The 91705-nt window shown below is 68.7% G+C and carries 79 protein-coding genes and 6 pseudogenes; 37 read left to right on the plus strand and 48 right to left on the minus strand.

Annotated elements, in window-relative coordinates; all coding sequences use genetic code 11:
• The first annotated feature begins 513 nt into the window (after window positions 1-513).
• The 3 genes from ACH4EW_RS26755 (at window position 514) to ACH4EW_RS26765 (ending at window position 5558) form a co-directional block, all read left to right on the plus strand.
• Window positions 514-1047, plus strand: a complete 534-nt coding sequence (locus tag ACH4EW_RS26755; RefSeq protein ID WP_398261096.1) for a hypothetical protein — start codon at window positions 514-516, stop codon at window positions 1045-1047.
• 43 nt (window positions 1048-1090) lie between these two features.
• A complete protein-coding gene (locus ACH4EW_RS26760; protein WP_398261098.1) occupies window positions 1091-3763 on the plus strand; it encodes a Helicase associated domain protein in 2673 nt (890 codons plus the stop codon).
• Between the two features lie 772 nt (window positions 3764-4535).
• Window positions 4536-5558, plus strand: a complete 1023-nt coding sequence (locus ACH4EW_RS26765) for a hypothetical protein (protein WP_398261100.1) — start codon at window positions 4536-4538, stop codon at window positions 5556-5558.
• A gap of 82 nt (window positions 5559-5640) precedes the next feature.
• Here ACH4EW_RS26765 and ACH4EW_RS26770 read toward each other — a convergent pair whose 3' ends face one another.
• From ACH4EW_RS26770 to ACH4EW_RS26780, 3 genes are all read right to left on the minus strand, one after another.
• Window positions 5641-5886, minus strand: a complete 246-nt coding sequence (locus tag ACH4EW_RS26770) for a hypothetical protein (RefSeq protein WP_398261102.1) — start codon at window positions 5884-5886, stop codon at window positions 5641-5643.
• A 374-nt stretch (window positions 5887-6260) separates the two neighbouring features.
• The gene (locus ACH4EW_RS26775) at window positions 6261-6500 is read right to left on the minus strand and encodes a hypothetical protein (RefSeq protein WP_398261104.1); all 240 of its coding nucleotides are present in this window, start codon (window positions 6498-6500) and stop codon (window positions 6261-6263) included.
• Window positions 6501-7304: 804 nt separating this feature from the next.
• Complete coding sequence (locus ACH4EW_RS26780) at window positions 7305-7451, minus strand: hypothetical protein (RefSeq protein WP_398261106.1); 147 nt, start codon at window positions 7449-7451, stop codon at window positions 7305-7307.
• A 667-nt stretch (window positions 7452-8118) separates the two neighbouring features.
• On the opposite strand from ACH4EW_RS26780, the pseudogene ACH4EW_RS26785 reads away from it, so the two are divergent.
• From ACH4EW_RS26785 to ACH4EW_RS26815, 7 genes and pseudogenes are all read left to right on the plus strand, one after another.
• Window positions 8119-9634 (plus strand): annotated as a pseudogene (locus tag ACH4EW_RS26785) (Mu transposase C-terminal domain-containing protein).
• Window positions 9634-10410 (plus strand): AAA family ATPase, encoded by a 777-nt coding sequence (locus ACH4EW_RS26790; RefSeq protein ID WP_398261108.1) that lies wholly within the window; start codon window positions 9634-9636, stop codon window positions 10408-10410. The pseudogene ACH4EW_RS26785 and the gene ACH4EW_RS26790 overlap by 1 nt, the downstream one beginning before the upstream one ends.
• 717 nt (window positions 10411-11127) lie before the next feature.
• The gene (locus ACH4EW_RS26795; protein ID WP_398261110.1) at window positions 11128-11451 is read left to right on the plus strand and encodes a hypothetical protein; all 324 of its coding nucleotides are present in this window, start codon (window positions 11128-11130) and stop codon (window positions 11449-11451) included.
• A gap of 326 nt (window positions 11452-11777) precedes the next feature.
• Window positions 11778-12239 carry a helicase-related protein gene (locus ACH4EW_RS26800; RefSeq protein WP_398261112.1) on the plus strand — a complete coding sequence of 154 codons (462 nt, stop codon included), beginning with the start codon at window positions 11778-11780 and terminating at the stop codon, window positions 12237-12239.
• Complete coding sequence (locus ACH4EW_RS26805) at window positions 12226-13320, plus strand: helicase associated domain-containing protein (RefSeq protein WP_398261114.1); 1095 nt, start codon at window positions 12226-12228, stop codon at window positions 13318-13320. Before ACH4EW_RS26800 ends, ACH4EW_RS26805 begins: the two co-directional genes overlap by 14 nt.
• 510 nt (window positions 13321-13830) lie before the next feature.
• A complete protein-coding gene (locus tag ACH4EW_RS26810) occupies window positions 13831-14169 on the plus strand; it encodes a hypothetical protein (protein WP_398261116.1) in 339 nt (112 codons plus the stop codon).
• A gap of 240 nt (window positions 14170-14409) precedes the next feature.
• Window positions 14410-15036, plus strand: coding sequence for a hypothetical protein (locus ACH4EW_RS26815; RefSeq protein WP_398261118.1), 627 nt, complete (start codon window positions 14410-14412; stop codon window positions 15034-15036).
• A 123-nt stretch (window positions 15037-15159) separates the two neighbouring features.
• On the opposite strand, the gene ACH4EW_RS26820 is transcribed toward ACH4EW_RS26815, so the two are convergent.
• Both ACH4EW_RS26820 and tpg read right to left on the minus strand, forming a co-directional pair.
• Window positions 15160-15297, minus strand: coding sequence for a hypothetical protein (locus ACH4EW_RS26820; RefSeq protein WP_398261120.1), 138 nt, complete (start codon window positions 15295-15297; stop codon window positions 15160-15162).
• A pseudogene (gene tpg / locus ACH4EW_RS26825) lies at window positions 15274-15454 on the minus strand (telomere-protecting terminal protein Tpg); the annotation flags it as partial. The gene ACH4EW_RS26820 and the pseudogene tpg, both read right to left, overlap by 24 nt.
• Window positions 15455-15705: 251 nt before the next feature.
• Here tpg and ACH4EW_RS26830 point away from each other — a divergent pair.
• The 7 genes and pseudogenes from ACH4EW_RS26830 to ACH4EW_RS26860 all read left to right on the plus strand — a co-directional run.
• Window positions 15706-16197, plus strand: a complete 492-nt coding sequence (locus ACH4EW_RS26830) for a hypothetical protein (RefSeq protein WP_398261122.1) — start codon at window positions 15706-15708, stop codon at window positions 16195-16197.
• A 543-nt stretch (window positions 16198-16740) separates the two neighbouring features.
• Window positions 16741-16992 carry a hypothetical protein gene (locus ACH4EW_RS26835; RefSeq protein WP_398261124.1) on the plus strand — a complete coding sequence of 84 codons (252 nt, stop codon included), beginning with the start codon at window positions 16741-16743 and terminating at the stop codon, window positions 16990-16992.
• A 426-nt stretch (window positions 16993-17418) separates the two neighbouring features.
• Window positions 17419-17616: a hypothetical protein gene (locus ACH4EW_RS26840; protein WP_398261125.1), complete on the plus strand. Its 198-nt coding sequence runs from the start codon at window positions 17419-17421 to the stop codon at window positions 17614-17616.
• 414 nt (window positions 17617-18030) lie between these two features.
• Window positions 18031-18279 carry a hypothetical protein gene (locus tag ACH4EW_RS26845; protein ID WP_398261127.1) on the plus strand — a complete coding sequence of 83 codons (249 nt, stop codon included), beginning with the start codon at window positions 18031-18033 and terminating at the stop codon, window positions 18277-18279.
• A 131-nt stretch (window positions 18280-18410) separates the two neighbouring features.
• The gene (locus tag ACH4EW_RS26850; RefSeq protein ID WP_398261129.1) at window positions 18411-20546 is read left to right on the plus strand and encodes a Helicase associated domain protein; all 2136 of its coding nucleotides are present in this window, start codon (window positions 18411-18413) and stop codon (window positions 20544-20546) included.
• The gene (locus ACH4EW_RS26855; protein WP_398261131.1) at window positions 20512-21078 is read left to right on the plus strand and encodes a helicase associated domain-containing protein; all 567 of its coding nucleotides are present in this window, start codon (window positions 20512-20514) and stop codon (window positions 21076-21078) included. Before ACH4EW_RS26850 ends, ACH4EW_RS26855 begins: the two co-directional genes overlap by 35 nt.
• Before the next feature lie 47 nt (window positions 21079-21125).
• Window positions 21126-21269: pseudogene (locus tag ACH4EW_RS26860) on the plus strand (IS701 family transposase); the annotation flags it as partial.
• A 179-nt stretch (window positions 21270-21448) separates the two neighbouring features.
• On the opposite strand, the gene ACH4EW_RS26865 reads toward ACH4EW_RS26860, so the two are convergent.
• The 13 genes from ACH4EW_RS26865 to ACH4EW_RS26925 form a co-directional block, all read right to left on the minus strand.
• Window positions 21449-22099 carry a DUF402 domain-containing protein gene (locus tag ACH4EW_RS26865; RefSeq protein ID WP_398261133.1) on the minus strand — a complete coding sequence of 217 codons (651 nt, stop codon included), beginning with the start codon at window positions 22097-22099 and terminating at the stop codon, window positions 21449-21451.
• A 109-nt stretch (window positions 22100-22208) separates the two neighbouring features.
• The gene (locus ACH4EW_RS26870; protein ID WP_398261135.1) at window positions 22209-22868 is read right to left on the minus strand and encodes a dTDP-4-dehydrorhamnose 3,5-epimerase family protein; all 660 of its coding nucleotides are present in this window, start codon (window positions 22866-22868) and stop codon (window positions 22209-22211) included.
• A gap of 149 nt (window positions 22869-23017) precedes the next feature.
• On the minus strand, window positions 23018-23791 hold the full coding sequence (locus ACH4EW_RS26875; protein WP_398261137.1) for a class I SAM-dependent methyltransferase: 774 nt from the start codon (window positions 23789-23791) through the stop codon (window positions 23018-23020).
• A 60-nt stretch (window positions 23792-23851) separates the two neighbouring features.
• Window positions 23852-24889, minus strand: a complete 1038-nt coding sequence (locus tag ACH4EW_RS26880; protein WP_398261139.1) for an aldo/keto reductase — start codon at window positions 24887-24889, stop codon at window positions 23852-23854.
• A gap of 170 nt (window positions 24890-25059) precedes the next feature.
• Window positions 25060-26655: a GMC oxidoreductase gene (locus ACH4EW_RS26885; protein WP_398261140.1), complete on the minus strand. Its 1596-nt coding sequence runs from the start codon at window positions 26653-26655 to the stop codon at window positions 25060-25062.
• Window positions 26656-26760: 105 nt separating this feature from the next.
• A complete protein-coding gene (locus ACH4EW_RS26890) occupies window positions 26761-27123 on the minus strand; it encodes an SAV_915 family protein (protein WP_398261142.1) in 363 nt (120 codons plus the stop codon).
• Window positions 27120-28295, minus strand: a complete 1176-nt coding sequence (locus tag ACH4EW_RS26895) for an acyl-CoA dehydrogenase family protein (protein ID WP_398261144.1) — start codon at window positions 28293-28295, stop codon at window positions 27120-27122. Before ACH4EW_RS26895 ends, ACH4EW_RS26890 begins: the two co-directional genes overlap by 4 nt.
• Window positions 28296-28492: 197 nt before the next feature.
• Window positions 28493-29185, minus strand: a complete 693-nt coding sequence (locus tag ACH4EW_RS26900) for a 4'-phosphopantetheinyl transferase family protein (RefSeq protein ID WP_398261146.1) — start codon at window positions 29183-29185, stop codon at window positions 28493-28495.
• Window positions 29179-29928, minus strand: coding sequence for a class II aldolase/adducin family protein (locus ACH4EW_RS26905; protein WP_398261148.1), 750 nt, complete (start codon window positions 29926-29928; stop codon window positions 29179-29181). The genes ACH4EW_RS26900 and ACH4EW_RS26905 overlap by 7 nt, the downstream gene beginning before the upstream one ends.
• Window positions 29925-30737, minus strand: a complete 813-nt coding sequence (locus ACH4EW_RS26910) for a dihydrodipicolinate reductase C-terminal domain-containing protein (protein WP_398261150.1) — start codon at window positions 30735-30737, stop codon at window positions 29925-29927. The genes ACH4EW_RS26905 and ACH4EW_RS26910 overlap by 4 nt, the downstream gene beginning before the upstream one ends.
• On the minus strand, window positions 30730-31002 hold the full coding sequence (locus tag ACH4EW_RS26915) for a hypothetical protein (RefSeq protein ID WP_398261152.1): 273 nt from the start codon (window positions 31000-31002) through the stop codon (window positions 30730-30732). Before ACH4EW_RS26915 ends, ACH4EW_RS26910 begins: the two co-directional genes overlap by 8 nt.
• A 55-nt stretch (window positions 31003-31057) precedes the next feature.
• Window positions 31058-32491: a class I adenylate-forming enzyme family protein gene (locus ACH4EW_RS26920; protein ID WP_398261154.1), complete on the minus strand. Its 1434-nt coding sequence runs from the start codon at window positions 32489-32491 to the stop codon at window positions 31058-31060.
• A gap of 4 nt (window positions 32492-32495) precedes the next feature.
• A complete protein-coding gene (locus ACH4EW_RS26925; RefSeq protein ID WP_398261156.1) occupies window positions 32496-33983 on the minus strand; it encodes a hypothetical protein in 1488 nt (495 codons plus the stop codon).
• Between the two features lie 255 nt (window positions 33984-34238).
• Between ACH4EW_RS26925 and ACH4EW_RS26930 the strand changes: the two genes are divergently transcribed.
• Both ACH4EW_RS26930 and ACH4EW_RS26935 read left to right on the plus strand, forming a co-directional pair.
• Window positions 34239-35126, plus strand: a complete 888-nt coding sequence (locus ACH4EW_RS26930) for a LuxR C-terminal-related transcriptional regulator (RefSeq protein ID WP_398261158.1) — start codon at window positions 34239-34241, stop codon at window positions 35124-35126.
• Window positions 35127-35359: 233 nt separating this feature from the next.
• Window positions 35360-36727 (plus strand): aminotransferase class V-fold PLP-dependent enzyme, encoded by a 1368-nt coding sequence (locus ACH4EW_RS26935; RefSeq protein WP_398261160.1) that lies wholly within the window; start codon window positions 35360-35362, stop codon window positions 36725-36727.
• Window positions 36728-37031: 304 nt separating this feature from the next.
• Here the strand turns inward: ACH4EW_RS26935 and ACH4EW_RS26940 are convergent, their stop codons facing one another.
• From ACH4EW_RS26940 to ACH4EW_RS26950, 3 genes are all read right to left on the minus strand, one after another.
• Entirely contained in the window at window positions 37032-38171 is a 1140-nt protein-coding gene (locus ACH4EW_RS26940) for a ThiF family adenylyltransferase (RefSeq protein ID WP_398261162.1), read from the minus strand.
• A gap of 53 nt (window positions 38172-38224) precedes the next feature.
• Window positions 38225-39274 carry a ketoacyl-ACP synthase III family protein gene (locus ACH4EW_RS26945; RefSeq protein WP_398261164.1) on the minus strand — a complete coding sequence of 350 codons (1050 nt, stop codon included), beginning with the start codon at window positions 39272-39274 and terminating at the stop codon, window positions 38225-38227.
• Between the two features lie 120 nt (window positions 39275-39394).
• A complete protein-coding gene (locus ACH4EW_RS26950; RefSeq protein ID WP_398261166.1) occupies window positions 39395-40162 on the minus strand; it encodes an SDR family NAD(P)-dependent oxidoreductase in 768 nt (255 codons plus the stop codon).
• Window positions 40163-40488: 326 nt separating this feature from the next.
• Between ACH4EW_RS26950 and ACH4EW_RS26955 the strand changes: the two genes are divergently transcribed.
• Window positions 40489-42159, plus strand: coding sequence for an FAD-dependent monooxygenase (locus ACH4EW_RS26955; RefSeq protein ID WP_398261168.1), 1671 nt, complete (start codon window positions 40489-40491; stop codon window positions 42157-42159).
• An 80-nt stretch (window positions 42160-42239) separates the two neighbouring features.
• On the opposite strand, the gene ACH4EW_RS26960 is transcribed toward ACH4EW_RS26955, so the two are convergent.
• The 5 genes and pseudogenes from ACH4EW_RS26960 to ACH4EW_RS26980 all read right to left on the minus strand — a co-directional run.
• Window positions 42240-42737, minus strand: coding sequence for a VOC family protein (locus ACH4EW_RS26960; protein WP_398261170.1), 498 nt, complete (start codon window positions 42735-42737; stop codon window positions 42240-42242).
• Complete coding sequence (locus tag ACH4EW_RS26965; protein ID WP_398261172.1) at window positions 42734-43858, minus strand: glycosyltransferase; 1125 nt, start codon at window positions 43856-43858, stop codon at window positions 42734-42736. Before ACH4EW_RS26965 ends, ACH4EW_RS26960 begins: the two co-directional genes overlap by 4 nt.
• Window positions 43859-43909: 51 nt before the next feature.
• Window positions 43910-45055 carry an acyltransferase family protein gene (locus ACH4EW_RS26970; RefSeq protein WP_398261174.1) on the minus strand — a complete coding sequence of 382 codons (1146 nt, stop codon included), beginning with the start codon at window positions 45053-45055 and terminating at the stop codon, window positions 43910-43912.
• A 371-nt stretch (window positions 45056-45426) separates the two neighbouring features.
• Window positions 45427-46296, minus strand: coding sequence for a glucose-1-phosphate thymidylyltransferase RfbA (gene rfbA / locus ACH4EW_RS26975; RefSeq protein WP_398261176.1), 870 nt, complete (start codon window positions 46294-46296; stop codon window positions 45427-45429).
• A 44-nt stretch (window positions 46297-46340) separates the two neighbouring features.
• Window positions 46341-46646 (minus strand): annotated as a pseudogene (locus ACH4EW_RS26980) (dTDP-glucose 4,6-dehydratase); the annotation flags it as partial.
• A gap of 685 nt (window positions 46647-47331) precedes the next feature.
• Between ACH4EW_RS26980 and ACH4EW_RS26985 the strand changes: the two are divergent.
• The 5 genes from ACH4EW_RS26985 to ACH4EW_RS27005 all read left to right on the plus strand — a co-directional run bounded on the left by ACH4EW_RS26985 (window position 47332) and on the right by ACH4EW_RS27005 (window position 53587).
• Window positions 47332-48546, plus strand: a complete 1215-nt coding sequence (locus tag ACH4EW_RS26985; protein ID WP_398261178.1) for a 3-deoxy-7-phosphoheptulonate synthase — start codon at window positions 47332-47334, stop codon at window positions 48544-48546.
• Window positions 48547-48585: 39 nt separating this feature from the next.
• A complete protein-coding gene (locus ACH4EW_RS26990; protein ID WP_398261180.1) occupies window positions 48586-49371 on the plus strand; it encodes a 2,3-dihydro-2,3-dihydroxybenzoate dehydrogenase in 786 nt (261 codons plus the stop codon).
• Between the two features lie 244 nt (window positions 49372-49615).
• Window positions 49616-50275: an isochorismatase family protein gene (locus tag ACH4EW_RS26995; RefSeq protein WP_398261182.1), complete on the plus strand. Its 660-nt coding sequence runs from the start codon at window positions 49616-49618 to the stop codon at window positions 50273-50275.
• A 166-nt stretch (window positions 50276-50441) separates the two neighbouring features.
• The gene (locus ACH4EW_RS27000; RefSeq protein ID WP_398261184.1) at window positions 50442-52388 is read left to right on the plus strand and encodes an anthranilate synthase family protein; all 1947 of its coding nucleotides are present in this window, start codon (window positions 50442-50444) and stop codon (window positions 52386-52388) included.
• A gap of 29 nt (window positions 52389-52417) precedes the next feature.
• Window positions 52418-53587 (plus strand): FAD-dependent monooxygenase, encoded by a 1170-nt coding sequence (locus ACH4EW_RS27005; protein ID WP_398261186.1) that lies wholly within the window; start codon window positions 52418-52420, stop codon window positions 53585-53587.
• A gap of 85 nt (window positions 53588-53672) precedes the next feature.
• Here ACH4EW_RS27005 and ACH4EW_RS27010 read toward each other — a convergent pair whose 3' ends face one another.
• From ACH4EW_RS27010 to ACH4EW_RS27020, 3 genes are read right to left on the minus strand one after another with little or no spacing between them, the layout of a single operon-like run.
• Window positions 53673-55049, minus strand: coding sequence for an NDP-hexose 2,3-dehydratase family protein (locus tag ACH4EW_RS27010; RefSeq protein WP_398261188.1), 1377 nt, complete (start codon window positions 55047-55049; stop codon window positions 53673-53675).
• A gap of 2 nt (window positions 55050-55051) precedes the next feature.
• On the minus strand, window positions 55052-56335 hold the full coding sequence (locus tag ACH4EW_RS27015; protein ID WP_398261190.1) for an activator-dependent family glycosyltransferase: 1284 nt from the start codon (window positions 56333-56335) through the stop codon (window positions 55052-55054).
• A 16-nt stretch (window positions 56336-56351) separates the two neighbouring features.
• Window positions 56352-57449, minus strand: a complete 1098-nt coding sequence (locus tag ACH4EW_RS27020) for a cytochrome P450 (protein ID WP_398261192.1) — start codon at window positions 57447-57449, stop codon at window positions 56352-56354.
• A gap of 575 nt (window positions 57450-58024) precedes the next feature.
• Between ACH4EW_RS27020 and ACH4EW_RS27025 the strand changes: the two genes are divergently transcribed.
• Entirely contained in the window at window positions 58025-58882 is an 858-nt protein-coding gene (locus ACH4EW_RS27025) for a BTAD domain-containing putative transcriptional regulator (RefSeq protein WP_398261194.1), read from the plus strand.
• 151 nt (window positions 58883-59033) lie between these two features.
• Here the strand turns inward: ACH4EW_RS27025 and ACH4EW_RS27030 are convergent, their stop codons facing one another.
• The 4 genes from ACH4EW_RS27030 to ACH4EW_RS27045 form a co-directional block, all read right to left on the minus strand.
• Window positions 59034-60071, minus strand: coding sequence for an alpha-ketoacid dehydrogenase subunit beta (locus tag ACH4EW_RS27030; protein WP_398261196.1), 1038 nt, complete (start codon window positions 60069-60071; stop codon window positions 59034-59036).
• 32 nt (window positions 60072-60103) lie between these two features.
• Window positions 60104-61081 (minus strand): thiamine pyrophosphate-dependent dehydrogenase E1 component subunit alpha, encoded by a 978-nt coding sequence (locus tag ACH4EW_RS27035; protein WP_398261198.1) that lies wholly within the window; start codon window positions 61079-61081, stop codon window positions 60104-60106.
• A gap of 1010 nt (window positions 61082-62091) precedes the next feature.
• Window positions 62092-64221, minus strand: coding sequence for an elongation factor G (gene fusA, locus ACH4EW_RS27040; protein WP_398261200.1), 2130 nt, complete (start codon window positions 64219-64221; stop codon window positions 62092-62094).
• Window positions 64222-64270: 49 nt separating this feature from the next.
• Window positions 64271-65710: a DHA2 family efflux MFS transporter permease subunit gene (locus tag ACH4EW_RS27045; RefSeq protein WP_398261202.1), complete on the minus strand. Its 1440-nt coding sequence runs from the start codon at window positions 65708-65710 to the stop codon at window positions 64271-64273.
• 356 nt (window positions 65711-66066) lie between these two features.
• On the opposite strand from ACH4EW_RS27045, the gene ACH4EW_RS27050 reads away from it, so the two are divergent.
• Window positions 66067-66558, plus strand: a complete 492-nt coding sequence (locus ACH4EW_RS27050) for an FBP domain-containing protein (protein WP_398261204.1) — start codon at window positions 66067-66069, stop codon at window positions 66556-66558.
• A gap of 85 nt (window positions 66559-66643) precedes the next feature.
• Here ACH4EW_RS27050 and ACH4EW_RS27055 read toward each other — a convergent pair whose 3' ends face one another.
• Window positions 66644-67459 carry an aldo/keto reductase gene (locus tag ACH4EW_RS27055; protein ID WP_398261206.1) on the minus strand — a complete coding sequence of 272 codons (816 nt, stop codon included), beginning with the start codon at window positions 67457-67459 and terminating at the stop codon, window positions 66644-66646.
• A 91-nt stretch (window positions 67460-67550) separates the two neighbouring features.
• The gene (locus ACH4EW_RS27060; protein WP_398261208.1) at window positions 67551-68717 is read right to left on the minus strand and encodes an acyltransferase family protein; all 1167 of its coding nucleotides are present in this window, start codon (window positions 68715-68717) and stop codon (window positions 67551-67553) included.
• A 324-nt stretch (window positions 68718-69041) separates the two neighbouring features.
• Here ACH4EW_RS27060 and ACH4EW_RS27065 point away from each other — a divergent pair, with 324 nt between their 5' ends.
• A complete protein-coding gene (locus ACH4EW_RS27065) occupies window positions 69042-69884 on the plus strand; it encodes a LuxR C-terminal-related transcriptional regulator (RefSeq protein ID WP_398261210.1) in 843 nt (280 codons plus the stop codon).
• 182 nt (window positions 69885-70066) lie between these two features.
• Here the strand turns inward: ACH4EW_RS27065 and ACH4EW_RS27070 are convergent, their stop codons facing one another.
• The 5 genes from ACH4EW_RS27070 to ACH4EW_RS27090 form a co-directional block, all read right to left on the minus strand.
• Window positions 70067-70660: a TetR/AcrR family transcriptional regulator gene (locus tag ACH4EW_RS27070; RefSeq protein WP_398261212.1), complete on the minus strand. Its 594-nt coding sequence runs from the start codon at window positions 70658-70660 to the stop codon at window positions 70067-70069.
• A gap of 54 nt (window positions 70661-70714) precedes the next feature.
• Window positions 70715-70954 carry an IS3 family transposase gene (locus ACH4EW_RS27075; RefSeq protein ID WP_398261214.1) on the minus strand — a complete coding sequence of 80 codons (240 nt, stop codon included), beginning with the start codon at window positions 70952-70954 and terminating at the stop codon, window positions 70715-70717.
• 187 nt (window positions 70955-71141) lie between these two features.
• Entirely contained in the window at window positions 71142-71774 is a 633-nt protein-coding gene (locus tag ACH4EW_RS27080; RefSeq protein ID WP_398261216.1) for a TetR/AcrR family transcriptional regulator, read from the minus strand.
• 208 nt (window positions 71775-71982) lie between these two features.
• Window positions 71983-72186, minus strand: coding sequence for an integrase core domain-containing protein (locus ACH4EW_RS27085; RefSeq protein ID WP_398261218.1), 204 nt, complete (start codon window positions 72184-72186; stop codon window positions 71983-71985).
• Window positions 72187-72380: 194 nt separating this feature from the next.
• Entirely contained in the window at window positions 72381-73613 is a 1233-nt protein-coding gene (locus ACH4EW_RS27090) for an IS4 family transposase (RefSeq protein WP_398261220.1), read from the minus strand.
• Between the two features lie 782 nt (window positions 73614-74395).
• Here ACH4EW_RS27090 and ACH4EW_RS27095 point away from each other — a divergent pair.
• Window positions 74396-75742: a hypothetical protein gene (locus ACH4EW_RS27095; RefSeq protein ID WP_398261222.1), complete on the plus strand. Its 1347-nt coding sequence runs from the start codon at window positions 74396-74398 to the stop codon at window positions 75740-75742.
• Between the two features lie 887 nt (window positions 75743-76629).
• On the opposite strand, the gene ACH4EW_RS27100 is transcribed toward ACH4EW_RS27095, so the two are convergent.
• Together ACH4EW_RS27100 and ACH4EW_RS27105 are read right to left on the minus strand one after the other, a co-directional pair.
• Complete coding sequence (locus ACH4EW_RS27100) at window positions 76630-78108, minus strand: hypothetical protein (RefSeq protein ID WP_398261224.1); 1479 nt, start codon at window positions 78106-78108, stop codon at window positions 76630-76632.
• Window positions 78109-78393: a hypothetical protein gene (locus ACH4EW_RS27105; RefSeq protein ID WP_398261226.1), complete on the minus strand. Its 285-nt coding sequence runs from the start codon at window positions 78391-78393 to the stop codon at window positions 78109-78111.
• Between the two features lie 358 nt (window positions 78394-78751).
• Between ACH4EW_RS27105 and ACH4EW_RS27110 the strand changes: the two genes are divergently transcribed.
• The 3 genes from ACH4EW_RS27110 to ACH4EW_RS27120 are packed head-to-tail and all read left to right on the plus strand — an operon-like array spanning window position 78752 to window position 80318.
• Complete coding sequence (locus ACH4EW_RS27110; protein ID WP_398261228.1) at window positions 78752-78955, plus strand: hypothetical protein; 204 nt, start codon at window positions 78752-78754, stop codon at window positions 78953-78955.
• Complete coding sequence (locus ACH4EW_RS27115; RefSeq protein ID WP_398261230.1) at window positions 78952-79302, plus strand: hypothetical protein; 351 nt, start codon at window positions 78952-78954, stop codon at window positions 79300-79302. Before ACH4EW_RS27110 ends, ACH4EW_RS27115 begins: the two co-directional genes overlap by 4 nt.
• Complete coding sequence (locus tag ACH4EW_RS27120) at window positions 79299-80318, plus strand: CopG family transcriptional regulator (protein ID WP_398261232.1); 1020 nt, start codon at window positions 79299-79301, stop codon at window positions 80316-80318. Before ACH4EW_RS27115 ends, ACH4EW_RS27120 begins: the two co-directional genes overlap by 4 nt.
• A gap of 167 nt (window positions 80319-80485) precedes the next feature.
• Here the strand turns inward: ACH4EW_RS27120 and ACH4EW_RS27125 are convergent, their stop codons facing one another.
• From ACH4EW_RS27125 to ACH4EW_RS27145, 5 genes and pseudogenes are all read right to left on the minus strand, one after another.
• Window positions 80486-80764: a hypothetical protein gene (locus ACH4EW_RS27125; RefSeq protein ID WP_398261234.1), complete on the minus strand. Its 279-nt coding sequence runs from the start codon at window positions 80762-80764 to the stop codon at window positions 80486-80488.
• Between the two features lie 437 nt (window positions 80765-81201).
• A complete protein-coding gene (locus ACH4EW_RS27130; RefSeq protein ID WP_398261236.1) occupies window positions 81202-83271 on the minus strand; it encodes a DUF5054 domain-containing protein in 2070 nt (689 codons plus the stop codon).
• 249 nt (window positions 83272-83520) lie between these two features.
• A pseudogene (locus ACH4EW_RS27135) lies at window positions 83521-84122 on the minus strand (DUF4158 domain-containing protein).
• Between the two features lie 801 nt (window positions 84123-84923).
• Window positions 84924-85301: a hypothetical protein gene (locus tag ACH4EW_RS27140; protein ID WP_398261238.1), complete on the minus strand. Its 378-nt coding sequence runs from the start codon at window positions 85299-85301 to the stop codon at window positions 84924-84926.
• The gene (locus ACH4EW_RS27145) at window positions 85298-85549 is read right to left on the minus strand and encodes a hypothetical protein (protein ID WP_398261240.1); all 252 of its coding nucleotides are present in this window, start codon (window positions 85547-85549) and stop codon (window positions 85298-85300) included. The genes ACH4EW_RS27140 and ACH4EW_RS27145 overlap by 4 nt, the downstream gene beginning before the upstream one ends.
• Before the next feature lie 511 nt (window positions 85550-86060).
• Here ACH4EW_RS27145 and ACH4EW_RS27150 point away from each other — a divergent pair.
• From ACH4EW_RS27150 to ACH4EW_RS27160, 3 genes are read left to right on the plus strand one after another with little or no spacing between them, the layout of a single operon-like run.
• On the plus strand, window positions 86061-86708 hold the full coding sequence (locus tag ACH4EW_RS27150; RefSeq protein WP_398261242.1) for a hypothetical protein: 648 nt from the start codon (window positions 86061-86063) through the stop codon (window positions 86706-86708).
• Between the two features lie 17 nt (window positions 86709-86725).
• Complete coding sequence (locus ACH4EW_RS27155; protein ID WP_398261244.1) at window positions 86726-89578, plus strand: TIR domain-containing protein; 2853 nt, start codon at window positions 86726-86728, stop codon at window positions 89576-89578.
• Between the two features lie 20 nt (window positions 89579-89598).
• Window positions 89599-90267 (plus strand): hypothetical protein, encoded by a 669-nt coding sequence (locus ACH4EW_RS27160; RefSeq protein ID WP_398261246.1) that lies wholly within the window; start codon window positions 89599-89601, stop codon window positions 90265-90267.
• Between the two features lie 240 nt (window positions 90268-90507).
• Here ACH4EW_RS27160 and ACH4EW_RS27165 read toward each other — a convergent pair whose 3' ends face one another.
• Window positions 90508-90741, minus strand: a complete 234-nt coding sequence (locus ACH4EW_RS27165; RefSeq protein WP_398261250.1) for a hypothetical protein — start codon at window positions 90739-90741, stop codon at window positions 90508-90510.
• Here ACH4EW_RS27165 and ACH4EW_RS27170 point away from each other — a divergent pair.
• Window positions 90685-91218: a transposase gene (locus ACH4EW_RS27170; RefSeq protein WP_398261248.1), complete on the plus strand. Its 534-nt coding sequence runs from the start codon at window positions 90685-90687 to the stop codon at window positions 91216-91218. The genes ACH4EW_RS27165 and ACH4EW_RS27170 overlap by 57 nt on opposite strands.
• A 259-nt stretch (window positions 91219-91477) precedes the next feature.
• A pseudogene (locus ACH4EW_RS27175) lies at window positions 91478-91591 on the plus strand (IS5/IS1182 family transposase); the annotation flags it as partial.
• Window positions 91592-91705: the final 114 nt, after the last annotated feature.

Genomic DNA, 91705 nt, shown 5'->3' on the forward strand with positions numbered 1-91705 from the left:
CCCGCGGAGCGGGTACCACATCGCTGCGCGATGTGCAAGCGAACCCCCCTGCTTCGCAGGGGGGTTGCCCAACTCCGGTGCTTCGCACTGGAGTTGGGATGCGGTGCGCTTCGCTCACCGCGCCGGCGGTGCCGGGCCAACTCCTTCCGCTCTGCTCCAGGAGTTGAGGGGGTCGGCCCGCGTTGCGGGCCGGGTGGGCCCCGCTACCGCGGGGTCTGAGTGGCGAGGTGTCAGGTGTCACTGACTAGGCTTAATTGACGGGTGCTTCGCACCCGTCTGAGGGTGAGTCCGCTGCGCTCCCCCACCCTGGGCCCTTCCGGCTGCGCCTCCAGGGTCTGAGGCCCGCTGTGCGGGCCGGGCTGGCTACGAGGGGTGAGGGTCGCTCGTTCGTGTGGGTTCCAGTGTAGCGGGTGCATCAAGTTGATGCACCATGTACTGTTGGCGGAAAGACGGGACACCTCCAGTCACCTGATGCGGGCCCAGGTGCTCACGCTTCCGGAAAAGGGAAAACGCATGTGGAGTTCTCAGGACGTGGCGCGGGATCAGGTCCGGCGTGAGGCGGATGGCCTGGACGTGCCCGCCGTTGCGGAAAAGGTCGCGGAGGCTGCTGTCCGTGAGCGGGAAACCGCGGATCAGTTGAGGGGAAACGGTTCCTTCTACGAGTTCGCGATGGACCGGGAGCGGTTGGCTGCCATCTGGCTGTCCAAACATGCTGAGTGGCGGCGCGTCAGGGACTTGATGGCTGTGGCCGGTTGGAGCGTGTACGAGCCGGAACAGGACGCGCAAGGCTCAGTGTGGGCTCGCGGGCGTGAGGAACGGTTTGCTGGTGCTCTTGCAGCACAGGCCGCCTTCGGGGAACGGCAGGAGGAGGAAGCGGATGAACTGCGAGCGGAGGTCTGGCTGTCCGTCGCGCCCAGTCGGCTGATCCGGGTGGTGGCCGGCCGGACGGGGCTGCTCCCCTCTCAGGTCCTGGCCCAGCTTGCCGAGCGGATCGTCGTGGCTGAGGACGGTACGGTCTCCGTCCCGCCCTTCACCCCGTCCCAGTGATTTCCGAAGCGAGTGGAAAAGAAGGCAGAGGAGGAGCGTGGAAATGCTGGGTATTCAGCTTCGGGAACACCAGGTAGCCCAGAAAGCAAGTTTCCGTAAGTGGGTGGGATTCCCTGCAAGATCATCTGTGCCCCCGCAGGGTGCCCGGGGCACGATCGTGTCAGCGACCGGCTCGGGCAAGACGATCACGGCCGCCGCGTGCGCGCTGGAGTGCTTCCCAGGCGGCCGGACCCTCGTCACCGTGCCCACCCTGGACCTGCTCGCGCAGACCGCCCAGGCGTGGCGCCTGGTGGGCCACCGGGCCCCGATGGTCGCGGTGTGCTCGCTGGAGAACGACCCGGTGCTCGACTCGCTGGGGGTACGCACCACCACCAACCCGATCCAGTTGGCCTTGTGGGCCGGGTCCGGGCCGGTCGTCGTGTTCGCTACGTACGCCTCCCTGGTAGACCGCGAGGACATCGACGCATCCGAGGTCCAGCGGAACGTTCGCGGGCCGCTGGAAGCCGCCCTGGCGGGCGGAGAGCGGCTGTACGGGCAGCAGATGAGCGGATTCGACCTCGCCATCGTGGACGAAGCCCACTCAACCGCAGGTGATCTTGGCAGGCCCTGGGCCGCGATCCACGACAACGCCCGCATCCCCGCCGACTTCCGGCTCTACCTGACCGCGACCCCGCGCATCCTCGCCTCGCCCCGGCCGCAGAAGGGCAAGGGCAGCCAGGAGCTAGAGCTCGCGTCGATGGGCCAGGACTCCGAGACGTACGGGCCGTGGCTGGCCGAACTGGGGCTCTCGGAGGCGATCGAGCGGGGCATCCTCGCCGGATTCGAGATCGACGTACTCGAGATCCGCGACCCCTCCCCCATGCTCGGGCTGTCGGAGGAGGCGCAGCGAGGCCGGCGCCTGGCCCTGTTGCAGACCGCACTTTTGGAGCACGCGGCGGCGTACAACCTGCGGACGGTCATGACGTTCCACCAGAAGGTGGAGGAGGCCGCCGCGTTCGCGGAGAAGCTGCCGCAGACCGCTGCCGAGATGTACGTCAACGACGCCTCAGACGAGGACCTGGCCGCCGCGGACAAGCTGCCGAAGTCCTCCATCGACGCGGAGTTCTACGAGCTGGAGGCCGGCCGCCACGTCCCGCCGGACCGGGTGTGGTCGGCGTGGCTGTGCGGCGACCACCTCGTGGCCGAACGCCGGGAGGTGCTCAGGCAGTTCGCCAACGGCATCGACGCGGACGGGCGCCGGGTGCACCGCGCCTTCCTCGCCTCGGTTCGCGTGCTCGGTGAGGGCGTGGACATCACCGGCGAGCGGGGAGTCGAAGCCGTCTGCTTCGCCGACACCCGCGGCTCCCAGGTGGAGATCGTCCAGAACATCGGCCGCGCACTCCGGCTCAACAAGGACGGCTCCACCAAGATCGCCAGGATCATCGTGCCGGTGTTCCTGGAGCCCGGCGAGGACCCGACGGACATGGTCGCCAGCGCCTCGTTCCGCCCCCTTGTAGCGGTCCTCCAGGGCCTCCGCAGTCATGATGAACGTCTGGTCGAGCAGCTCGCCTCCCGCGCGCTCACCAGCGGCAAGCGCAAGGTGCACGTCCGTCGTGACGAGAACGGGCAGATCGTCGGGGCCGGCGGCGAGGGCGACGGCGAGGACCAGGAGCAGGACGACACCCAGGCCGCCGCCGAAGCGGCGCTGCTGCACTTCTCCTCTCCGCGCGACGCGGCGACGATCGCGGCGTTCTTGCGCACCCGGGTCTACCGGCCGGAGTCGCTGGTGTGGCTGGAGGGCTACCAAGCCCTGCTGCTCTGGCGGGCGGAGAACGAGATCACCGGCGTCTACGCCGTGCCCTATGACGTTGAGGTCGAGGTCGGCGTCACGAAGGACTTCCCCCTCGGGCGGTGGGTGCACCAGCAGCGCAAGGCGCTGCGGGCGGGTGAGCTGGAGGAGCGGCGCAAGGTCCTCCTGGACGCGCCGGAGGCCGGGATGGTCTGGGAGCCGGGCGAAGAAGCCTGGGAGAACAAGCTCGCCGCGCTCCGCTCCTACCACCGGGCCACCGGACACCTCGCACCCCGACAGGACGCCGTCTGGGGCGAAGACGAAGCGATGGTGCCCATCGGGCAACACATGGCCAACCTCCGCAGGAAAGGGCAGAAGAACGGCCTGGGCAAGGACCCCGAGCGGGCCGCCGTACGCGCGGCGCAGCTCACCGCGATCGACCCCGACTGGAACTGCCCCTGGCCACTCGACTGGCAACGCCACTACCGCGTCCTCGCCGACCTCGCCGACGACGAACCAGGCGGCCACCTCCCCGACATCCAACCCGGCGTACTCATGGACCGCGACGACATCGGCAAGTGGCTGGAGCGGCAGGCCAGCAACTGGGCGCAGCTGAGCACCGAGCAGCAGGGGCGACTGTCCGGCTTGGGCGTGAAGCCCGCTGAGCGGCCCGCTGTGGCCCCGGCCAAGAAGAGCGCGGCTGGCGGTCCGGCCAAGGCGTCGGCGGCCTTCACACGGGGCGTGGCGGCCCTGGCGCAGTACATCGCGCGGGAGGGCGCGGGCAAGCCGGTACCCCGAGCGCACAGCGAAGAAATCGCGGTCGACGGCGAGGCCGAACCGGTGTCCGTACGGCTTGGCGTATTTCTGAGCAACACCAAGGCGAGGCGGGACAAGCTGACCGACCCGCAGCGCGCCGCGCTCGCGGAGCTGGGCATGGAATGGGCATAGAGGGCGAAATCGAAGGGGTGGAGACGGAGACGAGCTTCGCCCACACTGCTACTTCTTCCATTTGAGCGCCCCGGTGACCGTGCTTCAGAACTCCGCCGGCGGGGTCCTGGTGCTCACCGTCACTGGCCACACCGATGTCATCCCTGTTGCCGCCGGGCTCGGGGCCGCTGGCGTTGCCAGAGCCGCGCCAATCACGATCAACATCATCAGGAACACCAAGTAGCGCCGACGACTCCAGCCCCTCGGAGAATCCTTCTCCGAGGGGCTGCTCGGGCACACGGGGCGGGCGCTCTCCGTTCCGCTCTACGCCATGAGCTGGTTCAGTCCCATGGTGGTCGCGCCAGCGGCTCCAAGGGCGGCCAACGGGCCGCCGAGGGGGAGGACGGCGGCACCGGCTACAAAACCGGCAATGAGGATGATGGCCCATCGCTGGGGCAATGGCTCGGGGCCGTTCTGGTTGGTGTTGGGTTCCACTAGTCTCCTTGGTGAGGTCAGAACTGAGACGGCCCCGGGTTGCACCCCGGGGCCGTTCGCGTCAGCTGCGAACGGCGAGCCACCGAGACCTCTCTGACGAGGCCTCACCTCTATGATCCTGGGCGTGGAGGCCCAACTTCAGGGCATCGCTCAACGTTTTGATCCGCACTAAGTTATCTATATAACTATTGACTATCTAAATAGTGCGGATCAAAACGTTGGGAGTGAAACGTGGTGCGGGGGATGCGTGGCTGACGCAAGAGAATCGAACCAGCGGCGGCTGCGCCGACTGGAGCAGATGGACAAGATCCGTTCTGTCGAGGGGGCGAACAGGGCTCTGAAGGGCCTCTGGGCGGACGGGAGGAAGCCGGATTCCATCGTTCTGCGCAGCGCTTTGCTGGCGCCCCGTGGCGGTGGTGATGCCCCCTCCTTGCTGTCCCGGCTGGTTCTTCCCAAGGGGATTGCGCTGCGCTTCTATCTACTCGCGGTCTTCGAGGCTCAGTGCCGACTTGAGGCGGGGAAACAGTGGACGAATGTGCTGCCGTTGTCCGGTCGGGGGTCCTGGTCGGATCTCTTTGCTGCAGACGGCGCGTACGACGCCAAGTCGGCGACGTACATGCACTACACCGCCAACGGCAGGACGGCCGAGGACTTGCGCCTGCGGCAGGTTCAAGGGGCTCTGCGGACCCTGGAAGGGCTTGGCAGCAAGCAGTACGACCAGGCCCTGGTCGATGTCCCCCGGGGGAAGCGGGAACAGAGGCTGTACCAGTCGTTCCGGCTCATGAAGGAGTCCGGCCGCGGCGGCAACCAGAGCCCGGACACCTACGTGGTGCCCAAGGATCACTGGCGCGCTGGCGCAACGATCAAGATCCCGGCGCACTTCTTCCTGAATGGCTGGGCCCAGGTGCTCAATCCTTCAGAGGTCGCCACCTGGCTCGCGTTCAGGGTGCTCAGTAAGTGGGCCCCGGACAAGCATCTGACATCCGGTGTCTACGTCCACGGCGAGATGCGGACGGACACTTTCGGACTCCGCCGCGACGCCTGGGAGGACGGCTGTCAGCGGCTGCGCGACTTTGGGTTGATCCGCTTCGCCCGTGCCGTGGGCGAAGCGGAGGTCAGCCAGCCTCTGAGTGCCGATAACGGGGACGTGTGGGACTTCCTTGTGTCCTCCTCCCGGAAGCGGTACGAGCCGTATCGCTATCAGGTGACAGACCGAGGGCTTGAACAGGACGCCGTGAAGGTGTGCAGGAAGGAACTCATCCTTCGGCAGAAGCGGCTCGATCAGGCGGCGGCCAAGCGCCGTGGTGCTTCCACTGGATGAGGCGCGATGTCGGCTGACGACTGCACTCCGGCCTCGGTCACGCCTGCTGGGGGTCCGTGTGGTGAGTGCGGGTGCTGCCCGGCTACCTCAGCTTGCCGTCGAGGCCCCGTAGGACCGACCGGTTGAAGAACGGCTTCACGAACGGGTCGGTCCGCCGGTCGATGACCATGTCCGCGAAACGGGTCTCCCACTCGTTGGCAAAATGACCGTCCAGCGCGCCCCGGACCGCATCATGCAACGTCCGGGCGCCCTCCGCGGACAGGCTGGGGCACATCCGCATCACGGCGTTCACGTAGTCGTCCGGGCTTAGCTGCGGCACCGGAGTCATGCCCGCCCCGCCCAACGACCCGGCCGCGGCCCCGGCAACGGTCTGCGTCTCCAGAGCGCGAAGCCCTTCAGGCGGTGGCGAAGCAGGCCTGCATGGTGCGTGTGCGTCGGGCTCCTTACGTGAATCCGGTCGGCCGGTTCGAGAACACCCAGCCGAGGAGCGGCTGGTGCTCCGAACAGCACCCAGCGCGGCCGAGGCGCTACGCGCCCCTGCGGGCGCAGCACGGTGGGGGCCCAGCCGACCCCCGGCCCTCCCAGCGGCGGCCCACGGGCCGACGTGGCCTGTCCACGGCCGGCGCAGCGCCCGCCGGGATCCCCGAGGCCGCTGGGCGCCCAGCGTGCGCCCAGCCCTCCACCCGGCGGCCTGTCAGTCGCTCATGTTCTTGGCGGCACGGAAACGGCGTCTCCGGGTGTCGCCGGCGTCTGCGGATCTGTGCCCCCTCCGAGAAGGAGGACCAGTGCGGTGAGCACCGCGACCCCGCAGGTGATGGCGCCGACCAGATCGCCTTTGCTGGCCGGGCCGGGCGTGGCCTGGCTGTGCTTGTACACGAGGTACCCCACGACGCTGGCGACCACAAGGATCGCAGCTCCCACATCGGTGATGTGTACGGTCATAACGGGCCTCCCGGCTCAGGGGGCCTGTCCGTTTGACCGCCAGATCCGGCGGACAGGCCCCTTCCTGGGCCCAGCGCGGATGCGCGGGACCCTGCACCCCTTCAGTGGAGCCACAGGGCCTTGAACAGCAAAAAGGCCAGAACTCCCCTTAAGAGGGGCCTTCCGGCAGGGACCAACGGAAAGACATTGGCTGCCCGGCATAGGGTTAATCAAGTTGGGATCTACGGGAAGAAAGCCCACTAAAGCGGGCCCTCGGTAGGGGCATTTCTGCTGGTCAGACCCCTTAGCGGCGGGTTTCCGTTACCAAGAACAAAGCGTGAGTGAGATCACATTTCACCCAGCGGTCACCGCTGTCTGGCCGCAGTATCCGACCGTCAAGAACCGCAGGTCAGCGGCCTTTTGACGGTCAGTTCAGATCCTGGGCCTCATCCCCGCAGATAGGGAGGGGGCGCCTGGCGAGTCTCGGTGAACTCGCCAGGCGCGAGCAGGGGTTCGCCGCCGAGGAAGATGAGCGATACCTCGTGCGCACCGGTCTACGGCGTCTCGTACGGTCCCGTCCCTGGCGCAGTCTCTACTCAGCCTTCCGGAAGAGATGTCGGCGTCGATCTCGCACTGGTACGCATAGCCGATCTCGTCATCGGCGTGCGTCTGCTTCATCTGGTTGGTGGAGTCGTCGAACTTCACGTCGATGGACAAGGAGAAGGGCCCGTCACCATGACGGGCCCTTCTCCTTGTCCACGTCGCGGTCGGAGACGTACTTGATGTCCTCGGTGAACTCCACGATCCGCCCCCTCGCCGTGGGGGTTACTCCTTCAGGTACATGTACATCCCCACCCACACCGCGACCGCAAGGGTGAGTGCCGGCACCGCGCTCGGATGGATGTAGCCGATGTAGCAGGCGACCGCTGCCACCAGCACGGACAGAACGCCGCCCTGCTTCTCACTGGGCACTGACTGCTCCTTTTCGGGCGCACGGAACCACAGCCGGGCGCGTTGATGGGTCCAGACTCCGCAGATGAGCGGGCCAACGTCAGTCCAGTGAGTTACCTTCGTAGTGCGTCATGAGGCTCCGTTCTCTCGACAGGGATGGGCATCAGCTGTACGCGAACCGTGAGAGAGATCCGCCGCCAGGCCTGCCCGCCAAAGCAACGGCCTTGCAGTGGGTCTCTCTTCGTATTTCTCGACGGCAATGAGCTTACGTCTCCGAGGTGACAACCGACGGGCACTCCGCGACACGGTCGCGCGCCAGAAGGGCGAGGACGCCCGTCCGTCTTCCCCTGTACGACGCTGGTCCGTCCGGGTGAGCGAGCAGCCCATTGAATTCGGCAACCGCCCGGACGTTCGCCTTCACGTACTCGGGATTCCGGGCAGCGGTCATGCCGCCGATCCTCACATGCGCCGGGGAGCTTCCCGGCCGTACCGGATAGCGATAGTTGCTGTCAGCCGTACGCCGATACCGGTCAGCTGAATGCCGAACACCTGGCATACCTGGGGCCAGGGCGGCAGAGCGTGCCGTCGGTGCTCGTGGGAAGGGGCCATGATGCCGGAAAGGCGTGGCGGTGATCCTGAAGGCGGTCCGGCGGCCGTGTTCGAGTCCCGGTCGGGGCGGGCTGCGGCGATGCCCCGGCTGCTGGACCTCGACAGCCGCGGTGAGTTAAGAGCCGCGCATGTGCGCCTGGTGGCACAGGCGTTGGGGAAGTCGGAGCGGACGGTGTGGCGGTGGTTGGCCGCTGCCCGGGAGGATCATCGCCTCGCTCGGGTGGAGTCGTCCCATTTCACGGTCACCACGGAAGTTCGGCGGTTGCTGGCGCTGTGGGGCGGTAATGCCTCCCGGGTCCACGCCGAGCTGATGCAGCGGGCGGCCGAGGATGCGGACGCGCCTGTGGTGCCGTCGCTGTCGACGTTGCACCGGGCGATCCGCCGGGACCTGACCCGCGGCGAGCGGGCCGGGCTGAAGAGCGGGGAAGCCGCCCGGCGCGCGCATGACGTGTTCGGGCAACGGCCGGCCACGCACCGCAATGCGGCGTGGGAGGGCGACCACAAGCACGTGCCCGTCGAGGTGGACGTGGAAGGTGAGCTGGCCACGCCGTGGGTGACCTGGTTCATCGACTGCGCCACCAAGGCGATCACCGGGGTGGCGGTCACCGCGCACGCGCCGAGCCGGGACGCGGTGCTGGCGTCCCTGCGGATCGCGATCACCCGCAGCGAGCCGTTCGGCCCGGTGGGCGGGCTGCCCAGTCAGATCCGGGTCGACCGCGGCAAGGAGTTCTTGTGCGCGACGGTCACCACGGCGATGGGCGCGCTCGCCGTCCCCGTCACCGATCTCCCCGCCTACACCCCGCATCTGAAGGGAACGATCGAGGCGCTGAACGACGCGGTGGAAGAGATGTTCCTCGTCTCGCTCCCCCGCTACACCGGCCGCCAAAAACTCACCGGCGGCCGGCTCTGCGACCCCGAAGCCCCGCCCCTGACGTACGAGGCGTTCGTGGAGCTGCTGCTGGACTGGGTGACCTGGTGGAACACCCGCCACCAGCCGTCCGCGCTGAACGGGAAGACTCCTCTCCAGGCGTGGCAGGCCGACGCGACGCCGCTCACGGATGTGTCCGCGGGGCAGCTGGCGACGTTCGCTCTGGAGGACAACGGACGTACGTACACGATCAGTACCAGCGGGGTGCGGTGGCGCCGCCGCGACTACCTCGCCCCGTGGATGAACGGCCGGACCGGCACCAAGGTGTCGGTCCGGCACCTGCCCCACCACGACGACACCATCGAAGTCTTCGACGCCACGACCGGCCGCCATCTCGGTTCGGCGTTCCTGGCCGCCGCGGCGAGCCGTGAGCAGATCCGCTCCGTCCAGGCCGCGCGCACCGCGGCAGCCCGGCGGCTCAAGGCTGATCTGAAAGCCGCGGAGAAGCTGCGTCGCCGGCGCTTCGAAGCCTCCACCACCGCGGCCCCGCCCAGGCCTCTCACCTTCTTCGACCGCCACGCAGGCCGAAGAGGAGCTCGGTGCGGCGGCGCAGACGGACCGCCGTGCGCTGGCTCGTCCCGATTTCGTTCCGCACGGCCCAGCGCCCGACACCTGGGCCCGTCCGAGGCCACCGCGCATACCTACTCCTGATGAGGACCACAGCTGATGATCACTGATCTGGACTACGGGCTGCTGCCCAAGGAGAGCGAAGACCACTTCCTGGGCCTGGAGCAGGCGCAGTTGGTGGGCACCGACACGCTGCTGACCACCCGGGACAACATCGAGGCCGTCATCGAGGCCAAGGCCATGATGTGTGTCTACGGGCCGGCCGGATCGGGCAAGACAATGTCGGTGAACCCGGCGCTGCGTCACCTCGCCCCGGACATCACCCACCGCCTGGAACTGCGGGCCGGACCGACACCGAGGGACATCCGCCACGGTCTCTTCCAGGCGCTGGGACTGCCCGGTGAGCCACCGGCCCGCCCGATCGAGTTCGACACCCTCCTCAAGGAAGCACTCGCCGAGAAGTTCCGGGTCCTGGTCTGTGACGAGGCTCAGTGGATGAAGAAGACCGGGTTCGAGTTCTGGCGCCATTTGTGGGACGACAAACGCACCAACATCGCGGTGATCTTCGCCGGAGGCGACGGCTGCTACAAGGTCCTGCGCCGCGAGCCCATGCTGGCCTCCAGGATCTTCATCTGGCAGGAGTTCACCCGCATGTCCAAGGACGAAGTGAGGGAGACTATCCCTGCCTTCCACCCCGTCTGGGCAGACGTGGACACCGCGCTGATCGACGCGATCGACAAACAGGCCGCCCACGGCAGCTTCCGCAACTGGGCCAACATCACCACCCACATCCTCGCCGGGATGAAGAAACTGAACCTCAAGAAGGTCGACGAAGACCTCGTGCGCTGGGTCTACAGCAAAATCGGCGGCATGTAATGACGGCCGGCGGTCTCCCAGCCGTCACTGTCGTCATCGACAAGGACGACCACCCCGACTGGACGACCGCCGCTCACCGTGCGCACGACCCGGACCTGGGACGTCTGACCGTCGACCCCAGCCCCGCCAACGGCGCACCCGCCGCCCTCGCCCACGACCTCCTCTACGCCCTGGGCAAACGACTCCCCCCAAGGCGGCGAGACATACGGGACCTGGGCCGACTCCCAGCGCCCCGCCTGGGACGCGGTCGCCGCCTGGATACTCACCCACCACATCGGGCATCTCATCGTCTGCCGCACCGACCGCCTCACACACGCCCGCCAGAAACAACTGCTCGCCCTGCGCGAGCGCAGCAGTATCCGCCTCACCCTCCTCTGGCACCGGCCGGTCACCCCCGCCCTGAGGACGCTCCTCGAACAAACCCCACACCACATCATCGACACCCTCCCCCAAGCCCGGATCGCTCTGAGCCAGACGAGACACCCACCAACCGGCACGAGAAGCACCGGGCCGCAGCGGCCCCCACAACCGCCACCCCGCCAAGACGACGGGCACTGGATCACCCCTCAGACACCGCCCGCCGGCATGGTCATAGACCGTCCCGCACGTGCCCGGTGCCAAGACGCACCCGAACTCGCCTCCACGACAAGCGGAGCACCGCCCACGCGAGGACATCACCGCACACCAGCAGACGTCCTCGCCGCCCGACTGACCACGGTGGCGCACCCACTGCACGCGACAGCCCTGACCATCCACGCAGTCACCGGAACAGGCATCGGCCAGCTCGCGCTGATCCGCGGCATCGACATCAACGAAACGGCAACCGCCGTCAAAGTCCACGACCACGCAGCCCACCGCAAATGCCAGGTCTACCCTCTCCCCACCTGGACACGCCCCCTCATCACCGCAGCCGGCATCCACGGACAGCTCAAGGACCGCGCCCCGGACAGCCTGCTCTTCCCCCTCATCACGGCTCAGAACGGCGAACAACTCCGCCTCACCGCAACAAGCATCCGCTACAACCTGAAGCCCACACCGTAGAAGGCGACACCAGCGGCCCCCGTCCCCAACTGTCAACACCCAACCCCTGCCATCACAAGCCCTGACCAGCGACAACACATCTCACGCTATACCGACCGGCAACCAACCGACCCGCACCACCACCAAAAACGTCAGCACCAGACCAGCATCCCTGACAGAAACCGAATCACCCACAACAACCCACTGAACTGCACAGAGCCCGCTACCTACCCACTGACATCACAACGCCGAACCACCACCGACAAAAACCTGCGCATCATCACCGACACTCGGAGGAGGTCCGCGGACAGCGCCTCGGAGCCCTCCAGGCAGCGCTCCTGCACACCATGGCGCAGCACAACCTGTCGACCTGCATCACCTTCCACCACCGGACCATAGAGGCCGCGGCGTACGCGGAGGGCCTGGAGCGCGTGGCGGCGAAGCTGCACGCCAACGAGCCCGAGAAGTACCCGGCGAAGATCTGGGCGGACTGGCTGTGCGGTGAGCACGTCCCGGAGCGCCGGCGGGAGGTGCTGGGCGGCTTCGGTACGACGGCGCGGCGGGCGGTGCTTTCGAATTGTCGCGTTTTGGGGGAAGGCGTCGACATCAGAGCGGTGAATAGTGTCGCTCTTTTGGACCCCAAGGGCGCACCGCATGACATCGTTCAGGCCATCGACCGGGCTCTCCGTCAAAAGCCGGGAGAGGGAAAACTTGCCTCTTTGATCGTGCCGGTGTTCCTTCAGCCCGGTGAGAAGCCGGAAGACATGTTCACCTCGGGATCGTACCGGCCCTTTGGTGAAGGTCCTTGAAGGTCTGCGTGCTCACGATGAAGAGGCCATCGAGCTGCTGGCGATTCCGCAGGAGCCGCAGAAGGACGTCGCGCAGCCGTCCATCCATATCGGTCCGCCGCCCGAGGAAGGCGAGGACGAATCCCGTCTACTGCTGCGTTTTGCCGCTCCGCGTGATCCGGTGATGGTCGCGGACTGGGTGAGCTTCAACGTGATCGACACGGAGCGGCAGGACTGGGCGCGTGGCTGGGCGAAGCTGAAGGCGTACGTCGAGCGGGTCGGGAACGCGAGAGTGCCGTACGGACACCGGGAGGATGCGACACCCCTTGGTCAGTGGCTGGCAGAGCAGCGGCGGGCGTACGGGGCCGGGGAGATGAGCGGGCAGCGCGCGCAGCGGCTGGAACAGCTCGGCATGGTGTGGTCGGTCGCGGATGAGCGGTTCCAGGAGAACCTTCAGGCCGCGAAGGCGTACTACGAGGAGCACTGGACGCTCTGCGCGCCCCGGACCGCGACAGCGCTGGACCGGCCGATCGGGCAGTGGCTGTCCAACCTGCGCCGCCCCGGCACCCTGGATGACCGTCCGGAGTGGAAAGCCGCGCTGGAAGCGGTCGACGAGCACTGGAACCCGGCATGGCCGACCGACTGGCAACGCCACTACGCCGCGCTACGCAAGCTGGTACGCGACGAAGAAGGCCCGGCCGACGTCCTGCCCGGCGTCACTGTGCACGGGATGGACGTAGGGCGGTTTCTCGTAAAGAACCGTCAGCACACGGTCTGGCAGGGGCTGATGGACGGGCAGCGTGAGCTCCTCGAGGCGATCGGCGTCATGCCGCTGCCACCGGAACAGGAGAAGCTTGCCAAGGCTCCCAAGGCCGCTTCTGGCGCCTTCGAGCGGGGCGTTGCAGCCCTCGCACAGTACAAGGCCCGCACGGGCTCTCTGACAGTTTCCAGGGGGCACGTAGAAACGATCATGGTCGCCGGTCAGGAGCACGCTGTGAAACTCGGAGTGTTTCTCTCGAACACCAAGACCAGGCGCGCCAAACTCACCCCCGACAAGCTCCAACAACTCGCCGCCCTCGGACTCGACTGGGCAGCCGCGTAACGCTGTCAGACGGGACCCCGGGCGCGCTATGCGGCCCGGGGGTGGGGTGTACCGCCCCATGACAGCCGCGCCGACTGCCGATACCGCCCCAGTGACCCTGCCCATCCTCAGCACCCCACCAGAGGAAACACCCAGGCCTGACATGCCGTCACTGACACCCACCCACCGACACCAAACCGGCACATCGCACCAAGCCGAGAGGCCGCACGCAGCGATTCACCTGCTCCCATCGCTCGGCGGCGATGGCCCGCCTTTGTGCCTGGTCCAACGCCCTCCTGTGCAGCAGCCTCATGTCGCGGCCCGGGAGCAACCGACCTAATCTGTCAGGAGGGCTTTCCTGCCCAGGCGTGCTGGGCGTGGCCTGCGGGGGTATCGGCCCTGAGCCGCAGTCTCACAACTGGCCCGGCGACACAGCGCACAGATCGTCAGCACGGCTGCTGTCGGATGCCTCGGAGCGGCAGAAGCCGGATTTCCCCCGCGTGGGCAAGTCTCCCGATCAAGGAGGAAGCCATGCATACGAAGCGACTCCGAGTTCTCCTCGCAGCCCCGCTGGCTGCCACCGCACTTCTGCTCCCACTGACCACGAACGCGCAAGCTGTCGGAGCACAGCCTGTGCCAAAGGCAGCGACCGCCTACTCCGGCGCTCTGAGAGTCGCCCCATACGACCAGGGCTACAAGGACGGCTACCGGGATGGGCTGACGTACGCCCGCGACTGCATTCGCGGTGACTCCCGTGGACGGAGCGGCAAGCCCGGGGCTTCCGCCGAGTACAACCGCGGCTATGTCGCCGGCGTCATCGCCGCCTACCGCCACGTCCACCGGACCTACTGTGGATTCGGGCGCTCCTGACCGGTAGCGCTCCGTCTGCCGTTGGTCAGGAGCGCCGCCCAGTGGCCCCTGGTGGGGAGACCCCCACGCCGTTCCGGTGAAACGTGCCAGAACAAGTCACGGGCAGAGTGGAGTCCACCGGTTCCTATTCGGTCGGAGGGCGGCGGGCAGACGGCCTGCTCGCCGCCACCCACCGGATGCACCAAGCAGGTTGAGCACCAGGAGAACGACGCCCCGATCGTTCCCGAAGGGATCACTGCCATGGCCACACGCGAGCATTCTCACCGGGGCCGGCTCTTCCCTTGGCCGGCCTTCCACCGGCACCGTGATTCCGCCTCCACGTCCGACATGTCGGCACATGTCGACAGACCTACTGCGGGACGTCATGCTCTGGCATCCCTGCGCATTCTGACCGGATTCGTCTTCTTGTGGGCATTCCTGGACAAGACCTTCGGCCTCGGCTACGCCACGGCATCCGGAAAGGGCTGGATCGACGGCGGGTCGCCCACCAAGGGCTACCTCAGCCGCGTTGCGGCCGGACCGATGGAGTCGACGTTCCACTCGTGGGCTGGGGCCGGGTGGGCGGACTGGCTGTTCATGCTCGGTCTGCTCGGTGTCGGCGTTGCCGTCATGGCGGGCGTGGCGTTGCGCTTGGCCGCGTTGGCGGGTACCGCGATGCTGGCACTAATGTGGATCGCCGACTGGCCACCTGCCAGGCACCAGTCGGACGGTTCGCCGACCATGTCGACGAACCCGTTCGCCGACTACCACCTGATCTACGCGGTGGCGCTGATCGCGGTGGCGGCCGCGGGCGCGGGCGCGACCTGGGGCCTGGGCCGGCTGTGGGAGCGGCTGCCGTTCGTCCGTGATCACGCCTGGCTGCGCTGACCTGCATGGCGGGTCGGGCCTTGCCCGGCATCCTTGCCTCAGGCGAAAGGTGCTGCGGCCTGGGGCCGAAGACTGTCGGAGTCAATCGGTGACCTGGGCCGGTTGTCAGCCTGCCGATGGAATTCAGGGCGTGCTGCTGGCCAGCATGGTGCGCATCTGGGTGATCTGTGTCGTTTGTGTCGCGACGATCTCGTTGGCCATTTCCTTGGCCGGCCCGTAGGCGCCCTGTTGTTTCTCTGCGCCGTTCAGCGATGATGCCACGCATCTGCCGGTCGCTGACACCCTGATCGCGGGCATCGAACAGGCGCTGCGCGTACTCCGCGGGAAGGCGCACGGTGAGGCGGCGGAACCGGCCGTCGTCGGTCGTGCCGACCGGGGCTGTGTACCCGAACCGCGCCCGCGTCTCCACCGTCGTTGCCGTGGTTCGTGGTGCGCTGCTGCACCACGCTGTGGAGCCCCGAAGTACGGCGTCACCCGAGGCGAGGCCGGCGGAGACGGATGCTTCGCGGCCACCCAGGCATGGGCCCGTGCTGACCGGCATGGGCCACTTCCGGCCTCCCCGCTCGCGCCCCCCTGCGGACCACGAGCCGGTGTTCGCGCCGCGGCAGCCCGGCTAAGATCTGCCCGCCCCGCGATTCGCGCGAGGGTCGGCACCTGGGGGTGGCAGGGATGGCGCAATCCTTGATCGGTGAACGGTACGTCGTGGGCCTCGGCTGCAGGGTGAGCATCAAGGGGGTAGCTGTTACGACCGTCAAGTGGAGCATCTCGCACCTGCCGACCGGCGGCGCGGACCGGCCGACCAGCCGTGAACAGAGCGTGGGGATAACCTGCCCCCGCTGCTCGCGGAAGTTCTCTGTCCAGGTGGAGAGCGTGGCCAAGGCGCGGCGCAAACAGCTGATCAATCGGGCAGTGGGCTGGCTGCTGCTCCTCTCTCTCCTCGTCACCGTCCCCATGCTCTTCCACCTCGGCGGCCAGACCGTCGAGGAGGGCGACACGCAATCGTCCGACCTCGTGGGCATCCTCTTCGGACTGGTCGCCCTGGCCGTGATCGCCGGCCCATCCTTCCTCGTCGCCGCGAACCGCAACGGCGTCAAAAAGCTCCGGCTCGTCCGGAACGACGGCACCAGAACCGCCCTGGTCCAGGGCCACCGGCTGTTCTGAGCCCGTCCGAGCCCCGACGACCGGTGAGCGGCCATCGTGGTGATCGAATCCGGGGCGTGACCACTGTGGCGATCTTGGCCAAGTGGCGCGTCCCGATTGGCCATCAAGCCTGTCATCCGTGGCCATCTGTTGTGTCACTTGGACACCTACGGAGTCCAGGCACACGAGTGGGGACCCGGCCGCCCGGCTTGCCCTACAACTTGCCGTACAACCTGCTCTACAACTTGCCGTACAACCTGCCCTACAACCTGCCTCCACCTGACCGGCCCCGCACTAGAACGCGCACGTCACGGACCTGGTCAAGGGGGGCGCCGGGCGCCGACTACTTCCGTACGGTACCCACCCGCCGGCGCCGCGCCCGGCTCCGTGCTCCTGGTGGTGCTCGTCGACGGTCCGGTGCCCAGCGTGCGGCGGTGCGTGGTCGGGGACGGCACCGGCATCGCAGCCGCAGATACCTTCTGGGATCAATCCGCGTAGTGCGTGGTGGCGGCGAGCTCGTCTGGATACTGACGAGTTGAACCTACCCGTGAGGAGACCAAAGCGATGACCACGGCAGAGACCACGGCGACCCTGATAGACGGCGCCTACGAGGGATTCAGACTGCAGCTCGGGGACACCGTGATCGATGTACAGCCCGTTGCCGGGCAGAGTCTCGCCGAGCTCGACGCGGAGATCCAGATCGACGTCTACATGGCGGACGGGGACGGAACTGGACGGTGCGCACTAACCGAACGAGTCAAGGGCGCACAGCAGTTGAGAGCCGCCCTTGCCGAGTGGAAAGCGATTCTGTCCTGACAGAAGCAGCAGCACCCGGCGGGCGGGTCCCTGAACGCCCCGCTGCGCCCCGAGCGCGGACCGCCCCGGGCTGGGAGACCCGGAGCGGCCCTGTACGAGGCGAATGGGACGGCCCCGGCCCTCCGCACGCCCCGTACAACCGCTTCACCTCAATCGAGCTGCGCCTCGCCTCAGAAAAACCCTGACCACGAACCACCCCGCCGCCCCTGCCCCGGCCGTGTCAGAGCAGGGGCGGCTTCGCGCGCCCGAGACATCCCCACAGCCCGAGCGGGTGGTTTTTTCCTCGCGTACGCGGGCGCGGATCTGATCGAGCACGCCCAACTAGCCCAGGAATACCGCTCGTTGACATACTTTGTAGTGGTCTGTCACGGTTCCGTGCGTCGAGTCGGGCCGACCGGACGCCCGAAGGACCGTGAGGAGACCGCTGTGAAGAACCGATCGCCGCTCGCCCGCGCCGAGGAAGCCAAACGCCGCCGCGACCTGGTCGGGGAAGTCGACGCGCTGGTCGGCGGGCACCGCGCGCTGACCGAGACACCGTGGTACCCGTCCCGCCCCGGTGACCAGCTCCTGATCACGCTGGAAGCCAGCGAACACGCCCCGCGCTCAACGGAGCTGTACGGGTGATCTCGGGCCGGGACGGCCTGGAGCTGCGCCTGGTCGAGGTGACGCCCGAGGGGGCTGCGGGAGGGTGGTACGCCGGGCCGCCCGAGCTGTACGGGTCCGACCCGGTCGAGGCGCCGTGGATGGAGGCCGGCCCCGACCGGCTCACCATCACCCGCGACGGCGTCATCGTCCACCAGGGCCACCACGCGCTGCCCCGACCCGACACCACCGAGCCGCGGCTGACGACCACCGTCGGCCCGGACGGCACGGTCGGCTGGGCCATCGTCCGCGAACGCGAATACACACCGGCCGAGATGAGCGACCTGGAACAGAAGGCCCTCGCCCGGGGCGCAGATCGCCGGCCGTTTCAAGATCTTCCGCCACCGCCCGCTGGCGTATGCGACCGAGCAGGACCGGGCGGTCTGGGACGACCTCGTGCGGGCCGTGGAGGGCCTGCTGAGGCTGCGCGCGCACCGCCCCGGAACGCTGGTCAAGCACGCCGCCTACCTCCACGCCCGCACCGCAGGGCGGATCGGCAGCCTCTCCCACCTCATCCGCGAAGCCGCCCTGGTCGCCATCACCGAAGGTACTGAGCGGATCACCAAGCAGCTGCTGGGCGAGGTGGAGCTCGACGCGGCAGCCGAAACCCAGGCCCGGCCGACCCGGCCCGTACGGCGGAAGTAGGGGCATCCGGAGTGGCACAGCAGCGCAGCACGACCGCACACGGCCGCATGCCCGGGAGCGGGAGTGCGGGATGCAAGCCGCGAGCGTCCGGCGGGGTCGTGCCCGCCATCGGCTGCGGCGCGGCAGGACGGGTGGCTCCGCTGCAGGGAGAGCTGACGCTGTCGTTCCTGACCAGGCTCGCCGCCCGCTACCACCTCGGCATCCGCTACCTGCTCGCCGCCGTCACCGACGTCGGCGGCCTGCAGAACCTCACCGGCATGCTGTACCCGGACAGCGAGATCCACCTCAACGCGCAGGCTCGCGCACGTGTTTCCGTGCTCTGCCGTGTTGCGCCGCACGTGCTCGAGCGTGCCCTGCCTGCATGGACACGGGAAGAGCCGTGCGGCAAGTACGGGGCCGGCCCGGTCGGGCGGCTGATGCGCGGTGAGGAGGCCGTCGCTGCCTGGGGCCCGGCCTGCCCCGCCTGCACTGCCGCCCGCACCGGACGCGACGTGCCCGCACGCCGGTACCTGGCCCCCGAGCAGCGGGTCTGCGCACGCCACCGCTACTGGCTCCAGTACGTGCCCGGCACCAGCGGCCTGCCCGTGCCCCTCGGCCGGTGCCCGGAGGTGATCGAGGCCCGTCGGCGGCATATCCAGCTGCTGCACCGCTCACCCGCCGGGGCGCCAGTTTTCGAGGTCGCACGCGCCGTCACCAGTTTCTGGTGGGAGCAGCCCTGGCCGGGCAAGGAACAGTGGTGGCCGGCCCGTCTCAAGGCCACGCGTCCGGATGATGCCGATCCTGGCTGGTGGAAGGTAGCGGCACGCGACCTGATCACCTATCCCGAAACCGTCGCTGTGGCGCGTACCCTGGCCAGCTCCCACTGGCAGCAGCAGACCGTCGCCCAAGCGCGCGGCCATCTTCCCTACCGGCTGGGCGAGTTGCCCCAACTACTGGCCGAACTCGCTAGCCAGCTCAGGCGGCCGTGGCTCGCCCACCACCTCGCCACCGTCACCCACGGGCCGCTGTTCACCTGGGCCCATTCCTGCGTGAAAACCCGTGCCGCGTCGGGGACCGCCGTGCAGAAGGCGCTGTGGAGGGTGCACTCGTCTCACCGGCCGCGCCCCCTCAGCGACCTTCTCCCCCATCCGCAGTCCGCCGGCGCTATCCAGCCTGCGCGGGTACCGACCAAACGGCTTCGCGGCCACAGCCTGCAGGCCGAGCGCGCCTTCACTCAAGGACTCGTCCACGCCCGCTCCTACCACAAGCAGCACGGGCATCTCGCCGTGCCCAAGGAAGACACCTTCGCCGGCTATCCACTGGGTCAGTGGGTCGCCAACCTGCGTACGAGCCACACCCGAATGCCAGCCCACCAAGCCGCTGCCCTGAAGAGCATCTACCCCTGGTGGAACGCACCGTGGAGCACCTTGTGGCAGCGCACCTGGCACCAGGCCCGCGATCACTCCGAAGCCCACGGCCCGCTCGAGCCCGTCAGCGGCTTTCCCACCACCAGCTACAGCCTGGGCGAATGGCTGTACCTGCAGTGCACCCGCTACCCCGCCCTCCACCCCGAACAACAGCACCTCCTCACCGAGATCGGCATCGACACAACCGCGGCGGCGGCCGCCCGACCCAGACGACGCAACATGAGGGCCGGCGCCGAAGAAGCCCTCGCCCACGCCCGCACCTACACCGCCGAACACGGACACCTCGCCCAGGTCAGCGTGACCACCGTGCATCACGGATACCCGCTGGGCCGATGGCTCGCCGGCCAGCGAAGCCAGCAACAACGCAAAGTCCTTTCCCCCGAACGGCAACAGGCCCTCAACGCCATCGCCCCCTGGTGGTGCCCGCCCTGGAACCTGCGCTGGCAACGCAACTACTACCGCGCCCGCGACGCCGCAGACAGCCGCCTCCTCCAGGCCGAGAACGGCTTTGATGACCTCGACGGCTCCGGTGCCGCCGACTGGCTGTGGCGCCAGTGCGTCATGTACGACGAGCTCCACCCCGAGCAGCGGCAACTCCTCACCGACATAGGCATCACCACCGAGGTAGCGCGCACGTACGGCCCTGAAAACACCAGTTGCAACCCCCGTGCCGGAGGCGAAAGGCAAGACCAGCCAAACCATAAGGGCTGCGGATCCTGCGGCTCTTCCCGGTCAGCGGCGCACACGGCGTGCCGCCGAGCCGAAGCGTCCCCGCCAGCCCCGCAGCCGCCTTGGGCACCGCCCCGATCTGAGGCCGGGTTTCGAGATGGCCCTGGCACACGCCCGGGCCTGGCACGCTGAACACGGCCACCTCGCAGCTCCCCGGGACATCCGGCACGACGGGTATCCGCTGGGATGGTGGCTGTTCAGCCAGCGCAACCGAGCCAAGGACCGAGCACGCCGCGGTTTGCCGCCCTCACCCCACCTGGCCGAGCTCGCCGCGATCGACCCCTGGTGGAACCCGCCCTGGAACGCTGAATGGCACCGCAACTACCACCACGCCCGCGGTCACGTCGAAGCGGGCCATCCCTTCGATCCTGCCGCACTGATCCCCTCCCCCAGCACCGCACTCGGCAGCTGGATTACCCGAACTTGCCTGGATTACCACCGCCTCCATCCCGAACAACAACACCTCCTGACGCTGATCGGAATTACGTCCGAGGTCGCCCACGCACGTACCCGGCGCGCGCACCCCTGGCGCACCGCCGTCGAACACGCCCGGACCTTCGCCAAGACCCACGGCCACCTCGCCGTACCCCGCGACACCACCCAGGACGGCTTCCCACTCGGCCAATGGCTCAACCGACAGCTCTACCGCATGAAAACGAAATGAGCTGCCCTGAGATTTGTGGAGTCCGATCTTGATTGGTTCAGGCGGACCGCGGGATGAAGCACGGCCTGGGCCTGGACCACTTCGAGGGCCGCACCTGGCGAGGCTGGCACCACCACGTCACCCTGGTCACCGCCGCCCACGCCTTCCTCACCCTCCGGCGCCTCGACCCAAAAGTCGAGACGCCGACCTGACCTTCTACCGAGTCCTCGACGCCATCCAGGACCTGATACGGGCCTGGACCGGCGAATGCCCCACCTGCCACCGCGAGTTACCCACCACACGCCAACCAGGGCGCACCGGACCACTTCAGACCCAACGAAGTACTACTAGGGGAAGGAATGCAACCCCATCCCGATCACAGCAGCGCAAGTCAGCGCTCCGGCCGGCCCGGCAGTTCCGGCACCCGCCAGGCCCCGTCCCAGCGCCAGGCAGGCCAGGGCTCGGTGTCCGAGAACGGCCCGGTACGGTGGTCGAGCATGGCGAGCACCTGGGCACGGGCGTGTTCCAGGGCCCGGTGTTCGCCGTCGGACACGATACCCAGACGCCGCACGTGGGCGTACTCGTCCTCGTCCTTCCAGGTCCAGTCGGCCAAGTCGGGGGCGATGACCAGGTCGAGGACGAGGTCGAGGCTGTCGAAGCCGTTCCCGGTGCGGCGGATCGGGTGCTCAAAGTTCACGTACCAGTTCCGCAACCGGTGGCCTGCAGCGTCGTAGAAGGCGTTAACGCTGAACCACTCCACCGGCGGCTTCCAGACCAGCATCACGGTCTCCTGCCACACACCCGACGTGAGGTCCCAGTTGCCGGTCACCATCGCATCGAACGCCTCGGTGCGCAGGGAGCGGTCTCCGTCGATGCTGGCCCTGGCGTAAAGCGACGGCCAGCGCCGGCCCGCTCCCGGGCAACAGGCAGTCACCAGAGCCTCGTCCGTATCGGCGACGACCCTCATCGCCTGCTCACTCCACACCCGGCCCCGGTACACGTCACGCCGCACCACCGTCTCGCCGATGCCGAACCGCCGCACGGCCCCTCCTCTCCCCGACACCGCAACACCTCACGACCCGCGATCCTGAGGACCGGGCCTCAGGACCACCCGCGCCCAGGACACCCCACAGCCTGGACAGCACCGCGCCTCACAGCGCCATATCGAGCGCCAGGCTCGTCTCGTAGTCCGGCAGAATGCCCAGCCGAGCAGCTTCCGCCAGCGTCGGAGCGTCGCGGTCACGCGGCGACATCACCGGCTCGCCGTCGAGATCGAACGGCAGCGCGATCTCCGGGTCCAGGGCGGACACCGCGTGCTCGTTGCCCGGGACGTAGCCGCCGGACATCAGGTACACCATCGTGGTGTCATCCTCCAGCGCGACGAACGCATGCCCGACACCGACCGGCAGATACGTCGAGCGCAGATGCTCCTGGTCGAGCACGACCGAGTCCCACTGACCGAAAGTCGGCGAGCCCACGCGCAGATCCACCGCGAAGTCCAGCGCCCGCCCGCTCGTGCAGTGCACGTACTTGGCCATGCCGGGAGGCGCCACGGTGAAGTGCACACCCCGCACCACACCCCGGCGCGAGACGCTGTGACTGGCCTGGACAAGGGGGAACGGATGCCCGACCGCCCCGGCGAAGGCCGGTAGCTGGAAGAAGTCGGCGAACATCCCACGGTTGTCGGGGAACACCGTGGGCGTGAACTCGAAGGCGCCCCTGATCCTCAGCTCGCGGACGGTCGCGGCGGTCGAAAATGCCGCCGCGTGCGCCGGGGTGTCCCCGGCCTTCTCTGCCTGCAGTCCTGTCATACTCCACGCTTCCAAGTCGGTGTATCCCGCTGGCACTGCCCGGCGGCACGGCCGCCGGGCACCACGGGTCGCGGGGCGGGACCGGTCCCGGTCCCGCGCTCCCCCGGCGGGTGGCGCCGCGCTCCGGGGGCCTGTTGCGTCCCCTCCGCTCACTCCCCCCATTTCATGTAGATCACCGGCGGCTCGCGGCCGGGGATCTGGCGCAGTGTGGCGTGGTCGAGGCCGAGTACCTCGCGCAGGGCCGTGGTCTCCCCCGGCCACTTCGGGTGCGCCAGCTCGTCGAAGGCGAGGATGCTGCCCTTGGTCAGGTGCGGCCGGATCGCCTCCAGCAGTTCCTTGGTGGGCTGGTAGAGGTCCAGGTCGAAGTACGCGAGAGCAATGATCGTCTCGGGGTTCTCTTCCAGGTACTGGGGCACCGTTTCGCGGACGTCGCCCTCCACCACGAACGAGCGCTGGGTGTGGCCGAACGGCTCGCTCACCTCGTGGGCCGCGAGGACTTCCCGCAGGTGCTCCACCTCGCCCTCCGGCACGGCGAACCGGCCGGGGACGGCACTGGTGCTCACCTTGTCCACCGTCGCGACGTCCGGGAAGCCGCTGAAGGTGTCGAAGCCGATGATGCGCCGCAGCGAGTTGTACGGTTCGTAGATGCTGCGCAGCGCCGTCAGCGTCGCCAGATGCCGTCCGTGCAGGACGCCGAACTCCATGATGACGCCCGGCACTTCCGGCAGCATGCGGTACAGCGCGTCCATCGACAGCAGGTCCGCGAGCTGGAACCGGCGCAGGTACACGGGTAGGTTGTCGATCAGGTACTCGGGCGGGATGGGAGTCTCAACGAGCAGCTTCGTCAGCCGCTCGCGCGCGTCGCGCTCCTGGGCTGACTCATGCGGAACGATCAGGGGATTGGTGAATCCGTCTTTGGCCATAGAGCCGGCTCCAATCGGTAGCCATCCGTGCGCCGGAGGAACGGCGCATGTCAGCGGGGTTCACGACAACCAGGCGTCGGGGGCGGGACCTCCTCGTCCAATCGGTGGGAAGAGTTCATCGAGGCTCGCGAGGAGCGTTCCGGGCAGCGGCGACCGCAGCGCCGAGAGCGCGCCGTCGACGTGTGTCTCGGTACGGGGCCCGATCACCACGCCCGTCACGCCGGGCCGGGACAGTGTCCAGGCCATGCCCACCTGGGCGGGGTCCAGCCCGTGGTCGGCACAGAGTTCCTCGTAGGCCGCGATGCTGTGGTGGTGCTTCTTGAGGCCTTCCGCCGCACGGCCCTGTGCGGACTTCACGGCGCGGTTCTCCCGGGTCTTGCGCAGGACGCCGCTGAGCAGGCCCCCGTGCAGCGGGGACCAGACGAGCACTCCGAGGCCGTACGCGCGTGCTGCGGGAATCACCTCCAGCTCCGCGTGCCTGGATACGAGGTTGTAGACGCACTGCTCGGAAACGAGGCCGAGCAGGTTGCGCCGCTCGGCGGCCTCCTGGGCGGACGCGATGTTCCAGCCCGCGAAGTTGGAGGAGCCGGCGTAGCGAACCTTGCCCTGGGTGATGAGCACGTCCAGGGCCTGCCAGACCTCGTCCCAGCCGACGCGGCGGTCGAGATGGTGGAACTGGTACAGGTCGATCCAGTCCGTCCTCAGCCGCCGCAGGGACGCCTCGCACGCGGCGATGATGTTGCGGGCGGACAGGCCCTCGGCGTTGGGATCGTCGCCCATCGGGTCGCCGACCTTGGTCGCCAAGACCACCCGGTCGCGCCGTTCGGGACGGCCGGCCAGCCAGCGGCCGATGGATTCCTCGGTGTGTCCCTTGTGAACCCGCCAGCCATAGGTGTTGGCCGTGTCGAACAGGTTGATTCCCTGCGCGAGGGCGTGGTCCATGAGCCGGTGGGCCTCGTCCTCCTCCACCCGGCCGCCGAAGTTCACCGTGCCCAGGGCCAGCCTGCTGACGCGCAGACCGGTCCGGCCCAGCTGGGTGTGGAGTGTGTCGCCGCCGGTGTCCGGCGCGTAGGCGGTTCCGACAGCAGGCAGCTGCATCAAGGCGGCACTTCCTTTCTCGTCGCTGCCTTCCGTGCCGCTCCAGCATGGAGAAGGTCTCTGGAGCGAAGGTGGTGCCCAAATGAAGTCGCGCTGGTCCGGAACCGGGCAGGGCCAACACCGCTGCCCGGCATCCCCGGGGTGGGCGGTGACTCAGGCCGATCGTCCCCTCACGTACCGGAACCGAGCCGCTGTACGATCTCGCGTGCGCCGATGACCGCCAGCGCGACGCTGGTGAGAGTGGGGTTGCAGGCCGTCCGAGTCGGGATGACGCCGTTGCCGGCCACGTAAAGGTTGTCGAGGCCCCACACCCGGCTCGTCGGGTCGCAGACGCTGGTGCCGTCGTCAACGGCTCCCATCCGTACGGTGCCCTGGTAGTGCAGGGAGCTGCCCGAGGGGAGGATCCAGGATGTCTCGCCGTCGGCCGGGCCACCGAGGATCTTGCCGAGCCGAAGCGCCTCGATCTCGGCGTAGGCAAGGGTCTCGCGGTCCCGCTCGCTCAGCGTGTGATGGATCGTCATCGCAGGCATCCCAATCCAGTCCGTCTCGGTGTCGCTGAACTCCAGGCGGTTGTCGGGCCGGGTGTCCTGCGCGGTGAAGAGGTGGACCGAGATCAGGGGCTTCGTGCGGGGACGGTCCTGCGTGGCAGGCGGGAGGGTGGCCGGGTCGATCCGGACCAGCATTCCGTGGAACGGGTACTCCTCCCCCTGGTAGGGAAGCCAGGTGACGCCGCTGGCCGCCACGATGCTCGCCGTCGCGCCGGACATCGCGGCCGTGGCGTGGTCACCCTTACCGTGCTCTTCCCCACCGGAACGGTCGTTCTCGTCGCCGAGTCCGTCGACCACGGCCAGGAGCGACACCTGGGAGTGTTCGTTGAGGTAGCGGCCCAGTGCGGCCGGGCGGACGCCCGAGGCGAAGAGGAGCTGCGGGGTGCGCAGCGGGTCGCCCGCGACCACGACGTGGCCAGCCCGTACAGCGGTCACGGTGCCCGTGGGGCGGTCCCGCAGCCGCACGCCAGCCGCGTGGCCGTTCCTGACGACGACCTTCTCGCAGAGCGTCCCCGTCCGCAGTTCGAAACCGCTGTTCCGGCCGGTCAGGAGATCCCCGAGGACGACGTCCGGGCCGTGCCGCCGGACTCCATCAGGCGTGCGGGTGACAGCCATGGGCATGGCCTGGACACGGCGGTCCGGCGCGCGGCCGTCGTCGAGCGCGTCGCCGAGCACTCGCTCGACGTGGGCAGCGAAGGTCGAGTCGGCGAACTGCGTGGAGGAGACCTGGAGGAGGCCCTCGGCAACGGTGAGGGCTTCGTCGAGGATGTCCGGAGCGATGGCGTCGATGCGCTCTTCCCCACCAGGACGGGGACAGGCCCCGAACCAGTGGGCGCCCATACCGCCCGCGTTGCAGGACTCCTGGGCGGTGGGCAGGCCGCCGTCCGGCCGGCCCACCGGGTAGAGGCCGGCCCGGGTGCCGAGCGCCCGGCGTCTCTCCTCCCTGGTGGCGTTGTGGGCCGTGCCCGATGCCGCCGAGAGCTCGTACGGGTACTGGTTCGGCCCCTGCGACGCGACTCGGGCGCGCGCGCGCTCCTCCGGGTCGGTGATACAGCTCATGTGCACACTGGGCTGGTCCGCCAGGATGGGCCCCGCCTCGACCACCAGCACCGTGGCCGATGGTCTTGCATCGGTGATCAGGCGGGCGTACGCCGCGCCCGTCGGACCACTGCCGACGATGACGACATCGAATTCCTCGGTGAACTCCGGTGCGGGCACAGCTTCTCCTCGGTGAGGCGGTAGGTGCGGTCGGTCTGCCCGCACGTGCGGGCAGACCCGGGTCGGTCCTGTCCGTACGGCGGTGGGGTCGCGGGCCCGGTCCGGTCACGCGGCATGGCTGGCGTCGAGGGGAGGAACGGCAACGGGGCCAGCCGAGGCCAGCACCGGGTCGATGGCCAGCGAGCTGATGCCCAGCGGCTCCAGGAGGATCCGCAGTGCCGGGAGGGCGATCCTGACCATGGCGTGGTCCGGCCCCAATTCCGCGTCGAGGGCGGTGGGGGTGGTGAAGGCGACCGCGATCCGTGCCCCGTCGGGGGCCCGGAACAGCCGGATGCTGTATCCGTGCGGCGAGAACCGCCGGACCGCCACGAAGACGAGTCCGGAGGGGCCGGGCGGCGGCCCGGTGCGGTCGCCCGGGTCGGCGGCGGTGTCCGCAGCCGTTTCCTGTCCGCACCGATGCGCGTTCACAGCGACCGGGCGAGGACGACGCGCTGAATCTGGTTGGTGCCCTCGATGATCTGCAGGAGCTTCGCCTCGCGCATCCAACGCTCGACGGGGTGGTCCTGGACCAGTCCATAGGCTCCCAGTGCCTGCACGGCGTCGGTGGTCACGCGCATGGCCGTGTCGGTGGCGAAGAGCTTGGCACGCGCCGCCGCGACCGTGACGGCGGAGTCACGGGCGCCGCTGTCCAGAGTCCGGGCGGCCTCCCGGACCAGTGCCCGGGCGGCGGCCACTTGCGTCGACATGTCCGCCAGCATGAAGCCGACGCCCTGGAAGTCGATGACCGGACGACCGAACTGACGCCTGGTTTTGGTGTAGGCGACCGCGTAATCCACGGCGGCGGAGGCCAGCCCCACCGCACAGGCGGCTATGCCCAGGCGGCCCCGGTCGAACAGGCCCGTCGCGATCAGGAAGCCCTTGCCTCTGCGGCCGATCAAGTGGTCAGCCTGTACACGGGCATCGTCCAGGACGACCGCCGCCGTGGGCGAGGACCGCGCGCCCATCTTCTTCTCCGGGCGCTGTACGTGCAGCCCGGGGGTCTGGTCGGGGGCGAGCAGCACCGACAGTCCGCGGACACCGGTCCCTCCGGTGCGGCAGAAGAGGTTGTAGTAGTCGGCCTGTCCGGCATGGCTGGTCCATGCCTTGATGCCGTTGACCGTGTAGGACCGGCCGTCCGGGTCCGCGCGTGCCGCGCAGCTCATAGCGGAGATGTCCGAGCCCGCCTCGGGCTCGGAAATGCAGTTGGCGCCAAGCTGCTCTCCGCCGAGCATGCCATGCAGCCACCGCTCACGCTGCTCGTCGGTACCGTGGGCCGCCAGCGGGTAGCACGACAGCACATGGATGTTGACGGATTGGGCAACCACCAGCCACCGCTTGGCCAGGATCTCCAGCACGGTGAGGTAGGCCTCGTAGCCAAGACCGCCCCCGCCATAGCGGGTGGGGTAGGGCAGGCCAAGGAGTCCGGCCCGGCCCAGGGTCCGCAGGATCTCCCGGGGGAACTCTGCGCGGTCCTCGAAGTCGTCGGCGTGGGGGGCGAGTTCCTTGTTCGCCAGCTCCTGGGTCAGCGTCAGCAGGTCACGGACCTCGTCGGGCCGCTGGGATGCTGTGGTGCCGAGCAGGATGGAATCACGGTCGGTCATCTCGTTCTGCCTTCGTCTGTTGGCTGAACCGGTCATGGCGAGGTCAACCGGCTTTTCCTGGCCCGCCGGTGACGGTCGCTGTGCCTGGCGTGCCTGGCCGCCATGGCACCGCCGGCCGGGGCGTGCGTCCGCTGTCGTTGCGTGCGTGTGGCATGCCCCGGCTCGTTGTCCACGGCTCGCGGTCTGCCGTTCGCTGTTTACGGTTCGTGGTCCAGGTCGTTCACGAGGAGCCGACGCACCACGGCTCCTTCGGCGGGACCGCTGAACGCGACGGCGACCGCGCACACGCCGTAGGACGGCAGGACCCGCCACCCAAAGGCCCGACACCGGCCCACGCTCGCAAACAGTGGTCCGGGGCAGATCTCGCCGCGCCGGGACAGCCCCTCACCGGTCGCCTTCACGCATGCCTCGTGGATCGTCCACCGCCGGGCCAGCGCCGACGCCTGCTGCGCGGCCGGCAGCGCGAACAGCTCCCGCTGCTGCTCGGGCGAACAGCAGCGGCGCAGCAGTCCTGGTGTCGGCGGCACGGGTGCCTGGATGTCGACTCCCACGGCCCGGTCCGTGCTCACGGCGACGGCGACCATGCCGCCGCTGTGGGAGATGCTCACGCCGGTTGACGGAAGGTCCTCCACCATCGGCCTGCCCTTCCCCGTCACGCCGATGCGGCAAGCGCGCGCCCCGCTGCCGAAGAGGTAGCCGAGCGCCCACCGCAGCAGAGCCCGGCCGGCGGCGAACTCCCGCGCTCTGACCGGCGGGAAGGAGGCGGCCCGGACCGCCTCCTTCCCGCTGAGCAGTTCGCGTCGCGATGCCGCCGCAAACGGTGCGCAGGCCACGAGGACGTCGTAGCCGCCGTCGTGGTCGCCGCTGCGAGGGCCATAGAACCTCACCATGGCGCGGTCTCTGGCCAGACCCGGCCCACGCGGCGTACGGCGTAGTCCCAGTAGGAACGCACCGACAGGTCCGCGTAGATGAAGTCCCGCTTGAGCGCGATGTCCTCCTCGGTGGCCCAGATGTAGGGGACGCCGCTCTGCTCGGCCAGCAGTTGCAGCTGGCAGGCCCGTTCCAGGACCTGGGCGAAGACGGCCGCGTGGCGAACGCTCTTGCCTACGACGACACCGCCGTGGTTACGGAGCAGCACGCCCTCGCCGGTGCCGAGCGCCTCGGCGATGGCATCGCCGGTCTCCTGGTCGAGGACCGTGTTGCTGGTCAGGGTGAACAGTCCGAGCCGCCCGGCGAAGTGGGCGCCGTCGTGCGACACCGGCCGGATGGCGAGGTCTGTCGCACCGAAGACCAGGGTGTGCGGAGCGTGACTGTGCACGATGCCGTTCACGTCCGGCCGGGCCCGGTAGATCGCCTGGTGCAGCGGGAGTTCGGGGGGCGCGAGCGGATCGACCGGCGCATCCGGGTCGAGCGACGCCGCTACCACCTGGTCCGGGGTTGCCTCGTCGAAGCCGCATAGGGCGTTCTTGATGAAGAAGGTGGAGGAGCCGGGCATCCGCGCCGAGATCTGGCCCTGGTTAAAGTCGTCGTGACCATCCAGCGACAGCATGCGGGCGCCGATGGCGATCTGTCCGGCGAGCCGTGCGCGCATCTTCGGCGCGGTGCGCTGCCGTTGGTCCGTGGATGTCGTCATGGCCGCTCCCCGACCGCTGCGTGTGCTTCTGCCTGTGCCGCCGTGTGGGCTGCCTTGTGTTCTTCCGCGTGCCCTCCTGCGGATGGCCGGGAAGCCATCGCGGCCATCATGTGGTCGAAGACCTCGTGGACCGTGTACGTGCCGTGGGACCGGCCCGCCGCCCAGTCCGCGACGCCGATCGCTCCGGCCGCCGCCGCGTCCAGGGAGTGCACAGCATGGGCCACGGTGAGGGCCTGTCCGGCCCACACGAGCCGGACCTCGTGGTCGCTGACAGCTGGGCCCGAGCGCAGCGAGGCGACATCGGCCGCCGGGCTGCCGGTGTACTGCGACCACTCCCGTGCGAGGGTCTGCGCAGTGGCACTGGGCCGGTGCGCCTTGGTGACCGGGTGCCGTTCCAGGATAGCGGCTTCGGGCACGACACCTTTGAGACCGGCGCGTTCCATGGTCACCAGCACGTCCGCGACGCAGCGCAGGGCGCGGGTCTGCAGGTAGTTACCCAGCGAGAGGTTGTGCGCAAGGACCACGGTCGTCCTCCCGCCGAGTGCAGACAGCCGCTCCAACTGCTCGCCGGAGTGGCCGGAGACGCACTCCACCAGTGGCAAGGCCAGGTCGCGGCACAGGTCGGCCACCGGTCCGGTCAACGCTGGGGCCGAGCAGTCGAGAATGACGTCGGGGGCGGGCACGGCGTGCCAACTACCGGTGTCCCGCGGGTCGTACAGCCGTACGACGCGGGCTTCGGCGGTAGCCAGAGTCCGGACGGCCCGGCCGAGCCGACCCGCTCCGACGACGCCGATCACGGGCTCAGGCATCGGCGGATTCCCGCAGGTGCTGACAGACCAGGTCGACGATGCTGTCGAGGGTCTCGAAGCGTTCGCTCTCCTCCTCGGGATCCAGGTACACACCGAGTTCGTTCTCCACAGTGTCGATCATGCGGATATACGCGAGCGATGAGTAACTCACGCCAGCCAGTGACCAGTTGGCGGCGGCGAGGTCCTGCTCCGTAAGGTCTCCCTCGGCTGAGCCGAGCACGATCCTGACGATGCGTGAGCGGATGTCGTTCGGGGGGTTCACCATGGCGTTCTCCTTCGGGGTCCGTCACTCGGGGTTGTCGGGCAGGCGACGCGGGGAGTCACCCGGCGGCATCGGGGGCTTCGAACAGGCTGCGCAGTACCGCCGTGGCGGGCTTGCCGGCGGAGCCGCGTGGGATCTCGGATACGACGCGTATCAGGCTCGGGGTCTTGTACGGGGCGAGTGACGCGGCCAGGTGCCGGCGCGGTCCGGCGAGGTCGAGTCCGGGGGCGGCGACGAGGACCGCGGCGAGCGCGGAACCGCCGTGCCGGTCGGTGACCTCCAGCACCACGGCGTCCAGGACGCCGTCGGCGCCGCGCAAGACCTCGGCGACCTCGATCGCGTCCACTTTGCGCCCGCCGATGTTGATCACCTGGCTGGCGCGGCCGGTCAGCACGAGGCTGCCGTCTACCAGGTGGCCGAGGTCGCCGGTGCGGTAGTAGCCATCCTTCCCCGTACGGCTCTCCAGCAGTCCCGGTGCGTTGAGATAGCGGGTGCCCATGGACTCGCTGAGCACCTCGACGGGGCCAGGTTCCCCTGCGGTCCCGGCCCTCAGAAAGACGCCCGGCAGCGGCTTACCGAGACCGGGGTCCGTCAGCGGGTCGGTGGCGAAGGTGAGTGGTCCGGCCTCGGCCACGCCGAAGTAGTTCTGGAGTGCCACCCCAGTGCGGTCGGTGAACTCCTGCTTGGTCTGCGGACGCAGCGGCGCGGCGGAGGAGATCGCGGTCCGCAGGTGCCTGAACGGCGCCGGGTCCACGGGCCGCCGAACCAGCGATTCGTAGAGCGCCGGGAAGCCGACCAGGCGGGTCGCCCCGCTCATGGCGAGCAGCCGGGTCACCGCTCCCGCGGTGGGCAGGCCGCCGGCCAGGTGCAGCCGGGCCCCGACGGCGAAGGCGGACAGCAGGGAGGTGTTGAAGGCCAGTCCGTTGGACAGGGCGGCAAAGCACATGATCGTGTCGTCGCCGGACAGGCCGCTGCCTTCCGCCCAATTCACTGCTGCTCGCTCCACCGCGCGGCCGCTGAACTCGATGCAGCTGGGACGGCCTGTCGACCCAGAGGTGAAACGGCACACCTCGGTCGCGTCATGGAGGTCCGGGCGGTCCCCGGCAGCGAACCGGGACAGGTGAAGCGGTCCCAGCGTGCCGCACCTCGCGGCGTACTCCGGCACCGGGGTGTTCTCTTCGTGCACCAGCAGGTCGAACCCGCAGTCCTGCTGGATGACGGCCGTTTCCCGGGGCCCGCTGAGCCGGTCGACCAGGAACGGCACGGAACCTGCCTTGAGGACGGCCAGGTACGCCACTACGTAGGCGACCGAGTTGCCGGCCTGGATCCCGACCCTGTGCCGGTCGCTGCCAGGCAGCACGGCGCGCAGGGCCTCGGACTGGTCGGCGCTCGCCTGGTCCAGTTCCCGGTAGGTGAGGCGTGTGTGGCGGTCCGCCACTGCGAGGCTGTCGCCGTGTTCCCGCAGAGCCCCGGTCATGACGTCGACGAGCACGGTGTCACCTCTCGTCGTGGGCGTAGGCGCGCTGGAGACGGTCGAGCTTGACCGCCGAGGTGCCGGCGGTCCCGAGCATCGCCACATAGAGGACCTCTTCCTCCTCGGGGACTGCGGCCAGGGCATGCCAGCGCACGGTGTCGAATCCGCCGATGGTGGTGACGGCGGCTCCGGCGCCGGTGGCGCCGAGACAGAGCAGGTGAGCCAGGGCGGCGGCCCGGGCCAGTGCCTGGTCGATCCCCGTCATACCGAGCGGGAAGATCTCCTGGCGCCGGGCGTGGAAGACAACGGCGGCCGCGGTGTGCCGCAGGTGTTCCTGCCCCATACAGATGCGGACGATCTCGTCGTCGGCAGCAACGGTGGTCCCGGACGGCTCCGGCGCGATGCCGCCGGCACGCACGCGGTAGGCGCCGGGGGCAAGCCCGGCCACGCGGCGGACGACCAGCGTGGCGCCGAACCCGTCGCCGACGGACAGGTCAGTCGTAAGCGGGGTGACCATCGCGGCGAGCGCGTCCCGTACGGCGTCGGCCGGGAGGACTTCGGCAGCGAAATCCTTGGCGGAACGCCGCCGGGCCGTGAGGCCGGCTAGATCGGTGCCCGCCGCGGCAGAGCCGCCTTGTCCGGTGGCCGGAGCGCCGGTCAGCAGGGGGCCGCGTCTGGGAGCGGCGGAGTGCTCGGGGGGGTCCGGGCGGTAAGCGGCCAGTCTGCGCCAGTACTGCGCCTCGGGGAGATCGGTGGGCAAGGGTTGTGGTGCTCCGCCGCGTGCGTCGGTACAGGACCAGGTCCCCTGCGGCGGGGTGCGGGTACAGCCGTGGACGGGGTCGTCGAGCAGCAGCACGCTGTGCAGGAAGCGGCAGTTGTCGCTGAGGCCGAGCAGCGCGGTCAGCGGTCCGGTGGCCGCCTGGGTCAGCCATTGGGCGCGGCGGTGGCTGCGGGATCCGAGGCACAGTAGGTGCACTCCGAGGTGTGCGGCGTCCATCTGCGCGTACAGGTAGCCGCGGTCGCCGTACTTGCGCATTGACAGCCAGGGGCGCACGACGGTCAGCACCAGGAAGGCGTCGAGGGCCGTGGGGTCAGAGTGCGTGGAAGCGAATCCGCTGTGCTCCAGCACCTGGGCCACCTGCTCACCACGGTGCAGCAGCCGACAGGAGCGCCGCGCGACATCCACGGCGAAGACGGCCGGTCCCTGGGGGTCGCCGGTCACCACGAAGTGCTCGTACGGGTAGAGGGCGCCTGCCGACGGCGCGGAGGGACTGCCCTTGACGGGCCCTTTGGTGGCGGCCTCGAACAGCCGGAGCGCCGCGCGCAATTCGACGGGGACGGAGATGCGCTGCGGCTGCTGGGCCCCGTCGGTGGTGGCTTCGAGCGCCATCCGGCGCCATAGGCGCAGAGCGTCGCGCTCCGCCTCGGAGACGGGGGCGGCAGGGGGCTCCGGTCCGGTGGCGGTGTCCGCCGCCCTGGCCGCGAGACGGGTGACAGACCGGTCGTACACAGCAGAAGCGTGTTTCTGCACCGGTATCCTTTCTCCTTTCACCGGAGGTGACTCGATCCCGACGGTGGGCCATCACCCGGGTATTGGACGGAAAACCCGTGGGAGTCACGGAACGTGCTACCTCGAATTGAGCACACGCCTTCCGGACGGTGGCTCGAACAGATCTTCCCAGAACGCTTCTCGTACGTGTAGACCATTTAGTGGCCTATGGCGGTCGTTACCGTCGTCGGACACAAACGGGGAGGGACTTCAGCGATGCTCCAGCGGCTGAGCTCAAATGCGGAGAGCAGTACTCTCGAAAAACTCTCCGAACTTCTGGGAAAGCAGCAAGAGGCTCTGGTGGAGGCCACGGACCACGCCCGCCGCCTGCAGACGCAACTGTCCGCCCTCGCCCCGCACTGCAGCACAGCCCCGGAGGGCGGAGTGCCGGACGTCGAGGAGATCACCGATCCCAACCGGGGCCGCGACCTGCTGAGCTCCGTGGCCGCCATGGTCAGGCAGCAGATCCGGGTCATCCAGCCATCGTTCGTCGCCCGCCACCTGATCACCGACTGGCTGAGCGACGAGCATCACTGCCGTGACGAGGGGGTCAGGATCCGCACGATCCACCAGAGCTCCCTGCTGCAGAGCGCGCGGGCCGTGTCGTACCTGGAGTCGCTCACCCGGCACCGAGTCCAGGTCCGGGTCGCGCCCCTGCTGCCGTTCCGGCTCATCGTGGTGGACGAGACGTTCGGACTGGTCTGCCCGCCGGACACGATGCTGCTGATACGCCAGCCAGCACTGCTCGGGCTGCTGTGCCGCATGTTCGAGTTCTGCTGGGACGACGCGTGCGACCTGCAGACCGCGCTGTCCGCCGAGCGGCCGCACGGGCCGGTCGGCGCGGCCGGCGGCGGGCTGCCGGACCTCGCCTTGAGCGAGCAGCAGCTGGTGATCCTGCGGCTGTGGGCCAAGGGCCGGCAGGACGCCGCCATCGCCCGCGAACTCCAGGTCTCGCCGCGCACGCTGCGCCGCATGGTGTCCGCGCTGCTGCGCCAGCTGGACGTGAACAGCCGTTTCGAGGCCGGCATGGTGGCCGCCCGCGCCCACCGGCTGCTGGATTCCCGGGGATCTGGCGCCCGTGCCTCCCATGGCGCGCCGCCCTAGCCCGGTGGCTCTTCCCGGCCACGGCCGACCTGGGCCAATTCCGGCCTGTCCGGCCGGGTTCCCGTTCTGCCAGAATCGGGCGGTGTCCGCCCTCCCGCGGACCAGCGGCCCATGGCATACCGACACGGCCGGCCTCCGGAAGCTTCCTCCGCCCCGGGCGGCCTCCCGGCCCGCCGCTCCCGCGCGCAGGACCTGCGGAACGCTCCTCTTCCTCCTCCGAACCGGAGTCTGCCATGCCTGTTCGCCCTACCCCGCCAGCCGCCGACGCGGCGCTCGCGGCTCCTCTCCCAGTACTGGGGACCGATGTCATGGTGCCGCTCGTCACGGGCGGCAAGGTGCCCTACGCGGCCCTCGACCACGCAGCCAGTACCCCGGCGCTGCAGCGCGTCTGGGATGACGTGTCCGCCTATCTGCCGTACTACGGCAGCGTCCACCGCGGGGCTGGTTACCTCTCGCAGCTGTCCACCGACCTGTTCGAGCAGAGCCGGCTCACCTTACGGGACTTCGTCGGCTGCCGCCCGGACGACCACGTCGTCTTCACCCGGTCGACCACGGATTCCATGAACCTTATGGCGGCCACGGTCCCGGTCGGAACCCAGGTCCACGTCTTCGAGACCGAGCACCACGCCACGCTGCTGCCGTGGCGGGGTGCCGAGGTCACTGTCCTGCCGGCGCCCCGTTCGCCGTACGAGGCGGTGGAGACCCTGGCCGAGTCGCTGACGGGCCGCGACCCGGGGCACCCCGGGCTGGTGTGCGTCACCGGGGCCTCGAACGTCACGGGAGAGCTGTGGCCGGTGGCGGAGATCGTGCAGGTCGCCCATGCCGCCGGGGCGCGCGTGCTGCTGGACGCCGCCCAACTGGTGCCGCACCGGCCTGTCGATGTGCGTGCGCTGGACATCGACTACATCGCCTTCTCGGGGCACAAGCTGTACGCCCCGTTCGGGGCCGGTGTACTGGCTGGGCGTCCGGACTGGCTACGGGACGCGGAACCGTACCTGGCCGGGGGCGGGGCCACCAGGCGGGTCACGCGCACCCCGGCGGGCGTGGCGGTCGAGTGGCACGAGGACAGCACCCGGCACGAGGCCGGTTCGCCCAACGTCATCGGCGCTTACGCCATGGCATCCGCCTGCCAGGCGCTGAGCGAGGCGGGGCCGGACGCCTTGGTGGCCCGTGAGGAGGCACTGCTGCGTCGGACACTGCGGGGGCTGGCCGAGGTGCCGCAGGTCAGCGTCCTGTCCCTGCTGGGGCAGGACAGCCCGCGCGTGGGGGTCGTGAGCTTCGTCCTTGACGGGTGGAACAGCTCCCACCTAGCCGCCGCCCTGTCCGCCGAACACGGGATAGGGGTGCGCGACGGCATGTTCTGCGCCCATCCGCTGGTCCGACTGCTGCTCGGCAGCTCTCCCGACCAGCCCGACCAGTGCGGGGCCCCGGAACCCCTGGCACCGGGTGAGCGGCCCGTCAACGCCGTGCGGATGAGCTTCGGGGTGGGCACACCGGTCGAGCACGTCGACCGTTTCGTTGAGGCGGTCGCGAAACTGGCCCGGGACGGTGCGCAGTGGCGCTACCGCATCGAGGCGGGGCGCTGCGTCCCCGTCCGTTGACGCGGTCGCCGGCTGGGACAAGGACACCGGGAAAGGCCGAGACAGCCGCGTGAGGGCAGCTGTCTCGGCCTTTCTGCCGCAAGTCATACATTTCGCATTACGGGAAAGTGGATACGGTTACCCAAATATTGCGCGCGAGAGCGAATAATGGGGGGCGGAGCATCGCGAACGGCCTGGTACTCGATTGGGAGAATCTGCTCTCTTGTCGCCCCCCGATCGAATGGAAAATTTCCCGGGAGCCGTCCTACGGAGGCACCAAAAAATCCGTCAACCGACCGGGGGACGGTCCGTGCACGCGGAAAAATCAATAGGTGGGTATCGACGGATCAATCCGTTCGGCCCACTTGATGATTCCGCCGCCGAGGTGAACCGCGTCCGGGTGGCCGCTCTTCTTGACCACGGCAAGCACCTCGGCCGACCGGATCCCCATGCGGCACAGCAGGACGGCCCTGCGGTCCCGCGGCAGCCGCTCGGCGGCGTCGCCGTCGAGGAACTCGCTCTTAGGGATGAGCAGGGAGCCGGGCAGGTGGGCGAAGGCGTACTCGTCGGGCTCCCGGACGTCGACGAGGGTGATCGGGACCTTGCTGTCCAGCAGGTGCTTCAGCTCCTCCACCGAAATGGTGGACTCACGCGCCGCCTCGGCCGCCTGCAGCGACAGCAGTCCGAAAAAGGGCTGCGCGGCGGTGAGCGCGGCGGGCCGTACGGTCCGGGGATCGCGGCTCAGCGGTACGAGGACGCAGGTGCCCGTCATCGCGTCGTACTTCATCACCCGGCCGACCAGGGGGGTACCGGTGCCCGTGAGCAGCTTGACCACCTCGGTGGCCATCGCCACCGCAAGCCACGCCCCGACCAGCCGAAGCGTCCCCGCCATGCCCCGGAAGTAGGGCGCCGGGGGCTCCGGGTAAAGGTCGCGGAATCCGGGGCCGTGCGGTTCCCAGAAGACCGAGACCCGGCCACGTACGCCGTCCATGCAGCCCCACACGTAAGGTATGCCGGTCTGCGCGCAGACGTCGTCGACGAGCCGGCACCGCGCCGGATCCTCGCTCGCGCACACCACAAGGTCGTACCCGGCGACCATGTCCGGCCCGCTGTCCACGTCGAACCGGGCCTCGATGGGCACGATCCGCAGTTCCGGGTGGCTGCGGCGCAGGGCTCGCGCCCACGCGTGGGCGCGGCTCGACGCCTCGTCCGGGATGCCCAGGTAGCGGTCCCACTCGTTCAGCGGCGATCCGTCGGCGACGGCGATCGTGCCGACGCCCGAATCGGCGAGGTGGCCGATGAGCGGCGCGCCGATCTCGTCGGCGCCGACGACCAAGACCCGTCCGGCGGCCAGCCTGCGCTGGCCCTCGGATCCGTGGCCCGCCAGGATCAACTGGTGTGCCTGGCGTCGGACTTCCCCGGCAGGCAGTTCGGTCACCGGTTTCACGAGCGGTGGAAAGGACATGGTGTACTCCTCTTGGCGTGGCCGGGACGGATCGGTGTGGGGGTGCCGTGCGCCTACGCCGCCGCGGCTGCCGTGGCCCAGTCGGGGACGCGCAGGATCTCCAGCACTGCGGCGCCCCAGTTGAAGCCGTATCCCGTGCCGGCCACGACGACTCTGTCACCCGCCGACAGCTGACCAGTGGTCAGCAGGTGGTCGAGCCCGGCCGCCTGGTCGCCCGCGCCAAGGTGGCTGACGCCGCGTCCGAACTCCCAGGTGGTGCGGTCCAGTCCGACGCCCATCTCGGCCAGCATGCTCCACCAGCGCACAGTCTGACCGTTGTTGGGCATGACGAAGCGGCGGACGTCGTCGACGTCGGTCTTCGCCTCGTCCAGGGCCTGCCGGATGCACGCGCCGATACCGCCGGCGATCCGCAGGGAGATCCCCTCCAGGTCGTTGAGGTGCCGACGCATGAAGTCGGCCTTGCGCCCGCGCATGTCGAGCGGCTTGTCACCGGACGCCGGAGCGTCCTTGAGGCGCCGGCCGCGGTACAGGCCCTCCAGCGACGGGTCGGACAGCAGCGTGCAGGAGACGACCCGGGCGAACCCGGGCCGCCGACCGAGCACCAGAGCGGTCCCGCCGTCCGCCATCACCGTGCCGCTCTCGGTGCGGAAGCGGTCGAAGCCGGGGAGACAGAACCGCTCGCCGGTCGTAATCATGACAAGCTCATCGTCGTCGCAGCCGGCGAGGAAGCCGGCCGCGAGCGACAGCGCCGCCAGTCCCCCGTTCGACTTCTGGTCCACCTCGACGGCCGGGGCGCCGCCCCCGATGGTGCTGTGCTGAATGTACGAGGCGGGCGTCCACATGTCCTGGCCCTGGAAGTAGGTGCTGGCGTGCAGGAGCAGCTGGATGCGGTCCGGGTCGACCGCGCCGCGTTCGACGGCCTGCCGCACCGCCGCGACCGCGAGGTCGGGGGCGAACTCGTCGTCCGACACGGTCACCCCGAGCAGCGCGTTGGCGACGTACTCGGCGGAGGGGTAGCGCCCGTCGGCGACGGCGTCGTTCAGATCGACCCGCCGGCCGAGCCGTACGCCGAGCGATTCGAGGTAGATGTCGTTCAAGAGCATGTCCGGCCTTCCTTCGGCGACGCCCCAGGCGAGGTCGGTCGCGACGGGAACCCTGCGGTCAGGACTGACAACAACTCACTGCCCCGGGCACGGCCGCGCCGACAGGGCCCGGCCCGGCGTTCACAGGTAGGCCCCTCCTGTGGTCTCCACCCGTTCCCCGGTCATCCAGCGCGCCTCCTCGGAGGCGAGGAAGGCCACCACACCGGCGACGTCGTCGGCCTGGCCGAGTCGGCCGAAGACGGTCATCGCGGCGGCCTGCGCGGCATCCTCGGGGTACGCACGCATCCGTTCGCGGTGCAGGTCTGTCTCGATCAGTCCAGGGGCGACCGTGTTGACCGTGATACCGCGCGACCCGAGCTGCGCCGCCAGTGAACGGCTGAACGCCTCCAGAGCGCCCTTGCTCATGGCATAGCCGAGCACATGCGGGTGGGCGATCCGGTTGGCAACAGAGGAGACGTTGACGATCCGCCCGCCGTCCCGCATCAGAGGCAGCAGCCGCTGGACGACGAAGACCGGAGCCTTCACGTTGATCTCGAAGACCCGGTCGAGGTCCTCCCGGGTGATGGTGGTGATGTCGGCGCGGCATCCGATGCCCGCGTTGTTCACCAGGATGTCGAGCCCGGTGGAGCCGGTGCGCTCGCGCAGACCGTCCTCCACGCCGGCCGCCAGCAAGTCGACCGCGCCCGGCGCGGTCAGTTCGGCGCGGACCGGGAACGCCTCGCCGCCGGCGGCGCGCACGTTCTTCACGGTCTGCGCGGCCGAGGCGTCGTCGCGGCCGTAGTGCACGGCGACCACCGTGCCGGCACGCCCCAGATGTTCGGCGATCGCCCGTCCGATGCCCCTGCCAGCACCGGTGACCAGAGCGGTGCGCGGCGCGCCGCCTGTCATGATCCCTCCCTGGAGTCGTCCGCGATATCGCGTCCCGTGGTCATCAACGGCTTTCCCCATGCCTCCAGCGAGACCGGCCGGGGCGCGTTTCCGGGGAGCAGAGCCCCACGCCCGGCGGGCTACCGGCGTAACCTTTCCCCAGCATGCCACAACCCGACATCACTTTACCTTTTCTTTGGTAATTCTTGAACCGGAAACTTCTTCGAATGATCTGCACGGATCCCGGGAAAGCTCGTACAGAAAAAGCAGAGGAAAGGGAAGATCAATTCCCTCGCCACCGGATTAAGAATCCCGGCCCCGGGAACCGCGACGACGAAAGGAACGACATGCCGGACAGGAACCCTGAGGTCCTGGTCGTGGGGGGCAGCACTGTCGGGCTCCTCACCGCCGTATTCCTCTCCCGCGCCGGGGTGCCGACCCTGGTCGCCGAGCGGCACCCGGCGCCGCCGGAGCATCCGCGGGCCATGGGTGTCGGACCGCGCACCGTCGAGCTGCTGCGCGCCGCCGGCATGGCCGACGAAGTGGACGCAGTATGCATGGACATGTCCCGTGGCAACCTCCGGATGTTCAGCACCCCCACCCTCGCGGAGGCCGACCTGGCCGCGCTGTCCCGAAGGGCGCCGGCGCGCGACGACGAGTACCGCCGCCTGACCCCGCAGACGCTGCGCGGCACGTGTCCCCAGGGGCGCCTGGACAAGGTGGCCGTCGCACGGGCGTCGGCCTCGGGCGCGGAGACGGCCTTCGGTACCGAACTCCTCTCCTTCGAACACGACGAGGAGGGGGTCACCGCGCAGCTGGCCGGTCCGGGGGGGCGCTTCGAGGTCCGCTCCCGGTACCTGGTGGCCGCCGACGGCGCCCGCAGCGGCGTGCGGCAGGCGCTGGGGATCGGCACCTCCGGGCCGGGCGACCTGGGCGATCCGCTGATCAGCGTGCTCTTCCGCGCGGACCTCGACGACCTCACCGGCGGATGGCCGTTCATGGTCTGCGACATCACCACGCCGCAGGCACCGGGCGGGCTGCTGCCGGTCGACGGCAGGCGGGAGTGGATCTACCACACGCGCTACTCCCCCGCCGCCGGCCAGGTTGCCGGGGACTTCACCGCGGACAGGTGCCGCGCCCTGATCCGGGCGGCGCTCGGCCGCCGCGAGGTGCCGGTCGAGGTGGTGAGCATCCTGCCCTGGCAGGTCCGCGGCGCGGTGGCCGACCGGTTCCGGGCCGGCCGGGTCTTCCTGGCGGGCGACGCGGCGCACGTCATCCCGCCGGTCGGAGCCTTCGGCATGAACACCGGCGTCGCCGACGCCCACAATCTGGCGTGGAAGCTGGCCCACGTCCTGCGCGGGCACGCCGGCGACGGGCTGCTCGACACCTACGAGGCCGAGCGCCTGCCGGTGGCCCGGACCGCGCTGGAACAATCGATGCTCCGGCTGGCCGACCCGTCCCTGCACTGGGCCACCGGGCCGGAGGGCGCGCGGATCAGAGCAGCAGCGGGCGCGCTCAACGCACCTGTGGTGCACCTCGGTTACCGCTACGACTCCGCCGCTGTACTGGACGCGGACCCCCGCCTTCCCTCCCCGGAAGACGTCGCGCTGGACCTCGACGGCTCCCCCGGCTCCCGCCTGCCGCACCAGTGGCTCGACCGGGACGGTGAGCGGATCTCGGCCCTGGACCTGATCGACTACCGGTTCGCCCTGCTGGCCGGCCCGCAGGGCGGTGCGTGGATGGGGGCGGTCGGCCACGCCGCGCGGGGGCTCGGCGTACCCGTCGACGCCCACCTCATCGGGGAGGGCGGCTCGCCGACCGTCCGTGACGGCTCGTGGTTCCACGAGGGCTCCTGGTTCAAGGACGTGGGCATCGACGCGTCGGGAGCGCTGCTGGTGCGCCCCGACGGCTTCGTGGGCTGGCGTGCGCACTCCCTGGACGCTCTGGAGGACGACCCCGCGACCGTGCTGGAGGAAGCGCTCAGCAGGCTCCTGGCACGCACCGTCCGGCGCCCCTGACGGGCCGGAAAGAGGTGCGCACAGCAAACGTACCGGCCGCGACCGACTCACGGCCGGTACCTTTTTGCGTGGCGCCCGGGTCAGCCGTCAAAGGCGGACATCGGCTCCGCTCCCGGATCCCATGTATCCAGAAATTTCTCCTGCCTCGTTATGTCCATCAGTTCCAGACTGACACCGATACTCTTTACCATGTGATAGACATAAGGGCGCCCTAGAGGGCAGGCGCTGAATTCTCTTTCGAATCCCTCTTTCGATAAACGGAGGGAGCTTTCCATCACGTTCTCTGTCCAGAATCCGAGATGATGACAGCGGGCTCCCCGGGAGGAGTCCCAGGGGCTTCCGGGCGGTCCCTGGACCAGTTCGAGGTACGGAGGCCCGCCGCGGGAGAACGCCAGCCGGTAGTCCCACTCTCCGAGGGAGTCCTCCAGGATCCCGGACCACTCGACATCGACGGCGCCGCCCAGGTCCTCCATGGCCTTCTCGATGTCCGGCACGACGAAACACACGTGGTAGAACACAGAGCGCGTCTTCCTCTCGATGTCGTCCTCGGTCGGTGCAGCTGCCGGCCGCCCCGTCATGCCAGTTCCTCGACCAGGCGCACCACCTCGGCCGGCGCGGGCATCGCGGCCACCTCCCCGGCGAGAGCGCGGGCACGCTCGCGGTACGACGGGACGGTCAGCAGCTCCTCCGCAGCGACGGCGACGGCATCCGGCGTGTCGTCGCCCGGCAGGAGCGTGCGCGCCGCGCCGAAGGCGGCCAGCCGCTCCGACGGTGCCACCAGTTTGGGCATGTTCGGGATGAGCAGCTGTGGTACGGCGTAGGCCATGGCGGTCAGCGCGGTGCCGCCCCCGGCATGGTGGACCAGCAGGTCACAGGTGCGGGCCACTACGTCGAAGGGCAGCCAGCCGACGTGCATCCCCGTCGCCTCGCCCAGTTCCGCCGCGACCGCCTCGGGCGCGCTGACGAGGATCTCCGCGTCCAGCCCCTTCAGCTTGGCGACCACGTCGACCAGGTAGTCGAAGAAGTAGCCGGGGGCGGTCTTCGTGCCGGCCGTGACGGCCACCCGGCGGGCTCGGCCCCTGGTGTACATCCACGGCTTCAGCGGCGGCTGGAGGTTGCACGGAATCCACCGCATGGGGGCAGCGTCCCAGGCGTCGGCGGGGCGGACGCTCGGCGGGCAGACGTCGATCAGCAAATCCGAGGCCGGAATGCCGTCCAGCCCCAGCGCGTCCAGTTCGGGGCGCATCTCCTCCTCGGCGACCACGTCCACGACGGCGGGTTCGCCCGAGTCCCAGGCGTGCCGCACGTGCGGGATCCCGAGCCGTGCCGCGAGCACCGGCGCGGAGAAGGTCAGGGTGCCGCCGATGACGACGTCGGGCCGCCAGGCGCGGGCCAGTTCGTACAACGGCTCCTGGTAGACGGCGGCCATCCTGCCGAAGGCATTGCCGATGGAGCGCAGCTGCTGCTCGGCGTCGTCGGACTTCCGCAGCGGGGTGCCCGCGCGGTCGTGGGTGATGTGGTGCCGGATCGCCACCGTGGAGACGCATACCCCGGGCAGCCCGGCCCCGGCGATCGCCGCCATCGTCTCCTCGTTGGAGGCGACCAGCACGTCGTGGCCGGCATTGCGGGCGGCGGTGGCCAGCGGCGTGAGCGCGAAGACCGTTGCCGGGCTGCCGCCGGTGACGAAGAGAAAACGCATGGAACCTCACTTGGCGTGTGGGACTGGCAGGGAAACAGGAGGGACGCTCGGTCACACGGGGGCGGAGGTGTTTTCCTCACCACTGCCCGTCTGCGGCTCCGGCACGGGGCTCGGCCCGGGTACGGAGGGCGGTGCGGGACGGCGGGGCCGTCCCCACCGGCGCACGGCCGGCGTCTCGATCCAGCGGTGCATCGCCAGCGCCAGCGCCAGGCTCAGCACGAAGCAGCCCAGCGCGAAGAGCACACCTTGGGCGGTCGTCAGTACGTGGTCGTAGCCGATCCGTTCGCGCAGATACGTCAGGACGATGCCGTGCACGAGGTAGAACGCGAACGAGGCCTCCCCGAGCAGGAGCATGGGCCTGCTCGCCATCGGGGTGCGGGCACCGGCGTCGTCGGCGGAGGCCAGCGCGGCGACGAGCAGCGCGAGCGGCACGATAGTCACGGCGTCGATCGTGAACAGCATCGGGGTGAAGACGCCGAACGCGTAGCCCGCGAGGGCCAGCAGCGCGCTCCAGCCGGCGCCGAGGCGGATCCACCGGCCGGAGAGCACGATGCGGGCCATCAGCATGCCGAGCGCGAAGTCCAGCAGGCGGGATAGCGGGAAGATGTAGAGGAACCACAAGCGGTCGAAGGACACGCCGTCCAGTGCCGCTCCGGTCGCCGGGATGGCCGGGGTGGCCGGCAGCAGGTAGGAGACGACGGGCAGTACGACGACGGCCGCCGCGACACCGCCGGCCCACCACCACAGTCTCGGCGTGCCGATACGGCGCACGAGGATCAGGAGCAGCGGGAAGAGGGCATAGAAGAGCAGCTCGCACGACAGCGACCAACTCGCCCCATTCACCCCAAGGTAGACCGACGGATCGCTGGACCATGCCTGGAGCAGCAGCAGGTTGAGGACCGCGGTCCCGGCCGGGGTCTCGGACGCCGCGAAAAGGATCATCGCCAGGGCGAAGGTGACCAGGTGGTTCGGGTAGATCTTGACCAGCCGGCGCCGCAGAAATCCGGTGTACCCGTCGCCCGGCCGGGCCGACCACGTCAGCACGAATCCGCTGAGCACGAAAAAGAACGAGACGCCGATCGTGGAGGCGGTTTTTGTGACCGTATTGAGTGTGTGTGCCGTTCCGGACCCGGCAGCGAAAATCCCGCCCGTGGCGACATGGGAGAGGAACACCATCCCCGCCGCCACGAAGCGCATTCCCGTGACGGAATCCAGCCGTCTCCCACGCCGAGTGTCCATCGTACTCGTCACGAGTCTCCCAAGTGATTGCGGCCGCTGTGAATCTCTGTGAACAAACCGAGAATCAAGTATTACGGAATATGTGATTCCGCATGGAGAATACTGTGCGCATTCTTCCGGACAGCCCCCGGACAACCGGAACAACAGTCCATAACAACAGGCGAAAACAACCGTCCGGAACAGCGGCCCGGAAGACGGACCCGCTGGATCTCCGACGCGGAACACCGTGCCGGTATGCCGGCCCGTAATTTCTCGTACCATCGATTCGCAGCCCGAGGCCGCACGGTGCACACCGCGAAAGCGTCACGGCGCCGGCCCCGCGGCCGCAGTCAGACCCGCACCAGCGACCGGACGTGCCTGCCGTACTCCGACCCCGCGGACAGTTCCTCGGCGAGTCTGCCGAGCTGCCTCATGCTGATGTACCCCATGCGGAACGCCGTCTCCTCCAGGCAGGCGATCTGAAGGCCTTGGCGCTTCTGCAGCACCTGCACGTACTGGCTGGCCTCCAGCAGGCTGTCGTGGGTGCCCGCGTCCAGCCAGGCAACCCCACGTCCCAGCCGCACCAGGCGGGCTCGTCCCTCCTTGATGAGCAGCCGGTTGACGTCGGTGATCTCCAGTTCGCCGCGCGCGGACGGGGCGATCTGCCGGACGTGGCCGAGGGCGTCGTTGCTGTACAGGTAGAGCCCGGTGACGGCCAGGTTGGAGGACGGCGCGGCCGGCTTCTCCTCGATGCCGGTCAGTCTGCCCTCCTCGTCGAGGGCCGCGACGCCGTAGCGCTCCGGGTCGGAGACGGGGTAGCCGAAGACGGTGCAGCCGTCGACCGTCGCGGCGGCCTCGCGCAAAACGGCCGGCAGACCGTGGCCATAGAAGATGTTGTCTCCCAGGATCAGGCACACGTCCTCGTCACCGGCGAACTCCCGCCCGATGAGCAGGGCTTCGGCGATGCCGCGCGGTTCGTTCTGGGCCGCGTAGCGGATGTCGAGGCCGAGGCGGCTGCCGTCCCCCAGCAGGGCGCGGAAGGAGTCGAGGTGCGCGCTGCCGGTGATGATCAGGATCTCCCGTATACCGGCCAGCATCAGGACCGACAGCGGGTAGTAGACGAGGGGTTTGTCGTACACGGGCAGGAGCTGTTTGGAGCTGATCGTGGTCAGGGGGAGCAGCCGGCTGCCTGATCCGCCTGCCAGGAGTATTCCGCGCATCGGATGGGTTTCCTCGCCTAGGTGAGGTGGTCAGTCGGAACCGGTCAGGCAGCGGAACGGTCCGATTCCGACCGGGAGTGCCGGCCGAGCGGCCGCCACCAGCCGGGGTTGTCCCGGTACCACCGCACTGTCGCCGCGAGGCCGGAGTCCAGGTCGCGCACGGGCCGGTAGCCGAGTTCGTCGCGCGCCTTGCTCCAGTCGACCGAGTACCGCAGGTCGTGGCTCTTGCGGTCGGGGACCTGCCGGACGGCCGACCGGTCGGCGCCGGCAGCGGCCAGCAGGCGTGCGGGCAGCTCACGGTTGGAGAGCTCCGTACCGCCGCCGATGTTGTAGACCTCGCCGATGAAGCCCGCACCGCCCGTGACCAGTGCATGCATCGCGTCAGTCCAACTAGTCGGGGCGACAGCGAGCCCCGGTCCAGGCACTCCCGTCGGCGAGCCGCCCCGGCGGTCTTGCAGGCATGGGCATGTTCTGCACGTGGTCCCCCTTAGAGGCTGAGCTCCGAACCCGTAGCAACTGCACGCGCTCCCATCGGGAGGCAGCCGCAGCACATATGATCACAGGTTATCTCCCTGGACAAGCCCGACCCTAATACATCTAGGCACGCACCGTAAAGAGGCACTAAGGGAGCGCCCTACCCGCTCAGCCCCAGAATCACACCGCTCAACACCTGTACAGAGCACCAATTAACTCGATGCGCAATATAACGGACAATCCGGCAACCGGTCGGTTTAGACTGACTCATTCAATCGCCTAATTGGCTGATTTACTTCAATGAACTCGACTCCGATCTGCCAGCCATACAGCCTCAAAGCCGCAAGCGGGCGAAGCGAAGGAACGCGCCTCCGATATCCGCGGCAGCAAAAAGGCACTTGACGCCCCGGATGGCGAGATCATATGCTCCCGGACTGCGCCCTGATCACATTGAGGTTTGTCGCCGTTCTCTCATCGGCATCTCCGACTCTTAAATTAAAGATCCGGGCAATATGCCGACCTTTCCACCGGCCGCTAAGAGGAGAATTACGTGGGGGAGACATGGCCATTGCTGCTGCCGTGGACGAGGAAGAGATCGACCCCTCCGTTTCACCCGGTGCCGTGGCGCCCCGGCCGGTCCTGCCGGCCGAGCAACAACCAGACTGGCGCGACACTCGGTTGCTGGACCGGGTCCGTGGCGATCTGCTGACACGTCCCGGCCTGGTCAGCGCCCCGGCCACGGCCCTTCTGCGGGAGCAGCTCGCGCAGGTCGTCGCCGGGCGGATGCGGATCGTGCAGGCAGGCGACTGCGCCGAGGATCCCTCCGAGTGCACCACAGACCATGTCCGCGACAAGATCGCCCTGCTGGACAGCCTGGCGCAGGCCGTACAGCAGGGCTCCGGCCACACAGTGCTGAGGATCGGACGAATGGCCGGCCAGTTCGCCAAACCCCGCTCCCAGCTCGTCGAACGCGTCGGCAGCCTCGATCTCCCCGTTTACCGCGGTCCGATGGTCAACGCACCCGAACCCGACCCGGCTGCGCGGGAACCCGACCCACGGCGGCTGCTCACCGGCTACGAACTCTCCTCCTCGGTCATGACCGCGGTGACCGCGCACGGGCGCGGACCGGTCACGTCCGACGACACCGCAGTGTGGACCAGCCACGAAGCCCTGCTACTCGACTACGAACTCTCCCTGGTACGCGCACACGGGAACAACGGCCCGCTGTTGGCCTCCACCCATCTGCCGTGGGTCGGAGATCGCACCCGGCAGCCGAACGGCGCCCACGTGCACTTGCTCGCTCAAGTGGTCAACCCCGTGGCCTGCAAGGTCGGCCCTGGCGTCACCGTCGACGAGTTGCTGGCGCTGTGCGCAGCGCTGGATCCGCATCGGGACCCGGGCCGACTGATCCTGATCGCCCGGATGGGTGCCACACGTGTCCACAAGAAGCTGCCTCCGCTGGTCCGGGCCGTACGGGACGCAGGGCATCCCGTCATATGGCTGTGCGATCCGATGCACGGCAACACCGTGCGATCGGCGGACGGGCGCAAGACCCGGACCGTCGCGTCGATCATCAGGGAACTCGACGGCTTCCAGGACGCCGTACTCGCGGAACACGGCGTCGCGGGCGGTCTGCACCTTGAGGCCACCCCGTACCCCGTCGCCGAGTGCGTCTGGGAGCCCGGTGACGAGCCCGGCACTCCCTATACGACCCTTTGCGACCCTCGGCTCAACCCGGCGCAGGCCCTCCAGGCCGCCTCGGCCTGGAGGGCCTGACAGAACCAGCCCCGCAGCGACACGATGAGGAGGAGCACGATGGGCACAGCGAACTGCGACGAGGTCGCGCTGGTGACCGGGGCCGCTGGAGCCATAGGCCAGGCGGTCGTCCTCGCGCTTGCCGGGGCCGGTGCCCCGGTGGCCGCCGTCGACGTCAACGCGGAGGCTTTGCGCGAACTGGAGCGGCAGGCCGTGGGCAAGGGCCTGGCGGTCACCGGCTTCGCTGCGGACGTCACATCCACAGGGCAGGTGGAGGCGGCCGTCGCCGCAGCCGAGGAGCGCGTCGGCCCGATCGACCGCCTCGTCAACACCGCCGGGGTGCTGCGTGCCGCCCCCGCCCTGGCGCTCACCGACGACGACTGGGAACAGACCTTCGCGGTCAACACCACCGGGGTCTTCAGGGTCTCCTCCGCGGTCACTCGCCGCATGGTCGAGCGCGGAACCCGCGGGGCAGTCGTCACCGTGACGTCCAACGCCGCGGCCGTACCCCGCATGCACATGGCCGCGTACGGCGCTTCGAAGGCCGCTGCCGCCGCCTACACCAAGAACCTCGGGCTGGAGCTGGCCCGTTACGGTATCCGTTGCAATGTGGTGGGCCCCGGCTCGACCGACACCCCCATGTTGCGCTCCCTGTGGCACGACGAGTCCGGGCCGGCCAACACCCTCAACGGTGTGCCGTCGGAGTACCGCGTCGGCATTCCGCTCGGAAGGTTCGCCACACCTGCCGATATCGCGGACGCCGTCGAGTTCCTGCTCTCCGAACGTGCTTCGCACATCACCATGCACGACCTGCTCGTCGACGGTGGTGCCACCCTGGGCCGCTAGGAGACCGGGGTCGCCGCACTCCGCACCGGCAGGCTTCCGCCGGCCCGCCCCCGAGCGAGCCGCCCTTGCACCGGCTCACCTGGGCTCATCCCTAGGACGAACGGACCGGGCGCACAGACTCCGGCACCGCTTTCGCCTCGGATCGATCGTTCACCGGCCCCGCTGGCGCACCAACGCCACACGCGGACAGGGGTCTGGCACGAAACGGACACACCGCCCTCTACCGCACAGGAGGACATCGGCCATGGCCATTCCCGGCATCGCGCCGTATCCCATGCCTGCCGAGCACACTCTGCCCGTCAACATCGCCCCCTGGACGCCGGACCCGGAGCGGGCCATGCTGCTCGTGCACGACATGCAGCGCTACTTCGTGGAGCCTTTCCCCACTCTGGAGCAACCCGCCCGAAGCCTGCTCGCCAACACCGCGAAGCTGGTAGAGCACTGCAGAGCGCTGGGCATACCAGTCTCCTACACTGCCCAGCCGGGTGACATGACCCAAGAACAGCGCGGCCTCCTCAAGGATTTCTGGGGGCCTGGCATGAAGACGTCGCCGGAGCACCAGCGCATCATCGACGAGGTGGCACCCGACGAAGAGAGCGCAGTCTTTACCAAGTGGCGCTACAGCGCCTTCCACAACAACGGGCTGTTGGAACACCTGCGTTCCAGCCGCCGCGACCAGTTGATCGTCTGCGGGGTCTACGCCTACGTCGGCTGTCTGATGACAGCCGTCGAAGCCTTCGCCAATGACATCGAAACTTTCTTCGTGGCAGACGCCGTCGCCGACTTCTCCGAGGTCCACCACCACTCGGCCCTGGAGTACGCCGCCGCCAGGTGCGCAGTCGTGCTCACCACCGACACGGTACTGGCCTGGCTGGAGGAGCGCGACCGGGCCGCGTGCATCTGACCCGGTCCCCAACAGCCCTGCACAGCCCGCTGTCACCAACGCGATCCATGTCTTCGGCGATCTCGGCCTGTCCAGCCTGTTCGGCGCCCCGGCGTTCCCCGGCCCTACGAGCGCCGTTCTTGCCGCCCGGCTCCTATCCGTCCGAGCACTCCAGGAAGAGAGCATCATGACCGACGACGAGGCCCAGTTCGCCCGGCTCCTCGACCGCGTTCTCGGCGAGCGGCCACCCGCCTTCGCGCTGCTCCACCGGCCCGAGGCAACCGGTCGCCGCATAGAACTGCTGCTCGGTGATGTGTCCACGGCGCGCCGGCTGGCCGACCTGCCGCTCCCCAGTCTCGAGGACGATCTGCCCGGGCCAAAGCACGAGATGCTGGCGATGGTGCCATACCGGCAGATGTCCGAACGGGGGTTCAGCTGTCACGACGACGGCGCCCCTCTTCTGGCACTGTCCGTCACCGAGCAGAGTTCGTGTCCGCTGGACGTGGCCCTGGCCCGACTGCCCGACACGCGCGTCGACCTCGCGGACACCGGGTTTGACGTTGACGACGAGGAGTACGCCGCCATCGTGCGCCGGGTGTTGGAGCAGGAGATCGGCCACGGTGCCGGCTCCAACTTCGTCATCAAGCGGTCCTTCACCGCCGAGATCGCCGACTGGTCCGTGGCGACCGCGCTGGGTCTGTTCCGCCGGCTGCTCAGCGGTGAGCGTGGTGTCTACTGGACCTTCGTGGTGCACGCCGGTGACCGGACCTTCGTGGGCGCCACTCCGGAACGGCACGTCAGTCTCTTCGACGGGACGGCGGTGATGAACCCGATCAGCGGGACCCTGCGCTATCCGCCCGAGGGTCCCGTGCTGCCCGACGTGATGCGCTTCCTCGCTGACCCCAAGGAGGCGGGGGAACTGCACATGGTGGTCGACGAGGAACTGAAGATGATGGCCCGGATCTGCGATGAGGGGGGCCAGATCGTGGGTCCCTACCTCAAGGAGATGGCAACCCTCGCGCACACCGAGTACCTCATCAAGGGCTCAACCTCTCGCGATGTGCGGGAGATCCTGCGGGAGACGATGTTCGCCCCCACGGTCACCGGCAGCCCGCTGGAGAGCGCCTGCCGGGTGATCCGCAAGTACGAACCCCGGGGCCGCAGTTACTACAGCGGCGTCGCCGCGCTGGTCAGCCGCGACATAAACGGCGGTCGGTCACTCGACTCGGCGATCCTGCTGCGGACGGCGGAAGTCGTCGACGGCCGGCTCGAACTGTCGGTGGGCGCCACCCTGGTGCGCGACTCGGACCCCCGGTCCGAAGTGGCGGAGACGCGTGCCAAGGCCCTGGGCATGCTGCGCGCCCTGGGCACGGTCGGTTCCGTGTCCGGCTCCGCGGCGACCCCGCCCGGGCTGGGCAGCCATCCGGAGGTCCGCCGGGTCCTGGAGGCACGCAACGACAGCCTCGCGCCGTTCTGGTTCGACCGCTCGCGTGACGGTGCGTACGGGGCCGTCCTCGCCGGCGAACGCGTCCTGGTCCTCGACGCCGAGGACACCTTCACCGCGATGATCGCCCAGCAGTTGCACGCACTGGGGCTGACCGTCGACGTCAGCCGTTTCGACGCGCCGCACAACACGGACGCGTACGACCTCGTGGTCATGGGCCCCGGCCCAGGTGACCCGCGGTCGGTCGACGACCCCAAGGTCGCGTTCCTGCACACCACGATCCGCCGTCTCCTGGACACCTCGACCCCCTTTCTCGCGGTGTGCCTCAGCCACCAGGTGCTGGGCATCCTCCTCGGCTTCGACATCGTCCGGCGCGAGCGGCCCAACCAGGGCGTGCAGAAGGAGATCGACCTCTTCGGACGCCGGTGCGTGGTGGGCTTCTACAACACCTTCGCGCTGCACAGCGCCGTCGACGAACGGGAGTGCCCGGACGTCGTGAGGAAGGTCGCTGTGTGCCGGGATGCGCGCAGCGGCCAGGTCCACAGCCTGCGCGGACCAGGCTTCCGCTCCTTCCAGTTCCACGCGGAGTCCGTCCTGAGCCGCGACGGCATGGGGGTACTCGCGGAGACGGTAACCGAGCTGCTCGTGCCCTCCTTGGCACCCGGCGCCGACGCCGTCCCCGTCATCTGAAAACCGCCCGCGACACCGGAGGCCGGACAATGGCAAAGTTCATCATCGCGGGTGGCGGCATCGGCGGCCTGGCCACGGCGCTGAGCATCGCCCGGCGCGGCCACGCTGTGGAGGTCCTGGAGCGCAAGGCTCGCTTCGTGGAGTTGGGGGCTGGCATCCAGATCGCCCCCAATGGTTTTCACGCGCTCGACCGGCTCGGCGTGGGAAGTGAGGTGAAGTCCGGGGCAGTCCACATCGACGCCCTGCAACTTCTGGACGCCGTCTCCGCTGAGCGCCTGGCCGTGCTCCCTCTCGGGACGGAGTACCGACGGCGGTTCGGGAACCCGTACGCCGTCGTGCACCGGAGCGACCTCTACGCGCCACTGCTGGGTGCCTGCCAGAAGCACGAGGGGATCACGCTGCGCGCGGGAGTGGCGGTCGCCGGATACGAGCACACCGCCTCGGGGGTTCGTGTTTTGCCGGTGGCCGGCGCGGCCGCCGAGGCCGACGCCCTGATCGGCGCGGACGGCCTCCGCTCGATGGTCCGCGCACAGCTCATCGGCGACGGCGCGCCCCGCGTGTCGGGCCACACCATTTACCGCGCCGTCGTACCGATGGACCGTGTGCCACGCTCGCTGCGGTGGAACTCGGTAACCCTGTGGGTCGGCCCGCACTGGCACTTCGTGCACTACCCCATCGCCGACGGCAGCAAGCTCAACCTCGCCATCACCCGGGACGACGGCTCCCGGGTGGCCGTGTCCGGTGTCCCGGCGGACCGTGAGCACGTCCTGTCGGCGTTCCCCGGCATGCACGGCACGGCCCGCCGTTTCCTCGAACTCGGCGAGAGCTGGCGGACCTGGGTGCTGTGCGACCGTCCCCCGACGCCGAACTGGACCGACGGTCGGGTCGTCCTGACCGGCGACGCCGCACACCCCATGCTCCAGTACTCCGCCCAGGGCGCGTGCATGGCCCTGGAGGACGCCGTCGTGCTCGGTGACCTGCTCGACTGTCCGACGCACCGGATCGCCGAGCGGTTCGCACAATTCAACGCAGCGCGGCGGGAGCGTACGGCTCGCGCTCAGGACGCGGCCCTGTGGATGGGTGAGAACATCTACCACCCGTCGGGGACCGAGGCCAAGGCTCGGGACGTAATGCTCGCGGAGATGTCCGCCGACGACATCATGGGCGCGGTGTCCTGGCTCCACCGTCACCGCGTCTGAAACAACAGCGAGGGCCGGGCGGCCTCCCCTGACTGCCCTCCAGGGAGGCCGCTCATGGTGCCGGCACCGGCGGCGCCGGACGCGCTCAGGCGACGCTGTGGAGGCAGGCGAACAGGCTGCGGGCCTCCACGTTGAGGTAGTAGCTGTGCTGCAGCAGGTCGGCCAGCTGGTGGACGGACACCCAGCGGAAGTCGGGGTGTCCGACCGGCCGGTCCAGTGCGTCCAGGTCTGCCTCGACCACGATGTAGCGACTGCGGGTGTGGTAGAAACGGCCGCCCTCCTCCGAGAGGACGGTGTCGAACCGTATCCGGCGGGCGTCGGCGTGCAGCACCTCGTCCAGGAAGGGCGGGCGGGCGCTGGCCGGTAGGACGTCGTAGTTCTCCGGAGTGCACTGCACGGTCGGGGCGAGTTCGATGCCATCGACGTATCCCGGCTTGGCCTTCGCCTGTACCAAAACGTGCAGGACGCCGCCGATGGTGCGCACCAGGAAGCCGACCACACCGGGCGTTCCGGCTTCGATCATTGGCTGGGTCCACTGCTCCACCTCGCGGCCCCGGGCAAGGACCCGGACGCCCATGACGTCGAAGAAGAGGCCGGTTTCGTGGCTGAGGCGGCCGTTCGCGCGGTGCCAGCCGGTCATGCGGTCGAGCGGGATGGGACGCACCCGCATGTCGAGGCCGCTGCGCACGTCGGTGATCCAGCTGAGGATCTCGCCGGTGGTGTACAGACTGCCGCCGGGCTTCTCGGGGCCGGCGAACGGCAGGCACGACAGCACCGTCCGGGAGTCCATGTTCACCAGGTCGTCCAGGCCGAGCAGTGCGTGGATCTGCCCCAGGGTCAGCCAGCAGAAGCCGTCAAGGACCTTGATGGGTTCGGTCACCTCGATGATCATGTTGCGGTTGCGCTTGCGGTAGAACCACGAGCCCTGTTCGGACTGGCGCACGTCCGCGATGACCGTGCGCCGAGTGACGTCCTGGAAGTATTCGAGGTACGGAACGGCGCGGCCGCCGTGCACCCGGGTGTAGTTGCTGCGGGTGGCCTGCACGGTCGGCGAAAGCTGGAGCCCGTTGTAGTTGCCCGGCTCCACCTTTGCCTGCATCAGGAAGTGCAGGACCCCGTCGAACTCGGTCGCTAGGATGCCCAGGATCCCGATCTCCGGCTGGTTGATGATCGGCTGTTGCCACTGTGCCACCGCCGTGCCCGGGCTGTGCACTTCGAGGCCCTGGACGGAGAAGAAGCGTCCGCTGTCGTGCACGAGGCTGCCGGTCTCCGGGTCGGCGCCCCAGCCGACCAGCTTCTCCAGCGCCACGGGCTCGACTTCGGCGTAGGACTGTTCGGCGTATCCGGCGAACCACTGATGGAACTCAGAAAGCGTCGTCATCAGGCCGTCGCGGGCCTCGGCCGAGCGGGCGATGCGTACGGCGAGCGGTTCGGCGACGGCTGGCCAGGTGCGGTGGCTCATGGTTAACGGACCGCCCCCGCGAACTCGGCGACGATACGCTCCAGCATGGGCACAACCTCGGCCGGTGACGGCTGCGCCAGCAGGTCGGCCCGGATCCTGGCAGCGCCGGCGGCGAGGGCCGGCTCGTCCAGCAGACGGACGACGCACTCCCTGATCGCCTCCGGTGTGGCGTTGTCGGCCGGCAGGCATAGTCCGGCGCCCAGCTTCTCCTGCCGCTGCCCCGCCATCAGGGTGTCGTAGCCGTGGCCGAGGATCAATTGGGGCACCCCGTGGTAGGCGGATGTCAGGCGTGAGCCGAAGCCCCCGTGGTGCACGATCGCGGAACAGGTGGGGAGGAGGTCGTGCAGCGGGACGAAGCCCGCCGCACGCACGTTCTGAGGCAGGGGCCCCATCCGGGCCGCCTCGTCGGCGGCGAGCGTGACCACCACCTGCACGTCGAGGTCGGCGAGAGCCCCGAGGATCTCCCCCGACGTGGTGGCCGTGTTCGCGATTTCGTTGGACATCCCGAGAGTGAGGCAGACGCGCCGACGTTCGGCGGGCACGCGCAGCCAGTCGGGGACCACGCAGCGGCCGTTGTAGGGCACATAGCGCATGTCGATGGTGCGGCCGTCGACGTCCAGTTCGGTGCCGGGCACCGAAGTGGCGATGGTGAACCCGCCGACGCGCAGGCGCTCGGTCCACGCCCCGCCGAAGCGGCGCACGGTCTCCTCCAGCCATTCGCGGGTGGGGTCCTCCCGGTGCTCGGGGTGCTGTCGCCCGTACAGCCGCAGGAATTCCTGGCGCGCCCGCCCGATGAAGTCGAGACCGTACAGGAACCGCGCGTGCGGAACGCCCAGGGCTTCGCCTACCACGGCTCCGGCAAGGGTGAGCTGTTCCCAGATCACCAGGTCGGGTTGCCAGTGGCGGGCGTAGGCGATCAGGTCGTCGATGAACGGGTCGTTGCTGATGCCGGCCAGCAGAGAGGAGACCAGGATCTTCTCCAGGCCGAGCAGCCCCTGCCAGCTCCACGCCTCCGGGTCCGTCCAGCCCCAGTCGAAGGTGCGCAGGTAATCGGACGCGCCCCGGTCCATCAGCTGCCCATAGAGCTCCGGCTCGTAGGGGTCGTTGCGGTACCACTCGGTGTTGCCGACCGGCACGACGGTCATCCCGCCGCCGGTGGCCGTGTCGTTGAGGTCCGGGTGGCCGGCGACACGCACCTCGTGCCCGGCGGCGCGCAGGGCCCAGGCTAGCGGCAGCATGGGGTGAAAGTGCGTGGGATGCGGCATGCTCACGAAGAGGATCTTCATGTCTGGCTTACCTGCCTCACGACGTTGCGACCGGATAGGTGACCACCGGGCGGGAGACCGGCGCGGCCGGGCGGCGTACGACCGCCCCGGCGGGGGCCCGCCCGGGGCACAGCAGGGCTAGCTGGCGCAGGCCCTCCCGGGCATTCGCCACGGCGAAGGACAGCACGGAATTCCGGGTCAGGCCGGGCGGCAGAACGGCCGCGGTTTCGGCCGCTGCGCGGTCCGGGTCGAACCGGTCAGGTTCGGTGAAGACCTCCGGGTCACGGTTGGCACCGCCGATGACGACCACCACGTGGTCGCCCGCCTTGATCCGCCGGCCGGCGATGTCGCACGGCGAGTCGGCAACGGCGGCGTACAGCTGCGCCGGCGAGGCCAGGCGCAGCGTCTCCGCGACCATGGGGGTGGCGTACCGCGGCTCCGCCCGCAGCCTGGACCACAGGCCGTGGAGGTCCTGTCCGGCTGTGGCGGCGGTGTGCTGGACGAGTGTGTCTACGACCAGGCCGGCCGCCATCGCAACGCCCGCGGTCGCGAGGAGCAGCCGCTCATCGGACGCACCGACCGAGGGGAGCGCCCGCAGCGCGGCCTCGCCGTTGGCGATGCGCCGGGTGTCGGCAAGATTCTGCGGGTAGAACGGGGCGTCGAGGGCTCCGCCGGTGAGCGCCGAGGCCGTGGACAGCGCCCGTTCCTCCGCCGCGTCCAGGCCCCAACGCCTCGCCAGTGTGCCAGTCGCGGCCTTCCTTGTGGCCGCGACCACGTCCAGGTCACCGGGCGTCCTCCCGGTCAACGCGCGCTCCCAGCCCTCTTCCGCGGGCCACGCTGCGTCATCCTCCTCCGTGCTGGCGGGAACGGGACCGACCACGCCGTCCAGCAGTGGCCGGGCGCGCAGCGCGGGTTCCGACCGGACCGCGAGCGCCACATGGTGCCGTGCGGTGACCCAGTCGCCGGTGAAGCTGCGGCTCAGCGGCTGCTCGGCGATCGCGCGCCAATACGGCCTCGGGTCGGTGTCCAGTCCTCGCAGGAGAGCTCCGTAGGGGTCGCCCCGGGCGGCCGCGAGCCATACGAGCCCTTGTCGCAACTGGATTCGTCGTCCCTGTCGGGGGGCTGTGCGCACCATGTGCGAAGTCCTCCTTGTCAAAGGGATAGAGCGCCGGTCGGAGGGCAGGGCGATGCGCGTGCAGTCCAACCGGCCCATCGCTTCACCACATGGTCGGAGCCCACCGTGGACCACCGCTGGAGTCGCGATGGACCGACCGGTCGCTGCGGATTCACGGTTCAACGACCGGCGAATTGCCGCGAAACACCCGGCACGTCCGCCGAGGCACCCCGGCGTAACAACGGACGGCGCCGTCCAGGGCAGTCCGGGCATCGGGCCGGACCGCCCTCCGGGCAGGGGCGGAAAATAAATCCAGCGCACCAACTCCCCGTATCTTATGTATATTAGGCAGGAGCCAAGGGAATACAGGTTAAGAGAGTTGGAGCTCACGGGCTGCCGACGCGGCCCATGGCATGTCAGGGCTCCGCCATTGGCCCGCACCAGGAACTTTGCGGGCCGGCCACGGGAGCCGCGCACCGACCGGGACGCCCCCTCCTTCCTGGCATCGGACCGGGCGTTCACAGCACATCGCGGTTCCCCAACCTTGTGCGCGGATCACGGCATGAATTCGACAACGACAACTGGGGGTGCGCCACATGCAGGCCGACAACACGATCGCCACAGCAACGGATTCATGCGAGATCCGGGTCCTTGGACCACTGAGCGCTGATCTGCACGGAATTTCTGTAGTTCCGACGGCCAACAAGCCGCGTCAAATGCTGGCTCTGATGGCTCTCAACGCCGGTCAGGTACTCCCGGTGTCCACCCTCATGGACGAGATCTGGCCCAACGCGGACATTCCGCGCAGCGCGCTCCCCACCCTGCACACCTACGTCCTCCAGCTGCGCCGCCTGCTGACCAAGGCTCTCGGTCAGGACGCGCGGGCGGCTAAGGACATCCTCGTGACCAGGCCTGGTGGTTATCTGCTGGACGTGCCGGCGGGCTCGATAGATGTCACTGCGTATCAGCAGCTGCTCAACAGGGCGCGTGCGGCCGCCGCCCGGAGTGATAACGTGACGGCGGCCCGCGCGTACGACGAGGCGCTCGGGCTGTGGCGCGGGCCGGCCCTGGTCGACGTGCAGCCTGGGGCCGTTCTTACACCGGAGGTGGCCCGGCTGGAGGAGAACCGGCTCGGCGTCATGGAGGAGCGGATCGACATCTGGCTGCAACTCGGCTGCCACGCCCAGCTGCTGGACGAGCTCGCCTCGCTCACCGGGCGGCATCCGCTCAACGAAAACCTGCATGCGCAGTTCATGACCGCGCTCTACCGCGCTGGCAGGCAGAGCCGAGCCATGGAGACCTTCCAGAACCTGCGCCGCCGTCTCGTCCGTGAACTGGGCGTCGAACCCTCCCGCCGCGTCCAGATGCTGCACGCGGCGATGCTCGCCGCCGATCCCGCTCTGGAAGTCCTCCCGGCGGACGACCGTGCGAAGCTGACGTTCGCGGCGGCGTGACGACGTCGAGCACCGCCGGCTGCCTGGCCACAGTGCAGGCCCGCAAACCCCTGCCGGTGACGCCCGGTCGACCAGGTGCCAGGCCCGCCCGGGCCAGAGTGACCTAACAGGGGGGCACGGCCGTGTGCCGGTCCACGGCAGCCGGACACGCTCAGAAAGGCCCCTGAAATCCGACGGCGATGTCCACCAGCCCCGGAAGGTCCCCCTGCGTCTCACCGCATGCCTGGAGGCAGGCGTTCACGATGTCGTCGGCGCCGGGGTGGAACGCCTCCTCCAGCGGCTGCGAGACCGGCGCCGGGCTGTCCGGCAGGGTCACCCGCCGGACCGGCGCGAGCAGCGCGTGCGGTACGTTCTCGGCGACGACTGCGGCCACCTCGGCGGCGAAACCGTACCGGGACCAGCTGTTGTCGGCGACGACCAGACGGCCGGTCCTGGCCACCGACTCGCAGATGATCCCCTCGTCCAGCGGCCGCAGGCTACGCACGTCGACCACTTCGGCGTTGATCCCGCGCAGGGCAAGCTGGCGCGCCGCGCGTTCCGCCTCATGCACCATCAGCGAGGCCGCGACCACAGTGACGTCGTCGCCTGGCCTCGCGATCCGTCCCGTGCCGAACGGAATCGGGACGGCCTCGGCCGGGACCTCACCCGTCAGCGGGTACAAACGGCGGTTCTCGATCAACACCACGGGCGTGTCCCCGGTCAGCGCCTGCACCAGCAGGCCCTTGGCGTCGGCGGGCGACGCCGGTGCGGCCACGTGGAGACCCGCGTAGTGTGCGAAGGTCGCGTGCGGGCTCTGCGAGTGCGTCGCGCCCTGGCCCCAGCCGCGACCGACGATGCCGCGCGTCACCACAGGGGCGCCTCCCTTGTCGCCGCCGTACATGTAGCGCCACTTGGCAGCCAGGTTCACCACCGAGTCCAGTGCCAGGAACATGAAGTCCGCGCGAATGTGCACCAGCAGGGGCCGCAGGCCTGCTACGGCCGCACCGACGGCGAACCCCGCCGTGCCGTTCTCCGCATTGGGCATATCGATCACCCTGCTCGAACCGAACCTGGCGAAGGCCTCCTTGGTGGTCCCGAAGGTGCCGCTGATGTCGTCCACGCCCTCGCCGGCCACGAAGATCCGTTCGTCCAGCTCCATGCACTGGACGATGGCCTCGCTGATGGCCTGGGCGTAGGTAAGCGTGCGCATGTCCGTTCTCCTCTCCGTCGGGTCCCCGGCGATCAGCGCGCCAGCGGCAGGTACGCACCGTCGAGCAGGCCGTCGACCGACGGGAAGGCAAGCGCCTTGGCCCTCCTCACCGCCTCCCGGATCTCCGCCTTGTACCGCGTGCGCCATGCAGCCACCGCGGCATCGATCTCCGGTTCCTCAGCCCGCAGTGCCGCGGTGGCACGCACGATCGGGCACCGGGCCGTCCAGAAGTCGATCTCCTCCTTCGACCGGTATCCGTAGTCGTGGTCCAGGCCGGGCCCGACGTGTTCGCGCCAGCGATACGTCATCAGCTCCAGCAGGAACGGCCCCCTGCCCTCACGTGCATGGAGCAGCGCCTGCCGCGCCGCGGTGTGCACGGCAAACACGTCATTCCCGTCGATCTGCAGCGCCGGGACTCCGGCCCCTTCCGACCGGCCGTGGATCGAGGTGCCGGCCGGCTGCCTGGCGGTGAGCGGTGAGCAGTTCGAATACAAATTGTTCTCGCAGACGAAGACCACCGGGACCTTGTGCACCGCCGCGAGGTTGAGCGACTCCGCGAAGACGCCCTCCTCGGTGGCCCCGTCCCCGAAGTAGGTCAGCGCCACGCGAGCACCGGATTCGCGGGAGAAGGCCCAGGCGGTACCAACAGCCACCGAGATCATCTCGCCCAGGATGGCCGCCGAGCCGGCGAAGCCTGCCTCCTGGTCAATCAGATGCATGGAACCGCCACGGCCGTGGGCGCAACCGTCTTGCCTGCCATAGAGCTCGGCGACCAGTGCATCTAGATCGCCGCCCTTCGCGAGGTAGGGCGCGTGAGAACGGTGACTGCTGTAGACCCAGTCCTGCGGTGTTGTCGCCGCACACACCCCGACTGCGGTGGCCTCCTGGCCGATGGAGAAGTGCACGGGGGTGCGTATCTCCTGCTCGTCACGGTAGAGGTCGGCGAGGGTCTCCTCCACGACACGGATCCGCACCATGTCGCGAATCAGCCGAGCACGATCAGACACCATGGATGAGCTTCCCAATCCGTGAGTCGGTGATGACGGCGGCCGCGGTCCGTAGGGGTTTCCCGCCGTGGTCGCGGCCGGGGATCTGCCCGCAGGAACGTCAGGCGCTTCGCGGTCGTACAAGCGCCACCGGAGCGGTTCACCTATGCCACAGCATGGCGCCAGACGATGGAGAGCAAGTCGAGCCGTACTGAACGGGGCACGCACCGCCGACAGACGGCACGGTCCGGCGACGGGACAGTCAGCTGACGAGGCGTCGCCAAGTCCGCGGAGATGTACAGCCGGGATCCGCGGGGCCGCCTGGCGCGAACGTCTGGCCCGGTACGAGGGCCGCCTGGCAGGGCAGACACCCCGTGTCGTTTGAGGCCAAGTGGCGGGAGTGCGGGCGTGGTGTGCCAAGCGGTCGCTTCGTCGTAGCGGGTGCGGGTCTTGAGCAGCTGTGGAGGATGTGGTTCCCCATTGCTCGGGAAATGCTGATCAGACAGTCAGGACGGGTTGACGGGTTTTCAGGTCCGCTCGTTCGACCGCTGCCTGGGGACGCGGAACGGGCGTGATCGTCCCCGGACTCGGCGAGCACCCAGGCGCGGTTGCTCTCCGCGATGCCGGGCATCGAGAGGTAGATCTCAACATCCGGATGCTTCAGAGAATGAGCCTGCACCTGCCCTCCAGGTCGGCTGTCTGCTCGTTCACGGCGATCAGCGGCTCGCGCGAACGGTGGCGGTGGCCCGTAAGCGGAGGTGTCCGGCTTGGGCAGCTCCTGCTGCCGTTCGCGCAGCGCCGTCTGGATCGTGGCCGCCTTCGCGTCCTGGTTGTGCCGGCGGGCGCGGGCCAGGACGGCGGTGATCTGGGTGCGGGGCAGTCCGGCGGGCACGCCACCTCATCAGCGGCCTGCCCCGGAAGTCGCATGTTTCAGGCAGCGGAAGTGCTCACCTGCTGGCGGCTACGGCACCAAGTTTCACCGGTACGGCAAGTCCCGTCAGGCGGCCCTGATAGGCACCTTTGTCAGGAAGAGGTCATTCTCCCTTGGCCTTGGCGATGATCTCCTCGGCGACGTTCCGCGGAACCTCGGCGTAGGAGTCGAACTGCATGGAGTAGCTGGCCCGGCCGGACGTCTTGCTGCGCAGGTCGCCGACGTAACCGAACATCTCCGAGAGGGGCACGAGGCCCTTCACGACGCGAGCGCCGCTGCGCTCCTCCATGGCCTGGATCTGGCCACGGCGGGAGTTGATGTCACCGATGACATCGCCCATGTAGTCCTCGGGCGTGGTGACCTCGATGGCCATCATCGGCTCAAGGAGCACGGGGGACGCCTTGCGGGCCCCCTCCTTGAACGCCTGCGAACCGGCGATCTTGAACGCCAGCTCGGAGGAATCGACCTCGTGGTAACCACCGTCGAGAAGGGTGACGCGGACACCCACCATCTCGTAGCCGGCGAGGACGCCGAACTTCATGGCCTCCTGGCAGCCCGCATCGACCGACGGGATGTACTCCCGGGGAACACGGCCACCGGTGACCTGATTGACGAACTCATAGGTCACGTCACCGCCCTCAAGCGGCTCCAGCCTGATCTGCACCTTGGCGAACTGGCCTGTACCACCGGTCTGCTTCTTGTGCGTGTAGTCGACCCGCTCGACCGTCTTGCGGATCGTCTCGCGGTACGCCACCTGCGGCTTGCCGACGTTGGCCTCGACCTTGAACTCCCTCCGCATACGGTCGACCAGCACCTCCAGGTGCAGCTCGCCCATGCCGCCGATGATCGTCTGGCCGGTCTCCTCGTCCGAGTGCACCCGGAAGGACGGGTCCTCCTCCGCGAGCCGCTGAATGGCGACACCCAGTTTCTCCTGGTCGCCCTTGGACTTGGGCTCGATGGCGACCTGAATGACCGGCGCCGGGAAGTCCATCGACTCCAGGATCACCGGGTTCTTCTCATCGCACAGGGTCTCACCGGTGGTGGTCTGCTTCAGGCCCATCACGGCGACGATGTCACCGGCGCCCACCGACTCGATCTCCGTGCGCTTGTTGGCGTGCATCCGGTAGATCTTGCCGATACGCTCCCGCTTGCTCTTCACCGAGTTCAGCACGGCCGAACCGGAGTCGAGCCGGCCGGAGTAAATCCGGACGAAGGTGAGCTTGCCCAGATGCGGGTCGCTCATGATCTTGAACGCCAGTGCGGAGAGCGGCTCGTCGTCGGACGGACGGCGCTTGACGACCTCCTCCGGGTCGCCCACTGCGTGGCCCTCGACGGCCTCGATATCGACGGGCGAGGGGAGGTAGCGCACGACCGCGTCGAGCAGCGGCTGGACACCCTTGTTCTTGAAGGCACTGCCGCAGAACACCGGCGTCACCGTCGTCGTGCCCCCGGCGCCGGTCGATGCGATTGTGATCCTTCGGATTGCCGCATGGAGCTGCTCCTCGGTGGGCTCGGTGCCCTCCAGGTAGAGCTCCATCATGGCGTCGTCGTTCTCGGCAACGGTCTCCAGCAGCTTGCCGCGCCACTCGTCGGCGGCCTCGGTGTGGGTGGCCGGGATGCCTACGATGTCGTACATCTCGCCCTTGGTGGCCTCGGGAGACCAGACCAGGGCTTTCATGCGAACGAGGTCGACGACACCCTCGAAGTCCGCCTCAGCGCCGATCGGCAGCTGCATCACGATCGGGGTCGCGCGCAGGCGGTCGCTGATCATGTCGACACAGCGGCGGAACTCGGCACCGGTGCGGTCGAGCTTGTTGACGAAGCAGATACGGGGCACACCGTAGCGGTCGGCCTGCCGCCAGACCGTCTCCGACTGTGGCTCCACACCGGCGACACCGTCGAATACCGTGACAGCGCCGTCCAGGACCCGCAGGTTGCGCTCCACCTCGACGGTGAAATCGACGTGACCGGGGGTGTCGATGATGTTGATGGTGTGGTCGACATTCTCCAGCGGCCACTGACAGGTGGTCGCGGCGGACGTGATCGTAATGCCGCGCTCCTGCTCCTGCTCCATCCAGTCCATCGTGGCGGCGCCGTCGTGGACTTCGCCGATCTTGTACGAGACACCGGTGTAGAACAAAATCCGCTCGGTGGTCGTCGTCTTGCCCGCGTCGATGTGGGCCATGATCCCGATGTTGCGAACGGTTGCAAGGTCGAGCGAAGTAGTAGTCATGGCGATCAGAACTTTCCTGGACGGGATATGGATTCACCGGTGGTGTGCGTCATGCACGCTTGGACTGACCGGACGGAAGGAACAGCGCGGGGACCACGGTCAGGGCCACGAAGCCCAGCGACCACCAGAACACGGACTGGAACGCCGAGGTGACGTCACCGTCCGAGGAGAGATAGTGCTGAAGGAGCAGGGCGATGACCGTCGTTCCGATGGCCCCGCCCAGTTGTTGTGAGATGGCGTTGGCCGTGGTCGCAGCCGGCATGCTGGGCAGCGGTAGCGAGTGGTACAGCGTGACCATGATGGGCGATGCCGTCAGCGCCAGCCCGATGCCCTGGAGGAGAAGGGCCAGCAGCAGGAGCCCGTTCACCGAGGCACTGCCGGCCATGGCGAAGGTGGTCATCCCGGCGGCGACGAGAAGCAGCCCGACGAGCACGAGCGCGCGGGGGTTGCTCTTGGCGTCGATGAGGCGTCCCACAATGAGAACGGCGACCGCCGCACCGATGCCCTGGGCGACCATGATTGTGCCGGCAGCGAGCGGATCCTTGCCGCCCGCCTGCTGGAAGAACATCGGCACGAGGACGACCGCTCCGTAGAGCCCGAAGTTGTTCAGCAGCGTGATGACCGTGGACGCGGTGAACGGGCGGTTACGGAAGAGGCCGAAGTCCACGATCGGGGCGCTGCTGCGGCGGCTCCCGACACCGTGCGCCGCGAGGAGCAGCACCGCTGCAAGCAGCGGCAGGAAGACCTGAACGTCGGTCACTGGCTTGCCCGCACCCAGCCGGCTGAAGCCGTAGATGGCCGTCGTGAGTCCGCCGCTCATGGTGAGCAGACCGATGACATCGAGGCGGCTGGCGCCCTGTCCCCTGGTGTTCGGAAGGTAGACGCCGGAGAGCACGATCACCGCCACGACAATCGGCACGTTCAAGAAGAACGCCCAGCGCCACGACAGGTCTTGAACGACCATCCCACCGACCACCGGGCCGATGACCGGGGCTACCAGGATGGGAATCGCGATGAGGGACATCATCCGGCCCATGCGCTCCGGGCCGGCCAGCTGCACGACGAGGATCCGCATCAGGGGGAAGAGCATGCTGGCCCCGAGCCCCTGCACTGCGCGGAAGGCGATGAGGCTGCCCATGGACCAGGCGGCTCCGCACAGGACCGAGCCGGCCAGGAAAACACACAGCGAAGCGGTCCAGCTGGCGGCAGCCCCGAAGCGTTCGACCGCCCAACTGGTAGCTGGCGTCAGCGCAGCCATGGCGAGCAGGTAGGCGGCGGAAACCCACTGCACGTCCGCCAGATCGGCACCGAAGTGCGCACTTAAGGCATGGAGGGCCACACCCACGATCGTGGTGTCCATCAGGGCGACGAACGCCCCCAGGGCAAGGATGAGGGCCGCGCGAACGACCGGACCGCCCAGCGCCTCCGGCGCCGTGGGCGCTTCCTTCGGTTTCTCGTCCGGCCCCGCGGTGGTGACCTCTTCAGCCATGGAACTGCCTTTCGTGTATGGCGCCGTGTGCGGGGGCAGGAGTGGCGGGCACGAGCGGCAGCCGCCGGACTTGCGGGCGGCAAACGACGCTTGTGCCGCGGGAACGCTGTGGTGGCCGCATGCCACCGTTGGCCACAGGCAGACGGTCCGTCCTGTCCCCGCGGACGGACATCGGCCTCACAGCGTCCGGGGGAGGAGACTTCGACGGATGTCGCGGGAGCGGTGTCCCGCCCCGGCGGGACGTCTCCAGCGCGTCCTCAGCTCGAGTCATCCCGCCTCCTCCCGTCCCCCTCACCACACCCAGCCTAACATCACTTGACTTGAGCCTAATCAACGTAGGCGTTAATCTTGCCGCCATGAAGGAATTAAGCGAGCCGGTGATCCGCGCATCGTTCGTCAACTGCTCAAAAGGGGCGGCCCAACGGCTCACGGTCCCCCGGCTCCTGGCTGATCTCCCCTGGGAGGATCTTGACTTCCTGGGGTGGCAGGACCCGGGGGCACCCGAACGCAGCTATATCGTTGCCGAACACGGCGGCGAACTGGTCGGGGTCGAGTTCCGCCGCGCCGGAGGCGGAGGCAGGGGGCAGCGCCGCAGCATGTGCTCGCTCTGCCTGACCACGCATCCGGCCAGCGGCGTCGTGCTGATGACGGCTCGCAAGGTCCGCAAGACCGGGGACAGTTACAACACAGTGGGGACGTACATCTGCAGCGACTTGGCGTGCTCTTTGTATGCGCGGGAAAAGAGACGCGCGCAGCCTGGGGGCTACCCCAAGGAAACGCTAAGCGTGGAAGAGAAGGTCGAGCGCACCAAGGCGAACCTCACCGCTTTCCTAGACAAGATCCTTTAACGGCGCCGGGACACAGGCCGGACAGGGGCAGTGCCGGAATATATCCGGCACTGCCCCTGTCCGGCCTGCCCCGCACGCCCGGGCATTACTTCGGCTTGCCCCAGGGCTTGGCCTCCTCCAGCGCGGCGAACGCGGCCATGTCGTCCTCGTCGAGCGCGAAATCGAAGATGTCGATGTTCTCCGCGATCCGTTCCGGGTCGGCGGACTTGGGGATTACCACATGACCAAGCTGGAGATGCCAGCGCAGCACGGCCTGCGCGCAACTCCTGCCGTGTTTGCGAGCAATCTGCGCGATCGCGGGACTGTCTAGAAGCCCCCGGCCGCTACCCAGAGGTGACCACGCCTCGGTGATGATGCCGCGCTCCGCGTGCAGGGCCCGCTCTTCGGCCCGCTGGTGCCGCGGGTGCAGCTCGATCTGGTTGACAGCCGGGACCACGTTGGCCGCCTCCGCCAGCCTGTCCAGGTGTTCCCGGAGGAAGTTGGAGACACCGATGGACCGGGCCTGCCCGCCGGCATGGATCCGCTCCAACGCCTTATACGTTTCGACGTACTGGTCCTTGACCGGCACCGGCCAGTGGATGAGGTACAGGTCCACGTAGTCGAGTCCCAGTTTCTCCAGTGACTCGTCGAAGGCGCGAAGCGTGGAGTCATACCCGTGGTCTGCGTTCCACACCTTGGTGGTGACGAAAATCTGGTCACGGGGGATCCCCGATGCGGCGATGCCTTTGCCCGTCCCCATCTCGTTGTAGTAGGCGGAAGCGGTGTCGATCTTCCGGTACCCCGATTCCAGCGCCGCCATGACGACGGCCGGTGCCTCGCCGTCCGGCACCTGCCAGACTCCGAAGCCCAGTTGGGGCATTTCTGTGCCGTCGTTGAGTGTGACGGTGGGGACCTTGCTCACGGTCGGCCGGCTCCTGACATGTCGAGGGCGAGGGGACGGTGGCGTGTGCCGCGTGGCCCGTACGGACGAGACGGGCCCGCCGTCCGACGGCTCATGGGGCCACGGGGTCCTGGTCAGTCCGGGGTACCGAAGGCGACTTCCTCCGGGGCTGCGACAGGCGGCGGGTGCCCCAGCGACGGGACAGCGGCTGCTCGATGAAGGTGTGCACCGCCCACGCGAGGGCGAGGGAGACGGCGAACAGAAGGGCGGCCGAGCCGACGCGTTCACCGGGCGAGGCAGGGTGGCCGTCGTCGATCATCTGGTAGGCGTATTGGAGTACGAGCAGATGCACCATGTAGAAGGCGAAGGTCATGTCGCCCAGCTTCACCATGGCGGGGTTTCGCACCAGCGAACTGGAACCCCTGATGTCCGAGCCGGCGCCGGCGAGCACCAGCATGGCGACGGGGATGATCAGCACCGCCGTGATCGAGTACAGATACGGCACCTGTGCGGCCACCGGATAGGCCACCGCCAGCACCGCTATGACGTGCCAGAACCGCACGTTCAGACGGCGGCCTTCGAGTACGGACCTGGCCAGTACGATGCCGAGCACGAACTCCAGCACACGGGCGGCAGGGAACAGGTACACGAACCAGTACTGGTCGTAGGTCACGTCGAAGGGAAGGAACTTCGGCTGTGACGGGAAGGCGGCAGTGGTCACCAACGGCAGCAGGATCACCGCGAGGGTCGTCCCGGCGGTCCAGGCCCACAGTCGCCCGGCGGGAATGCGGCGCAGGAAGCGGTGCAGGAGCGGGAAGCTCAGGTAGAAGAAGGCTTCGCAGGACAGTGACCACGAGACCACGTTGACACTGTTGTTGGTCTCGAAGTTCGGCAACCAGGTGTGCAGGAGGAAAAGGTTGGTCACCGCGTCCGCCGATTTGACCACTCCGCCGGTGCTGGTGATCAGGATGAGACCGGCGCACCATGTGACCACGTGTGTGGGATAGATCTTCGCGGCGCGCCGCCGCCAGAACGCAGTGGCCGTGTCACCCGGCCGAAATGACCAAGCCATGACAAAACCGCTCAGCACGAAGAAGAAACTCAGTGCCGAACGGCCGATGATCAGCAGGACAGTTGCCTTCGTCCCCGTCCAGTCACCGTTGAAGGAAAGAGTGACGTAGGCGTGCGCGCTGAAGACCACGATGGCGCATACGAAGCGGAGACCCGCCAGCGAGGGCAGTCGTTTCGCAGCGAGGGGCGGGGATACGTCCGAGGTCATTACGTCCTCCTTACGATGAGATCACCAAAAACCCGCGGCGAACGTATCAGCGTGGCGGTCGGCTGTATGCCAACCACGGGCGGCATCCCTGCCTGCAACTCAGGTTGCAGGCAGATGGCGTTCCGCCCCGCCATCACCTACCGCTGCCTGGCCGTTCGCCGGTTTCCGCCGCACTGCGCCCCCGCCCGCAAACCAGCCGGCTTCAGCCAGCCACGATCGCTGCTCCAGCGGAAGTCGCGATCCTGGAGCCACCGGAAGAGGGCTCTGTCGGCTGGTGTGAACAACCTGTCCGCAGCGGTCTTGGCGACGACGAGCAGGAGTGTCATGCCACAGGTGAGCAGGCGGATCTCCGTCCGGCCAGCGCCGGACCGGATGTCCGGCGCGGACCGCACGACGACGCTGTTGCTCGGCGACGAGCAGCCTCTGATACGCCAGGGCGTCCGCGCGGTCTTCGACGGCGATCCGGCGTTCCGGATCCAGGGTGAGGCCAGCGACGGCGACGCCCTGCTGGAGCTGGCCCGCAGGCACCGGCCCGACGCAGTGCTGATGGACACCGCTCTGCCGGGCCCCGACATCATCGACACGGTCCACTGCCTCGTCACTGACCACCCCGGCAACATCGCCGTCACGCTGCTCACCTCGGAGCGGGACCTGACCGATGGCTGGGTGCTCAGCGCCGTCCGCGCCGGCGTCCGCGGCTTTCTCTTCAAGTGGGGGGAACCAGAAGAAATTCTCTCTTGCGTCCGGGAGGTCACCAGCGGCGGATTCGCGATGAGCGCGGATATCATCAGTCAGATACTCAGAGCCCTGCACTGTCCCTACGGGCCGACCGCACCGCGGCCGCGCGGTGACATCTCACTGCTCACACCGCGCGAGATGCAGGTTTTTCTCCTGGTGGCGCAGGGACTCACCAATCAGCAGATCTCCGGCACGCTGATCTTGTCAGATGCGACGGTGAAAACCCATTTCCATCGCGTCTGCCGCAAGCTAGCTCTCCGCAACCGTGTAGACGCCGTGATTCTTGCCTACGAGCTGGGGATTGCGGGATCGAGGAACGTGCACCACTCGGTCGGCCCACGGGCGAAAACGACTGAAATCATCAAAGCAGCGCTGCACTCTCAGCCCACGGCGGATGAGCACGGAGAAATGACAATGTCGCCCGCCTGATGAGACCGGCCCTCGGAACGTTACGGAGTGCACCCGCATAACCACGCAGCGAAGATCCGCGGCACCGACAGCGGTTGCATCTCCCGCGGAATACCTCGCAGACACGGCGGCACACCCCTGTCCCGATCCCCAGGTACCCCACAAGGGTCCGAACCGGATACCGACGCCGGCAGGCCACCGCGCTACGCCACAGATGGAGCCGGTACCGTCCGCGGCCACTGTTCGAGTACCATGTGCAGGCTCTCGATGGCCTTCTTCCAGGACGCATCCACCTCCCGTGGATGACTGAAACCTCCGGCGGCCTCAATGCTGATGTACCCGTGAAAAGTGCTGCGCAGAAGCCGCGCCGCATCGGTCAGGTCGGGATCGCCCAGGTTGTAGTAGCGCATCACTGCGTATGTCAGCTCTATACTGCGGGTGAATGCCTCGGTCCCGGAGATCGCGGCCGGATCGAGCCGCAACTGTGTCGCGGCATAGCGGCCGGGATGCTGCAGGGCGTATTGCCGGTACGCGTTGGCGAAAGCGGTGAGTGCATCCCCCCCGGACCGGCCCGCGATCGCGGTGGCCAGACTTTCGTTCATCTCTCCGGACGCCAGAATCGCTACCCGCGTTCGTATTTCCTGGATATTCTTAACATGTGAGTAGAAGCTGGCATCTTTCACACCGAAGGTACGCGCCAGCGCCGAGATAGTAACTTTGTCGATACCGACTTCATCAGCCAGCGCAGCCGCGGCCCGGGTGATCCGGTCGACTGTCAGGCCCGCGTGTGCGCCCATGTATCGCCCCACTCCTTCCTGCACCAAGCAGGTCCCTAGTATATATAGGCGCGCCTACCCGCGGGCTCGCAAGTGTTTCCGTACGCCCGCCGCACACGAAGACACCTGAATCAGTTCGGATGCTGCCTGTTCGGGATGACGTTTCTCCTCGCACTCGACCGGGTTGAGCCAGCCAAGCCGTTCCTGGATGCGCCGGTTACTGTGGAAGCCGTCGATGTACTCGAACAGGGTGAGGTTCGCCTCGGACTTCACGGCGAAGACGTGGCCGCGCATGCGTTCGGTCTTGATGAGCATCCCCAGGTTCCCCGCGAACGCGTTATCGTAACTGTCCCCCGAAGCCCATAAAGGCGTCAATTCCCGCTCGCAGACAGCTGGCATCCAGGCAGAGCGCAGATGACACACCAGACAGACCGCCGGAGGCGAACGGTCGGGCGCGACCCCGACTGCACGTCCAAAGGCGTGCGGGCCGGTGTCCCCGCTCCTACTGCTGGCCGGAAGGCGACGCAGGCCTCTTCTCTGTGTCCCCCACGTCCTTCACGTCTGCTGCAGAGCGTTCGGCGGCCGACGAGAGGGACGCGTGGAGCGCCTCCACCGCTTGCTGCCAGGAGGCCCGCACGTCACGCGGATCGCTGAAGGCGCCCATGGCTTCAAGACTGGCGTAGCCGTGGAAGGCGCTGCGCAGCAGTCGTACCGCGTCGGTGAGATCGGGCTCAGAAAGCTCGTAAGCCTGGAGCATGGCGTAGGTGTACTCGGTGACGCGGCGGTGCTCCACCGACTCGCCGACCGTTTCCCGTGGCAACATCTGAAGTGACATGTACCTCCCCGGGTAGCGCAGCGCGAACTCCCGGTAGGCGTACGCGAAAGCCGTCAGGGCATCCTTGCCGACCCGGCCGGCCAAGGCACTGGACAGACGGTTCGCCAGTTCCCTGCTAGCGATCTGCGCAATTCGGACGCGAAGGGTCTGCACACTGTCGACGTGCGAATACAGGCTCGCGTCGGTCACGCCGAAGCCCCGGGCCAGCGCGGACACGGTGATGTTCTCGAACCCGATCTCGTCCGCCAGGTCGGCGGCGGTCCGTACCACCCGATCGGGTGTCAGCCCGGCACGGGCCACAGTGTCACCTCCATCAGTGGGAGCACTCCTTATATATCCTCACCAATAGCTTAATATTCCTTGGCTACTGCTTAATATAAGAAGGCATCATGGCTGCCCCGGGCCTCGGCGGCATCAGCACCGGTTCGGCCAGACGCTTCCCGCGGCCGAGGGGCCGCACCCTGGGCTTGAGCTGCCCTGAGTTTCGTAGAGTCCGATCTTGATTGGTTCAGGCGGACTGCGGGATTTGCTCCTGGCTCCGCCAGAAGGCTTCCTCGTACTCGGTCGGCGGGACGTAGTCGAGCGCGGAGTGCAGACGCTCCTTGTTGTACCACGTGACCCACTGGAAGATCGCCCGCTCGACCTGGTCGACGTCCTTCCAAGGGCCCTGCATCTCGATCAGCTCGGCCTTGAGGGTGCCGTTTAGCCTCAAGGCCGGTAACTCAGTGCTTTGGTGTGCGTTTGACTCGTTTTGGTTTGGTGGCACCAACGAGAGTGATGGCCGAGGTGGTTGGGCGGTCTGCAGTCCGGTGGGCGGCGCGTTTGAGGGGCCGGCCGGCGACTTTTCGTTTGATGACGCGGGGGTTGGTCCGGCGGCGTCGTGGTGGCAGGAGGCGTTCGATGAGTTCAGCGTGGGTGGCTTTGACCGCGCGAGCGAGTCTGCCGGGGGGAAAATGCCGCCTGGTCGGTGACCTGGCGGCGCACGACGCGCAGTGAGCGGGTGAAGGAGACCCGGTCGGGGTCCTGGCCGGCTTGTTGTGCGGCTTGGTGCATCAGGTGTCGGATGGCGTGGTGGACGAGCAGGAAGCCGTAGAGTTCCTGCTCGGCTCCGTCAGGGTGTTGCGAACGCAGTACCAGATGCGGCCCGCCGAGATGGGTCTTGATTTCGTCGAGGGTGGACTCGAACTCCCATCGCTGGGCGTAGAGGGCGGCCAGTTCCGTGGCTGGGGCCTTGTCCGGGTCGAGGATTGTGGTGATGAGCCGGTAGACACCCTCGTGCCCGGCGATGGAGTACTCCACCGCGCGGACCGGTACCCCGCGACGGGTGTGGTGGATGTCGCTGCGGTCGAAGATCTCGGTGAGGTAGGAGCCGTCCGACAACTGCTCGACCACCGGCAGCACGAGGTCTTTGCGGACCCGCCACAGCAGGTCCGCCCCAGTGGCCGCGGCGTTGCGCCACAGGTCCACGCCGTAGAAACCACGGTCGGCCAGCAGCAGCATCCCCGGCCGCAGGGACACCAGGACCGCCCGGGCCAGAGTCTGCTCTCCGGCGCGCAGAGCTCCGACCGCAGCCTCGAAGATGGCGTGGGTGCCGCATTCGACCAGGCCGACCATGCGCAACTGCGGGTAACCGACGCTCTGTTCACCCCGCCCGGGGCGCGGCGGACGGCCGAACGCCTCCACGTTCGCCTTCGTGTCGGGCAGGTCGAACGTGGTGCCCTCGATCGCGGTCAGCCGCCAGCCGCGGTAGAAGGCACCCTGAGTGCCCGCCGTGGCGACCGGACGGCACACCCGCACGAACAGCTGCCGCAGCGGTGCCACACCCAACCGGGACCTGGCTTTCCAGACCGCCGCCGAACTCGGCACCACCCACGACGCACGCCAACGCCGCGCACCCTGCAAACCCGCGGTCAGCAGCCGGGCCACCCCCTCATAGCCCCGCCCCGAGAACAGGCACATCGCCAACACGAAGTAGACCACCAGCCGGGCCGGCAACAACCGGTTCCGCTGCTGCACCCGGCCCGTCTCCGCCAACACCTCGTCCACAAGCGACCGAGGAAACACCTGCGCCAGCACACCGACCGCGACCCGGTCCGACAGCCGCTCCCCAGATGACTTCAACTGACCCGCTCTTGCCACGCCAACAACAACGACCGGATTGCACCTAAGTTACCGGTATTGAGCCTAGGTTAGGAGTTCTTGAACCAGTGGGCCGAGGTTCGCGCAGGAGCAGCAGACCGATGCCGCCGGGCGCCACCATATCCATCGGATTCGGCTCCACCGGGGCGCCACACCGCGACGGGGGCTACAGCGGGGACGCGACCGGCTGGGGATCGCTCTCCGCGGGCAAGGCCTTCTTGCCGCAGCGCGGTCCTCAGGTGCCACAACGAGATCGCCGGCAGGAGGCTGCCGAGCCGGGCCACTGCCCGCAGTGCCTCGGCGGCCTGGACCAGAAACATGGCGGCCGACTGTGACGGCACGCTGCTCCGATCCCCGCGCAGACGTTCCACGATCTCGTCCAGTAGCTCTGCCAGCTCACACGCTCCCGGGTCCTCCGGCACATCGGCTCCCCACAACCGGACAGCAGCCTCCAACGCCTCGAAGGCGTCCGTGCTGTCGAGCGGCGGCCTGGCTCCTACATCCCCGTGCATCACGATCACCATCGTTCACCGCCGGGCTCTCCTCGGGGCGAAAACGGAGAATCGGCGGCTCCCGGATCAGACCGAAGCCCCGGGAGAGAGTGGCGCCGGTGGCAGCGCCCTTTCCTCTCCCGGCCCTGAGCCCGAGCCCGGCTGGTGCGGGCGACGGCCGTCCGTGTTCCGCCACGAGGAACGTCTTTTCGCTTGCATTTGACGACCCGTCGGTGGTGTCGTCCACCCACATCAGAGGTACTTCCGGGCCGGTCCGGTCGTTGGACCGGTATGAGCGTCCGAAGCCTCCTCGACACGGCCTTCGCCCAGCCGCGAGTCCCTGGTACACACGCCGGTGGGACCGCCTTCGTCCCTCTGGAATCGGGCGCGTGGAAGGAGTTCCTTTTCGGACCCGGTGTAGAGCCGGGCAGAACGGGCTCCTGGGACCGGCTGATGGCGGTGCTGTGGAAGCGCGTGGTCTCGGAGTGCGGAGTCGCTCAGCAACTCGCCGCCGAACACGACGTCGACTGGGAACGGGCTCCTCACGAGTCGAAGGCCGTCCTCTCGCTGGCCGGACCGGACGACATCGTCGTGGATGTCGCCGCGGCCTCACTGGCAACCCAGCGGGAGCAGCGGGAGCTCGAGAGGCGCTTCGCACGGATCCACCGTCGCCTGCCCGCGGACCTGTCGAGCCTCGTGCCCGCAGACGTCGGCGCGCTGCGGTCCGGTCTGCTGAAGGAGCGTGACTTCCGCACCAGCACCTATCAGCTCGAGCGCGACCGGTTGGGGCGGTGGGTGCGCGCCCTGTCCGGGACGGCGGCCTATCTCGCCGCCGCGCACATGATCCCCGCCCCGCTCGCGCTGGACGTGGTCACCACCGCCCCCCTCGACGAGCAGACCAGGGCCGCACTGCGACTGCCGGCCCCCTGGTCGCTCATCACGCATGACGCCGTCCCTCTGCGCGCGGCGGAAGCCGACGACGAACTCGCCGCGCTCGTTGAGGCCGGCGTCTGCATGGGACCGGAGCCGGTCATCCTCGGAGGCCTGCTCGCCGCCCAGCCCGATGGCCGGCTCGACACGACGGCCGGGATCCTGCTCATCTCCACCCTCGACGCCGCGGGCAAACGGTGCCAGGTGCTGCAGCCAGCCGCGTACGGCGACGACCACGCCGGCGGCCGTGTGCTGCATGGGTATGCCGCGCAGTTGGCGTTCGGCCGGTGGACGCCCCCGCCCGTTCTCCCGGCATCCGGCCCGCGGCCCGTCTCTCGCAGCGCCCTGGGCAGGGTCGCCGCGAGCGAGGCCGGCCGGGCGGGCGGTTTCCACGGAGTCCGTGTTCCGGACTTCACTCCACTGCCAGAAGAGCCACCCGAGGAAAGCGCCGCTCCGGCAGACTCGCGGGGACCGCTCGTGTTCGGCACGTGGCGGCGGGCGCATTGGAAACCGGGGGTGCGGATCGGGATCCGCGACAGCGGCGGGCGGCTCGTCGGGCCGGTCTACAAGGACGGTGCCGTGGAGGGTACGACGTTCACTCGTGAGCGCCGCTTCGTCCCCCGTACCCGGATCCGCCGCGACCTCCCTCTGGCTCCCACCACAGCCGTTTACAAACTCTCGAACTGGACTGCACCGCGTGGTCGTTAGATCCCATCGGGTGCAGGCCGTCCGGCGTTAGTCCTCTCGCGAGACCGGGCAGGACCTGTCGGTCCGGTGCGGTATACACGAGGAGATCACAGACCGCCGCACTGCGAGGCGGCGCACCGGGGGTAGGGAATGACCGTTCCGCACGTGAGTACCGCGCTTCGCCCTGGGGATTACCTCCAGATCGCTTCGGAACGGATGGCCGTCGACGGCGTGCCGGACGGCGAGGGGTTCGCCCGGATCGAGCGGGTGGAGGTCATCACCGACATCGGTTTCCTGGCGCCAGGCTCCGCCCATGTGCGTACCCGGGCAGCCCGGCAGATCGCGGTGGTGTTCTGTCACGGCATGCCGGGTCCGGTCATGTTGCGCGAGGGTGATCAGTGGACCCTCGGCGAGGTGGACAGCAGCCGGGCCCGCTGGGATTCCGCCCATCCCTGGTGGCCAGAGACACCAGAGCCCCTGTTCACCGGAAGCCGCTTGGCGACCGGACCGCACCCCTTTCGCAGCAACGTCCAGGGCCCCGACCTCGTGGCGCCGGCCGCCGCGTCCGAGCCGCAGCCGCCGCGGCAGCGGGCAGCCGTGTTCGACAAGCCGGCCCACATGGTCATGGTTGGTGACTACCTGCAGATCCATGCCGTGCGCCACCCGAAGTGGGACATGCGCATCGACGAAGGATTCCACCGTGTCGAATGGATCGGCCACCTCCCCGGTGAAGCCCTCGACGGAGTGCTGAACGATCCTGCCTGGGCGCGCGGCCGCCTTACCCTCGCCTCGGTCCACAGCCTGTCCGGCATCCTCGTGCCGCCCGAGGTTCCGGTGACCGTCCTGATCCAGCCCAACCCGGAGCGTCGCCGCTCCGACGAGGACGAAGCCTGGCACGAAGGTCCCTTCTACGAGCTGGCCGGTGTTACCGAACCCGACCTCACCGAGCAGCTCCGCGCCGATGCCGGTCTACGGCCGGAGGCGCCTGGCTCGGAGGCCGCTCTGTACCCCAGCAGGTTCAGCAGTCCCGCCCAGCGGGCTCTGCACCTGGACGGCGTCACCGGCATCCGCGCCGTCGCGGCCTCACAACTTCCCTGGCGCATGGCCTGTTCAAATGCCCCTACGGTGAGCGGGCGAAGGCCCTGGCCGCCACCTACCCCAAGGGGCACAGCAAGACCGCCCATGCCGAGCTGTTCACCCGGCTCGGCGATCAGGATTTCGCCGCCTGCCCCTACCACCAGGCCGACGACTGGAGAGCGATCGCCGAGGCCGTGCTCGCCTTCGCCCGCACCGAACCCGACAGCGACGAACACGACCAGCTCTACCGCGCCACGCACCTGAGCGACAGGGACCGCGCCTGGTTTCGCTCCCTCATCGGAGGGGGCCACATCTGGTGGGACACCGGACACCAGAATCTGACCAATGGCCAGCACCGCCTGTGCGCGCTGGTGCGGCACGCCCTTTCCGACCCTGCCAAGTTCATCAGCCTCTCGGGACATCTGCTGGACCTTCCTGGTCAGCAGCTCTGGGTCGCCGTTGGCTGGAATATGGCTCACTTCTTCGAGAATAGTATTCAACCGGTCGATCGCGGCTGGAATCGCGGCTGCTAGGTAGTCAACAGCTGCACGGATCGCCTCTTCTTCCTCCCCGGTCTGGTCAACCTTGGTGGCCTTTTTAGCCTGCGCGATCAAGCTCTTAACCTGGCTGACCTTCTGAGCGGCCACAGCCTGATCAAGTAAGGAGACCTGCGTCCGGCAAGATTCGACTTCTTTCTCCACCCGGAGCGAGGCACTGTGATGCGCGGCATCCAACCGCTTCTGCAGCTGAGGGCTGACCCCGGAAAGCTCGGTGATCTCGCGGCAGACCGTTACCGTCAGGTCGGGCGACTCGGTCCGGCGGGCATAGAGCAGCCGGCGCATCAACTCCTGCGCCCGCTCGTCCTGTGGCGAAGTCTTCTGCTTCTTCCCCGGAGTCCATCGCGCTGGTTCGGGCGTGCTGTGGGCCTGGACGATCCGTTCGACAGCCGGGGTGGACAGTCCCCGCTCGGTAACCTCGCACTCCTCCAGGGAGAACCATTCGGTCGGCCGCGCGAAGGCCTCGGTCCCGATGCGAACCCGTCGGCTGGTGCCTTCGCTGTCCAGGCGAATGCGGTGCACGTACCAGCGTTTGATCAGAGTGTCCTGGTCCACCGGGACCGACATGCCGAGCACCGGTTCGTCTTGGCTGTCCCACTCCGGTGCCACGCCTTGGTCCAGGTGCACACGCAGCCTCTTGTGCGCGAGCTGAATATCGACGACCGAGCCCAGCGGGGTCCCGTCCGGCTGTGCGAAGTCGAAGTCGGCCTGCGTGCCGCGGTTACGGAGCCAGGCCGCGGCCGCGGACTTCACTTAGAGGTGGTCGGCGCTGTCCACACTGCGGGCCCGGCGACCACAGACGTGGGCCTGGCCGTCAGGGCCGGGGTGATGGGCGAAGTGACACACCCGGTCGGTATAGAGCTTCGTCGTCAGCTGGCCACCGCAGCCTCCGAGGAGGAGCCCGCACCAGAAGGAGTCGTTCTCGTGGAGGTTGCGGAAGGCGTCCAGTTCGATGGCCTCCAGCGGCAAGACGAGCGGCTCTTCGGAATCCGCGCTGCCGAGAACCGCTGTCTGGATCTGCCGTTTATCACGCCGCACGTGCCCCTGCCCTTCTTCTCAACACAGCGTGACAGCCGCCCCCTTCGCTTCGCAGCCGATCGTGCTGTTTACTCGCCCGTCGCATACCGTGCGATCACGCCGAACGGTCCAGCCGGCCGGGGAACGGCGGGTTCGTCCATCGTCATCGTGAGCCCGATGCCCCTCCCACTGGCCGTGGAAGCGCCCGAAAAGCTGAGCCGGACAGAACCGGCCGGGGTTCGGGTCGGCCGTCGAGCGCCTCGATCCGGGCACTCCCGGCGAAGTCACGACACGGGGCGGCCGACGGCCTGTACTCTCGACCGGTTTCAAGGCCGGAAGGCGCACGGGAGTTGTCCCGTGGCCGCAAGAAGGGGGACGGGTGGCCGAGCTTCACGACGGGATAGCCCAGGAAGTCACGGGGTTGCAGGCCGAGATCACCGTGGCTCTCCAGGGCCTCGACAGCATCGACGAGGACGATCCTCAGTACGCGGCCGCCTTCACGCGTCTGGTGCAGGCCGGCACCGCGCGCTCACGTACGAGGCGCAGATTCCAGCCAGGCTGGAGCAGCCCCACCTCAAGGTGAGCACCAAGTGGTTCACGGTGGCGTTGTGGGCCCATGCGGCGTGTGCGGTGCTGCTGGGTGTGGCCGCGGGGGTCGGCTGGGTCAGTGGGTGGTGGATGTTCCTCGCGCTGGTGCTGCTGATCGGGACATCCGTGTTCTACACGGCTGGCCAGAAGCCCCTGCCGGGCAAGCACCGGCAGTTGCGGCACGCCGCCGCCGTGCTGGGCGTCGCCGGCGCGGCGGTTCTGCTGCTCGCCTTCGGGGTGCTGCCGTGGTGGGTGTGGCTGCTGCCGTTGCTGTGCTGGGCCTCCGGCTACGGCCTGGCCGGCGAAGCGAGCGGGGCCGACACGGGGAAGGCGAAGGCATGAGCGGATATGACTCCCTGGGCCTGGGCGAGGAGCAAGGCCGCCGCATCGACGCGCTCAAGCGCAGCCAGGACACCTTCGAACGCAGCATCGACCATGCCCTGTCCAGCCTCCAGTCGAAACTGTCCGACGTCGAGGGGACGGTGGAGCATCTGGAGGATCGTGAGCGCAGCGCCACGCGGCGCTTCGACACTCTTGAGGCAAACCTGCAGGAAGCCAAGGAGACTGCCGAAGCGCGCTCGGACGAGCTGGAGGATGCCATCTCCGCAGCGGATGCGGGGCTGGAGCGGCTGACCACGCGGGTGAGCGCGCTGGAACGGCACCTGCGGCAGGCCGAGGGCGCCGTCGTCGTCGACCTGGACTCCGACCGCGGAGGAAAGCTGCGAGGCTTCGGTCTCGCCGTCGAAGAGGGGCTCGCTGCCGAGGAGGCCCTCCTCTCCGCGCATCAGCGCAATGTCCTCCAGCTACGGATCACCCACTACCAGCAGGCGCGGCAGGCCTTGGCGGGGCACCGCTCCACCGTCCGCGATGCCGCAGCCGTACTGGCCTCCACGGCGGCCGGCGACCCGCGCCGCGAGAAGGCCGAGCAGGCGTTCACCGAGGCCGCCGCCGAGGCCCAGAAAGGTCAGGAACGGATCGGGCGACTGGCGCAGAGCGCTCAGGGTGCCCAGGCCGAGCAGTCTGCGGACAATGCCCGGCGTGCGAAGTCAGCCGCTGTCATCGAGACCGGCCAACGTGCCCGCACCCAGCTGCGGGTACGCCTGCGCAGTCGGCTGTCCGATGCACTCACCGGCACCGACCTGCTGCCCGTGTGGTTCACGACGGCACTCGGTCCCATGGCTCCCCCACGCCGCGCGGAGGAATGGATGGAGACCGCCCTGGAGGTCCTGGCCTACCGGGTGACCTACCAGGTCACCGATCCCGTCCTCGCGCTCGGCAGCGCACCCAGCGCGAGCCAGGCCCCTCACCGAGCCGCACGGTTCAACGAGCTGAAACGGGACTTGCGCGACTGGGGATAGCCGCACGCTCCGGAACCCGTGGCCGGAGTCATTGAAGCCGTTCAGGCTCTTACCACTGGCGGCGCAGCTAGACGCACTCCGCAGTGACCTGGGCGAGGAGGTCGATGTCGTCGGCGGGTGCGGAGCGTTGTAAGCGGTGCAGCAGGTCCCGGTGCAGGCGCAGCGCGTCATCGCTGCCGGTGGCGGCCAGGACAGCCCGGGAGCGGCTGGCCCGGTAGCCACCACGCCGCGGGCAGCGGGGCGTCGTCGTCCCACGACTCCAGCGTCTCGTTGTCCCGGTGCTCGTAGCGGTGGCGGCCGCGATCCAGATCGCAGTACCACCGGTCGGCGTGGCCGGGGTGCGTGGCCGGGCACCTTAGCTGTCCGCGCAGGCGTACGCGCAGTTCGTCTTCGGCGACCGTGGAGGGCTCCACCGTCCAGGCCGCTGCCTCCAGCGCCGCCACCATCGGACCAGGGCTGGAGGTTCGCCGACGGCGGCACCGTGTTCCTCGGCGCATCCAGCGTCATGATCGAACGCTACCGCTACCGCGGAGCCCGCATTCCGACTCCGTGGACCATCGAATCGGCAGCCGACGACGGCTGACACCGGGCAAGACACGTGGAGAGCCCGTTGCGGGGCCAACTCGCACGGCGGGTTCGGCGGGCGGAGACGGGAAAACCGAAGTCCGCAAGGACACACGGCGTCCCGTCCCCGACCCAACAGGGACATCGCCGTTCGCATCCTCCAGTGCCTGAACCTGCCATCGGGTACCGCAGTGCCTGACGAAGATTCAGTCAAGGTCTGGCAAACACACAGCTCAGCGCCCGTGCGGGACCTTTGGAATCGCACTGGGCTCGTCACGACAGGGTCGTGCGCCGGGGGCCCCGTGCGATGCGACGGCGCTCATCGGAGGCCCAAGACGAATCGTGCCCGGAGGTCGTCGTCGAGCCACATGCGGAAGTTCGTCCCCCAGACGTTGTCGTGCAGGAGGACGTGGACGCCGTCGTCGGGGTCGGCGGCGGCGTTGTCGAATCGCAGGAGGCGTGGGCGGCCGATCGCGACGAGTGGGGTGTCAAGGGGGTGGAGGGAAAAGAAGTCCTTGGCCGTGCGGGTGACGTCGGTCACGGCGTGCAGGCTGCGGTTCCCGTTGCGCACGACGGCGCGCGGGTCGATCCGGCTGCCGAGTTTGCCGACCGTCCAGGACCCCGGAGCTGTGCGCGGTCGGAACCCGAGCCAGCTCGCCTCGGGCAGCCGGGAGGCGTCTTTGTCGCGGAGATCGAGCGTGATCTCGATGGATCCGGGCCCGTGCGGGAAGCGGTAGGTCAGTGCGATGTCGCGGGCGCCGCCCCATGCCTCGGTCACTGCGTCCGGAAGGGCGAGTCGGAGGGTCACGATGGTCGCGTCGTCGTCGCTGCTCCGGACCGCGGACACGCAGCGCGGCGCGAAGACAGTCGCGGGAAGGGCGGCCGCGATGGACAGGCCGGGCTTGGTCAGGTCGGGGATCGCCCAGGAGGCGTGCTCGTCGATGTCGCGGCAGTACTCTCGCACCCAGCGTTCCTCGTCATGCTCGTCGAAGGTCTGGTATCGATAGGCGGCGAGGGGATGCTCCGGTCCGGCCCACTCCGTGCCGTTCGGATCGACGAGGGAGACAAGCGCGCCGTCGTCGCCGAAACGCACGCGGTAGGCACCGACCTTGTGCTCCGCGGTCGGGTCGATCGGCGTCTCCCCGGGCCGGGGCTCCGCGGTCGGTGTGAGGGCGTCCAGCGCGCGCTGGGCCGCTGCCCGCCGCTCTGGGGTCAGGGCGTCGAACGCACGGTCGATGTACGCCCGCTGCTCAGCCCAGGACCGCTCGAAGCCCGAGTATCGGAGGCCTTGCGGGTGCGGATGCTCGGTGTAGGCCCAGGCGAAGGCGCCGGTCGAGGGCGGGTTGAGTGCGGGATCGACGACGTCCGCGGCCCGGGCCTGCTGGAAGGCCGCCTTCTCGTAGTGCACATAGTCGGGGAGGAAGGTCTTGAGGTCCTCGCCCCAAGTGTGCTCGGTGATGAGGAGCAGCGCGTCGCTGAACCCGTCGCACTCCGCAGTGCCGGGCACGAGCACGCCGGCATCGACCCACGCCGTGCGGAGGCGGAGCAGCGCGCGGAGCCGGGCGGTGAGGATCGGGTCGCTCGCGACGCCGTGGATCCAGGAGTCGCCGATCTCCTGCTCGACCACCGGGAGGTGAGCGCGCATCGGCAGGACCGCTGCCGCGAAGGCGTCGAGCGTGGAGGCGACGATGGTCGCGCCGGGGTAGGCCTCCGAGAGCCGGGCGAAGAGTTCCTCGACGTCGTCGGCGGACGGCGGTCCGAAGTTGTCGCCGGTGTGCGCGAGGTACAGGGCGTCCGTGCCGCCCGGCACGATCGCGACGCCGAGTTCGGTGGCGCCGTAGCTCCGCGCGTAGTTGACGACAACCTCGCTGCCGTCCGGCGCCCGCCAGACGAAGAACTCGGGCACCTCAGGGACGGCGGAAGCGCCGTTGACCCCGAGATGGAGGTACCCGAGCCCGGCGTTGGCGAGGAAGGGGACGAGCCCGACGGTGTGGCCGGGGACGTCGGTCATCTTCGCGGCGATCGTGCGTCGGCCGAATGCCGAGTCCAAGCGGCGACCGATCGCGATGCCGTGCTCGACAAGTCCCGGGTCCATCAACTCGGTGTGGGTGGTCAGGGGGAGGCCGTGCCAGCTGACATGTCCGGCACGGATGGCGTCCTCGAGCGCGGAGCGCTCGGCAGGGGTGCTGAGTCGCAGCGCCTCGTGGATGAGCCATGACCCTGCTGTCCAGACGAACCGGGCGGAGCCGCCGCGCCGGTCGAGCTCGCGGGCGAGGTCGATCGCGCGCGGAAGGTACTCGTGCACATAGCGGTCGGTGACGTTCGCGGCGGTGTCGGTGAAGCCGATATCGAGGTGGGTTTTGAAGACGACGTGGACCGTCGAGATCATCCGTGGGTCCTTCGCGTTGCCGGAATCCGAAGCGCTGTTTGCGCACACATCATCCTGTCGTATTCTCCGATAAATGATCAAGGATGGCACCCAACGTTCGGGATCACCTGCGGTGACCGCAGGCATCGCGGTGAGGTAGCCTGTGCCGCTCGAAAAGGCATCGCTGCACGTCACGCGGCATATCTGTACTCGTTGATGAGGCCGCCGAGGAGCTGCGTCCGCAGCACTCTCTGAGAGCTGATCCGGGCATCACTGGGCCAGGGCGGCGTCGTTCAGTCGGTCTGCCCGACTTGATGGCGACTCATGTAGCTGAGCGGGCGCGATGTCCCCGGATCGGGTCGGAACGGAGACAGGCACGGCCTCCGGGTGATCATGAGGTGTCGAGTCCCTGATCACCGCAACGGAAGACCGTGCCTGGCCGTTCATCATCGCCCATGCCTGCCGGTCTGGGCCAGCTTGCTGCTGCCCGGCCTCCCGCGCCCGAGGAACACCCGGGCCTGCTGGACTGTCTCGCGGCGGTGCCTGATCCGCGCCGGGCAAAGGGCCGCCGTCACCCCCTCGCCTTCGTAGGCGTTCCAGCACGGTCACCCCGGGCAGCACCACCTTCTTGTCCACCAGGCGCTTGGTCGCGAGGTCGAACAGCAGGGTGGGGCGTTCGTTGCCGATCCAGGCCGTTGGTAGAGCCAGCGGGCGGGCGCGAACCACTGGTCGAACTCAAACTCGGTGTACCCGTAGCCGTCGCGGATCTGCTCCTGGCGGTCCCAGCGGGCCTCGCTGCTGCCGTACCCGGCGAAGGCCGAGGGCTCCAGCCCGAGCTGCTCGGCGGCGTAGGCGACCACCACGGCGGGCACGTCTTCGGGGTTCCCCGGTCCACGCCTTCAACCGCCTGTACGGGATCGTGCGGCCCTGCCCGGAGCTGCTTCCACTCTCCCCCCAGCTGGCCTACCACCAGGTGTTCGTCCGCGATGCGCGGGAAGCACAAGCCCTGGAGGAAGGCGGTCTGCGGACCACGCGCATCACTCACTTCGGGCTCGCCGACCGCTCGTAGATGGCCCCACGTCCGCGCAGCAAATACACCGGAAGGTGATGGAGCCCGGCAGGTCATGGCCTGCCGGGTCTCCTGTGTACCGTCGCGGCGCACGATGGTGACGCCCGAGGCCGACGTACGACGGGAGCTCCGGTACGGCAACGTACGACTGCCCCTTCAGGCCGGGCCACTGACGGTGCTTCGACATGTCCGGCGGCGTCGCCGCCGTTCCGAGCGGGCGGCAGGGCGCGAACCCCCCTCCCGGGAAAGGTCCGTGGCTCACGGCTCAGATCCTTCGGACGGGAATCCCGGCTCCCGCAGCCAGCTGTGCGCTAACAGGCAGGGCCCGCCGGGGGTGCAGGAGGCGAGGCAGAGCTGAGCCTTGCGCGATCAGCGCTCGATTTCGGGCCCATACAGTGCTGTCGCCATGCTCAGCATGGTCGGCCGGGTGGGCCGTTGCGGTCTCTGTTGCGAAGCGCGCGGGTGGTGCCGATCTGGTTGTCGGCCCCGGTCTGCTTTTGAGGGGCGAGATCTCTGAGCCATCAAGCGGCCGTTCTTGGCCGTCCTCGCCAAGCGAGCCGCCCGGAGGCCGAAGACGTCGTTACCTGATCGGTGCGGTGCGCTCCTACGCCGTGGGGTCGAGCGGGATGATGCCTGTGCCCGTGTACAGGTTGGGAACCAGCGACAGGACGGTAACGGGCTCGCCGTGCCGGACGGCTTCCCAGGCGATCGCCGCCGTGTGCGCGACCGGCCATTCCACGTCGGGCCAGGCCATCGCATCGGCTGCGTGCGCTGCGGTGAATGCGACACTCTCGGCGAACCGGAGCCCGGTGGCGTGCCGGCCGGTTCCAGGGGTCTGGCGTTCGGCGGCGAGCGCTGCGACGGAGGGAACGAGAACGCGGCCGGTGCCGCGGGAGGCCTCGATGTACAGCCCGGTGAAGAACGGGTCTGCCTGGTACAGCGCGGTCAGCGCGGAGTGGTCGAGGACCGCTGTCAGGTTCACGCGGCGCGGTCCTGGTGGGCGCGGATCTTTGCCCAAGCGTCCTGGCCGGCCTGCTGGACCTGCTCGGTGTAGTCGACCCCGAGCTCACGGGCGGCCTCGGCGGCACGTTCCTCGCGCTCGGCCGAAGTGAGCTCCTTCGACGCGAGCTCCTCGATCAGGTCGGTGATCGTCGTGCCGCGTTCCTCCGCCAGCAGTCGCAGCCGGTCACGGATGGCCTCACTGGTCTTGATGCTCGTTGGCTTGCTCATATCCCCGATTCTACCGCCGGTAGAACGCCTGGAGTGGTCACGTTTTCGCGCCGTCGCGGCCAGCAGGGCATCTCGTCAAGTTCTTCGTCCGCAGCGGGGCCGATACCCTCACCGCCGGCTGCGGCCTCGCGGGTGCAGTCCGCCGGCGCGAAGAACCCGGGCAGCCGGACCGCGCACAGCGGTTTCGCCGCCCGTGCCCAGTGCGCCGCGCGGCGAAGGCCTCGTGCGCCGAGGTGCGTGACAGCCGACAGAGTGCGTCTATGTCGATCGCCGGGGTGACGCTATGTTCTTCACACATCACCCGGGTGAGAAACTCGGCAGGCGGCGCGTGACCGGCGGTCCCGTGCCCGGACGCACGACGGGGGCGGACATGCGGATGAGCGGACATTTAAGGCGTCCCGGCACACGGCAGGGCCGCCGGTGGCGGAGCGTGGGTGGCTCAGTCGCCCGACTCGTCGCGGCTGCTGCCGCTGGCGCACTCACGGGACTGGCGGTCTTCAGCCTCACTCAGGTGACCAGTCGCATTCTGTTCGTCGTTACGGGCGGCGTCGTGGGTGCCGTGACCGTCCTCGCCGTGCAGTGGTACCGGCGCCTCGCCCAGCTCACCGAGGTGAAGGTCACCATCCCGCAGCTGAGCGAGCTCACATTCGCTGTTAACAACGACTCCCGCCAGGTCGCCTGGCGCATGTTCATCGAAACAGTGACCCGTGTATCGACACAGCCCCTGGCCAGTGACGAGGGAGTCGTCCGGGAGGCGCTCACATCGATGTACGGGCTGTTCGCCACGACGCGGGAGACTCTGAAGGCAGCGCGCCCCTCCGCTCCGGTCCCCGGCGGGCAGACGGTTGAGTACCTCGCGATCACCATGCTGAACCGCGAGCTGAGGCCGTTCCTGTCCCACTGGCACCCACAGCTGCGGGAGTTCGAGCAGGCCCACCCCGACGGCCCGGAGTCCGAATGGTCGGAGAACGGCGCCTGCCGGGCAGAACTGCAGCGGGTGCAGCGCGACATCCACGCCTACGCCATCGGCTTCGCCCGCCTCGCCGGTGTTCGTGAAGCCGAGACCCTCATCGGGCACGTGCCCGTCCCCCGCAGCCCCGACGCCAGAACCGAGGGGAGCACCACGCCGCCCGGCGGCAACGGGCGGACCACACGGTGAGCCTCCCAGCGACGGGCATGAGACGGATTCGCGGGCGTGGTGCAGGCGGCACCCCTCGCGGCGAGCCAGGCGCATACGACGCGTTCATCTCGTACAGCCACGCCTGGGACAAGGACGTAGCGAAGGCCTTCCAGAACGCGTTGCAGGGTTTCGATCGCCCCTGGTACCGGCCGAGAAGCCTGAAGCTGTTCCGTGACGAGACCAATCTCGCGGCAAGTCCCCATCTGTGGCAGGAGATCGAGCAGGGGCTGACCCGGTCGCGGTGGCTCGTGGTGATGGCGAGCCCGTTGGCAGCTGCGTCCCCGTGGGTGCGGCAGGAGATCCGCTGGTGGCTCACCCACCGGTCTGCGGACAGCTTGCTCATCGGCTGGACCGACGGCACATTGTTCTGGGACTCCGAACGGGCGGGGTTCGACTGGTCGCGTACCGACGCCCTGCCGAAGCAGGAGATGGAGCGGGCATTCGACGCGGAGCCCCGTTGGGTGGACCTGCGCTGGCTGCGCAGTCCGGAGCAAGCCAGTGCGGCCGACCCCCGGCTGGTCGAATGCGTTGCGGAATTCGTCGCACCCCTGACAGGCAAGTCCAAGGACGAGTTGATCGGCGACCATGTACGTCGGCACCGCCAGACCCGTCGTCTGGTGCGGACCACGCTCGCAGCGCTCACCGTACTGTTCCTCTTGGCCATCGCCGGCGGGGTCACCGCCTATACCCAGCGCAACGCCGCCCGCGCCCAGACCCTGGTCGCGCAGTCGAGGCAACTGGTCGCCGAGGCCTCGTCGATCAGGGACGCCCAGCCGGATCTGGCACGCCAGTTGATAGTGCAGGCGTACCGGCTCGCGCCGACGGCAGAGGCGGTCGGCGCGCTCGTCGACAGCTACGCGATGCCCCGGGTTGTCCACGGCCGCGGGTTGGTGCGCGCGACCGCATACAGCAGCCGGGGCCTGCTCGCCGTAGCCGACGACGGCCTCCGGCTGTTCGACCCCGCGCGCGGAACACAGCCGATCTTCACGAAGCCCGTGAAACGCCGGGCGACCGCAGTCGCCTTCAGCCCGGACGGCAAGCAGTTAGCCCTCGGCGGCGCGAACGGCACGGTGTGGCTGCTGGACGTGACGGACGGCACCCGCCCCAGGGCCTTGGCAGAGACGTCCGGGGTGGGCGATCGCGGGGAGGTCCGCATCCTCGTCTTCACCTCCGGGGGGCAGCTGGTCGCCACGACATGGAAAACCGGCGCCGTCCTCGACGTCTCGGATCCCGCTCGGCTGAGGTCCCTCGGCTCCTTGCCCGGCTATCCAGTAGCGGCAAGCCCGGGTGGCAATCTGATCGTCACGGAGGAACGAGACGCGCGAGGAGGGTACTTGGGACACCTGCGACTGTGGACTGTGTCCGGCTCCGCCCGGCCGCGCCCGGTCGGCACGGTCGCCTCGCCGCCTGTCGGCGTCTCCGAATCCGCGCAGCGCGTGGTGTTCAGCCCCAACGGCCCGCTGCTCGCCATCGCCGGCGAAAACAGCACGGTGAGGCTGTGGGACATCGCCGACCCCGCCCGCCCGGTCGCCAGAGCAGACTTGTACGCACGGAGCCGGGACGGCATCTACTCCGTGGCGTTCTCCCCCGACGCAACGACCCTGGCCACCGGGGACAGTGACGGCACCGTCGCCCTCTGGGACGTGTCCGACCCCTTACGCCCCCGTTCCGGCGCCCGGTTGAGCGGCCACACGAGGACGGTGGGCGGGCTCTCCTTCAGCCCGGACGGTCACACCGTGGCCTCGGCCGACGCCTACGACACGCTATTCGACGACGGCAAAGGCGCCCGCACCGTCCGGTTGTGGGCGGTGTCGGGAAGCGAGCGGACCTCCACGTTCACGACCCTGCCGGCCGAGGGGACCTTTCCGCCCGCATTCGGTCCGGACAGCCGCATACTGGCCGCTGGCGGCGAACCCACGACCGTATGGCGGGTGGACGGCACGGGCGCGCCGCGTCTCCTGTCGACTGTGGAGACGGTCAATCCCGGCGGCCAGGCCGCGGCCTTCGGCACCGACGGGCGCACCCTGTTCTCCGGTATGCCCCTGAAGGCATGGGACATGACCGACCCGACTCACCCACGGCCGCTGACCCGGGGAGCGGCCCGCACGGTCGGAGCGAAGAGTCTAGCCGTCAACACCGTCCTTCCGTTGGCGGCCGCACGGGGCGGCCCTGGCGAGCGGGCCCAGGTGTGGGACATCGGTGACACGACGCGGCCCACCCTGCTCGGGACACTCGACAGTGCCGACGGCGGTTACCAGGACCTCGCATTCAGCCCGGACGGTACGCTGCTGGCGGCACCGACCGGGACGGGCGGCGTACGGCTCTGGTGGGTCGCCCGGCATGCCCCGCCCAGACCCGCGGGCGACCTCCCCACGGCGAAGGGCACCCGCGCCCTCGCGCTGGCATTCGGCCCGCAGGGCCGCACCCTGCTCGTCGGGGACGAGACTGGAACGATCAGCACCTGGAACGTATCGCGTCCCGGACGTCCGGCGCGCCAGGGGGTTTCCACCCGGCACACCGGCGCCATCTCCGGGCTCGCCTTCCATCCCGGCGGAGAACTCATGGCCACCGCCGGTAGGGACGGCCGCATCCGCATTTGGGACGTCAGGAACCCGGCCCGTCCCGTCGAAGTGACCGCACTGAGTGACGGCGGCCTGTACCCCCACGCGACCGTGGGCTTCAGCCCGGACGGACGCCTGCTGGCGGTCAGCGACAGCGCAGGCACGCGGCTGTGGACGGTGGACCGGACCGGCATCCTGCAGCAATTGTGCGCCGAATCCCCACGAATCACCCCCGACCAGTGGGCCCAGTACCTCCCGGACCGGCCCTACGACCCACCCTGCTCCTGACTCACGAGACGGAGGACACCGTGGCAAACGGCTTACAGCGCACCATCTCGCTCACCGCGTTCCTGACGATCCTGCTGATGACCGGCGCGTGCAACGCCTCGAACCCTGCTCCCCCGATCACACCGTCGGCCCAGCAGCCGGCTTCCTCCGCCCCTGAATCCCCGCCTGCCCCTTCCTCAGTCGTCGGACCTGCGCCGGCGGACCTGCACGACGTGAACTGGGCCGATGTCCCTGTCCCGGCCGAGTTCTGCGGTGTGCCGGGGCTCGTGCGACTCGACCCCACAGGCGATGCCATGGCCACCTCGCGGACATGGGGACCGGTGCGCGTCCGTCGAACGAAGAACATCCTCTACGGCGACACCGACGGCGACCACCGCGACGAGGCCGTCGCCTTCGTCGGGTGCGACAACAACGGAGCCACGCAGAACGCAGACATCGCCGTCGGATACGTGGTGTACGCGCATGCGGGGAAGAACCTCGCCGTCCTCGGCTCGATCACCCCACGAAAGAAGTCCGCCTCGTTCCACACGGCACTCGCACGAGCGGAGTTCGCACCAGGGCAGATCATCGTGCACGAGAAGTGGTATCGCCCCAACGACGCGCACTGCTGCCCGAGCGGTGACGCGACCACCGTCTGGACCCGTGAGGGCAACCGGCTGACACCCGGTGCCCCCCGCATCACCTCGTGACGGGGCACCTCGTAACGGGAGCAGCGGGCGTGCAGGCTTCCGGGCCCATAAGGAGAGGACAGCCCGCGGTTCCACGAGTGTTCCTTCTCGCAGGTCAGAGCGTTGCCCTCCGGTCTCGCGGAAGACAGGCGAAGGCCCCGCTCGCGGGACGAGCGGGGCCAGTTGGACCTGTTGGACCCAACGGGTCTACAGCGGGGCGATGTGGGCCGCCCGGTCCAGGGCGCGCAGCAGTTCGGGTTCTCATCCGGCGCGCGGGGTGTCGTAGGCGAGTAGGCCGGAGGCGGCCAGGACGTCGAGCTGCACCTGGTGCTCGATGCCGAGTCGCCACGCCTCGCGCAGGACGTGCCGGGCCTCGTCGCGGGCGGCGCGGCCGGTGGTGATCTGCTCTTGGCCGACCGCGGGTTTTCCGGTCTGGAGTTGTGGCGGGCCGCCTCGGCCGGCGGCGCGGACCTGTTGTGGCGTATCCGCTCGCATCAGGTGCTGCCGGTCCGCGAGGAACTGCCTGATGGCTCGTACCTGTCGGAGATCGTCGCTGCCAAGGACCACCGCAAGCGCGCCGATCCCACGGTGGTGAGGGTGGTCGAGTACACCCTGGCGGGTTCCGGCTACCCCGCCCAGGACGCCCCTTACCGGCTGATCACCACGATCCTCGACCCCGAGGCCGCCCCCGCCACCGAGCTGGCCGCGCTCTACCACGAGCGGTGGGAGATCGAGACTGCGCTGGACGAGCTGAAGACCCATCAACGTGGCCCCGCCCAGATCCTGCGGTCCCGCTCACCCGACGGCGTCGAGCAGGAGATCTGGGGCCATCTGCTGGTGCACTACGCCATCCGCACCCTGATGCACGACACCGCCGATCAGGCCCAACTCGACGCCGACCAGCTCTCTTTCACCCGCAGCCTCCGCCTTGCGCGCCGACAGGTCACCGCACAGGCGGCCTTTTCCCCCTGACCACCTGACCACATCCCTCACCGAGGGCCTGCGTGAGATAGCCCGTCACCTGCTCCCCGCCCGCCGCAGACGCTTCAACCCCCGCGTCGTCAAACGCAAGATGTCCGGCTTCGGCGTCAAACGCGATGAACACCGACACTGCCCTCAACCCAACCGGAGCCCGATCGAGGCCGTGGCCATCGCCCCGCACTGGCGCACGACCCCGATCAACCCGCCCACCAAAGTCCCACGAAGGTCGGACTCTTAAGTCACTGGTATTGAGGCTTGGCGCGGCCTCGCAACCCGCTACGACAAGACACCCGAGAGCTACCTCGCCGGCCTCCACCTGCGCGGCGCGGTGATCTGGATACGCAGTCTCCGCCCCACACCTTGATCACGACTCAGGACAGGCCCTAGTAGGGCTTTGTTAGGTACCCCGATTCATCACCTTCGGTTAGGTTGTGATCTTCTGTCAGGTGTGACACCTGAGGAGATGGAGACGGTCCGC

Source organism: Streptomyces sp. NPDC018000, from assembly GCF_044328025.1.
Classification (GTDB): Bacteria; Actinomycetota; Actinomycetes; order Streptomycetales; family Streptomycetaceae; genus Streptomyces.

What these genes read in the sequence shown, in the direction of transcription:
- ACH4EW_RS26755 (WP_398261096.1), top strand. Translation starts at nt 514, where the DNA reads ATGTGGAGTTCTCAGGACGTGGCGCGGGATCAGGTCCGGCGTGAGGCG.
- ACH4EW_RS26760 (WP_398261098.1), top strand. Translation starts at nt 1,091, where the DNA reads ATGCTGGGTATTCAGCTTCGGGAACACCAGGTAGCCCAGAAAGCAAGT.
- ACH4EW_RS26765 (WP_398261100.1), top strand. Translation starts at nt 4,536, where the DNA reads ATGGACAAGATCCGTTCTGTCGAGGGGGCGAACAGGGCTCTGAAGGGC.
- ACH4EW_RS26770 (WP_398261102.1), bottom strand. Translation starts at nt 5,886, where the DNA reads ATGACTCCGGTGCCGCAGCTAAGCCCGGACGACTACGTGAACGCCGTG.
- ACH4EW_RS26775 (WP_398261104.1), bottom strand. Translation starts at nt 6,500, where the DNA reads ATGACCGTACACATCACCGATGTGGGAGCTGCGATCCTTGTGGTCGCC.
- ACH4EW_RS26790 (WP_398261108.1), top strand. Translation starts at nt 9,634, where the DNA reads ATGATCACTGATCTGGACTACGGGCTGCTGCCCAAGGAGAGCGAAGAC.
- ACH4EW_RS26800 (WP_398261112.1), top strand. Translation starts at nt 11,778, where the DNA reads ATGGCGCAGCACAACCTGTCGACCTGCATCACCTTCCACCACCGGACC.
- ACH4EW_RS26810 (WP_398261116.1), top strand. Translation starts at nt 13,831, where the DNA reads ATGCATACGAAGCGACTCCGAGTTCTCCTCGCAGCCCCGCTGGCTGCC.
- ACH4EW_RS26815 (WP_398261118.1), top strand. Translation starts at nt 14,410, where the DNA reads ATGGCCACACGCGAGCATTCTCACCGGGGCCGGCTCTTCCCTTGGCCG.
- ACH4EW_RS26830 (WP_398261122.1), top strand. Translation starts at nt 15,706, where the DNA reads ATGGCGCAATCCTTGATCGGTGAACGGTACGTCGTGGGCCTCGGCTGC.
- ACH4EW_RS26835 (WP_398261124.1), top strand. Translation starts at nt 16,741, where the DNA reads ATGACCACGGCAGAGACCACGGCGACCCTGATAGACGGCGCCTACGAG.
- ACH4EW_RS26855 (WP_398261131.1), top strand. Translation starts at nt 20,512, where the DNA reads ATGGCCCTGGCACACGCCCGGGCCTGGCACGCTGAACACGGCCACCTC.
- ACH4EW_RS26870 (WP_398261135.1), bottom strand. Translation starts at nt 22,868, where the DNA reads ATGACAGGACTGCAGGCAGAGAAGGCCGGGGACACCCCGGCGCACGCG.
- ACH4EW_RS26875 (WP_398261137.1), bottom strand. Translation starts at nt 23,791, where the DNA reads ATGGCCAAAGACGGATTCACCAATCCCCTGATCGTTCCGCATGAGTCA.
- ACH4EW_RS26880 (WP_398261139.1), bottom strand. Translation starts at nt 24,889, where the DNA reads ATGCAGCTGCCTGCTGTCGGAACCGCCTACGCGCCGGACACCGGCGGC.
- ACH4EW_RS26895 (WP_398261144.1), bottom strand. Translation starts at nt 28,295, where the DNA reads ATGACCGACCGTGATTCCATCCTGCTCGGCACCACAGCATCCCAGCGG.
- ACH4EW_RS26900 (WP_398261146.1), bottom strand. Translation starts at nt 29,185, where the DNA reads ATGGTGAGGTTCTATGGCCCTCGCAGCGGCGACCACGACGGCGGCTAC.
- ACH4EW_RS26905 (WP_398261148.1), bottom strand. Translation starts at nt 29,928, where the DNA reads ATGACGACATCCACGGACCAACGGCAGCGCACCGCGCCGAAGATGCGC.
- ACH4EW_RS26910 (WP_398261150.1), bottom strand. Translation starts at nt 30,737, where the DNA reads ATGCCTGAGCCCGTGATCGGCGTCGTCGGAGCGGGTCGGCTCGGCCGG.
- ACH4EW_RS26915 (WP_398261152.1), bottom strand. Translation starts at nt 31,002, where the DNA reads ATGGTGAACCCCCCGAACGACATCCGCTCACGCATCGTCAGGATCGTG.
- ACH4EW_RS26930 (WP_398261158.1), top strand. Translation starts at nt 34,239, where the DNA reads ATGCTCCAGCGGCTGAGCTCAAATGCGGAGAGCAGTACTCTCGAAAAA.
- ACH4EW_RS26935 (WP_398261160.1), top strand. Translation starts at nt 35,360, where the DNA reads ATGCCTGTTCGCCCTACCCCGCCAGCCGCCGACGCGGCGCTCGCGGCT.
- ACH4EW_RS26940 (WP_398261162.1), bottom strand. Translation starts at nt 38,171, where the DNA reads ATGTCCTTTCCACCGCTCGTGAAACCGGTGACCGAACTGCCTGCCGGG.
- ACH4EW_RS26945 (WP_398261164.1), bottom strand. Translation starts at nt 39,274, where the DNA reads ATGCTCTTGAACGACATCTACCTCGAATCGCTCGGCGTACGGCTCGGC.
- ACH4EW_RS26950 (WP_398261166.1), bottom strand. Translation starts at nt 40,162, where the DNA reads ATGACAGGCGGCGCGCCGCGCACCGCTCTGGTCACCGGTGCTGGCAGG.
- ACH4EW_RS26955 (WP_398261168.1), top strand. Translation starts at nt 40,489, where the DNA reads ATGCCGGACAGGAACCCTGAGGTCCTGGTCGTGGGGGGCAGCACTGTC.
- ACH4EW_RS26960 (WP_398261170.1), bottom strand. Translation starts at nt 42,737, where the DNA reads ATGACGGGGCGGCCGGCAGCTGCACCGACCGAGGACGACATCGAGAGG.
- ACH4EW_RS26965 (WP_398261172.1), bottom strand. Translation starts at nt 43,858, where the DNA reads ATGCGTTTTCTCTTCGTCACCGGCGGCAGCCCGGCAACGGTCTTCGCG.
- ACH4EW_RS26970 (WP_398261174.1), bottom strand. Translation starts at nt 45,055, where the DNA reads ATGCGCTTCGTGGCGGCGGGGATGGTGTTCCTCTCCCATGTCGCCACG.
- rfbA (WP_398261176.1), bottom strand. Translation starts at nt 46,296, where the DNA reads ATGCGCGGAATACTCCTGGCAGGCGGATCAGGCAGCCGGCTGCTCCCC.
- ACH4EW_RS26985 (WP_398261178.1), top strand. Translation starts at nt 47,332, where the DNA reads ATGGCCATTGCTGCTGCCGTGGACGAGGAAGAGATCGACCCCTCCGTT.
- ACH4EW_RS26990 (WP_398261180.1), top strand. Translation starts at nt 48,586, where the DNA reads ATGGGCACAGCGAACTGCGACGAGGTCGCGCTGGTGACCGGGGCCGCT.
- ACH4EW_RS26995 (WP_398261182.1), top strand. Translation starts at nt 49,616, where the DNA reads ATGGCCATTCCCGGCATCGCGCCGTATCCCATGCCTGCCGAGCACACT.
- ACH4EW_RS27000 (WP_398261184.1), top strand. Translation starts at nt 50,442, where the DNA reads ATGACCGACGACGAGGCCCAGTTCGCCCGGCTCCTCGACCGCGTTCTC.
- ACH4EW_RS27005 (WP_398261186.1), top strand. Translation starts at nt 52,418, where the DNA reads ATGGCAAAGTTCATCATCGCGGGTGGCGGCATCGGCGGCCTGGCCACG.
- ACH4EW_RS27010 (WP_398261188.1), bottom strand. Translation starts at nt 55,049, where the DNA reads ATGAGCCACCGCACCTGGCCAGCCGTCGCCGAACCGCTCGCCGTACGC.
- ACH4EW_RS27015 (WP_398261190.1), bottom strand. Translation starts at nt 56,335, where the DNA reads ATGAAGATCCTCTTCGTGAGCATGCCGCATCCCACGCACTTTCACCCC.
- ACH4EW_RS27020 (WP_398261192.1), bottom strand. Translation starts at nt 57,449, where the DNA reads ATGGTGCGCACAGCCCCCCGACAGGGACGACGAATCCAGTTGCGACAA.
- ACH4EW_RS27025 (WP_398261194.1), top strand. Translation starts at nt 58,025, where the DNA reads ATGCAGGCCGACAACACGATCGCCACAGCAACGGATTCATGCGAGATC.
- ACH4EW_RS27030 (WP_398261196.1), bottom strand. Translation starts at nt 60,071, where the DNA reads ATGCGCACGCTTACCTACGCCCAGGCCATCAGCGAGGCCATCGTCCAG.
- ACH4EW_RS27035 (WP_398261198.1), bottom strand. Translation starts at nt 61,081, where the DNA reads ATGGTGTCTGATCGTGCTCGGCTGATTCGCGACATGGTGCGGATCCGT.
- fusA (WP_398261200.1), bottom strand. Translation starts at nt 64,221, where the DNA reads ATGACTACTACTTCGCTCGACCTTGCAACCGTTCGCAACATCGGGATC.
- ACH4EW_RS27045 (WP_398261202.1), bottom strand. Translation starts at nt 65,710, where the DNA reads ATGGCTGAAGAGGTCACCACCGCGGGGCCGGACGAGAAACCGAAGGAA.
- ACH4EW_RS27050 (WP_398261204.1), top strand. Translation starts at nt 66,067, where the DNA reads ATGAAGGAATTAAGCGAGCCGGTGATCCGCGCATCGTTCGTCAACTGC.
- ACH4EW_RS27060 (WP_398261208.1), bottom strand. Translation starts at nt 68,717, where the DNA reads ATGACCTCGGACGTATCCCCGCCCCTCGCTGCGAAACGACTGCCCTCG.
- ACH4EW_RS27065 (WP_398261210.1), top strand. Translation starts at nt 69,042, where the DNA reads ATGCCACAGGTGAGCAGGCGGATCTCCGTCCGGCCAGCGCCGGACCGG.
- ACH4EW_RS27070 (WP_398261212.1), bottom strand. Translation starts at nt 70,660, where the DNA reads ATGGGCGCACACGCGGGCCTGACAGTCGACCGGATCACCCGGGCCGCG.
- ACH4EW_RS27075 (WP_398261214.1), bottom strand. Translation starts at nt 70,954, where the DNA reads ATGCTCATCAAGACCGAACGCATGCGCGGCCACGTCTTCGCCGTGAAG.
- ACH4EW_RS27095 (WP_398261222.1), top strand. Translation starts at nt 74,396, where the DNA reads ATGAGCGTCCGAAGCCTCCTCGACACGGCCTTCGCCCAGCCGCGAGTC.
- ACH4EW_RS27120 (WP_398261232.1), top strand. Translation starts at nt 79,299, where the DNA reads ATGAGCGGATATGACTCCCTGGGCCTGGGCGAGGAGCAAGGCCGCCGC.
- ACH4EW_RS27125 (WP_398261234.1), bottom strand. Translation starts at nt 80,764, where the DNA reads ATGGTGGCGGCGCTGGAGGCAGCGGCCTGGACGGTGGAGCCCTCCACG.
- ACH4EW_RS27130 (WP_398261236.1), bottom strand. Translation starts at nt 83,271, where the DNA reads ATGATCTCGACGGTCCACGTCGTCTTCAAAACCCACCTCGATATCGGC.
- ACH4EW_RS27145 (WP_398261240.1), bottom strand. Translation starts at nt 85,549, where the DNA reads ATGAGCAAGCCAACGAGCATCAAGACCAGTGAGGCCATCCGTGACCGG.
- ACH4EW_RS27155 (WP_398261244.1), top strand. Translation starts at nt 86,726, where the DNA reads ATGAGACGGATTCGCGGGCGTGGTGCAGGCGGCACCCCTCGCGGCGAG.
- ACH4EW_RS27165 (WP_398261250.1), bottom strand. Translation starts at nt 90,741, where the DNA reads ATGCGAGCGGATACGCCACAACAGGTCCGCGCCGCCGGCCGAGGCGGC.